The 86,454-nt window shown below is 44.8% G+C and carries 89 protein-coding genes and 14 tRNA genes; 20 read left to right on the top strand and 83 right to left on the bottom strand.

Annotated features, from left to right (window positions below):
* Positions 1 to 553: 553 nt before the first annotated feature.
* The 7 genes from AACV32_RS03870 to dusA all read right to left on the bottom strand — a co-directional run bounded on the left by AACV32_RS03870 (position 554) and on the right by dusA (position 7,560).
* The gene (locus tag AACV32_RS03870; protein WP_170895728.1) at positions 554 to 1,306 is read right to left on the bottom strand and encodes a phosphoadenylyl-sulfate reductase; all 753 of its coding nucleotides are present in this window, start codon (positions 1,304 to 1,306) and stop codon (positions 554 to 556) included.
* Positions 1,299 to 3,032, bottom strand: coding sequence for an assimilatory sulfite reductase (NADPH) hemoprotein subunit (cysI, locus tag AACV32_RS03865; RefSeq protein WP_013857905.1), 1,734 nt, complete (start codon positions 3,030 to 3,032; stop codon positions 1,299 to 1,301). Before cysI ends, AACV32_RS03870 begins: the two co-directional genes overlap by 8 nt.
* The gene (locus tag AACV32_RS03860; protein WP_170895727.1) at positions 3,032 to 4,885 is read right to left on the bottom strand and encodes an assimilatory sulfite reductase (NADPH) flavoprotein subunit; all 1,854 of its coding nucleotides are present in this window, start codon (positions 4,883 to 4,885) and stop codon (positions 3,032 to 3,034) included. The genes cysI and AACV32_RS03860 overlap by 1 nt, the downstream gene beginning before the upstream one ends.
* Before the next feature lie 96 nt (positions 4,886 to 4,981).
* Positions 4,982 to 5,212 carry a hypothetical protein gene (locus tag AACV32_RS03855; RefSeq protein WP_038149123.1) on the bottom strand — a complete coding sequence of 77 codons (231 nt, stop codon included), beginning with the start codon at positions 5,210 to 5,212 and terminating at the stop codon, positions 4,982 to 4,984.
* A 166-nt stretch (positions 5,213 to 5,378) separates the two neighbouring features.
* On the bottom strand, positions 5,379 to 6,035 hold the full coding sequence (locus AACV32_RS03850) for a TIGR04219 family outer membrane beta-barrel protein (RefSeq protein ID WP_019282801.1): 657 nt from the start codon (positions 6,033 to 6,035) through the stop codon (positions 5,379 to 5,381).
* 99 nt (positions 6,036 to 6,134) lie between these two features.
* Positions 6,135 to 6,344, bottom strand: a complete 210-nt coding sequence (gene pspG / locus AACV32_RS03845; protein ID WP_026027454.1) for an envelope stress response protein PspG — start codon at positions 6,342 to 6,344, stop codon at positions 6,135 to 6,137.
* A 211-nt stretch (positions 6,345 to 6,555) separates the two neighbouring features.
* Positions 6,556 to 7,560 carry a tRNA dihydrouridine(20/20a) synthase DusA gene (gene dusA, locus AACV32_RS03840; RefSeq protein WP_170895726.1) on the bottom strand — a complete coding sequence of 335 codons (1,005 nt, stop codon included), beginning with the start codon at positions 7,558 to 7,560 and terminating at the stop codon, positions 6,556 to 6,558.
* Between the two features lie 106 nt (positions 7,561 to 7,666).
* Here dusA and AACV32_RS03835 point away from each other — a divergent pair, with 106 nt between their 5' ends.
* Positions 7,667 to 8,737, top strand: a complete 1,071-nt coding sequence (locus tag AACV32_RS03835; protein ID WP_170895725.1) for a site-specific integrase — start codon at positions 7,667 to 7,669, stop codon at positions 8,735 to 8,737.
* 6 nt (positions 8,738 to 8,743) lie between these two features.
* Here the strand turns inward: AACV32_RS03835 and AACV32_RS03830 are convergent, their stop codons facing one another.
* Complete coding sequence (locus AACV32_RS03830) at positions 8,744 to 9,610, bottom strand: DNA adenine methylase (protein WP_170895724.1); 867 nt, start codon at positions 9,608 to 9,610, stop codon at positions 8,744 to 8,746.
* A 179-nt stretch (positions 9,611 to 9,789) separates the two neighbouring features.
* Here AACV32_RS03830 and AACV32_RS03825 point away from each other — a divergent pair, with 179 nt between their 5' ends.
* Positions 9,790 to 11,337 (top strand): hypothetical protein, encoded by a 1,548-nt coding sequence (locus AACV32_RS03825; RefSeq protein ID WP_170895723.1) that lies wholly within the window; start codon positions 9,790 to 9,792, stop codon positions 11,335 to 11,337.
* A gap of 16 nt (positions 11,338 to 11,353) precedes the next feature.
* Here AACV32_RS03825 and AACV32_RS03820 read toward each other — a convergent pair whose 3' ends face one another.
* The 20 genes from AACV32_RS03820 to AACV32_RS03725 form a co-directional block, all read right to left on the bottom strand.
* Positions 11,354 to 11,515, bottom strand: coding sequence for a hypothetical protein (locus tag AACV32_RS03820; RefSeq protein ID WP_170895722.1), 162 nt, complete (start codon positions 11,513 to 11,515; stop codon positions 11,354 to 11,356).
* Positions 11,515 to 11,736, bottom strand: coding sequence for a hypothetical protein (locus tag AACV32_RS03815; protein ID WP_017045640.1), 222 nt, complete (start codon positions 11,734 to 11,736; stop codon positions 11,515 to 11,517). Before AACV32_RS03815 ends, AACV32_RS03820 begins: the two co-directional genes overlap by 1 nt.
* A gap of 91 nt (positions 11,737 to 11,827) precedes the next feature.
* Positions 11,828 to 12,253, bottom strand: a complete 426-nt coding sequence (locus AACV32_RS03810) for a structural protein (protein WP_235652709.1) — start codon at positions 12,251 to 12,253, stop codon at positions 11,828 to 11,830.
* A gap of 62 nt (positions 12,254 to 12,315) precedes the next feature.
* Positions 12,316 to 13,059, bottom strand: coding sequence for a hypothetical protein (locus AACV32_RS03805; RefSeq protein WP_017045643.1), 744 nt, complete (start codon positions 13,057 to 13,059; stop codon positions 12,316 to 12,318).
* A 3-nt stretch (positions 13,060 to 13,062) separates the two neighbouring features.
* Entirely contained in the window at positions 13,063 to 13,842 is a 780-nt protein-coding gene (locus tag AACV32_RS03800; protein ID WP_017045644.1) for a hypothetical protein, read from the bottom strand.
* The gene (locus AACV32_RS03795) at positions 13,839 to 14,357 is read right to left on the bottom strand and encodes a chemotaxis protein (protein WP_094125192.1); all 519 of its coding nucleotides are present in this window, start codon (positions 14,355 to 14,357) and stop codon (positions 13,839 to 13,841) included. Before AACV32_RS03795 ends, AACV32_RS03800 begins: the two co-directional genes overlap by 4 nt.
* A 3-nt stretch (positions 14,358 to 14,360) precedes the next feature.
* On the bottom strand, positions 14,361 to 14,786 hold the full coding sequence (locus AACV32_RS03790; protein ID WP_306690714.1) for a DNAase: 426 nt from the start codon (positions 14,784 to 14,786) through the stop codon (positions 14,361 to 14,363).
* On the bottom strand, positions 14,729 to 14,926 hold the full coding sequence (locus AACV32_RS03785; RefSeq protein WP_017045647.1) for a hypothetical protein: 198 nt from the start codon (positions 14,924 to 14,926) through the stop codon (positions 14,729 to 14,731). The genes AACV32_RS03790 and AACV32_RS03785 overlap by 58 nt, the downstream gene beginning before the upstream one ends.
* A gap of 1 nt (position 14,927) precedes the next feature.
* The gene (locus AACV32_RS03780) at positions 14,928 to 15,065 is read right to left on the bottom strand and encodes a hypothetical protein (protein ID WP_158006721.1); all 138 of its coding nucleotides are present in this window, start codon (positions 15,063 to 15,065) and stop codon (positions 14,928 to 14,930) included.
* A complete protein-coding gene (locus tag AACV32_RS03775; RefSeq protein WP_017045649.1) occupies positions 15,062 to 15,343 on the bottom strand; it encodes a hypothetical protein in 282 nt (93 codons plus the stop codon). The genes AACV32_RS03780 and AACV32_RS03775 overlap by 4 nt, the downstream gene beginning before the upstream one ends.
* Positions 15,344 to 15,352: 9 nt before the next feature.
* Positions 15,353 to 16,186: a major capsid protein P2 gene (locus AACV32_RS03770; RefSeq protein WP_017045650.1), complete on the bottom strand. Its 834-nt coding sequence runs from the start codon at positions 16,184 to 16,186 to the stop codon at positions 15,353 to 15,355.
* 11 nt (positions 16,187 to 16,197) lie between these two features.
* On the bottom strand, positions 16,198 to 16,326 hold the full coding sequence (locus AACV32_RS03765; protein WP_017045651.1) for a hypothetical protein: 129 nt from the start codon (positions 16,324 to 16,326) through the stop codon (positions 16,198 to 16,200).
* A 132-nt stretch (positions 16,327 to 16,458) separates the two neighbouring features.
* Positions 16,459 to 17,229, bottom strand: coding sequence for a hypothetical protein (locus AACV32_RS03760; protein WP_017045652.1), 771 nt, complete (start codon positions 17,227 to 17,229; stop codon positions 16,459 to 16,461).
* The gene (locus AACV32_RS03755; RefSeq protein ID WP_170895721.1) at positions 17,192 to 17,653 is read right to left on the bottom strand and encodes a hypothetical protein; all 462 of its coding nucleotides are present in this window, start codon (positions 17,651 to 17,653) and stop codon (positions 17,192 to 17,194) included. Before AACV32_RS03755 ends, AACV32_RS03760 begins: the two co-directional genes overlap by 38 nt.
* Positions 17,637 to 18,173 carry a hypothetical protein gene (locus tag AACV32_RS03750; protein WP_170895720.1) on the bottom strand — a complete coding sequence of 179 codons (537 nt, stop codon included), beginning with the start codon at positions 18,171 to 18,173 and terminating at the stop codon, positions 17,637 to 17,639. The genes AACV32_RS03755 and AACV32_RS03750 overlap by 17 nt, the downstream gene beginning before the upstream one ends.
* On the bottom strand, positions 18,166 to 18,498 hold the full coding sequence (locus tag AACV32_RS03745; RefSeq protein ID WP_170895719.1) for a hypothetical protein: 333 nt from the start codon (positions 18,496 to 18,498) through the stop codon (positions 18,166 to 18,168). The genes AACV32_RS03750 and AACV32_RS03745 overlap by 8 nt, the downstream gene beginning before the upstream one ends.
* 66 nt (positions 18,499 to 18,564) lie before the next feature.
* Positions 18,565 to 20,469, bottom strand: a complete 1,905-nt coding sequence (locus AACV32_RS03740; protein WP_170895718.1) for a replication endonuclease — start codon at positions 20,467 to 20,469, stop codon at positions 18,565 to 18,567.
* A complete protein-coding gene (locus tag AACV32_RS03735) occupies positions 20,466 to 20,696 on the bottom strand; it encodes a hypothetical protein (protein WP_017045657.1) in 231 nt (76 codons plus the stop codon). The genes AACV32_RS03740 and AACV32_RS03735 overlap by 4 nt, the downstream gene beginning before the upstream one ends.
* Before the next feature lie 2 nt (positions 20,697 to 20,698).
* Positions 20,699 to 20,884 carry a hypothetical protein gene (locus tag AACV32_RS03730; RefSeq protein WP_017045658.1) on the bottom strand — a complete coding sequence of 62 codons (186 nt, stop codon included), beginning with the start codon at positions 20,882 to 20,884 and terminating at the stop codon, positions 20,699 to 20,701.
* Positions 20,885 to 21,145, bottom strand: coding sequence for a pyocin activator PrtN family protein (locus AACV32_RS03725; RefSeq protein WP_017045659.1), 261 nt, complete (start codon positions 21,143 to 21,145; stop codon positions 20,885 to 20,887).
* Between the two features lie 133 nt (positions 21,146 to 21,278).
* Here AACV32_RS03725 and AACV32_RS03720 point away from each other — a divergent pair, with 133 nt between their 5' ends.
* From AACV32_RS03720 to AACV32_RS03710, 3 genes are all read left to right on the top strand, one after another.
* Positions 21,279 to 21,890, top strand: coding sequence for a LexA family transcriptional regulator (locus AACV32_RS03720; RefSeq protein WP_017045660.1), 612 nt, complete (start codon positions 21,279 to 21,281; stop codon positions 21,888 to 21,890).
* Between the two features lie 357 nt (positions 21,891 to 22,247).
* On the top strand, positions 22,248 to 22,706 hold the full coding sequence (gene zur / locus AACV32_RS03715; protein ID WP_017043301.1) for a zinc uptake transcriptional repressor Zur: 459 nt from the start codon (positions 22,248 to 22,250) through the stop codon (positions 22,704 to 22,706).
* A gap of 18 nt (positions 22,707 to 22,724) precedes the next feature.
* Positions 22,725 to 23,186 carry a chemotaxis protein CheX gene (locus tag AACV32_RS03710; RefSeq protein WP_017043302.1) on the top strand — a complete coding sequence of 154 codons (462 nt, stop codon included), beginning with the start codon at positions 22,725 to 22,727 and terminating at the stop codon, positions 23,184 to 23,186.
* A gap of 96 nt (positions 23,187 to 23,282) precedes the next feature.
* Here AACV32_RS03710 and pgi read toward each other — a convergent pair whose 3' ends face one another.
* The 3 genes from pgi to AACV32_RS03695 form a co-directional block, all read right to left on the bottom strand.
* Positions 23,283 to 24,935 carry a glucose-6-phosphate isomerase gene (pgi, locus tag AACV32_RS03705; RefSeq protein ID WP_094164072.1) on the bottom strand — a complete coding sequence of 551 codons (1,653 nt, stop codon included), beginning with the start codon at positions 24,933 to 24,935 and terminating at the stop codon, positions 23,283 to 23,285.
* Positions 24,936 to 25,156: 221 nt separating this feature from the next.
* On the bottom strand, positions 25,157 to 26,230 hold the full coding sequence (gene alr, locus AACV32_RS03700) for an alanine racemase (protein ID WP_197056815.1): 1,074 nt from the start codon (positions 26,228 to 26,230) through the stop codon (positions 25,157 to 25,159).
* Positions 26,231 to 26,243: 13 nt separating this feature from the next.
* Positions 26,244 to 27,650 carry a replicative DNA helicase gene (locus tag AACV32_RS03695; RefSeq protein ID WP_013857915.1) on the bottom strand — a complete coding sequence of 469 codons (1,407 nt, stop codon included), beginning with the start codon at positions 27,648 to 27,650 and terminating at the stop codon, positions 26,244 to 26,246.
* 174 nt (positions 27,651 to 27,824) lie between these two features.
* Here AACV32_RS03695 and AACV32_RS03690 point away from each other — a divergent pair, with 174 nt between their 5' ends.
* The gene (locus AACV32_RS03690) at positions 27,825 to 28,589 is read left to right on the top strand and encodes a DUF481 domain-containing protein (protein ID WP_013857916.1); all 765 of its coding nucleotides are present in this window, start codon (positions 27,825 to 27,827) and stop codon (positions 28,587 to 28,589) included.
* 64 nt (positions 28,590 to 28,653) lie between these two features.
* On the opposite strand, the gene rplI is transcribed toward AACV32_RS03690, so the two are convergent.
* The 13 genes from rplI to fkpA form a co-directional block, all read right to left on the bottom strand.
* Positions 28,654 to 29,103 (bottom strand): 50S ribosomal protein L9, encoded by a 450-nt coding sequence (rplI, locus tag AACV32_RS03685; RefSeq protein WP_013857917.1) that lies wholly within the window; start codon positions 29,101 to 29,103, stop codon positions 28,654 to 28,656.
* A 33-nt stretch (positions 29,104 to 29,136) separates the two neighbouring features.
* A complete protein-coding gene (gene rpsR, locus AACV32_RS03680; protein WP_000090472.1) occupies positions 29,137 to 29,364 on the bottom strand; it encodes a 30S ribosomal protein S18 in 228 nt (75 codons plus the stop codon).
* Positions 29,365 to 29,380: 16 nt separating this feature from the next.
* Positions 29,381 to 29,683, bottom strand: a complete 303-nt coding sequence (priB, locus tag AACV32_RS03675; protein WP_026027846.1) for a primosomal replication protein N — start codon at positions 29,681 to 29,683, stop codon at positions 29,381 to 29,383.
* A gap of 8 nt (positions 29,684 to 29,691) precedes the next feature.
* Positions 29,692 to 30,060, bottom strand: a complete 369-nt coding sequence (gene rpsF / locus AACV32_RS03670; protein WP_013857919.1) for a 30S ribosomal protein S6 — start codon at positions 30,058 to 30,060, stop codon at positions 29,692 to 29,694.
* Positions 30,061 to 30,271: 211 nt separating this feature from the next.
* A complete protein-coding gene (gene tuf, locus AACV32_RS03665; RefSeq protein WP_017049162.1) occupies positions 30,272 to 31,456 on the bottom strand; it encodes an elongation factor Tu in 1,185 nt (394 codons plus the stop codon).
* 123 nt (positions 31,457 to 31,579) lie between these two features.
* Positions 31,580 to 33,676 carry an elongation factor G gene (gene fusA / locus AACV32_RS03660; protein ID WP_010318928.1) on the bottom strand — a complete coding sequence of 699 codons (2,097 nt, stop codon included), beginning with the start codon at positions 33,674 to 33,676 and terminating at the stop codon, positions 31,580 to 31,582.
* A 75-nt stretch (positions 33,677 to 33,751) separates the two neighbouring features.
* The gene (gene rpsG / locus AACV32_RS03655; RefSeq protein WP_013857921.1) at positions 33,752 to 34,222 is read right to left on the bottom strand and encodes a 30S ribosomal protein S7; all 471 of its coding nucleotides are present in this window, start codon (positions 34,220 to 34,222) and stop codon (positions 33,752 to 33,754) included.
* Between the two features lie 96 nt (positions 34,223 to 34,318).
* A complete protein-coding gene (gene rpsL, locus AACV32_RS03650; RefSeq protein ID WP_010318930.1) occupies positions 34,319 to 34,693 on the bottom strand; it encodes a 30S ribosomal protein S12 in 375 nt (124 codons plus the stop codon).
* Positions 34,694 to 34,875: 182 nt separating this feature from the next.
* Positions 34,876 to 35,151, bottom strand: coding sequence for a sulfurtransferase complex subunit TusB (tusB, locus tag AACV32_RS03645; protein WP_170895717.1), 276 nt, complete (start codon positions 35,149 to 35,151; stop codon positions 34,876 to 34,878).
* A gap of 9 nt (positions 35,152 to 35,160) precedes the next feature.
* Complete coding sequence (gene tusC / locus AACV32_RS03640) at positions 35,161 to 35,517, bottom strand: sulfurtransferase complex subunit TusC (protein WP_013857923.1); 357 nt, start codon at positions 35,515 to 35,517, stop codon at positions 35,161 to 35,163.
* Complete coding sequence (gene tusD / locus AACV32_RS03635) at positions 35,514 to 35,918, bottom strand: sulfurtransferase complex subunit TusD (protein WP_010318933.1); 405 nt, start codon at positions 35,916 to 35,918, stop codon at positions 35,514 to 35,516. The genes tusC and tusD overlap by 4 nt, the downstream gene beginning before the upstream one ends.
* Positions 35,912 to 36,631 (bottom strand): helix-turn-helix transcriptional regulator, encoded by a 720-nt coding sequence (locus AACV32_RS03630; protein WP_013857924.1) that lies wholly within the window; start codon positions 36,629 to 36,631, stop codon positions 35,912 to 35,914. The genes tusD and AACV32_RS03630 overlap by 7 nt, the downstream gene beginning before the upstream one ends.
* Positions 36,632 to 36,816: 185 nt before the next feature.
* The gene (gene fkpA / locus AACV32_RS03625) at positions 36,817 to 37,605 is read right to left on the bottom strand and encodes an FKBP-type peptidyl-prolyl cis-trans isomerase (protein ID WP_010318935.1); all 789 of its coding nucleotides are present in this window, start codon (positions 37,603 to 37,605) and stop codon (positions 36,817 to 36,819) included.
* Between the two features lie 139 nt (positions 37,606 to 37,744).
* Here fkpA and AACV32_RS03620 point away from each other — a divergent pair, with 139 nt between their 5' ends.
* Positions 37,745 to 38,725 (top strand): WD40 repeat domain-containing protein, encoded by a 981-nt coding sequence (locus AACV32_RS03620; protein ID WP_026028406.1) that lies wholly within the window; start codon positions 37,745 to 37,747, stop codon positions 38,723 to 38,725.
* A 2-nt stretch (positions 38,726 to 38,727) separates the two neighbouring features.
* Positions 38,728 to 38,955 carry a SlyX family protein gene (locus AACV32_RS03615; RefSeq protein ID WP_010318937.1) on the top strand — a complete coding sequence of 76 codons (228 nt, stop codon included), beginning with the start codon at positions 38,728 to 38,730 and terminating at the stop codon, positions 38,953 to 38,955.
* Between the two features lie 64 nt (positions 38,956 to 39,019).
* On the opposite strand, the gene AACV32_RS03610 is transcribed toward AACV32_RS03615, so the two are convergent.
* The 9 genes from AACV32_RS03610 to tsaE form a co-directional block, all read right to left on the bottom strand.
* Positions 39,020 to 39,208 (bottom strand): DUF2065 domain-containing protein, encoded by a 189-nt coding sequence (locus AACV32_RS03610; protein WP_017043313.1) that lies wholly within the window; start codon positions 39,206 to 39,208, stop codon positions 39,020 to 39,022.
* A gap of 70 nt (positions 39,209 to 39,278) precedes the next feature.
* Complete coding sequence (hflC, locus tag AACV32_RS03605) at positions 39,279 to 40,259, bottom strand: protease modulator HflC (protein ID WP_013857929.1); 981 nt, start codon at positions 40,257 to 40,259, stop codon at positions 39,279 to 39,281.
* Between the two features lie 2 nt (positions 40,260 to 40,261).
* Positions 40,262 to 41,455, bottom strand: a complete 1,194-nt coding sequence (gene hflK, locus AACV32_RS03600) for an FtsH protease activity modulator HflK (RefSeq protein ID WP_017049165.1) — start codon at positions 41,453 to 41,455, stop codon at positions 40,262 to 40,264.
* Between the two features lie 45 nt (positions 41,456 to 41,500).
* Positions 41,501 to 42,790 carry a ribosome rescue GTPase HflX gene (gene hflX, locus AACV32_RS03595; protein WP_010318941.1) on the bottom strand — a complete coding sequence of 430 codons (1,290 nt, stop codon included), beginning with the start codon at positions 42,788 to 42,790 and terminating at the stop codon, positions 41,501 to 41,503.
* Positions 42,791 to 42,831: 41 nt separating this feature from the next.
* Positions 42,832 to 43,098: an RNA chaperone Hfq gene (gene hfq / locus AACV32_RS03590; protein ID WP_013857931.1), complete on the bottom strand. Its 267-nt coding sequence runs from the start codon at positions 43,096 to 43,098 to the stop codon at positions 42,832 to 42,834.
* A gap of 181 nt (positions 43,099 to 43,279) precedes the next feature.
* Complete coding sequence (gene miaA, locus AACV32_RS03585) at positions 43,280 to 44,227, bottom strand: tRNA (adenosine(37)-N6)-dimethylallyltransferase MiaA (protein WP_026029012.1); 948 nt, start codon at positions 44,225 to 44,227, stop codon at positions 43,280 to 43,282.
* Between the two features lie 15 nt (positions 44,228 to 44,242).
* Positions 44,243 to 46,225: a DNA mismatch repair endonuclease MutL gene (gene mutL, locus AACV32_RS03580; protein ID WP_017045797.1), complete on the bottom strand. Its 1,983-nt coding sequence runs from the start codon at positions 46,223 to 46,225 to the stop codon at positions 44,243 to 44,245.
* Between the two features lie 2 nt (positions 46,226 to 46,227).
* Positions 46,228 to 47,949, bottom strand: a complete 1,722-nt coding sequence (locus AACV32_RS03575; RefSeq protein WP_170895716.1) for an N-acetylmuramoyl-L-alanine amidase — start codon at positions 47,947 to 47,949, stop codon at positions 46,228 to 46,230.
* A complete protein-coding gene (gene tsaE, locus AACV32_RS03570; RefSeq protein WP_010318946.1) occupies positions 47,943 to 48,407 on the bottom strand; it encodes a tRNA (adenosine(37)-N6)-threonylcarbamoyltransferase complex ATPase subunit type 1 TsaE in 465 nt (154 codons plus the stop codon). The genes AACV32_RS03575 and tsaE overlap by 7 nt, the downstream gene beginning before the upstream one ends.
* A gap of 220 nt (positions 48,408 to 48,627) precedes the next feature.
* Here tsaE and queG point away from each other — a divergent pair, with 220 nt between their 5' ends.
* Positions 48,628 to 49,758 carry a tRNA epoxyqueuosine(34) reductase QueG gene (gene queG, locus AACV32_RS03565; protein ID WP_170895715.1) on the top strand — a complete coding sequence of 377 codons (1,131 nt, stop codon included), beginning with the start codon at positions 48,628 to 48,630 and terminating at the stop codon, positions 49,756 to 49,758.
* Positions 49,759 to 50,317: 559 nt separating this feature from the next.
* On the opposite strand, the gene AACV32_RS03560 is transcribed toward queG, so the two are convergent.
* From AACV32_RS03560 to orn, 10 genes are all read right to left on the bottom strand, one after another.
* A tRNA-Gly gene (locus AACV32_RS03560) sits at positions 50,318 to 50,384 on the bottom strand.
* Between the two features lie 33 nt (positions 50,385 to 50,417).
* Positions 50,418 to 50,494, bottom strand: a tRNA-Met gene (locus tag AACV32_RS03555).
* Between the two features lie 153 nt (positions 50,495 to 50,647).
* Positions 50,648 to 50,723, bottom strand: a tRNA-Gly gene (locus AACV32_RS03550).
* A gap of 33 nt (positions 50,724 to 50,756) precedes the next feature.
* Positions 50,757 to 50,833 (bottom strand) — tRNA-Met (locus tag AACV32_RS03545).
* 88 nt (positions 50,834 to 50,921) lie between these two features.
* Positions 50,922 to 50,997, bottom strand: a tRNA-Gly gene (locus tag AACV32_RS03540).
* Between the two features lie 33 nt (positions 50,998 to 51,030).
* Positions 51,031 to 51,107: transfer RNA gene (locus AACV32_RS03535), tRNA-Met, on the bottom strand.
* Positions 51,108 to 51,229: 122 nt separating this feature from the next.
* A tRNA-Gly gene (locus tag AACV32_RS03530) sits at positions 51,230 to 51,305 on the bottom strand.
* A gap of 33 nt (positions 51,306 to 51,338) precedes the next feature.
* Positions 51,339 to 51,415 (bottom strand) — tRNA-Met (locus tag AACV32_RS03525).
* A 122-nt stretch (positions 51,416 to 51,537) separates the two neighbouring features.
* A tRNA-Gly gene (locus tag AACV32_RS03520) sits at positions 51,538 to 51,613 on the bottom strand.
* Between the two features lie 175 nt (positions 51,614 to 51,788).
* Positions 51,789 to 52,334, bottom strand: a complete 546-nt coding sequence (orn, locus tag AACV32_RS03515; protein WP_010318948.1) for an oligoribonuclease — start codon at positions 52,332 to 52,334, stop codon at positions 51,789 to 51,791.
* 154 nt (positions 52,335 to 52,488) lie between these two features.
* Here orn and rsgA point away from each other — a divergent pair, with 154 nt between their 5' ends.
* The 7 genes from rsgA to AACV32_RS03480 all read left to right on the top strand — a co-directional run bounded on the left by rsgA (position 52,489) and on the right by AACV32_RS03480 (position 62,385).
* Entirely contained in the window at positions 52,489 to 53,550 is a 1,062-nt protein-coding gene (gene rsgA, locus AACV32_RS03510; RefSeq protein WP_013857936.1) for a small ribosomal subunit biogenesis GTPase RsgA, read from the top strand.
* Between the two features lie 174 nt (positions 53,551 to 53,724).
* On the top strand, positions 53,725 to 54,582 hold the full coding sequence (asd, locus tag AACV32_RS03505) for an archaetidylserine decarboxylase (RefSeq protein WP_013857937.1): 858 nt from the start codon (positions 53,725 to 53,727) through the stop codon (positions 54,580 to 54,582).
* Between the two features lie 213 nt (positions 54,583 to 54,795).
* Positions 54,796 to 56,211: an SLC13 family permease gene (locus AACV32_RS03500; RefSeq protein ID WP_170895739.1), complete on the top strand. Its 1,416-nt coding sequence runs from the start codon at positions 54,796 to 54,798 to the stop codon at positions 56,209 to 56,211.
* A gap of 297 nt (positions 56,212 to 56,508) precedes the next feature.
* Entirely contained in the window at positions 56,509 to 58,389 is a 1,881-nt protein-coding gene (locus tag AACV32_RS03495) for a methyl-accepting chemotaxis protein (protein ID WP_170895738.1), read from the top strand.
* 112 nt (positions 58,390 to 58,501) lie between these two features.
* Positions 58,502 to 59,389 (top strand): DMT family transporter, encoded by an 888-nt coding sequence (locus tag AACV32_RS03490; protein ID WP_013857940.1) that lies wholly within the window; start codon positions 58,502 to 58,504, stop codon positions 59,387 to 59,389.
* A gap of 156 nt (positions 59,390 to 59,545) precedes the next feature.
* Positions 59,546 to 61,078, top strand: coding sequence for a 2,3-bisphosphoglycerate-independent phosphoglycerate mutase (gpmM, locus tag AACV32_RS03485; protein WP_013857941.1), 1,533 nt, complete (start codon positions 59,546 to 59,548; stop codon positions 61,076 to 61,078).
* Between the two features lie 221 nt (positions 61,079 to 61,299).
* Positions 61,300 to 62,385 (top strand): murein hydrolase activator EnvC family protein, encoded by a 1,086-nt coding sequence (locus AACV32_RS03480; RefSeq protein WP_373568413.1) that lies wholly within the window; start codon positions 61,300 to 61,302, stop codon positions 62,383 to 62,385.
* A 37-nt stretch (positions 62,386 to 62,422) separates the two neighbouring features.
* Here AACV32_RS03480 and AACV32_RS03475 read toward each other — a convergent pair whose 3' ends face one another.
* The 4 genes from AACV32_RS03475 to nudC all read right to left on the bottom strand — a co-directional run bounded on the left by AACV32_RS03475 (position 62,423) and on the right by nudC (position 66,317).
* A complete protein-coding gene (locus AACV32_RS03475; RefSeq protein WP_017049034.1) occupies positions 62,423 to 63,385 on the bottom strand; it encodes a hypothetical protein in 963 nt (320 codons plus the stop codon).
* An 89-nt stretch (positions 63,386 to 63,474) separates the two neighbouring features.
* The gene (locus tag AACV32_RS03470; protein ID WP_013857945.1) at positions 63,475 to 64,113 is read right to left on the bottom strand and encodes a TetR/AcrR family transcriptional regulator; all 639 of its coding nucleotides are present in this window, start codon (positions 64,111 to 64,113) and stop codon (positions 63,475 to 63,477) included.
* Positions 64,114 to 64,214: 101 nt separating this feature from the next.
* On the bottom strand, positions 64,215 to 65,282 hold the full coding sequence (gene hemE / locus AACV32_RS03465; RefSeq protein ID WP_026028385.1) for a uroporphyrinogen decarboxylase: 1,068 nt from the start codon (positions 65,280 to 65,282) through the stop codon (positions 64,215 to 64,217).
* Between the two features lie 249 nt (positions 65,283 to 65,531).
* The gene (nudC, locus tag AACV32_RS03460; protein ID WP_170889804.1) at positions 65,532 to 66,317 is read right to left on the bottom strand and encodes an NAD(+) diphosphatase; all 786 of its coding nucleotides are present in this window, start codon (positions 66,315 to 66,317) and stop codon (positions 65,532 to 65,534) included.
* 180 nt (positions 66,318 to 66,497) lie between these two features.
* On the opposite strand from nudC, the gene AACV32_RS03455 reads away from it, so the two are divergent.
* Positions 66,498 to 66,992 carry an Rsd/AlgQ family anti-sigma factor gene (locus tag AACV32_RS03455; RefSeq protein ID WP_013857948.1) on the top strand — a complete coding sequence of 165 codons (495 nt, stop codon included), beginning with the start codon at positions 66,498 to 66,500 and terminating at the stop codon, positions 66,990 to 66,992.
* A gap of 90 nt (positions 66,993 to 67,082) precedes the next feature.
* On the opposite strand, the gene rpoC is transcribed toward AACV32_RS03455, so the two are convergent.
* The 13 genes from rpoC to AACV32_RS03390 all read right to left on the bottom strand — a co-directional run bounded on the left by rpoC (position 67,083) and on the right by AACV32_RS03390 (position 80,983).
* Positions 67,083 to 71,285 carry a DNA-directed RNA polymerase subunit beta' gene (gene rpoC / locus AACV32_RS03450; protein ID WP_013857949.1) on the bottom strand — a complete coding sequence of 1,401 codons (4,203 nt, stop codon included), beginning with the start codon at positions 71,283 to 71,285 and terminating at the stop codon, positions 67,083 to 67,085.
* Between the two features lie 79 nt (positions 71,286 to 71,364).
* Positions 71,365 to 75,393: a DNA-directed RNA polymerase subunit beta gene (gene rpoB, locus AACV32_RS03445; protein ID WP_010318961.1), complete on the bottom strand. Its 4,029-nt coding sequence runs from the start codon at positions 75,391 to 75,393 to the stop codon at positions 71,365 to 71,367.
* Positions 75,394 to 75,645: 252 nt separating this feature from the next.
* Positions 75,646 to 76,011 carry a 50S ribosomal protein L7/L12 gene (gene rplL / locus AACV32_RS03440; RefSeq protein WP_010318962.1) on the bottom strand — a complete coding sequence of 122 codons (366 nt, stop codon included), beginning with the start codon at positions 76,009 to 76,011 and terminating at the stop codon, positions 75,646 to 75,648.
* A gap of 60 nt (positions 76,012 to 76,071) precedes the next feature.
* Complete coding sequence (gene rplJ / locus AACV32_RS03435; protein ID WP_026027617.1) at positions 76,072 to 76,560, bottom strand: 50S ribosomal protein L10; 489 nt, start codon at positions 76,558 to 76,560, stop codon at positions 76,072 to 76,074.
* 288 nt (positions 76,561 to 76,848) lie between these two features.
* Positions 76,849 to 77,550 (bottom strand): 50S ribosomal protein L1, encoded by a 702-nt coding sequence (gene rplA, locus AACV32_RS03430; protein WP_013857952.1) that lies wholly within the window; start codon positions 77,548 to 77,550, stop codon positions 76,849 to 76,851.
* A gap of 4 nt (positions 77,551 to 77,554) precedes the next feature.
* A complete protein-coding gene (gene rplK / locus AACV32_RS03425) occupies positions 77,555 to 77,983 on the bottom strand; it encodes a 50S ribosomal protein L11 (protein WP_010318965.1) in 429 nt (142 codons plus the stop codon).
* A gap of 133 nt (positions 77,984 to 78,116) precedes the next feature.
* Positions 78,117 to 78,665: a transcription termination/antitermination protein NusG gene (gene nusG, locus AACV32_RS03420; RefSeq protein WP_013857954.1), complete on the bottom strand. Its 549-nt coding sequence runs from the start codon at positions 78,663 to 78,665 to the stop codon at positions 78,117 to 78,119.
* 12 nt (positions 78,666 to 78,677) lie between these two features.
* Positions 78,678 to 79,058: a preprotein translocase subunit SecE gene (secE, locus tag AACV32_RS03415; RefSeq protein WP_026027616.1), complete on the bottom strand. Its 381-nt coding sequence runs from the start codon at positions 79,056 to 79,058 to the stop codon at positions 78,678 to 78,680.
* 253 nt (positions 79,059 to 79,311) lie between these two features.
* Positions 79,312 to 80,496 carry an elongation factor Tu gene (tuf, locus tag AACV32_RS03410; protein ID WP_017049162.1) on the bottom strand — a complete coding sequence of 395 codons (1,185 nt, stop codon included), beginning with the start codon at positions 80,494 to 80,496 and terminating at the stop codon, positions 79,312 to 79,314.
* Between the two features lie 101 nt (positions 80,497 to 80,597).
* Positions 80,598 to 80,673 (bottom strand) — tRNA-Thr (locus AACV32_RS03405).
* A 10-nt stretch (positions 80,674 to 80,683) separates the two neighbouring features.
* Positions 80,684 to 80,758: transfer RNA gene (locus AACV32_RS03400), tRNA-Gly, on the bottom strand.
* Between the two features lie 34 nt (positions 80,759 to 80,792).
* Positions 80,793 to 80,877: transfer RNA gene (locus AACV32_RS03395), tRNA-Tyr, on the bottom strand.
* Between the two features lie 30 nt (positions 80,878 to 80,907).
* A tRNA-Thr gene (locus AACV32_RS03390) sits at positions 80,908 to 80,983 on the bottom strand.
* Positions 80,984 to 81,191: 208 nt separating this feature from the next.
* Here AACV32_RS03390 and coaA point away from each other — a divergent pair.
* Positions 81,192 to 82,115, top strand: a complete 924-nt coding sequence (gene coaA, locus AACV32_RS03385) for a type I pantothenate kinase (protein WP_010318972.1) — start codon at positions 81,192 to 81,194, stop codon at positions 82,113 to 82,115.
* A 13-nt stretch (positions 82,116 to 82,128) separates the two neighbouring features.
* On the opposite strand, the gene birA is transcribed toward coaA, so the two are convergent.
* Together birA and murB are read right to left on the bottom strand one after the other, a co-directional pair.
* A complete protein-coding gene (gene birA / locus AACV32_RS03380; protein WP_170895736.1) occupies positions 82,129 to 83,091 on the bottom strand; it encodes a bifunctional biotin--[acetyl-CoA-carboxylase] ligase/biotin operon repressor BirA in 963 nt (320 codons plus the stop codon).
* Complete coding sequence (murB, locus tag AACV32_RS03375) at positions 83,088 to 84,134, bottom strand: UDP-N-acetylmuramate dehydrogenase (protein ID WP_088731509.1); 1,047 nt, start codon at positions 84,132 to 84,134, stop codon at positions 83,088 to 83,090. Before murB ends, birA begins: the two co-directional genes overlap by 4 nt.
* A gap of 8 nt (positions 84,135 to 84,142) precedes the next feature.
* Between murB and AACV32_RS03370 the strand changes: the two genes are divergently transcribed.
* Positions 84,143 to 84,625, top strand: a complete 483-nt coding sequence (locus AACV32_RS03370) for a GNAT family N-acetyltransferase (protein ID WP_013857960.1) — start codon at positions 84,143 to 84,145, stop codon at positions 84,623 to 84,625.
* A 98-nt stretch (positions 84,626 to 84,723) separates the two neighbouring features.
* On the top strand, positions 84,724 to 86,064 hold the full coding sequence (gene pssA / locus AACV32_RS03365) for a CDP-diacylglycerol--serine O-phosphatidyltransferase (RefSeq protein ID WP_017042786.1): 1,341 nt from the start codon (positions 84,724 to 84,726) through the stop codon (positions 86,062 to 86,064).
* Between the two features lie 273 nt (positions 86,065 to 86,337).
* On the opposite strand, the gene AACV32_RS03360 is transcribed toward pssA, so the two are convergent.
* Positions 86,338 to 86,414, bottom strand: a tRNA-Asp gene (locus tag AACV32_RS03360).
* Between the last annotated feature and the right edge of the window lie 40 nt (positions 86,415 to 86,454).

The following is an 86,454-nucleotide window of genomic DNA, read 5'->3' as shown; positions in this document are numbered from 1 at the left end:
AATGAATTGACTGTGCCAAAATCAAGTAAACTTGATTCTGATTGGTCACTCAGTTCATTGATAAATCTTTTTTGATTATCATCAACGAGTGCCCACACAGATTGATAGGTTTATATTGTTAAAGAGCGTTCTTCTCTGGCTTGCCGAGGCTTCCTTTGAAGAGGCGGCCATTCTAGCGAGATAATAAAAAGTGTCAAACACTTTATTAAATTATTTCGTCTTACTGATTTGACCTACTGATTGGCTGGCTAATTGGGCTTGAACCCTTACTGGCTGTGCCGTGTCAGTGAGGTCGCATTATAGAGATCGTAGTCACGTTGGCAAGCGTTATTTTGTAAAAATTGCAAAAATAGCGCTTAATCACCAAATTACTGCTCAAAGCCTTATTTATTCAATTTTACTAAGATCAAGTAAACATGTTACCCACAGAGTTATACACATTAGCTGTAATTTTTATCTTTTCAAACGTAGAAAAAGCGCCTTCAGACGCTTTTTCCGTTTCACTCATTTCTTTTTTACACTATATAGAAGATTAAATACCTGCATCATCTCCTTAGCTATTCTCTTCATGAAGACCACACTCTCTTTTTAAGCCGAAGAAACGCGTGTCTTCTTCATTCATTCCCGGTTCCCATTTACGAGTGGTATGAGTGTCACCAACTGAAAGGTAACCTTGCTCCCACAATGGATGATACGGCAGGTGATTTTCTTGCAGATAATAATGTACATCTTTATTTGTCCAATCAATCACAGGTAGGAATTTAAACACACCATTTTGAATCGCTAAAATAGGTAATGTCACCCGCGATTGTGATTGCTCTCGGCGTAGGCCAGAAAACCAAGTACCGATATTTAGTTCATCTAACGCTCTTCGCATCGGTTCTACTTTATTAAGGTGATTGTATTGTTCAATGCCAGTAACGCCTTGTTCCCAAAGTTTACCGTAACGCGCCTCCTGCCATGATGGACTTATCGTAGCGCTGAAGATATGCAGATTGAGATTTAGGTGCTCCGTGAGCTGGTCAATAAATTGATATGTTTCAGGAAACAAATAGCCAGTATCCGTCAATACCACTGGTATATCGCTTTTTACGCTAGAAACCAGATGCAGCATCAATGCGGCTTGAATGCCAAAGCTAGAAGAAAGCGCATGGGTTCCTTCTAGATTCTCAATCGCCCACATCACTCGCTGCTGCGCTGTTAACGTTTCGAGATAAGCATTTAATGGGGCAAGGTGTAACGTTTGCTCTACTTTAGTTAGCGCCAATAACTCGGACAATTTAGGAACTACTGGTACTTCAAGCATAGAAATCTCTCTTAGAGATGATCACCTCTTCGATAATTCCTGCGCGGATTGTGAAATCACCAAATCCTTCTCCTTCGAGACGCTCGCTAGCCCAGCGTCCTACCAACTCATCAATTTCTTGAAGAATTTGTACATCGGTAATGTTTTCTTTATACATTTTAGGCACACGAGTGCCCGCTCTATTGCCGCCAAGATGTAGGTTGTAGCGGCCGGGAGCTTTACCAACTAAACCAATTTCAGCCAACATGGCTCGGCCACATCCGTTCGGACAACCTGTGACACGTAAGATAATGTTTTCTTCTTTAGGTAACGCATGTTTTTGTAGGATCGTCTCTACATCCGTTACAAATTGAGGGAGGAAACGTTCCGCCTCAGCCATAGCTAATGGGCACGTAGGGAAAGAGACGCACGCCATCGAATTTTTACGTTGCTCACTCACATTGTCATTGATCAAACCATGCTGACGCGCAATCTGCTCAATCGTGGCTTTTTGTACAGCTGGTACTCCCGCTACGATGAGGTTTTGATTGGCCGTCATACGAAAATCACCTTGGTGGATTTTAGCAATTTCTGCCACACCACTCTTTAGCGGTTTATCAGGGAAATCGAGTAAACGACCATTTTCGATGAAAAGTGTTAAATGATGCTTACCATCGATACCTTCAATCCACCCAATCCGATCACCACGTTCTGTGAGCTCGTAAGGGCGGCTGACCGCAAACTCAATACCAGCACGCTTTTCAACTTCGGCTTTGAACACATCGACGCCCACTCTATCGAGTGTGTATTTAGTTTTTGCATTTTTACGATTAGACCGGTTTCCCCAATCACGCTGAGTCGTAACCACAGCGGCGGCGACTTCTAAGGTTTTATCCAAAGGAATAAATCCGAAATCATCAGCACGACGCGGGTAAGTAGAAGTATCACCGTGCGTCATGGCTAGGCCGCCACCCACCAGCACATTAAAACCAACTAACCGACCTTGTTCGGCAATCGCAACAAAGTTTAAATCGTTGGCATGTACATCCACATCGTTTTGGGGCGGAATAACCACTGTCGTTTTGAACTTACGCGGTAAGTAGTTATTACCTAAAATCGGCTCTTCATCTGTAGTTTCTAGTTTTTCACCATCCAACCAAATTTCGGCATAAGCGCGCGTTTTAGGTAACAGATGTTCCGAAATCTTCTTCGCCCATTCGTAAGCTTCCTGATGCAGTTCAGACTCCACAGGATTGGACGTACACAGTACGTTACGGTTCACATCACCCGCTGTGGCAATCGAATCAATACCAATGCTGTTTAACGTTTGATGCATCAATTTAATGTTAGGCTTCAATACCCCATGAAACTGAAAGGTTTGGCGAGTGGTTAAACGAATGCTGCCATATAGGCTGTGCTCAGTTGCAAATTTATCTATCGCTAGCCATTGTTTCGGTGTGATGATCCCGCCAGGCATGCGCGCACGTAACATCACATTGTGCAGAGGTTCTAACTTTTGTTTTGCACGTTCGTTACGAATATCGCGATCGTCTTGTTGATACATGCCATGAAAGCGAATCAGCTGAAAGTTGTCAGCACTAAAGCCACCTGTGATGTGATCTTGCAGATCTTGCTCGATCGTCCCACGTAAAAAGTGACTTTCACGTTTCAAGCGCTCGTTATCTGACAATGGGCCTAGCTCTTGTCCTAATACTTCTTGATGATTAGATTGTTGTTTGGTGCTCATTAGTAAACATCCCTTTGATAACGTTTTGCTTTGCGCAGATCGTTGATATATGTCTCTGCCTGTTCACGTGATAACCCACCTTGCTGCTGTGCAATAACAATTAGTGCATCATGCACATCTTTCGCCATGTGCGTTGCATCACCACAGACATAAAGATACGCACCGTTTTGAATCCATTGCCAGACCAGTTCGGATTGTTCAAGTAATCGATGCTGAACGTAGACTTTCTCATGTTGATCACGGCTAAACGCCACATCTAGACGACTCAGCACACCGGATTTCAGATATTTTTGCCACTCAACTTGATAGAGAAAATCTTGAGTAAATGTACGATCACCAAAAAACAGCCAGTTTTTTCCTTTTGCTTCACGGTTATCACGCTCTTGAATAAAGCTACGAAATGGCGCAATTCCGGTGCCAGGACCAATCATGATAATAGGCACGTTATCATCTTGCGGTAGTTTGAAATTATTATTGTGTTCAATGAAAACCTTTACCTTGTCGCCCTCTTCTAAGCGCTGGCCAAGGTAACTGGACGCTCCCCCAAAACGGTGCTCATCTTGGTGTGTATACTGAACAATGCTGACGGTAAGATGCACTTCATCTTCAACTTCGCTTTGACTTGATGCGATAGAATAAAGACGCGGCGTTAAACGACGTAATAAAGAGAGTAGCGCTTGGGCCGTCAGTTTAGTTTGCTTCTCTCGCAGTACATCAATCACTTGATGATGGCTCGCATACAATCTGAGCTTCTCTTTATCCTCCACCAGCTCAAGCAGTTTCGTACAACCAGATAACTCAGCAAACTTGGTCACCATCTGAGAATTTGCAGCCGTAATTTCATATTTATGCATTAAAGCACTATGGATGGATAAACTTTCGCCATCGACCTCAACACTTTCGACACCCGATAGCCCAGTCGCAGATAACACGGCATTGACCAACTCTGTATCGTTTTCATACCATACTCCAAGCGCATCCCCAGACTGATACGTTATACCTGACTCACCCAAGTCAATTTCAATGTGGTGCACCTCTTTTCCTGAATCTCGCCCAGTAATTTTTTGACTCGTCAGTAAAGTCGCACTGTAAGGATTTTGCTTATTGTATTGAGATAGATGACTCGTGGTTTGACTCACGGGTAATTGCACAACTTGCGCAGGCGTACTTGCAAAAGCTTCTTTTACCACTGCTAATGCTTTGGCTTTCCACTCGGCGGCTTGATGTTCGTAATCAACGTCGCAATCCACTCGTTCAATAAAACGTTTGGCACCAAGCTGCTCTAAAAATGTATCAAAATCTTTACCCGTTTGGCAGAAAAATTCATAACTGGAGTCACCTAAGCCAATCACACCATATTGCAAGTGAGGTAATTTCGGCGCTTTCTTGGATTGTAAAAATTCATGCAGAGCTAATGCATTGTCAGGAGCTTCGCCCTCGCCATTGGTCGATGCAACAAAAATAACATGCGTTTCTTTCGCAAGATCTTTGCCTTTGTAATCACTCGCATCGAATAATTGAACCGCGATACCGGCAGCCTGAGCTTCTCTTTCCAATCCTTCAGCAAGGCCTTTTGCATTACCTGTTTGAGAAGCGAAAATAATGGTTAATTGAGTCGCAGGCTCCGTTGATACTAAAGTGGCTACTTGTGAGCTGGAAGTAGAAATGCTTGATGCTTGAGACTGACTGAGGCCCCAAAAATATCCGCTAACCCAAGCAAGCTGCTGCGGGGAAAGTTCTGAAATAGTACGCTGCAATCCGTTCAGTTGCGCGTCATTGAGTGGGCTAGCTAAACTGGCTAGCTCTTGGGGTATGGTATTTCCTGAAGACATGGTCACGACTTCCCTATTCATTGCGTGACAATAGATTAACCACTCTCTTTAATAACAAGAAAGAATAGATAAGTATGTTTTATAACTTTTTGGAAGTAGGCATTACGCTTAATTCTCTCATTTAGACTCGACTCGAACTTGCTTAAAACCCACCTCCATAGCCGATTTAGAGGCAAGATCCAGATCGGTATACTGGCATTCGTCACCCTGAGAATCGGTTAATAGCACGAACCCACCACGGCAATGCCGAAACTCGACTATCCAATGCCCTTCTTGGAAAGACGGTTCAATAATGGCTTCGATAAGCTTGTTCTCACGATACAAGTCCCTTAACTCGGTAATCGTCATCACCACACCATTTTCACATTATTCACTCGTGAATTAAGCATGGTACATTTTGCTTATTCTGCTAAGAAATTGCGCAATAATATAATTGTCAGTTATAAAAAACGCCACCTTGTAGAGGTAGCGTTTTATGGAAAATGCATTTAGCGCGTAAGTATCGAATCGATACTTAAAATTGAAACTCAGCCCCCAAGAACCAACCATCAACAAAGACAAATGAGTTTTTCGTTTTTGGGTCAAGTTCGGTGAATTCAAGATCAATCACACGATAGCCGCCACGCAATGCGACATTCCCAGCACGAATAGGTATGGAATACTGCAAACCCGCAAGTACATCTGCGCTTTTAATTCCGCCACTATCACCAAAATCAAACTGCCCTATCACATCAACTTGGGTATTGGGAATTTTAATTGTGGCATAGGCATACCAGTTAAAAGTCGTCTTATCAAAACTGTACTTCAAGCTATCTGGTGCTTGATACTGAGAACCACTATATTGAGTGAATGTAACACCCGCATCGAACGACATTAACTGTCGCTCTAACAGATTGTAATACAAGGTATAGTCGTACTTATCAAAGGATGCATAATCCGCCTCAAGCGTTGTATAACGAATACTCGCATTGGGCAAATAAGGTAGCTGATGCTCAAAAGCAACGTGGATTGAAGGTGTCTTCACATCATCACGACGAGTATTGTCGATTTTAGTGCTGCCCCACCACATGTCAGCGCCAACTTCTCCACGATAAAATGATTCTGCTTGAACCGATGCGGTTGACATCATCATTGCCACACTGACCAACGCTAACCAAATTGGTTTATTCATCCCTATTGCTCCCTATTTATTCGCTACTAATGCATGTTCTTAATTGAACGCGATAGTAGCATATTCCTGAAGTGAGTTAACGTTTCGTTGACTGCCATATTAGCGAGGGGTGTACACCACATGACGGAAGAACCAGACCCCCAAAACAATCACAATGATCCAAGGTAGTAGCTTAAACATCACTCCAATCATGCCTAGTAATGCCAATACTATAAAGCCCATGACCGTCGCAATAAACACAGTCGCCAAAGTGATGCCTGTCGCCAATAAAGTTGCAATAAAAACCAATAAGAAAATAAGTTCAAACATGATGTTTTCCTCCGTTTCTCTTACCACTAGCAGATATCGAGCCAACTTGTCATTACCACCTCTGATTTCAAGTCAAGACTAAAAAAATCACAGTTTCTTGGCCAATCAAGCACTTGAAAAGCAATATTTATTTCAATAAAAAAAGCCAAATAACACCGAGTCATTTAGCCTTTCTATTGTTGGTAAAAATCACCACTTAAGTTGGTGATTTTTACACATTCAACTCTTTCGGAATTTTTGCTAATGCCGCTTGCACGACTTCAATTCCCGCACCGGGCTTATGCGCATTCTCACTGATATAACGTCGCCATTGACGAGCACCTGGCATATTTTGGAACATACCTAACATATGGCGGGTAATATGGCCAAGGTAAGACCCCTGAGCTAATTGACGTTCAATATAAGGAAACATCTCTTCAATAATTTGAGAACGTTTTTTAATCGGCGTATCCATGCCAAAAATGGTCTGATCCACTTCCGCCAACAAATAAGGGCTTTGATAAGCTTCCCGGCCAATCATTACGCCATCAAGATGCTGTAAATGCTCACTGACTTCAGCTAAGGTTTTGACACCGCCATTCACAGCAATGACTAAATGTGGGAAATCTTTTTTCAGCTGATATGCCCGTGAGTAATCTAACGGCGGTATTTCACGGTTCTCTTTTGGGCTCAAACCACTAAGCCACGCCTTACGCGCATGAATAGTAAACTGTTCACAGCCCCCTTTCTCTGATACCAATGAAATAAAATCAGTCAAAAATTCATAAGAATCCATGTCATCAATACCAATGCGCGTCTTCACGGTTACCGGAATATCAACTACTGATTTCATCGCTGCAACGCAATCCGCCACCAGTTGCGGCTCAGCCATTAAACAAGCACCAAAACGACCATTCTGGACGCGATCGGACGGACAACCCACATTGAGGTTGATTTCATCGTACCCGTACTGCTGGGCAAGTTTGGCACAATGAGCAAGGTCTTGAGGATTCGAACCACCCAATTGTAACGCTACTGGGTGTTCCTCCTCGTTGTAAGCCAAGAAATCCCCTTTACCATGAATGATCGCGCCTGTCGTGACCATCTCGGTATACAGTAACGTTTGCGAGGACAGCAAGCGATGAAAGTATCGGCAGTGGCGATCTGTCCAATCGAGCATGGGTGCAACGGAAAGTCGGTGAGCTTTGAATTTATCGGTGTCTTTAGAAATAGTCATAGTTTACGTCGATTTAAGATACTGTATAAATATACATGAGTTTGCTAAAATTGCCCCCAATTTCTCCGACCAGTACGCATATAGTACGTATAAATGGGGTAGGACAATGGCGTCATTCAGCATCAAAAAACGCACACTACAAAACGGTTCCCTGCGCTTTACAGTGGACATTATCGTTAAAAAGAATTCGCGAATTATACACAGAGAGTCTAAAACATTCAGAAAAAAAGACCTTGCTAGAACTTACGCAATGAAACGGGTTAATGAGCTTGAAGAATCCGGCGTTCAGAAACTTAAATGCGTACCAATATACGTACTGCTCGATATGTTCATGGCAGAGCGAGACTTATGGGATAACACAGGACGCACAAAGCAGTATGTGATTCGCCTTTTAAGAGATTGTGATATTGCAATGATAGAGAGCGACCAACTCCGAACGAGTGATCTGATTACCCACTGTAAGAACCGCAAAGCTGCAGGTGCAAAACCTGTAACGGTATATCATGACATTGCTTATTTAAGATCGGTGATGAAAAAGGCAAAACCTGTTTTCAACGTATCTGCTAACTACCAAATATTTGAAGAAGCAGTGCCTGTTTTGATTGATATGGAGCTAGTAGGAAAAAGCGATAAAAGAACACGCCGCCCAACGTCAAACGAGCTCGATAGGCTCAGAGAGGGATTAAAACAGCGAGAAAACTTTCGCCCAAATGGAAAGACCAGAATCCCATTCACCGATATTCTAGAATTTAGCATTCTCACTTGTATGCGAATTGGTGAAGTGTGTGCAATACGTTGGGAAGATTTAGAGCGAGAACATAAAACCGTTTTAGTTCGCGATCGCAAAGACCCGCGAAAGAAAGCAGGTAATCATATGATAGTGCCGTTACTCGGTGAGTCTTTTGATATAGCGATAAAACAGCCCCAAACCAATGAACGAATCTTTCCATACAACGCCAAAAGCGTATCCGCAGGATTTCAGCGAGTTCGTAATGAGTTGGGGATTGAAGACTTACGCTATCACGATTTGAGACGAGAAGGAGCGAGTCGGCTTTTTGAAAAAGGCTACTCGATTGAGGAAGTAGCTCAAGTTACTGGGCATAGGAATTTGAATATCTTGTGGCAGGTTTATACCCAGTTAAAACCTCATTGTTTACATTTCAAGACACTCGTTTGATTAGCCTCATGAGCCAGTTCGTCCGAGAATTATAGTTGGAGCCACAATTTCCCTTGAATATATCATAACTTCAGAACCTACGACTTTCGTTTGTGCTGTATATTGAAGAGAGTAGATAGTTTGTGGATAACCATCATAAATCTCCCTGATCTCTTCAGCGTTATCATAAGAAACCATCCAATGCTCAAAATCTGATTCAATCAGCGCATTACGAATTGTTATGTGATCATCATGAGTATAAAAATTTCTATATAGCCCTTGGCCCTTCACATAATATGGAGGGTCAAGGTAAAGCAATGACTGACGAGGTATGTGTCCATCTAATTCATTGATAAGCTTTACTGCATCTAAGTTATAGAGCGAAATTCTATCAGAAAACAACGAGATCCTTCTTATCCTATTAATCAAATCCGTTTTATTAAACCGAACATCTAAGGTCCAGTTCCCTGACTGAGCTTTGCCTCCAATAACCCCCGCTTTTAAGATTCCAGAACGATTAGTTCTATTTAGAAAAAAAGTAGCAAAACCTAACTCTAAACTAGCTTCGCCTTGAGCTACAACAACGGTGTTCAAGATCTCTTTTTGTCGATGCCACTCTTCAATAGTCACCTCTGTTGTTTCAATTTTTTCTATCAAATCATTAGTTTGATACAAAACAGCAAACCAAAAAGAAAAAATCGCAGGGTCAATATCATTAAGATGAATGTGTTCCGTCGTTTCACTAATGAGCATATCTAACGCTACAGCACCACCGCCTGTATATGGCTCAACATAGTGGCCACCAACGATGCCGTTAGATCTATATGTTTCTTTAACATAATCGGCTAGCTTCCCTTTACCGCCGGGATATCTGAGAGGAGTTAAAAAGCGCATATATGAAAGTAGTCTAGATAAATTAACAAGGAAAGCATTTTAGCACAGATACAATAGTGATTGAACTCAGAAACTGTACACACCACCGATAACATTTCTTTGTTATTGTAAGGAAAAAAAACTAGAATATTCAAGCCTACTCTAAGCAACTCCAGCCAGACTAATTTAAAGGTGAAAATTTGATTGCTCATTATAAAAAAACGAATAGAGCTGTAGCATCTATCGATTTAGATTTGAAAAACCCTAGATTAGCTGGCTTAATCAAACGGCAAGCAATAACCTCTCAAGCAGAGGCTGCAGTGGCTTTAACCAAAAGTTCGGACGTAATTTCATTGTGTACATCAATTGTAAATAATGGGTTTCATCCAGATGAAGTGCTGATCGCAATAAATAATGAGTCAGGAAAACAGAATAGAGTGACCGTAATTGAAGGAAATAGGCGATTAACTGCTTGCAAGCTCCTTTTGAAACCAAAACTAGTAAAAGGCACTTCTGATTTCACCAAATTACAAAAACTGTCTAAACACCCAAACTTCCCGTTGGTCTTAGCTTCAATAAAAAGATTATCTGTTGTGATTTTAGATAACCGCTATAGTGCAGCTGCTTATCTAGCATCTAAACATACATCTGAATCGATCAAAAGATGGAGTCCTTATACACAAGGAGCTTATATCTATGGATTTTTACAAGAATTTCACACTGTATCTGCAGTAAAAGATGTTCTTCGTAACACGATGAGCATTACAGATATCAAAAAGAGACTCTTTACATTTCTGCTAACTGAAGAAATTCTGAATTTAGACTGCTGGTCTGAAAAAGAATTAGATTTTTTGACAACTCAAATCGATAACAACAACATAGGCGCCATCATTAGATTAATGTCAAATTCAGACTTCATAGATACAGTATGTGACGTAAAAGTGATGAATAATGGGCAACTGCGAGTAACATCTAAATCTAGCTCTGAAATTCATACTGATGAACTTATGTTTCTTCGCATTCTAGAAAAATTAGCTAGAGATGCATTAATCAAATCAAGATTCAATACTCGTCAAGAAGATAAAGACACAATACGTGAGTATATTGCGGAGTTTCAAACCGAGTTTGCGTCTCAGTCACCAAATACAGAAAAGGCAGAACATCAATTTTCTCGAATCTTGCCTCAAGGAGATGAAAGTGGTGACGCTTCAACACATACCCAAGAAAAATTTGATGACGAGCAAAAACAGAACTCAACAAAAGATATTACTCAAGAAAAGCAAGAGCAGACTAAAAAGCCCAGAAGAACACCAGAAACTTTAATACCTAAAGAACTTCAGATTCCAAATGTAAACACCAAACTCATCAGCTTGTGTAATGAAGCTCAGAAAATAATTTTTCGGCAAAACAAATACAGCTCTGCTTTAATGATTCGCGCAATTATTGAAGTAACATTGAAAGTTATTATTAATCGTAAAAATCTTAGTGAAGAGCTAAGAAAGCAATATACAGATAAGTCCCAAGACCTCTCAAACATCCTCAACTTTGTTGAAAAAAACGCCAATAAGCTTGTTGGGCAAGATGATATGAAATTGGTTAGGAACGCTGTGTCTGATTTACAAAAAACAAGTAAAGAACTTCTTAATCTAACGAACCATAACGACAAACAAATCTTGACTGAGAAAGAAGTTGAACATTTAAGATCTAAAATGCTAGAAATATTACACGCAGTTTTTCCTCAACTTTAAATGTTGCCCCACTATTTTAGTTAGTGGGGCTTTTATTTTCTAACCGTGTAAGTCGAGCATCCATCTTTTCCATCATTAAGCGTAACCACTTAATATCTGTTTTAAGGGTTACGCCAACGCCTATCCCACTACACAATGCGCTGATAGCCGCAACGAACAAAGTCTGATACTCAGCCATCACTTGAACTCGTTTCGGATCATTTCCCATAAGCCTAAAATGACCGGAATGGTTGTCCCGATAAGGCCACCGTATTGCACGCCCTCGGCCGTGACACTAGCAGTTAACAGTTCTGGATGCCCCGCAGCTAAAGCAACACCCGCCCCAACTAATGCCAAACCTTTTTGGGTCGATGGTTGGCCTAAATCAATACCCAGTTTTTTCTTGAAGAGTTCTTTCATAGTAATTTCCATACTTTCAAATACTTAATTGCATAGGCGGCAAGTATTGCGCCTAGCACCGTTAAAACAATTCGTTTCGCGTCATCTTTATTCATGCCATGCGAACCCCTTCTTGTGCTTGTTCAAGCGAGTAGAAGCGCCCCACCTCCATCACTGACATGGCGTGCATCATCTTGGCAAGAGTGGCATCGCTTTGCAGATTAATCGGCTCGTGTGGACTCACACCTAATTGACTGGCAACGAACTGTGCATAGTGGTCAGATTCGTTTTCGTGGCTTGGTGCAAACTTGTGAATAAGCTCGTTAATGGTTTCAAGGCCATAGCGTTTCTGGTAAGTATCACGTAGTAGAATCGCTCCTGCACGAAAGCCATATTCCGGCGCACGAAAGGTTTCAAAGCGTTTGTCTACTGAAGGCGTCATTTTCCCAACCCAGTTGTTATTAACATTACTTTCAATGTTCAAGGGGTTATTCGCAAGCACGCCGCGCGGCTCTGTTGTTACGATTTGTTTTTTCATCAAATACACCACCGTTATTAGCAAGACGACAAACCAAGAGAGTTTCATTGAGAAGCACTCGATTATTTGATTTGAGTCGGCACGAAATCCACGAGCTCAACCTCCATTTGAAGATTGATTTGACTCTCTACACTGTTTTTGGTCTGTGCAGATATAATGGGATAGAGCCAAGTACGCCGACCCTGTGCAAATGACGTCGGGACGAGGATGTCAAAAGGAAATAGGAAGTAAGCCGTTTGCTTTCCAGTTTGCTCGGTGAAATGAAAGGGGGCGATCACCTGATTCGTTCCCATAGGGCTAACAAATTTTTGCCAAATCGTGCCGAAAGTATCGTTTTCAACAAACACGTTTAAATCCAACCGCGCATCAGGGACAGCGCCAGTGGTAGAAACAAAATCGCCACCGAACGCATCCAACGAACCTCTAACGGTGCCTTTAATCCTTGCGTACTCAAAACCACTTGCCAAAATTTCATCCGCTAAATCCGGCTCATCTTGGTTATTCGCCGTTTCAAACTGGATGATTTTTTGATTATTGAGCTCTCGCTCTGGAATAAGAATCGCCGTCAAGTCACTGCGTAGCTTGCCGTTCAACGCTAAATCTGTGTGTAATGATTTGCCCCATGGAGTCCAATCAGAACATTTTTCAAACCATTGCTGAGCCGTGGTAATGTTTTGCTTTAAGTCGACATAAAAATTCCATGAAAGCTTACCGATTGGCTTTTGTGACTGACTGCCATTACCTAAGATTGCCGCCAAGGCTTCAATCTTGTTGCGGTTACTTCCTGTCGGTAAATTAACGCTCATACTTTAAATCTCCAAAATCTGAACTGAGTCGGCCACGTCTCCGGTAAACTCAATTTCAGCCTGAGTGGATAACTCGATTTTTTCACCCGCGACGAGTGGATAAATGCCCGCAATTAAAATCGGATGTGTGTTCTCTGACGCCGCTTTAATATGCACCTTCCGGCGGCTACTGTTTGCGGCCAAGACAAAAGGCATAATGCTAGAATGGGCATTCAGTTCATTACTAATGCTGGTCGTGACTTCTTGCCCTGAAACCAGTTCTACGGCGGGCATCTGCTCAATACAGATAGACTGACCAGAAGCGAATGTAATATTAGGAAGCTCTCCAATATTCACGGTTTGGCTTGGCGCAATTTCTACTTTTGGCAAACGGTCTAAGCTCACCGACTGCCCCGCTGCAATTTCTAACGCGGGCATTTGCGCAATACTGAGAGCTTGACCCTCGGCAAGTTCTACCGCAGGCATCTGACCAATATTAACGCTTTGACCTGCTGCTAATTCCACGGCAGGCATGTCACTCACCACAATGCTTTGGCCGCTGATATTGGCGGGCGGGACAAAATCCCCAAAACCAAATTCTAGTGTGATGTTTTGGTCAATATCCGAGTACACCAACACTCGCCCGATTTGCTGCGTACTTTTAACGACCGCCTCCTTTTTCAGGGTGACGCGATCGCCTAATGCACTTTCAAGCGTGATGCTTTGCAACGCCGTTTCCAAATAAATCCAGTTACCCGCCACAATGACAGGCATAGGCTGATGTGCTTTTAAAGAAAGATTCATCGTTTCATCGCCATAATTGCTACCGCCCCTAAAACAACCGCAATGATCACCATTAAGATGATTTGTTGCTGCTTGTTCTCACTTGCGCCGTTATCTTGCTTGAACTTGGCTAAGTCCATCATTGCGCTCAAACTCTGCGTATTTTGCGCGGCCTGATTACCAGCGAGACCTGCAAGCATCTGTAGGTTTTCGCTATTGCTGGAAGACATGTCTTCCAATGCGTTTTCTGCAAAATCGAGAGAGCCTTGGTTCACTTCGCTAGCAAAATCGAGAGAGTCTTTATTGACGCCTCCCGCATACTTGAGCGCATCGTTAAACATTCGCCCCGTTTGCTCGACTAATTCACCCCCTAAATCAAGCGCCTTATTCACCGAACCATAATCGGTTGCCGTCACGTTCAGCGTTGAATTATTAATGCCACTGATCGCCGTTCCGAGGTTATCGCCAGAAATGGCATTTTGGCCGCTAACGTTGGTGGTTTGTGTTTGGTTGCTTGAACTGCTTTTTCCGCCCATGCGTTACACTCTCATGGTTAACTCTGTGATATTGGTGGCAACTTGCTCTGTCGTATTCAGTTTGCGAACTAAGCGAGCGAGCCCTGCAAAATAGGTCTGTGCTGAAATGGTTTTTAGCCCTGCGTTTTTTACATATTGAGAAAGCTCGTGAATGGCGGGAACAACACCATGCCCAGCCACACCCCACAAAAAATAGGTTTCTCCGATCACTTCACCCGCTACCACAATTTGGTAGTTTTCCGCACTTAGCTCATAAAGACTCACGCGCCCTGTTTTGACTTCGGCTTTCAGCTCCTCAAAGTCTTGTGGACAAGCTCGAAACGCGACCTTTAATTGTTCCAGTGCTTCAGGGGTATTGGTGACACAGCGAATCATTTTTTTTTCAACATCAAATACGCAATGACCACCATCACGACCGCAATCAACCACGGGCTCACCCCTTTAGGGCTTCCCATGTTGATAGCACCTATACTTTGCCCACTGTTGGTAGTATTCGTTGCTGTCGATGGGCCAGCACTTCCCCCCGTTAAACCGCCGCCTCCGGTCAAGCTTGTTAAGCTTCCTAGCATCTTAAAATTTCCCCTTGATTAGCACGTAGCCTACGACCATGAGCAAAAGCATCATGATCAGCTTGCTCGAACCTTCTGAGAGCTGAAACCCAACCACGCCGCCACCGACAAACATTAAAGGCAATAAGAACGGCATCATTTGCCCCCTTTAGCCAACATGAACACCAACAACAAAAGCACCAGAACACCCACGCCCACAATCAAGTAATTAGTATTCAAACCTTGTGCTTGAGTGTGGATAGGTTGGCCGTCAGCCGTCTGCCCCTGCACTTGGCTCTTTCGGGCTTCGTCAGGGTCGCTTGCTTGCTTTTTTGCCAAGTCATTTTGAACGGTGCCATTAATCCACGAACCACCCGCGCTAGAGGCTGCATCGAGTAATTCGCCGCCAGCCTCACTCAAGGAATCTAACCAGCTCATGGTTCCCCCTTATGCGGTGGTTTGCGTTGGAATCGCTACTTGTTCGATCGCTTCAATAATCACTGGCACACTGCCCGCCGCGCTCTTTTCAAGCTCAAATTGCAATGCACGAACGGCTTGCGTTTTGAGTTTGCTTTCAGAGCCGAAACCCGTTCGGACAAAATCCAGAGAAAACCAGCCATCGTTTTGCTCAAGACCCGCGACAGAGAGATCAAATGAGTTGTCGGCTTTGTTGACGTTCATTTCTTCACGATCATCACGTAGAACACGAACGCGAGTGATGGAATCGTCTTTAAAGTGAATACGCTTGAGGCTCAAGAATGGCGAACGCTCAGACCAATCAAACGGCGTGCGACCTGCCGCACTGGCAAACCACGTCAAAGAGTACAAACGAGGCATAAATAAGCGCTGTGTTTGTGCTTCCGTGATATGAGCGCGAGCGCGAATACTTGGAGCTGGCTCACCGGATTTTGCTTTTAGTTGAATATAAACAAACCAGATTTCACCGGGTAAAGTCACCAGTTCACCTTGACGAACGCCTAGTTTGGTTCGCATACCCAAATCAGAAAATGAAATGATGTAACGGCCTTGCTCAACATAGCTAGAACGGTGCTCTTGTAAGTCCACCATGTCTTGGCCAGACAGAGACACGATCTCCTTACCGTTATAGGTAATACGAACGCGCTCAATATCCGCAGGGTCAGTAATGTTCGTCACCAACTCAAGGTTTTGATAAGTAGGGCCAGAAACCAGCCGTAACGTTGACTGATTTCCCCAAGCGACACCTTCGACCGGATCAAGCTCTTTAGGACGTGGGTTAAATAGCGTTTGTAGTGCTTCCATTACCGTTCCCCTTAGAACCAGCCAGATTTGCCGTTGATGGTTTCTTTCAGCGTTTTCATGGCGCTGATGTTGTTAATGGCTGCGATAAGCAAAATCGTCACTACCGCCGTCACTAACATGGTTTTGTGCTGTGCTTTCATAAATGTTTCCAGTTTCACCCGTGTTAAGAACAGGGCTATTAGAAACAAGAAAATAAGAGTGGGTAAATGAGAGGTAACCTATAGGTTAAACGGCTAACCTATAGGTTGATTTGAGCGTTGAATCACACTCGTTTAGCGATAGTTCATAGCTAACGGCTTGCCCGTTTGACAGTTGAAAGCGCGAGTTTCTACATTGCCGATACCATCACGCACCATCATATATTCAGCAATCGGTTTGCCGATTTTCTGTTTGTTTACCTTAGCAGAGACCAACGAAGCGATCGCGTGAGTATCTAACCCTTTTTTCTTGGCTATCCATTCGGCATCCGACATGGAGTTAACAGCTCCAATCCACCATGTCGATGATTGCTCGGTGACCGTTTTCGGTACTTCTTGCCCGCGTTGGAACACAGTATGAATGACTAAACCGTATTGGCGGCCACCGCGCAGTAGCTCCCCTGCTTTGCCTTTGAGCTTACCGGATGTTTCCACACAGCTTGCTAACTCTTCGATAACCGTGTGCAACTTCGGCGCATGACCATTTCCCATAGACCACACAACCGAACTAAAAAACTCCAACTCTTCAGCAACCGCGCCCCCTTCCGGAATGTACGCCAGTTTAAAAGACTGACCACGACGGCGAGCCATCAACAACGCTTTGACAAAAGCAGAGCGAGAGCTCGTACCGTGACACATCTGCCCCTGAAACTTTGAGCCTGCATAGTTTCGATATGGGTCAAAAAAAACAGCTTGAGAGGCTTTTTGCACCAATCCCAAATGTTTAACGGCAGAGGTTTTGCCTCCCCCCGTACCCGCCACATAAATCACATGCTCTGCATCATGGGATGCATTAGAGTTAACCGGATTAGGCAGCTTTAGCGGTGGCTTTTGCTTTTTCGGCATCTCGCTTCTCCTGCTCTGCTTTATAGGCTTTTAGCTCAGTGATATGACGCTTAGATGTGTACACCAGTGCTAAAATGGCGAGCAATAAAGTAGCCTCTTCCACGTAATCACCAAACCAGCCTAATAGCTCACCGCCATGCTTACTCAAGACAGGAATAGCCGCTTTGATAACTTCATTTTTGCCTTTTTCATCAAAAGAAAAATCAATCCCTGAAATGATAGAGGTCGCTTGTTCGGCAATGGTAAAAACGACTGATAAAAGCCCTTCAAAAGCCTCACTGCTCACGGTTTCGGTTGATAGTGCGCTACTTTCGGTTGATTCGGTGGGGGCTTCTTCGGTTTCAAGTTGTTTGATCACCACATCAAAATCGCCCCAATCATCACCGAGGCTCGTCACTTCTAGTTCATTATCCGGTTGTTGCATCGGTTGACTCCTCTGGTTGTGGTTTTGGTAGTAAAAGACGCACCGCCCACAGGCAGGCAAGTACCACCCCCAACACCATCAATACACGCTTAACCGTGACAAAAGGCCGTATTTCCACTAGCGGCTTGTCGGTTGGAGTTTCGGTTTCGATAATGCTTTCAACCCTGTCAGTGCTGGACTCTTCCACCCGCAAAGGCTCAACAGTTTCAACCGAATCGCTAACGGTTAGCTCGGTTACGTCCAACGCTTCAACCAAGACAGGCAATGCACTGGCCTCGCGTTCAAGTAATGCGCTTTCATCGGTTGCCATGTGCTTATTGACGTACTCATCCACACTTTTGCTCATTGAGCTATTACCACATTTAGGACAACGATAATATTTAAGCCCAAGGTTACGCCCGTTTTTAGGTGGTTCGCCCTCAGCAATGAGCTTTCCTTCACCGACTTGGTGAACGGTAGAAAGCGAAACACAAACAGGGCAATGCACAACACCACGCACTGGGTTTTCGTATTTACTCATTCTTACCCCCAACCTCAGTGAAATCACCATCCGAAATATTTTCTATTTGGTTCAAGTTAGAAACGACATGAGCGCGATATTTTCTACGCGCTACATCATTGAGCTTTGCGAGTTGTTCAAGCTGTTCAAAAAAGTTGGTTGGTAGCCCTAACGCTTCCAATGACAAATTTCCTGTCATGAGCATTTTGGTGGCTTTGCCAATTAAATCTTTCATTTCCATTGACTTAAATCGCCCAATTTCACGTTCCATATTCGTTGTGAGTTGGTCGGCGGCATCTAAGGCTTTTAAATCGCGTTGGCATTCTTCAATAGAGAGTAATTTCATAGATTCCCCTGTCTCTCGACGTTAGTGAGTGAATAAAAAGCCCCTGTCTCACGACGTTGGCAAATTCTAGGCATCTTCTGGATGCATGGATTGATTCCAAAGCTCTTCCCATTGAGGCGAACCAAAACGGTCAAGCTCAACATTTAAAAAGAAATTCGATACGATTCGTTGTTGGCGGGTCGGCGTAATGTCCTGCGTACAATTATTGCCACTAGACCAAGGCGCAAGCTCCCGCTTGCTTTGAAGAGCCTCCGCGCTGTGCGTTTTTTGGACTAACTTCCACTCAATTTCGTGCGTTAAGATCGTCAAACCGCTACCTTCGAGCCCGATAACAACCGGTACGATTTCACCGTATTTATTTTCTCTTTCTTCTTTGCTCGGTTTAATGGGTCGAAGTGATTGCGCTAAACGGTGACCGCCCATGTAATCAAAATACGCAGAAAAAAAGCCCATATCCGCCGCACGCCGCGCTTTTTCAAATAAGCAGTATTCTTGCTTATCTTGGATACGGCGAAGCTCTCGCCAAACAGTCACGCTTGGCGTTTTCTGAAATTGAAACTGACGGAAACAGAAATTACGCGACCATGCAGTGACATTTTTAACCGTGTCTTGCAGTTTGGCTTTTTTGTTATCCAAATCGGCTAAACCCTCTAGCCCGAACCCGTCTACGTTCTTTGATATGTATTTCGCTAAATAGGCGACCGCACCGCCTTCACTGCCATCCAACACCTTCGCATCAAAACGTGCTTTCATCGCTTTGCGATTAGGCTCCCCCGTATCACGATAGAGCTCTTTACTATCACGTTGGTACTGGTAGGCCTGCAACGCGGCTACGAATCCACCGACTTGTTCTAGCGGCATAAAAAACACACCATGCCAGTGTGGCGTGCCGTCTTGGTGAGGTTCAACAACTCGCATACCGTAGTAATTGAGTTCATGTCGATGAGCAAACGCCCGAAAACGATTCCATGTTGTGGTTAACCATCCATGAGCATCACTTGGACTACTACCATCCCAACGCTTATTTTCAATCCAATACGCTCCGCGCTGTGTAAGACGATGAAAGCGACTTGGTGCGGTCATCGTGATAAACACGGCGGCGTGCTGATAGGAGTCTGCATATTCTTGGCATCCCGCAATGCGTGTCATTAGTTCATGACGACGATTTATAGGGTTAGCTTGCGACGATGCGTGCACCACATCCATGCTCACCACATCGCCTTGCTCTGATTCAATCGCCATCAATTCAAGCCATTCACGCTGCCTGTCTTGGCGAACCTTGAGCCATTCACATGCCGATATTGAGGCATACGGGGAAATATGAGGTGATACCATGCCAGCAGCCCGCCGAGCATTTTCAAAAGCCGCCAGCGTGTGCTTTTCAATCGCACGCCGCCAAACTGATTCATCCAGCAAACGCGCCAAAATAGAGAATGCCTGCGCTTCATCTTTTGCCGATTCAAATTGCGGCATCCAGAGCGCTGCACCCACATATTCATGGATCTGACTAATGGCATCAAAAACAGACATTCCCGTTTTAGAGGCCAATTCAAAACGAAAACATGCACGCCCGACTAACTCAGTAGCAAGACGAGCACGTTTTAATTCTGTATCTACCCGCCACCAAGGCTCTGGCAATACACCAAGCGCAGAAAACGCCGCTTGACTACGGGATTGAACGAAATCAATTGCACGCTTAAAACCGTATTTACGAAAACGCACAGCCGCAGCCTTATCGAGATAACAGCGAATATCACTGGGTAATTTGAATTGATTAGCAATGGTGTGGGCAAATTCAAACACGCGCTCTCGTGGTGAGAGTGCGCAGAAATCGGTACGCTGATGTTCAGCAATCATTGAAAACTCAGGCAAAGAGCGCTGATTTTTGACCACATAGGTAGCAAGCTCCTGACGTAAATTTTCAGGAAGCTTGCTTAGTGGGTTTTTGGTCGGTTTACGATAGATTTTCACAACGGTATATCTTCTAGAGTATCGGGCATCGGTTGATGCAGCTCACTTGTCGCCCTGCTTGGTAGCTGATTCGCTTTAACGGCGAGTTTGTCTAACCAAGCTAATTTCCGGCGCTCTCTTTCCGTAGTTTTACGGCTGTTTGCAACGGCTTTGCGGCAAAGTTCAATCCCACGTAAACCGCAAGCGCGTTGCTCTTCGGTTAATAACAAGGGGTAGGCTTTTAGCATTGCTACACCTCCAAACTTTCCAGTAATTCAGCGGCTTCGACGAGTTGCTCATAAATGGGATACAAAAACTCGAATTCTGGTGAGGAAGGGTTCAACCAAGACAAACGACCTTTAACCACCGTCAAAAGCTCTTTGGCTTCACTGGAATGAGAGAAATCAATGTTGATAGCGTGATTTGGAGTTTTCATCTAGTGCGCTCCGTGTACTGATTGCCAATCGTTTCTAGCGTCTTCATATCGCTGATCGATATACGCCGCTAAATCTTCGATTTTGATTAAGGTAGGACTACGCTCAGAATCACGTAGTTTGAAAGTAGGTACTGGAAAATCACATGCCTTAGCTCGTTGTTCTGCAGTCTTTGGAGTGATGCCAAAGAACTCTTTAGATATCTGTTTCAGCTCAACCGTAGGACTTCCAAAGCGTGCTAGCAGTGCAAAATTTGTATTCATATATTCCTCATGTGCTACATTTAAATCATTTCAAGGTAATTCAAACGCCTCATAACATCCCAGAACGACGTTGTGGGGAATTATTGAGGAACAAAACAAAATAATCAACCCCAAAAATACATCAGAGGAAGTTATGGGAACTTTTGAGGAAAGATTAAGGGAACTAAAAAGATTAACTAATACGGCTAAGAATGTTGATCTAGCAAGGGTTCTCGGCATATCGCCAAAGACGGTTTCAAACTGGAAATATAGGGATCACATTCCTGAAGATATCTTTCTAAAAGCGAGAGACTTATCACAAAATGGCGGCGTTGCTGTGCCACCTCGTGGATACGTGACACTAGATATTTATGAGCAAGCGGTGAGTGCTGGACATGGTGCATTAGTTGTCAGTGAAGAAAAGTCTTCAGATATTGTTTTCAGCGAAGCATTTATTCATAACGATATTGGCGTAAATCCTATTAACGTTTTCTTAATGCCAGTGAAAGGCGACAGCATGTACCCAACATTAAAAAATGGTGCATTAGTCATGGTAAATAGAGTTGAACAATTTACTGGCGATGGTGTTTATGTATTTCGATTTGATGGGCAATTGATGGTTAAACGGCTTCAATTTTCAAAGCATGGATTGACAGTCGTGAGTGATAATTCGACTTATAAAGAATGGGAATTGAGTAAAACGGAGATTTCAGGGAATGACTTTGAAATCATTGGTGAAGTGGTTTGGTCTGGACAGAGAATGTAATCGAGTACGTATATAAATACGCATGACTCACTAGAAAGCCCTAGATAGCTAGAAAGTGAATCCAATCGAGCATCGGTGCTACTGATAGCCTACAAGGGTGAGTCATGATTTAGATATCCCAATTCAGTCAGTTTCAATGGCTAAACTTACAGCCAAAAACAAAGTTTGGCATTGTAATCGCTTCGAGTTTATAGCGCCAACAGTTCTTCTTCTGTATCGTTTTGCATCGATATAAGGTAATTTAAGCACTATTTTCGTTGCAAACAACGATCACATCGCTAACTAACTCCAGAAAATGTTGTAGGCTACAAGGCTATTAATCTGGAAATAGTATATTATTATTAAAGTCCAATGGTTATGGTGATGAATTTGGACCACAAGCTAACGAAACAAATAGAAGAACTATGCGCAGCGAGAGGAGTACGACTAACTTCTCAACGAAAGAGAGTGTTTGAACTGATTTGTTCAAGCAAAAAAGCATCCAGTGCTTATGAATTGCTTGAAGATTTAAAGCAAAGCGAGCCCCAAGCGAAACCACCAACGGTGTATCGTGCTCTGGACTTTTTGTTAGAACAAGGCTTTATTCATAGAGTGGAGTCAACAAATAGCTTTATTTCATGTTGCTCTTGTAATGCTAATAAGCATTTTTCACACCTATTAATTTGTGACAAATGTGGCAATGTTATTGAACTTCAAGATGATAGTCTGATAGCCTTGCTAGCAAGCAACGCTGAGAAACACGGTTTTAACATCGTTAATCACGTTATTGAATCTCATGGTGTTTGCCAAACGTGTTCCTCAAGTCTGAAAGTATAAAAACAGTAGAAGAAGGTTATGCGCGCTGAATTTGTAAACCCGTTTTTAGCTTCTTTAATGAACGTGTTAAAAACGATGGCTTCATTAGAGTTGAAGCCACAGAAACCTCGTGTAAAGAAAGATGAGATTGCCCGTGGTGATGTCTCTGGCTTGATTGGTATGGTTGGTAGTCAAAGCCGCGGTTCCATGTCTATTACTTTTGATGAAAGTCTAGCATTGGAAATCATGCAAAATATGTTAGGTGAACGCCCCAACGGTCTCAATGAAGAAGTGACAGATATGGTCGGCGAAATCACCAACATGGTGACAGGCGGAGCTAAACGTATTCTTGCCGAGAGTGGTTTTGACTTTGATATGGCAACTCCGGTTGTTGTCTCAGGAAAAGGCCACACGATTCGTCATAAATGCGAAGGTGCAATTATTATCATGCCGTTTACCTCTCAGTGGGGTAACGCTTTTATCGAAATCTGTTTCGAGTAAGCTCTTTCATTAAAGAAAAAAAGGTTGATACCGTTAAGTATCAACCTTTTTTATTTGGATAAAACCTTACTCACATCCAAGTAAGGTTTTGACGCATTACGCTTTAAATGTCTTAAACGCGTTAATCAAACCATTGGTTGAGCTGTCGTGTGAACTCACTTGAGCATCGTCGGCTAACTCAGGCAGAATTTGGTTTGCTAACTGCTTACCAAGCTCAACGCCCCATTGATCGAAACTGAAGATATTCCAAATAACACCCTGTACGAAAATTTTATGCTCGTACATCGCAATCAGGTTGCCCAAAGTGCGTGGCGTGATCTGCTTAACTAAGATTGAGTTGGTTGGGCGGTTTCCTTCAAACACTTTAAATGGTGCGATTGCCGCCATTTCTTGTGCTGATTTGCCCGCCGCTTTTAGCTCAACTTCAACGGTTTGCTGCGTTTTTCCAAACGCTAACGCTTCTGTTTGAGCAAAAAAGTTCGACATCAATTTTTGGTGATGATCACCCGCTGGGTTATGGCTGAGCGCTGGCGCAATAAAATCACACGGGATCAATTTTGTTCCCTGGTGGATCAATTGATAAAAGGCGTGTTGACCATTAGTACCGGGCTCACCCCAAATGATTGGACCCGTTTGGTAAGTTACCGCTTGACCGTTACGATCTACGTATTTACCGTTTGATTCCATATTGCCCTGTTGGAAATAAGCGGCAAAGCGATGTAAGTATTGGTCATAAGGCAGAATCGCTTCTGATTCGGCGCCGTGGAAGTTGTTATACCAAATACCAATCAAGGCTAGGATCACAGGAATATTTTGCTCAAAAGGTGTCGCCACAAAATGTTGATCCATCTCATGCGCGCCGGACAGCAGTTCCACAAAGTTGTCATAGCCTACAGCCAATACAATGGATAGACCAATTGCTGACCATAGTGAGTAGCGTCCACCGACCCAATCCCAAAATTCGAACATGTTGTCTGTATCAATACCAAACTCAGCGACTGATTTCGCATTAGTCGACAGCGCTGCAAAGTGTTTTGCAACATGAGTTTCATCGCCTGCTTCCGCTAAGAACCAATCACGAGCCGTATGTGCATTGGTCATGGTTTCTTGGGTAGTAAACGTCTTTGAAGCCACTAAAAATAGCGTGGTTTCTGGATTGACTTTTTTCAACGTTTCAACGATGTGTGTTCCATCAACGTTAGAAACGAAATGAAGATTAAGATGATTCTTATACGGCGCAAGTGCTTCTGTGACCATGTATGGACCAAGGTCTGAACCACCAATACCAATGTTGACAATATCGGTAATCGCTTTACCAGTGTAACCTTTCCATTCACCAGAAATCACTCGTTCAGAAAACGATTTCATCTTCTCAAGTACCGCATTCACGGCTGGCATCACATCTTCACCATCAACCATGACCGGTGTGTTACTGCGGTTGCGTAACGCAGTGTGCAGTACGGCACGGCCTTCAGTTTGGTTGATCGCGCAGCCTTGCAGCATAGCGTCGATGGCTGACTTTAGTTCAGTCTCATTAGCCAGTGCTTGTAAATGTTGTAAGGTCTCTTCATTGATCAAATTTTTTGAGTAATCAACAAGAATATCTGAACCAAAACGAGTCGAGAATTTATCGAAACGTTGTGCATCTTGTGCAAAAAGCGATTTAAGGTCCATATCTTGCGCTGATTCAAAATGCGCAGTCAGTGCTTTCCAAGCGTTGGTTTGCGTTGGATTGATATTTTTCAACATGGTATCTATCCCGATGTGACAGTAGGTTTTATTCCTATCATTCCTAAACTCTGTTTCAAAATGATGGAATCCCCGATTGAGCAAAAAAAGAAAATGGTATCGACTGCCTATATTTGGAAGGCAACACGTCGTTATTCGTTTTGTGAGCGCCATTATGACGCAGCTTACCCGCTCTCATATTGAGTTAGGTCAGGTAAACCTAATGGGTGCATACTCTGGCTTTATTGATACGACATCTCAACACGAGAAGTGAGTTTCGTCACTAACTCGTAAGCGATCGTGCCGATGTGAGAGGCCACTTCTTCGGCTGGTAGCTCTTTTCCCCATAAAATAACCTCATCGCCCACCTTATCGCAGGCTTGTGGACCGAGATCGACCGTGAGCATATCCATTGAAACTCGCCCTGCAATCGGCACTTTACGCCCATTGACAACAACCGGAGTTCCATTGGGTGCAGTGCGAGGATAACCATCGCCATAGCCAATTGCGATAACACCAACCTTAGTGTCACGTAAGCTTGTCCAAGTGGCACCGTAGCCAACACTCTCTCCCGCTTTAACATCACGCACTGCGATCAAGTGAGATTTTAATGTCATTACAGGTTGATAGCCCAGCGCTTGCGCCGAGTTATCATCAAAAGGAGAAACGCCATACATAATAATACCTGGGCGAACCCACTCTAACTGGCTGTGCTTCCAAGCTAATAAACCAGCGGAGGCAGCAAGTGATCTTTCACCCTCATGACCTTTTGTCATTGCTAAAAATAGCTCAATTTGCTCAGAAGTCGTTGATTTATCGAGTTCATCGGCACAACCAAAATGACTCATATAACGCAATGGCTTCACTACGTTTTTACACGCTTGCAAACGTTCTAAAAAATCGGGGTATTGTTCTGGGCGCACACCTAAACGATGCATTCCGCTATCGATTTTCAACCAAACATTGACTGGGACATCTAATTGAGCTTGCTCTAAGGCGACTAACTGCTCCTCACAGTGAACAACGGTTTGAATGTTATTGGTCACCAATACAGCAAGATCCATCGGGGAATAAAAACCTTCAAGCAATAAGATAGGTTTTACCACACCGCTCGCTCTCAGTTGCAGCGCTTCTTCAATGCGCGCCACGCCAAATGCATCCGCGCCCAATGCATGTTTCGCAACATGCCGAAGCCCATGACCATAACCATTTGCTTTGACCACCGCCATAATTTTACTGTTTGGTGCCTGCTGTTTTACTCGCTGTAGGTTGTGCTTTAACGCATCGAGATCGATGCAGGCGGTTGCCGCTTTCATGTAGCTCATCAAATTACTCATCGTCAAATGCAGGGCCTGCATAATTATCAAAACGGGAATACTGCCCTTGAAAGGTCAACCGTACAGAACCAATCGGGCCGTTACGTTGCTTACCTATAATAATCTCTGCGATACCCTTTAACGAACTATCAGGGTGATACACCTCGTCGCGATAGATGAACATGATCAAATCGGCATCTTGTTCTATCGAACCGGATTCACGCAAATCGGAGTTGACTGGGCGTTTATCGGCGCGCTGCTCCAACGAACGGTTAAGCTGCGATAAAGCCACCACGGGCACATTCAATTCTTTAGCCAGTGCTTTTAACGAGCGAGAGATCTCCGCAATTTCTAAAGTACGGTTATCCGATTGCGAAGGAACTCGCATCAACTGCAAGTAGTCGACCATGATGAGCGACAAGCCACCATGCTCGCGCGCAATACGACGAGCTCTAGAACGAACCTCGGTAGGCGTTAGGCCTGAGCTATCATCTATGTACATATTTTTCTTTTCCATGAGAATACCCATGGTAGATGAAATTCGTGCCCAATCCTCATCATCCAGCTGCCCAGTACGAATTTTGGTTTGATCAACGCGAGAAAGCGATGCCAACATACGCATCATAATTTGTTCAGCCGGCATCTCAAGAGAGAAGATAAGAACCGGTTTTTCTTGCTCCATGGCCGCGTTTTCACACAAGTTCATGGCAAACGTCGTTTTACCCATAGAAGGGCGAGCAGCCACAATGATCAAATCAGAACCTTGTAAACCAGCCGTTTTCTTATTGAGATCAGCAAACCCCGTATTCACGCCCGTGACGCCATCTTGTGGTGTTTTATACAGTAGTTCGATACGCTCTAAAGTTCTTTCTAAAATCGAATCAACATTCTGCGGGCCTTCATTTTCGCTGGTACGCTCCTCAGCAATGGCGAACACTTTACTTTCAGCCAGATCGAGCAAATCTTCCGAACTGCGCCCTTGCGGATCATAACCTGCATCCGCAATCTCATTGGCAACACCGATAAGGTTACGCACCAACGCTCGTTCCGCTACGATTTCAGCATAAGCATTAATATTAGCCGCACTGGGCGTATTTTTCGCCAAGTCTGCTAAATAGGCAAAACCGCCGACATCTTCCAACTGTTCGCGACGCTCAAGATACTCAGATAATGTAATAAGATCGAGCGGCTTACTGGCTTCCAAAATCGATTTAGCTGCATCAAAAATTAAACGATGCGCACGGCTATAGAAGTCTTTGCTGACCACACGCTCAGCCACCGTATCCCAACGTTCGTTATCCAATAGCAAGCCTCCAATCACTGATTGCTCAGCTTCGATCGAATGTGGAGGAACTTTAATTGCGTCGACTTGTGCGTCAAACGGTTTACGATTTCGTTGATCTGTTCGTGGTGCAGCCATGACTTCGCTCAATACTATCTAATGACCGACCATTATAGCCAGAATAGATCATTTGTAATTATGTAAACGAAACTTTGTGTTTATCTCGTAGAGAATTAACCTCATGCTGACCAAACAGAACCGCCCTACACCTACTATTTCGCCCACTATTTTTATTCACTTTAGGGGTGCTTCGTGTCCAAAATTTGGTTTCTTAGTTTTAGCCTGTTCGCGATGAGTGCAGCTTATGCTAATGAGGATCTTAAAAACGATACGGAAATCGAAGTTCCTTCTCCTTGGAATAGCCAAGTCGAATTGGGTTACCAAGCCCACTCAGGTAATACTGATTCAGAGTCATTGAATTCACGAGTCAAGACAGAATACATAACAGGTCGCCATCGAACCAATGGTGAGTGGAAATTGTATCGTCTTGATAAAAATGGAAAAGAGAATAAGCGGCAGGCAAACTATTCGCTGCAAAGTGACTATAAGTTAGCTTCAAAAGCCTATCTATACGCAAACTTTAACGGTGTTGATTCGAAATACAGCGCCTATTTCAAAGACTACACGCTATCTGGTGGAATGGGTTACCAATTGATGAATACCGACATATTGCTATTAGAGATTGAAATAGGGCCCGGTTTTCGTTACCAAAAACCCAATCTAGATGAGATATCAAGTACAGATATTGTATTTGCAAATACAGTCGAAGAAGTCATATTTCGTGGTAACTTAAAAGGTGTTTGGGCAACTTTCGATAATTTAACCATCTCCTCTGAACTGACTCTTGTCGCAGGAGAAAGTAACATCAGAACCGATAGCGAACTCATTTTAACCAATCACATTACTGATTCGATTGCGTTGAAAGTGAACTTGTCTCGCCAATACCACGATAAGGTTCCAGCAGGACTAAGTAAAGCCGATAGCGTTACTTCATTTAGTTTACAGTTTCGTTTCTAGGTAGTTTGAAGATAAAAAAAACACCAGCCAAGGCTGGTGTTTTCAATTCATCCGAAGACTGAAATTACTCAGCAACGATTTGAATTTTCGCAGTTGCAAACACTTCTGAGTGAAGTTGGATGCTCACTTCGAAAGAACCTACGTTACGTAGAGCACCTTCAGGTAGACGAACTTCGCTCTTAGATACTGCAACACCTGCCGCTGTAATAGCGTCAGCGATATCACGAGTACCAATAGAACCAAATAGTTTACCTTCATCGCCCGCTTTAGAAGTAATAACAACAGCTTCAAGAGCGTTAACTTGTTCAGCACGAGCTTGAGATGCAACAAGTTGCTCAGCAACTTTAGCTTCAAGTTCAGCACGACGAGTTTCAAACATTTCAACGTTAGATTTAGTTGCCATTACAGCCTTACCTTGTGGGATAAGGAAGTTACGAGCATAACCAGATTTCACGCTTACAGTGTCGCCAAGGCTGCCTAGGTTACCGATTTTATCAAGTAGAATAACTTGCATTGATTAATCCTCTTTCTTAATAAACGGTGCCAATTACTGATGTTTATCAGTGTATGGCAATAGAGCTAGGTAGCGAGAACGCTTGATTGCACGAGCTAGCTGACGTTGGTATTTAGCGCTAGTACCAGTGATACGGCTAGGTACGATTTTACCAGCTTCAGTTATGTAGTTTTTAAGAGTTGCTACATCTTTGTAATCAATCTCTTGTACGCCTTCTGCAGTGAAACGGCAGAATTTACGACGACGGAAGAAACGAGCCATGGGCTATCTCCTGATCTTAAATTTGAGTAATGTGGTCGGCATGTAGCACCAATTTACCTACGCCATTATGGCTAGTTTGGTAAGCGACAAAGCCACTTACGGTTATGGTGCTGCCTTGTACTAAGTGTTGAGTGAGATTCGTTGACCTCTGCCCACTGACAACTACCGGCATACGACAATAGACTTGTCTCGGTAAATCAGCTTCTATCACTGTTGAGCGATGTTCAAGCCAGAAACGGCAATGTTCAATACCCGCAGGACTTTGGCTTCGAATGGGAGGTTTTGCGACAGTGCCACTCAACTCCATCCGATTGGTCATCAAATCAATTACTCAGCGTCTGCATCGAAACGAGTTTCATCACGCTTAGAACGCTCTTCTTTAGCTTTCAGCATGATTGATGGCTCGGTGATAGCAGCTTTAGTACGCATGATCATGTTACGTAGAACTGCATCGTTAAAACGGAAAGCAGTTTCTAGCTCATCAATCACAGCTTGGTCAGCTTCAACGTTCATAAGAACGTAGTGAGCTTTGTGAAGCTTGTTGATTGGGTAAGCCATTTGACGACGACCCCAATCTTCTAGACGGTGGATAGTACCGCCAGTTTCAGTGATAGAACCAGTGTAACGCTCGATCATGCCAGCAACTTGCTCGCTTTGATCTGGGTGCACCATGAATACGATTTCATAATGACGCATCGGTTGCTCCTTACGGATTATTCAGCTTCCAGGTTTGGCTCGGTCGTCCATAGGAAGCAAGGAACGAAAAAAAAAGACCGAGAATTAAGGACGGCAAATAGTACAGAAACGAAGCAGGATTAGCAAGGGAAATGTACTAAGGGTCACGTCAAACAAAAAGGGAAGCCTAAGCTTCCCTTTTTAATGCAGTGTGTGCATAAATTATCGAAAATTAAGCGATAACTTTAGCAACAACACCAGCACCTACTGTACGACCACCTTCACGGATCGCGAAACGTAGACCTTCATCCATCGCGATTGGAGCGATTAGCTCTACAACCATTTGGATGTTGTCACCTGGCATTACCATCTCTACGCCTTCTGGTAGAGAGATATCGCCTGTTACGTCCGTTGTACGGAAGTAGAACTGTGGACGGTAGCCTTTGAAGAACGGAGTATGACGGCCGCCTTCATCTTTAGACAGTACGTACACTTCTGACTCGAACTTAGTGTGTGGAGTGATTGAACCTGGTTTCGCTAGTACTTGACCACGTTCTACTTCATCACGCTTAGTACCACGTAGAAGTGCACCAACGTTCTCACCTGCACGACCTTCGTCAAGCAGCTTACGGAACATCTCAACACCTGTACAAGTCGTTGTGATTGTGTCTTTGATACCAATGATCGCAACTTCGTCACCTACACGTAGGATACCGCGCTCGATACGGCCAGTTACTACTGTACCACGACCTTGGATTGAGAATACGTCTTCGATTGGTAGTAGGAATGCTTGGTCTACTGCACGCTCAGGCTCTGGAATGTAAGTGTCTAGCGCTTCAGCAAGTTCAATAATTTTCGCTTCCCACTGCTCTTCGCCGTTTAGTGCGCCTAGTGCAGAACCTTGGATAACTGGTAGGTCATCACCTGGGAAATCGTACTCAGATAGAAGCTCACGAACTTCCATTTCTACTAGCTCTAGAAGCTCTTCATCATCAACCATGTCACATTTGTTCATGAATACGATGATGTAAGGAATACCAACTTGGCGACCAAGTAGGATGTGCTCACGAGTTTGTGGCATTGGGCCATCTGTTGCAGCAACAACTAGGATACCGCCGTCCATTTGCGCAGCACCTGTGATCATGTTTTTGACATAGTCAGCGTGTCCTGGGCAGTCTACGTGTGCGTAGTGGCGTGCTGGTGTATCGTACTCTACGTGAGAAGTATTGATTGTAATACCGCGCTCGCGCTCTTCTGGAGCGTTATCGATAGATGCGAAGTCTTTCGCTTCACCACCGTACACTTTTGAAAGTGTAGTACAGATAGCAGCAGTTAGAGTTGTTTTACCGTGGTCAACGTGGCCGATAGTACCAACGTTTACGTGCGGTTTCGTACGTTCAAATTTTGCTTTAGACACGATCGTGTTCCTTCCTAGTTATGATTCGTCTTGAGTCACATATAGCTCAAGACGCGCCAGAAATTGCTATTTTATGCGCCAACTCTCATCAGCGCAATAGATTCGTTATTAAACAAATAACAGTTAACCACGTTCTGCAATGATTGCTTCTGCAACATTTTTTGGCACATCAGCGTACTCTGCAAACTCCATGGAGTAAGAGGCGCGACCCTGAGTGGCAGACCGTAAGTCTGTTGCATAACCAAACATTTCCGATAGAGGGACTCTAGCATGGATAATCTTAAGGCCTGCATGGCCTTCATCCATACCTTCAATCATGCCGCGACGACGGTTTAAGTCACCCACAACATCACCCATCCAATCTTCTGGAGTAGTTACTTCAACTTTCATCATTGGTTCAAGAAGAACAGGCTGCGCTTCTAAAGCACCTTTCTTGAACGCCATCGAACCAGCAATCTTAAACGCCATCTCGCTTGAGTCGACATCATGATATGAACCATCGAATAATGTCGCTTTCACATCCAGAATCGGATAACCAGCTAACACACCGTTGTTCATTTGCTCTTCGATACCTTTCGCAACCGAGCTGATGTATTCCTTAGGAATCACACCACCAACGATTTCGTCGACAAAGACAAAGCCTTCGCCGAGTTCCGCAGGTTCAATCTTAAGCCAAACGTGACCATATTGACCACGACCACCAGATTGACGAACGAACTTGCCTTCTACTTCCGCTTTTCCACGGATAGTTTCGCGGTAAGCCACTTGTGGTTTACCAACGTTACAGTCCACACTGAACTCACGCTTCATGCGATCAACAATGATGTCTAGGTGAAGCTCACCCATACCAGAGATCAACGTTTGACCTGTTTCCTTATCGGTTTCGACACGGAAAGATGGGTCTTCTGCCGCCAGTTTACCTAGCGCAATACCCATTTTTTCTTGGTCAGCTTTAGAGCGAGGCTCTACCGCAATTTGAATCACTGGCTCAGGGAATTCCATGCGCTCAAGAACCACTTTGTGGTCTGGGTTACACAGCGTATCGCCTGTAGTGACATCTTTTAAGCCGATCGCAGCCGCAATATCGCCAGCACGAACTTCTTTAATCTCTTCACGTTTGTTGGCATGCATCTGTACGATACGACCAAAACGTTCTTTTTTCTGTTTCACTGAGTTGTAAACGGCATCGCCAGAGTTCACCACACCAGAGTAAACACGCATAAAAGTCAATGTGCCAACAAATGGGTCAGTGGCAATCTTAAATGCAAGTGCCGAGAATGGTTCGTTGTCGTCAGCGTGACGTTCTACTTCGTTCTCGTTTTCATCCACGCCTTTAATGGCTGGTACATCTACCGGTGAAGGCAAATATTCAACAACCGCATCCAATACCGCTTGTACGCCTTTATTTTTAAAGGCACTACCACAAGTGGCCAATACGATTTCATTGTTAATGGTACGAGTCCGTAGCGCTTGTTTGATTTCCGCTTCTGTCAGCTCGCCGTCTTCAAGATACTTTTCCATTAACTCTTCACTAGCTTCCGCTGCCGCTTCAACTAGGTTGTTGTGCCATTCTTCGGCCAACTCAAGCATATCTTCTGGAATGTCTTCGTAAGTAAACGTCATGCCTTGATCGGCTTCATTCCAGTTGATGGCTTTCATCTTGATAAGGTCGATGACACCTTTGAACTCTTCTTCCGCACCAATATTTAATTGAATAGGAACAGGAGTCGCACCAAGACGATGTTTAATTTGGTTTACAACGCGTAAAAAGTCTGCGCCAGCACGGTCCATTTTATTAACGAACACCATGCGAGGAACACCGTATTTGTCAGCTTGACGCCATACAGTTTCAGACTGGGGTTCAACACCAGATGAGCCACAGAATACAACCACTGCACCATCAAGCACACGAAGTGAACGCTCTACTTCAATTGTAAAGTCAACGTGTCCTGGGGTATCAATGATGTTTACGCGATGATCTTGGAACTGTGCTTCCATACCACGCCAGAAGGTTGTCGTAGCAGCAGAAGTGATAGTGATACCACGTTCTTGCTCCTGCTCCATCCAGTCCATGGTTGCAGCACCATCGTGAACTTCGCCGATTTTGTGAGAAAGGCCAGTGTAGAACAGAATACGCTCAGTAGTGGTTGTTTTACCTGCATCTACGTGAGCACAGATACCGATGTTGCGGTAGCGCTCAATAGGAGTTTTCCGAGCCACGATTGTATCCTCTTACTAAGGTAATCCTTAGAGTATGAAAATGTGCTGCGAGAGAACCTCGCAGCACAGAAGGTATTACCAGCGGTAATGAGCGAATGCTTTGTTCGCTTCTGCCATACGGTGAACGTCTTCACGTTTCTTAACAGCAGTACCTTTATTTTCTGACGCGTCTAGCATTTCAGCAGCTAGGCGAGCAGCCATAGATTTTTCACCACGCTTACGCGCAGCATCAACTACCCAACGCATAGCAAGTGCGTTACGGCGAACCGGACGTACTTCTACTGGCACTTGGTAAGTTGAACCACCCACGCGGCGAGATTTAACTTCGACCGCTGGACGTACGTTTTCAAGAGCTTCTTCAAATACAGCTAAGTGACCTTTGCCAGATTTCTCAGCCATAGTGTCTAGTGCAGTGTAAACAATTTTCTCTGCAGTAGATTTTTTACCGTCAACCATAAGAATGTTAACGAATTTTGCCAGCAGTTCAGACTTGAACTTTGGATCTGGAAGGATCTTACGCTGACCAATAACGCGACGACGTGGCATGGATATTCTCCGTTGTCTTTTTCAGGTTATCCAAAACTTTTCAGTTTCTTCAAAAATTAAATAATTTAGTGTTTGGCCTTACTTAACGGAAATCCATTAAGATTTAGGACGTTTCACACCGTATTTAGAACGAGCTTGTTTACGGTCGTTTACGCCTGCACAGTCAAGTGCACCACGGATTGTGTGGTAACGCACACCTGGAAGGTCTTTTACACGACCGCCACGGATAAGAACAACTGAGTGCTCTTGAAGGTTGTGACCTTCACCGCCGATGTACGAAGTCACTTCGAAGCCGTTCGTTAGACGAACACGACATACTTTACGAAGTGCTGAGTTAGGTTTTTTAGGTGTAGTAGTGTAAACACGTGTACATACACCACGTTTTTGTGGGCACGCTTCTAGTGCTGGCACGTTGCTTTTAACAACTTGCTTTACACGAGGATTGCGGACCAACTGGTTAATAGTTGCCATTAACTAGCTCCTGAATTTACTTAAAGTAAGCTTTGTGAAAAATCTAGTCCCTAGTGCACTTAGTACAAATAGGGACGCAAAATTCTATGCAGCAGTGAGAGGTGTGTCAAGAAATATACAGATCTTTTTTAACCACCATAAGTAAAGGGTGGGTAATAGAAGGGTAATAGTGATAAAAAAACCTACCAAGTGATTGATTTTTCATGATTAGTAGTAAGTTCAACCAAACCAGAGAAATCCACTTTGGTAATTTGTACTGAGCAGAGATCCTGCACCCCACGCGCGCAGAGATCCTCAAGTAAGACATAAACCCTGTTCAGATCGTTGAGTAGTAAAAAAGAGCCCGCACTAGGGTTACTCATATAAACCGCTTCTTCAACCAAGATAATACTATCCTCAGTCAAACAATAACGCTGCGCTAAGGCCAGTTTTGCCGTGTCTTTTACAATATGCAGCATAGGTACACCTTAGAAAGTTAGTACTTGATCGCACTCGTGAAGTAACTGAGCGATTTGCTGAGGCGATTTTTTTTCAACATCAATGACCCATTGAGCCGATGCTAGCCCCAACTCTTCAACGCTTTGCTCACACAGATAAAGGTGTTCAATATCGTATAACTCAAGCAGTTTAAACGCACTGATGTAATCACGGCTAAGCAGTTGTTGCGGTGATTGGTTGGCGACGATTTGCGTCACGCCAAGCCCAACAAAAAAGAGCGAGATCGCATCACAATAGGCAGAGGCTGCCAGTACAGCATCCAGCCCTTCTCTTCCAGCCGAACTAGAATGAGGCGAAGAATGAAAAACAAAACCGATTTTTTTCAAAACTGTACCACTCGATCTTGAGTTAATAACGCTTCAGCTAAGCTTCCTAACCCAGTTTGTGCAAAACCTTGTGCCAAATTATGCGCAGTGAGCTGGTGTTGCTGAGCTTCATTTTCACTGATAATGCCACGACGTAACGCTGCAGCAACACAGGTTTCTAAGCGTACATGGTGTTCAGTAGACAGCTTCTGCCATGCTTTCACAAGATCAAACTCATCGTTCGCAGGCGCGGTGATCGCAGAGCCATTGAAAACACCATCTTGATAAAAAAATACTTGCTTGAGTGAATGCCCTTTTTCTAGCAATGCACAGGCAAACAGATAAGCACTACGCGCTGCCTGTGTGCCATACACTGAGCCATTGACCAATAATGTGTAACTCAATACTGGCTCCACTAACATTCATCTCCGGTCTTGCGTTGGCGAATGTAGAGATAGACAGTATGTTTAGAGATATTGAGCCGATCAGCTACGCGGTTAATCGCATCTTTGATGTCAAAAATGCCTTTGTCGTACAGCTCCATCACGATCTGACGGTTCTTGGTATTGTTAGACACTGATTTATCGGCGTTGATCTCTTCGATGGTACGCTCTACCGTCTGATCCACCAGCTCTTCTACATCACTGGCAAAGTTAACCGATGAGGCGGCTTCCTGAGCTTCCTGAGTCGGCATGAATGATTGCAGAACTTGTGAGAACGGAGCATCTAAATTAACGTTGATACAAAGTAAGCCAATGACTCGGTTATCACCATTACGAATCGCGACCGTAATCGATTTCATCAACACGCCACCCTTGGCGCGAGAGAAATACGATCGTGAGAAGTTACGCTCCGATCCTTCAATATCTTTCAGCATACGCAGTGCAAGATCAGTGATCGGGGAACCCACTTGACGTCCCGTGTTTTCACCATTGGCAATTTTAATCGCCGAGGTATTGAGATCTTCCAATGAGTGCAGAACGATCTCACAAAAAGGACCAATCAGGCTGGCGATACCGTCAACCACAGCTTCATAAGATCGAAGAATGATTTTATCGTGATCACTAAATGGCATCACGTGCACGGATTCCATTTCAAGCAACATATCCGCGTTTAGAGTTTCTGTCGTTGTCACTGTTATCTAGCCTTAGAGCGAAAAATCAACAAATTGACGTAAGTTTATCAGAAAATTTTAATCGAAAACTCTGTTAAGTCACTAACAAGTGATTTAGGACAACTAATTAGTGAGTCGTTAGAGACAGAAAAGGCCTGATTCATCAGGCCTTTGAGCTGGTTACAACGGTTCAACAATGGCTGATATTATTTAGCCGCATCGCTACCGTTATCAATTTTTAGCAACTCCACTTCAAACACAAGTGTTGAGTTTGCTGGAATAGTCGGTGTGTCTTGCTCACCGTAAGCCAGTTGCGGCGGGATAACAAACTTGTATTTTGCTCCCACTTGCATCAGTTGCACACCTTCTGTCCAACCAGGAATAACCCGATTGAGTGGGAATGTCGCTGGCTCACCACGATCATACGAGCTATCAAATTGAGTACCGTCAGCCAGTGTCCCTTTGTAATGCACTTGAACAGTATCGGTCTCTTTTGGTGACTCACCTTTTGCTGGCGTCAGTACTTGGTACAGTAAACCAGATTCAGTTTTCTTTACGCCATCTTGTTTTTCAAATTCAGCGCGGAATTCGTCACCAGCTTTTTCAGCAGCAGCCGCTTTTTCAGCGGCTTTCGCTTGCATGGTTTCAGAAACGCGTTTATCTAGAGCTTCTAGCGCTGCGCGTGTCTCTTCTTCACTCAACTCAGCATTGCCCGCGAAGACATGTTCAATCCCTTTTAGAACCAGATCTTTATTCAGATTGATACCAATTTCGGCTGGTTTTTCAATGCTGGTGCTGAGGTAATTTGCAAAAGAGACGCCAATCGCGTAAGCCGCTTTGTCATCTTCTGTTTTAAAGTGAACCGTTTTTCCCGCTTCCGTTTGTACTTGTTCTGCTGCAGGTGCTGCTTCAGTTTTCGGGGCTTCATCTTTCTGGCAGCCAACTGCAAGCATGACGGTTGCCGCAAGCAGTGACACTTTAAACAATGATTTCATTTATTTCTCCAATTTGTAGGTAAACCTTTTGTTATTACGCACAAATTTCGGTGAAAAACTGGTGCGCTAAACAGAGTTGTACCAATATAGCGATATGTTGATAGATTGTCTTTACACTCAAAGCGGATAATTAGACTTGATGCGAATAATTTCTCATTCAATCCTAGGTTGCATTGTCATCTTGATGTTAAATGGCTGTTTTTTCTCTAACAGCGATGTACAACGTTGGGATATAGAACCAAACGGTTCGACCAGTTTCGGTTTAAGCCGCGATGGTCGTTTTGCGCTACTCTATTCCAAACAAAGACAACTCGTTCTATGGGATCTTGAACAAAACAAAACCTTAGCTGAATTGGGACCTCAAGACCCACAAGCCAATACCGTTTCTCATATTCGACTCTCCGATAATGGCCGTTTTGCCGTGACCGCTAGCCAAATTAACTTTGCCGTATGGGACTTAGGTTGGACACAAGCTCAAGGTTTGTGGTCCATCTCCGATGGGCTGATCCGAGACATTGACATTGCCAATAACGGAAAACAAGTTCTACTCGGTTTATCCAATGGTAAAGCGATTTACGTCGATTTAGTCACTGGACGTCGACTAGAGTTCCTTGCTCATCGAGAAAAAGTGAATTCTGTCGCCCTATCGCCCAATGGCCGCTTTGCTCTGACGGGAGGTAATGATTATTTTGCCTACCTTTGGGATACGCAAAGTGGGCAAATTTTACGATCGTTTGAACATGAGCAGCGGGTGAATCGAGTAGCGCTGCAGCGAGAGGGAAAATTAGCCTTTACCTCCGATGGTGGTAATCAATCCATTATTTGGGATCTCTCCTCGGGTAAGGAACAGGCGAAATTGCGCAGTTTTTCACGACAATTGATCTTCTCTACGGCGCGTTTTTCCGATGATGGCAGGTTGCTTGTGACAGGGAATCCTTCAAGCCAAGTCGCGATTTGGGATACTCAAAGTGGTAAAAAACAGCAAGGATTCGAAGTAGAACCGCTAAAAGATGCTCGCCCACCCACTGCGGTGGTGTATGATGCGGCCTTTGATCATCAGCAACGAATTATTACCGGAAGCTCTGCAGGTATTGCTCAAGCTTGGAAACTCGACGATTAGTTATGAACGATAAGTATATTCAGCAATTAGAACAGCGTGTTAGTGACTTGGAATGCCAACTTGCTTTCCAAGAACAAACCATTGATGAACTCAATCAAGCATTATCAACACAGCAGCTCATGCTAACGAAAATGCAAGACCAAATGAAATATGTGGCTGGTAAAGTCAAAAATATGGATGCCTCACATTTAGCGGATCCATCAGAAGAGACTCCACCACCTCACTATTGATAGTGATGATACTGATAGTGATAAACTGATCATAATAAATCGGTTACCGCGCTATTGTGCATCACTATCGTGCGAAGTAGTAAGCAATGATGCCCCCAGCAACGACGAGACAACCACCGATGCGGCGCAGTTGATGATCGGGCTGCTGGCTGAGCTCTGCCACCATCTTTCTCCAGCCATTAGGGGCGATTAACGGTCCAATACCTTCTGCAATTAACACCAGCCCCACAGCAAGCCAGATTGAATTCGACATAGTGCCTTCTCTCTTAAAGCCATAAACGACAAAGGCTCCCTGAAGGAGCCTTTGAATAAACAACGGTCAATTATTTCGTTGTCAAACCTTTGGTGTTATTCATGTACTTGAAGAAATCACTCTTAGGATCAAGCACCAAGATATCACTCTTCTCGCTAAATGATTTCTCATAGGCTTTCAGCGAACGTAAGAACCCGTAAAACTCAGGATCTTTACTGTACACATCTGAGTAAATCTTCGCTGCTTTAGCATCAGCATCACCGCGAGTTACGCGAGCCGTTTTATCCGCTTCCGCTAAGATAGTCGCCACTTCAAGTTCAGCTTGAGCACGAATGACTTCGGCTTTTTCACGACCTTGAGAACGGTGTTTACGAGCTACTGACTCACGTTCAGCACGCATACGACGATAGATAGACTCACTGATCTCATCTGGGAGGTTGATTTTCTTAATACGGAAATCAACCACTCTCACGCCTAAATCTTTCAGTGCGCCTTTACGTGTATCTTCCAACACATTTTCCATCACTTGGTCACGCTGACCATCGATTTCCAATGCTTGTTTCGCAGCCTCAGTCGTGACGACTTCATCATCAGCACTTTCCGGCAAGACATCTTTATTACGTGGGCCTGAAACAATTTGTTTGATTTCACGAGAACCGATTTCAGAACGAAGAATGTCTGTCACTTTACGCTCTAACAGTGCTTGTGCCGTCAATGCATTGCCACCACCCGTTGCCAAGTAGTATTGACCAAAGTCTTCAATACGCCATTTGACATAGGTATCGATGATCACATCTTTTTTCTCTGAAGTCACGAAACGGTCAGAGCGGCCATCCATTGTTTGGATGCGCGCATCTAACGTTCTTACTCGATCAAACAGTGGCATTTTAAAATGCAAACCCGGTTCGTAGATTCGAGCAATTTCATTGTTATCTTTCAGAATACGACCGAAACGGACAACAATACCGCGCTCACCTTCAGGAATCACAAACAGCGACATCAACATCAATACCAGTGCAATCACTAATACTGGGATCATTAACTTACGCATTACTAGTATCTCCCTTGACGTGTATTGCTAGAGCGAGACGGTGTATTACCTGTATCACTGCTGGTTGGTGAATCAAGCTCTATCTGATCATAGGTTGATGATGATTTATCTTGACGTTTGGTGTCATTCTTACTGTCTTGGCCTGTAATTCGATCCAACGGTAGATAAAGCATATTGCCACTGGATTCTGAATCAATTAGCACTTTAGATGTGTTTGAATACACCTCTTCCATAGTATCTAGGTAGAGACGATTACGTGTCACATCTGGCGCGGCTTGATACTCAGGGAGCAGTTTTTCAAACTGTGCCACTTGACCCAATGCTTCGTTAATCGTGCGTTCTGTATAACCTTGCGCTTCTTTCTTCAAACGTTCTGCTCGGCCTGTTGCTTTAGGCAGGATTTCGTTCTTATACGCTTCAGATTCACGAATGAAACGCTCTTCATCTTCTCGCGCCGCAATCGCATCATCGAACGCATCTTTCACTTGCTCTGGCGGACGAGCCGACTGGAAGTTGACATCGACAATCATTAAGCCCATATCATAGCTATCAATGATTTGATTCAAGGTCGTTTGGGTACTTTGACGAATTTGCTGACGGCCACTGGTTAAGATACTGTCCATCAAAGAATCACCAACCACGGCACGTAATGCTGAGTCAGTTGCTTGGCGTAAGCTATCGTCAGCATTAGTCACACGATACAAGTACTTGTATGGATCAGACACGCGATATTGTACATCCATGCCAACAGTGACCACGTTTTCATCTTTGGTTAGCATCAAACCCGATGCACGTAGTGAGCGAATCGCTTGTACGTTAACGGCCGTCACTTCATCAACAAAGCGAGGACGCCAGTTCAAACCTGGATCAACGATGCGATCATACTTACCTAAGCGCAGCACGACGCCACGCTCAGCTTCACCAATCGTATAGAAACCAGAAAAGAACCACACTGCAACAGCGATTGCAGCAATGACTCCAAAGCCAATTGCGCTACCACCAGAGAATGAAGGGCCTTTACCGCCTTTACCACCAAATCGTCCGCCCAGTTTCTGGCTCAGTTTATTGAAAACCTCATCCAAATCTGGCGGTCCTTGATCACGGCCACCTTTATTTTTGTCACCACGATTATTACCCCAAGGGTCATTATCGCGGCCATTGTTGCCGTTGTTATTACCGGGCTCATTCCACGCCATTAGAAAGCTCCATCATTTGATATGACGTTATACTGTAGCAGTCCTTTAAGTAACTATAAAGTCACGCAAAACTGCTTCTTCTCTTTTTTCTAGTCTAAACCAATCAACTTGCTGCATACGAATGTTAATCAACAAATTACCATCTGGATCATATTCTTCTTGTTGAATACATTTCATTTGTGAAAATGCACTACGAATGCGACCTTGGTGCAGTGGTGGAATACACAATTGATATTGAATGACTTGACTCGCTAATCGCTCTGTCAATGCTTCGAAAAGCAGATCAATACCTTGTCCATCCATGGCTGATAACCACACGGTTCTCGGTATTCCCTCATCATCTTTTTCGATGCGAGGTTGTTGGCCTTCTAGATTATCGATCTTGTTCATGACGACAAGCGTTGGCACCTCATGGGCGTCAATCTCTTCTAATACATCATGGACGGCTTTGATATTCTCACGAAAACGCTCATCACTGGCATCAACAACATGTAACAAAATGTCAGCTTCTTGAGTTTCTTGTAACGTGGCTTTAAATGCTGCAACTAAATCGTGCGGCAGATGACGAATAAATCCTACGGTGTCAGCGAGAACGGCAGTACCAACGTCCGCCAATTCGATTTTCCGCAAGGTAGGATCTAGGGTTGCAAACAGTTGATCGGCTGCATACACCCCAGCTTCAGTAATGCGATTAAATAACGTTGATTTCCCCGCATTGGTATAACCCACTAGCGATATGGTGGGAATCTCAGCTCGATTTCGAGCTCGGCGTCCTTGTTCTCGCTGCTTAGCGACTTTCTCTAAGCGGCGTAATATCGCTTTAATACGTTCACGCAATAAACGTCTGTCGGTTTCTAGCTGCGTTTCACCAGGTCCACGTAAGCCTATACCGCCTTTTTGTCGCTCAAGGTGCGTCCAACCACGAATTAATCGCGTAGAGATGTGGCGCAATTGTGCCAGCTCTACTTGCAACTTCCCTTCATGGGTTCGTGCTCGTTGGGCAAAAATATCGAGGATGAGGCCAGTACGGTCAATCACTCGACATTGGCATAGTTGTTCAAGATTACGTTCTTGGGCAGGAGAAAGGGCGTGGTTGAAGATCACCACATCCGCTTCAACAAGTTGAACCGCATGCGCTATCTCTTGGGCTTTGCCCTCACCGACATAATATTTAGGGTGTGGAGTTTGACGGCTGCCAGTAATAATTTGCAGTGTCGACACTCCAGCAGAAGAAACCAGCATTTCACACTCGCTGAGATCATCCCACTCACCCTTTTGCGTGAAGTTGATATGAACAAGTACCGCTCGCTCACCGGCTTCGTAACGGTCAAACAAGCAACCAACTCCTTTGTAAGTAAATAATACTAATCAGAGAATTACTCTTCTGATTTGTCTGATGGACGATCAGACCCAGTGCGTGGCTCAGCAGTGTGGTGGCTCACTGCACGTGCAGGAACAACCGTTGAAATCGCATGCTTATACACCATTTGATTGACTGTGTTTTTCAGTAAGATCACAAATTGATCAAAGGATTCAATCTGACCTTGAAGCTTAATTCCGTTCACAAGGTAGATGGATACTGGAATGCGCTCACGACGTAGTGCATTTAAGAATGGGTCTTGTAGAGATTGCCCCTTAGCCATTTTATTTTCCTTATTTGTATTTTGTTGTAGTTATTTAGCTAGTGGTGCACTGCATTATTGGTGCGGCCTTTGCATCTGAGCTAAATGAATAAAAACCCCGTTGCTACTTGTTATGACGGCGATAATGCCAAATATCAAGTAACGGATCCTTTACAGGGTACATCACGCAAAAGCGATCACATTATACACAGCTAACTCCATCAGATGCTATGGCATTTGAGAGAGTTTCTACTGCATGATCAATGTTTTCGCTATCTAACCAAGTTAAATCATCCCAGCTGCGTAACCAGGTGATCTGACGCTTGGCCAATTGACGGGTTGCACAGATTCCACGATATACCGCTTCCTCTAACGTACAATTCCCATCCAAATAGTCCCACATCTGTCGATAACCAACACAGCGAATCGATGGCAAATCCGGATGAAGATCGTTTCGAGCATAAAGTGCTTTCATTTCTTCTTCAAATCCAGCTTCGATCATCTTTTCAAACCTGAGTTCGATTCGACGGTGGAGCTCAGCCCTTTCCTTGGGAGCTATAGCAAACTGCTTAACTCGAAATGGCAGGCTTTCACCTTTCGTTTGAGTTAACTCTGTAAGAGTTTTACCTGAAATTCGGTAAACTTCCAATGCTCGTGACAATCTTTGTGGATCATTGGGATGAATTCTTGCCGCCGAAACCGGATCAATCGTTTGTAATTGATCGTGTAACTGACCCCAACCATGCTCCAAAGCCTCTTGCTCAATTTGTTGCCGTATCTCAGGGTTAGCCGCAGGAAGTGGTGAAAGCCCTTCAAGTAGAGCCTTGTAATACAACATAGTTCCCCCAACGAGCAGAGGAATTTTACCTTGCGCGGTAATATCATGCATTGCAAGTAATGCATCGCGACGAAAATCCGCCGCCGAATAGGCTTCACTTGGATCCAAAATATCGATCAGACGATGAGGTGCGAGTACCAGTTCATGTGCATTAGGTTTGGCGGTGCCAATATCCATGCCTTTGTAGATCAGCGCCGAGTCGACACTGATGATTTCCACTGGGTATTTTTGGCGTAGACGAATCGCCAAATCTGTTTTACCTGATGCGGTCGGGCCCATTAAAAACAGAGCCAATGGTTGTGTTTGATTCATCATTCTTTTAATTCGTTATGCCAACAAGGCCGCTATGGTAGTAGAAAAATCAACGGGGCGGACAAAACTCGCATCATGAAGAGGAAGTTGCCCTTGCCAAAGCTGTTCAAGTTCCGAAATCATTTGGATGGCTTCAGACAAAGTGTAGTCACTTTTCACCACAGTGATGTGTTCAGCCAGCCAATCGGCAACAAGATCCACCGTAATAGGTTCATCATCAGCCGTAAAATTAGCGGACACGTAAGATAGCAGATCTGGGATTAAGTTTTGCAGGTTTTGTTGCCTCAACGGTTGAGGTACGCCCATCACCATGATGCTTGAACCATGACGTTCTTTAAGCTCAATCCCTAGCGTATTCAACATCGGCTGGCAATGCGTTAACGCTTGATGTTCTTGTGCTGAGAGCTTGATGGAGAGCGGCACGAGTAAGGGTTGGCTTTTCAAGCCGCCTTGTTCGGTATGCAATTGGCCGCGAGTTTTCAGCCATGCTCCTTTGATAAGAGAAAGCAATACGACGCCCTGTTTGGACCCCATTAACAGGTACTGCCCTTTGATTACCGCAATAGCTTTCCCCAACTGTTCGAGCTGCAGCATTTCACCTTGCTCTTGATGTGTGATAGGAGAAAGTTCGACTGCAGAAGCCGGCGGTTGAGTTGCCATCAGCTCTTGATAGAGCTTCACTTCCCCGTTCGAAGGAGAGCCCGTTGGCTGGTGCTCAGCTTTCGCCCGAGAAGAAGATGGAGAGCCGTTTTGCTGCCAATGGCTACGCTTTGGCGTTTCAGCTATGCCGTGCGCGGTTGTGCTTTCTCGCTCAGCTTTTCGTGGATAAGCGGGAGTGTTGTCAATCGCTTGCCACACTTGCTCTGGAACGGTGTTATGCCCCTCAGTTTCTTGGCACACACTATCAATTGCAGTGTCATTCTCAATGCGATCCACAGTCTCCGCATCGGGCTGATGAAAAGCCGATGGTTTGAGCTGCGGCTTTTCAATGTGTTTGCTTTCAGCCAGTGCACTACTGAGTGCTTGATAGATAAAATCATGCACTAATCGCGCTTGATGGAAACGCACCTCGTGTTTCGCGGGATGGACATTCACATCCACTTGATGGGGATCGAGCTCAATGAAGAGTACATAAGTGGCGAACTGATCGCCTCTCAGGCTGGTTTCATAACTTTGCCGGATAGCATGATTAATCAGCTTGTCACGCATCATCCGCCCATTAACGTAGCAGTATTGCAAATCACTCTGCTGGCGCGCGCCTTCTGGAGTCGTTATCCAACCATGCAAGCGAAGCCCTTGATGTTCCAACTCAATGTTCAGCATATGGCGAACAAAAGCGTTGCCACACACAGCCGCGATTCTTTTTTCCTCTTGAGCGGCCGTTTTAGCCGCTCGATATTGACGTACCATCTTGCCGTTATGGCGCACATTGATGGTGACATCAAACCGGCTCAAAGCAATGCGTTTTAGTAGCTCATCAATGTGAGTAAATTCTGTTTTCTCTGTGCGTAAAAATTTGCGCCGAGCGGGCGTATTAAAGAACAGATCGAGTACTTCGACAGACGTTCCAATCGGGTGTGCGGTTGGCTGCAAATTAACCGACATATCTCGACCTTCACTGTATGCTGCCCAAGCTTGTTCTTGCGTGGCTGGACGAGACGTCAATGTAAGCCGAGAGACAGAGCTAATACTCGCGAGCGCTTCTCCACGAAAACCTAGGCTGACGATCGCCTCTAAATCATCTAAGGTGTGAATTTTAGAAGTTGCATGGCGGCTTAAAGCGAGCGCCAATTCCTCTTTTACTATCCCTTGCCCGTTATCGCGCACACGAATAAGCTTCGTACCTCCCTTTTCGATATCGATATCGATACGAGAGGCGCCCGAATCCAAGCTATTCTCCACCAGCTCTTTAACGACAGAAGCCGGCCTTTCAACCACTTCACCTGCGGCAATTTGGTTAGCAAGACGTGCAGGTAGAATCTTAATCGTCATACTCATTACTACTTATTGGGAATGATCAACACTTGCCCTATGGCGAGCTGATCAGACCGAAGTTGGTTTACTTGGCGAATACTATTCAGACTCACTTGATATTGGCTGGCAATTTTGCTCAAAAACTCGCCTTTTTCAACTTTATGCTTACGCAGCGGCTTATCCTTCAAACTCACCGTTATCTTCAGTTTCTGCCCCAGCGTTAAGGTGTCTGAACGCAAGTTATTCTCGCGTTTAATCGCATCCACACTCACTTTATACGTGCTCGCTATCTTGCCCAAATACTCGCCAGATTTCACCACATGCGTAACAATTTCCGTTTCTACTGGGTTGCTGACCACAGGAACGCGAATCGGAGCTGACGTGGCCGGAATCGTTAAGATTTGACCAATCGACAAATTGGCATTTTTTAGTTTGTTGGTTGCGATTAATGCTTGAGTCGAAGTGCCATATTTATTAGCGATAACCGAGAGTGATTCCCCACGCTGCACTTTGTGCTTTTGCGTCTTACCGCGATTAGCAAACAGAGTGCCCTCGGGTGGGTTTTCTTCAAAATACTTGACGATGGCGGTTGCCAATGCGCGAGCCAATTTATCTTGATGCGAGCGCTGAAATAGCAATTGTTCCTCGGTAGGGTTAGAAATAAAACCCGTTTCAACCAACACCGAAGGAATATCGGGCGACTTAAGTACCGCCAAACTTGCGTTGACTGGCTCTGCTTTATGTAAATGGGCTACTTTTCCCATTTCGCCTAGCAGATGAGTTGCCACCTTGTAACCCTCTTTTTGCGAGTGGCTAAATTGCAAGTCCAGCAAGGTTTGGCTAACGTTTCGATCGCTATTGTTTTTTGCCAGCACTTCACCAGCACCACCTAACAGTTCTGATTGCTGTTCGTGATTCTCAACCCAGCGAGCAATTTCCGTATTCGCACGCTTGGTATTTAACACAAACACCGAGCCCCCCCTGGGTTGCGGGGTATGAAACGCATCGGCGTGAATGGAGACGAGTAGGTGTGACTTATTACGGCGCGCAATTTCAGAACGTTTATTGAGATTGACAAAGTAATCGCCACTGCGTGTCATGACCGCCTTCATTCCCGGTACGGCGTTAATTTGATCTGCGATCTTCTTGGAGATACTTAAGGTGGCATTTTTTTCATATTTTTTGGTCGGGCCAATCGAGCCGGGATCTTCTCCGCCATGACCAGCATCAATAGCCACCACGATATCTTCGGTTCCTAATAACTGCGAAGCGTCGCGGCTCACTTTAGTTTGGCTGGCCGGTTTTACTGTCGCCTTGTCACTATCCAAATTGTGGGGTAAATCAACCACCAAACGATGCCCATACTGACCACCCGGCGTTGGCGCAAGTTTAAATGGCTGAGGGTTCACTTTGCGCTGTAACTCAAACACCAAGCGATACGTCCCTTTCTCCGGAGGCGAGCTATTACGAATTTGCTTGAGAACAGGACTATCCGCGACTTTAAGCGGCAATTTTGTATTAAGCGTGGTGTTTTTTAAATCAACCACCAAACGCTCGGGGCTGCTTAAAGTGAAATAGCTATAATCCGCTTCAGTTTTGAGATCGATAACCACTCGAGTTTCATCTGGAGAAGGCCAAACACGCACGCCTTCTAATGTATTCGCGTGCGTCGTTGAAGTAAATAAAGCACAGCCCCAAACCGCAAGCGATAGAGTTATCGTTCGTAACAAATGGATGATGTTCAACATAACTCCAACTGACTCAGCAATGAGGATCCATAGGGGCTGTTTGCACTCAGAAAAGCTTGCCTTTGTTCGCCATCGTAGCGTAGCTCAACATCAATATCTGCGGTTGGAAGTAGACCGCTGCCTTTTTCTGGCCACTCAACAAGGCAGATCGCATCCGGTGTGAAATAGTCACGAATACCCATAAATTCCAACTCTTCCGGATCGGCCAAGCGATAAAGATCAAAATGGTATACTTGCCAATCGGCTAGTTGATAAGGCTCAACTAAGGTATAAGTCGGGCTCTTGACGTTGCCAACATGGCCTAATGCGCGGATGAAGCCACGGCTGAAGGTTGTTTTTCCAGCACCGAGATCACCATGCAAATAAAGCGTGGTTTGCGCAGAGCATCGCTTAGCCAAAGCTGCGCCTAATTTTACCGTTTGCTGTTCGTCTTTTAAGGTAAAGATCTTAGTACTCATGAATTACCGCTCTCAAGTGTCGAAAATTGACTATATAAAAATCAAAAGAACTCGAATAGTAAACTGGGTTGGAATTGAGAGACAAGCTCTCTTCTGTAAGTAAAAGGAAAAAACTCGCTTTTTATGTCAGTTTAATCCACATCACAGACGATCATTTCCTAGATCCTCAATAAAGGATCCGTTAAGATCCTCGCCCCTTTTTGCAACGAGCTCATCGATAATGGACTACCAAGTACTGGCAGACAAAATTAAAATCTGGGCACGTGAACTTGGCTTCGAAAAGGTCGGGATCTGCGATATCGATCTCATTGAGCACGAAGAGCCTTTGCAGAAATGGTTGGATGCTGGATTTCACGGTGAAATGGACTGGATGGCGCGCCATGGAATGATGCGAGCTAGGCCACATGAACTCCTTCCCGGCACCGTCCGTGTGATCAGCGCCCGCATGAATTACTTACCCCCAGATGCTCGGTTTGCCAGTGATTTGAATAATCCCAATTACGCTTATATCAGCCGCTACGCTCTGGGGCGTGACTACCATAAACTGGTACGCAACCAGCTCAAAAAACTCGGCGAAAAGATTGAACAAGAAGTGGGGGCACTCGGTTATCGCCCTTTTGTGGACTCCGCCCCAATACTAGAGCGGCCTTTAGCACAAAAAGCTGGACTTGGTTGGACTGGCAAGCATTCGCTTATCCTTGATAAAGAGAGTGGTTCTTGGTTTTTTCTTGGTGAACTACTGATTGATTTGCCGCTGCCAGTCGATACACCAAGCAGTAATCAATGTGGCAAATGCACTGCCTGCATCACCTCATGCCCTACACAAGCCATCGTGGAAGACGGTGTTGTTGATGCTCGCCGATGCATCTCTTACCTCACCATAGAATATGATGGCGTAATTGCTGAAGAGTTTCGCAAGGCAATGGGTAACCGCATTTACGGCTGTGATGATTGCCAGTTGGTCTGCCCTTGGAATCGCTTTTCCGACCTCACTCAACAAAGTGATTTTCATCGCCGTCAAGCACTGGATGAACCAGACTTAGTTGAACTGTTTGCTTGGGATGAGGCCACCTTCTTACGTTATATGGAAGGTTCGGCTATTCGCCGAATTGGCCACCAGCAATGGTTGCGTAATCTTTCCATCGCTTTAGGAAACGCGCCATATTCACAACGCATTATCGCAGCGCTAAACACGAGGTTAGGCTTGTCTGATTTATTAGACGAACATATACATTGGGCGCTAGTAGAACAAAAACGAAAATCATCGGAGCCAGCGAGTGCATGCTCTAGCAATAAGAAGCAGCAGCGCTTAATTCGAATTGTCGAGAAAGGGTTACCGCGTGATGCGTAAAAAATGAGGTAATTGCATAACTAATGAACACAGACTTTGATATGTATCTCAAAATACCAATTTGTGGACAAAATTTTAAACACGACACTGTTTTCTATAATTGAGAAAAGTTAGCCACATCAGCAATTAATGACAAGGATCAAAGATCTTGATATTAATGATCATACAGTTAGTTGACCTAATGGTGACAAAATAACAAAAATCAATTTAAAAACAATTAGTTATACAGAAAGACAGCAAGATTAGAGAACAGAGCCGCATTAAAAGATCTTTCACTGACACTTACCAGCACTTCACTAAAAACACGTTATACACCAACTTATCCACAATTAATTTTTGTGGATAACTCTGTTAATGAATAAGAATAAATAGCGACGAAAAGCCAGATTCTACAGAGACTAACCTGTGTATTGAAATTCAGCACGTAAGTTATCAAGACGGCAATAAATCCGCTTAGAACTGCAGATTATTTTTATTTTAGGGAGTTATGCTTCACAGCATTAAAGAAAGAGCATAAACCAAATACTGGTTTGAGTTCAGAGAATACTCTGAAAGAAGCTGGAGCGACACATAACCGTTATCTCAACCTTGGCAAGGTTGCGCTCTACCAACTGAGCTAGTGTCGCAATGATTAATCGCATTCACGCTTAATCTGAATTTGGTTGCGGGGGCCGGATTTGAACCGACGACCTTCGGGTTATGAGCCCGACGAGCTACCAAGCTGCTCCACCCCGCGTCCGTATTGTGTCACCGTTAAGTACGATGAAAACTTACACTCTCTAACAAGAGAATTTGTAGCGACACACGAGGTTCACTTTCTTTAAACAAAGAGGCGTGACCTCAACCTTAACTAGGTTGTGCGGCGCTATTCTTTTCTTCGAAAAGAATCTGGAGCGACACACGAGGTTCGAACTCGTGACCTCAACCTTGGCAAGGTTGCGCTCTACCAACTGAGCTAGTGTCGCAATGATTAATCGCATTCACGCTTAATCTAAATTTGGTTGCGGGGGCTGGATTTGAACCAACGACCTTCGGGTTATGAGCCCGACGAGCTACCAAGCTGCTCCACCCCGCGTCCGTATTGTGTCACCGTTAAGTACGATGAAAACTTATACTCTCTAACAAGAGAAAGTGCAGCGCTATTCTTTTCTTCGAAAAGAATCTGGAGCGACACACGAGGTTCGAACTCGTGACCTCAACCTTGGCAAGGTTGCGCTCTACCAACTGAGCTAGTGTCGCAATGATTAATCGTATTTACGCTTAATCTAAATTTGGTTGCGGGGGCTGGATTTGAACCAACGACCTTCGGGTTATGAGCCCGACGAGCTACCAAGCTGCTCCACCCCGCGTCCGTATTGTGTCACCGTTAAGTACGGTGAAAACTTAAACCTGTTCACTTTCTTTAAACAAAGAGTCGTGACCTCAACCTTAACTAGGTTGTGCGGCGCTATTCTTTTCTTCGAAAAGAATTTGGAGCGACACACGAGGTTCGAACTCGTGACCTCAACCTTGGCAAGGTTGCGCTCTACCAACTGAGCTAGTGTCGCAATGATTAATCGTATTTACGCTTAATCTAAATTTGGTTGCGGGGGCTGGATTTGAACCAACGACCTTCGGGTTATGAGCCCGACGAGCTACCAAGCTGCTCCACCCCGCGTCCGTATTGTGTCATCGTTAAGTACGATGAAAACTTAAACCTGTTCACTTTCTTTAAAAGAAGATGCGTGACCTCAACCTTAACTAGGTTGTGCGGCGCTATTCTTTTCTTCGAAAAGAATTTGGAGCGACACACGAGGTTCGAACTCGTGACCTCAACCTTGGCAAGGTTGCGCTCTACCAACTGAGCTAGTGTCGCATTCACAACGTTTCCGTTGTTCAGGGCTGCGAATTATAAGAGCATTTTCTTATGATGCAAGCCCTTACTGGCAAAAAATCTTTTTTTTTTTTTTTTGACGAAAAAGAACGCAAATATGGCGTATTAATCACAAAAACTGGTTAACACGCCATCACCAAAAATGCCGTTCTGAAAATTAAATACTGAATATGGTCTTACGGTAGTACTGAAGCTCAGCAATAGACTCACGAATATCATCTAAAGCCAGGTGACTACCTTGCTTAGAAAAGCCATCCAATACTTCTGGCTTCCAACGGCGAGTCAGCTCTTTTAGCGTACTGACATCCACATAACGGTAATGGAAGTAGGCTTCCAGCTCAGGCATATGTTTATAAAGGAAGCGGCGATCTTGCCCAATACTGTTGCCACAAATCGGAGATTTACCTTTAGGCACCCACTTTTCCAAAAACGTAATGGTCTGTTCAACCGCTTCTTGTTGTGTCACTGAGTCATGACGTACTCGCTCGACCAAACCGCTTTTGGTATGTGTGGTGGTGCACCATTCATCCATTTTAGCCAATTCAGCTTCTGATTGATGAACAGCCAACACTGGGCCTTCAGCCAAAATGTTCAACTCACTATCAGTTACAATGGTGGCAATCTCGATAATTTTGTGAGTTTCAGGGTCTAAGCCTGTCATCTCAAGATCAACCCAAATCAAGTTTTGATCGCTAAAAGACATAAATACGTTGCCTATATTGGTTTGCAGATAAAAAAGGTACTATACCCAAATTCAGATCCCCAAGATACCTTTGGACATTGGATCCAAACGGTATGATTTTGAGTAAAATCTCAACGTTGGATCAAAACGTATCATAATCATGAAGTAGATAATCGTGGCAAAGAAAAAGAAGCTGACGAAAGGTCAAGTACGACGCGTTCGTAATAATCAGAGTAAACGACTCAAAAAAGAGGACACAGTTTCGTGGGATGAAGCCATGCTCGGCACCGCAAAAACTGGGTTAGTGATTACTCGTTTTGGCCAACATGCCGATGTTGAAGATTTAGAGACTCACACCATCCACCGCTGTAATTTACGCCGAGGCATTGAAACGCTGGTCTCAGGAGATCGTGTTATTTGGCGACCTGGACTAGAATCGATGGCGGGTATCTCTGGCGTTGTCGAAGCGGTTGAACCGCGCAAATCGGTTCTGACTCGTCCAGATTATTACGACGGTTTGAAACCAGTAGCGGCAAACATTGATCAGATGGTCATTGTGTCATCCGTACTGCCGGAACTGTCACTCAATATCATCGACCGTTATTTGATCGCTTCAGAAACCGTGAATATTGCGCCGCTAGTGGTACTGAATAAGATTGATTTACTCAGCGATGAATTGCGTAACCAATATCAAGAGTCGTTACGTGTGTACGAACGCATTGGCTACAAAGTGCTTTTTGTCAGCAAAAAAAGCGGTGAAGGGATTGCTGAGTTAGAAGCGGAACTTGGCGGACGGATCAACATATTTGTTGGTCAATCTGGCGTTGGTAAATCCAGCCTAGTGAACGCATTAATGCCAAATTTGGAAGATGAAATTGAAGAAGGTGAAGTTTCTCAAGCATCTGGACTTGGTCAACATACCACCACTGCGGCTCGCTTGTATCATATCCCTACAGGCGGTGATTTGATCGACTCGCCGGGAGTGCGTGAATTTGGTTTATGGCACTTGGAAGCTGAAGCGATCACTGAAGCCTTTGTCGAATTTCGTCCCTTCTTAGGCGGCTGTAAGTTTAGAGACTGCAAACACGCTGACGATCCGGGTTGCTTATTACGTGAAGCCGTGGAAAAAGGTGATATTAGTAACACGCGCTTTGAGAACTACCACCGAATTTTAGAAAGCATGTCGGAAAACAAAGCTAACCGCCAATATTCGCGTAACAAAAAAGCGGATTTATAAATAGCATCGAGTTTTACCCCGGCAAATGTCCGCAGACTTGATCGATAAATTTTTATCTGTCGCCATCGAATAATCCGTAAGCAATGGTGACTAACTGCTGACATGGTGAGAGTTTTTCAGTAACATCTCGCGCCCAAAGTGAAGAACATACAGTTAACATTGGAATCAGAGACAATGGACAAAATTAAAGTTGGACTGCAATACTGGATCCCACAACATGGCTTAACACGCCTGATGGGTAAACTCGCATCAGCGAAAGCTGGCGGTCTAACCACTGCAGTCATTCGTTGGTTTATTAAACAATATAATGTCAACATGGATGAAGCTCTGCATTCAGATCCTAGCCATTTCAAAACATTCAATGAATTCTTTGTTCGTGAATTGAAAGCCGATGCTCGGCCAATCAGTGACGGTGATAGCTTAATCACCCATCCGGCCGATGCTTGCGTTAGTCAATTCGGGCCGATTCAAGATGGCAAGCTGATCCAAGCGAAAGGCCACCATTTTACAGCGGTAGAATTGCTCGGTGGTGATGCCAAACTGGCGCAAGAGTTTGAAGATGGCGAATTTGCCACGCTTTATTTATCACCTCGCGACTACCACCGCGTACACATGCCTTGCGATGGCGTGTTACGTCAAATGATTTATGTTCCGGGCGATCTTTTCTCGGTTAACCCACTAACCGCCGAAAATGTACCGAACCTGTTTGCTCGCAATGAGCGCGTGGTGTGTATTTTTGATACTGAGTTTGGCCCAATGGCACAAGTGCTTGTCGGAGCGACCATTGTTGGCAGTATTGAGCTAGTTTGGTCAGGGACTGTCACGCCTCCGCGCGGCAATACCGTTTATCGCTGGGATTATCCAGCCCAAGGCAATACCTCTGTTGTACTGAAAAAAGGACAAGAGATGGGTCGCTTTAAGCTAGGCTCAACGGTGATTAACCTGTTTGCAAAAGATAAAATTCGCTTTGATGAGTCTATGCAACACAATGCTACAACGGTTATGGGTACTCCATACGCACAGCAACGTTAATCGCCATCTCTTAATGTTCCCTGCCGAATGCGTTAGCTCTGCATGTTCAGAGCTAACGCCTCTAGATATTTCGCTTTTTTTCTTTATTGATAAAAAACAAAACTGCTGCATATTCCTTCGCTAAAACTCAAAATTTCAAGCCGCGTCTAAGACCTTCATTCACATATCATTTACGCTAGTTACTTCAAGTTAACCTAATGAAGGTCATGTGATATGCCTACCATGAATACGGGAATGCTGATAAAGCTTGCGATCTGCTTTTTGCTGCCCATCGGTGTTTTACTGATGCCCATTGATGCAATACCGATTAATGACTTAACCTTAATTCAACATCGATTACTGGCTATTTTTTTATTGGCTGCTCTGCTTTGGGTATTGGAGCCAGTTCCTGTATTTGCCACCTCCATTTTGATCATTGCGCTCGAATTGGTGATGATTTCAGATAAAGGCTTGCATCTCTTTCGTTCGCCACCCGCTGGGCATGATATCGGCGAGTTAATGAAGTACACCGATATTTTCAGCGCTTTCTCTTCACCGATTATTATCTTGTTCATGGGCGGCTTTGCACTGGCGATTGCTGCTTCTAAATATGAACTGGACAACAACTTAGCCCGAGTTTTACTCAAACCTTTTGGTACTCAACCCCGCTTTATTATGCTGGGGCTAATGTTGATCACTGCGGTATTTTCTATGTTTATGTCAAATACCGCGACTACTGTGATGATGCTGGCACTGCTCGGGCCGATCGTCGCTTCAGCTCCAAAAGGGGATTTAGGCATCAAAGCCTTAGTGCTCTGCATTCCGATTGCAGCGAACACCGGCGGTATTGCCACGCCTATCGGTACGCCACCCAATGCGATCGCGCTGCAATATCTCACCGGAAGCAATAGCATTGATTTCTTTTCTTGGATGATGATGGGCTTGCCGTTTGTGATTATTCAGCTCACGTTAGCTTGGTTTTTGCTACAAAAACTGTTCCCCTCTTCAGAAAAACAGATGGTGCTGAAACTAAACGGAACATTCCAAAAAAATTGGCGTGCAATCGTGGTCTACATTACTTTTGCCGCCACCATAGTGCTGTGGATGACCACCTCTCTACACGGCATGAACACCTATGTGGTTTCTATTATTCCTTTGGCGGTTTTTACACTCACCGGCATTATGGGCAAAGAGGAACTGAAACAGATCAACTGGGACGTCTTGTGGCTAGTGGCTGGCGGGATAGCGATTGGAATTGGGCTAGATAAAACAGGGCTCGCTTCAGCATTAGCTCACGCGATTGATTACAGTTCTCTATCGCCTATCTCGGTCGTCATCACCCTGTCGCTCGTGTGTTGGATCATGGCAAACTTCATGTCCAATACCGCAACCGCTAACTTACTCATGCCGATCGCTGCCGCGATTGGCACATCCATGGAAAGCTTGGCCAGTATTGGTGGTATACAAAGTTTGTTAGTGGTTGTCGCCTTTTCTGCCTCACTGGGTATGATTTTACCTGTCTCAACACCACCAAACTCACTGGCCTATTCTACCGGGCTTATTGAGAGTAAAGACATGGCCAAAACAGGTCTGATTATTGGCGTTGTTGGCTTGTGCATTGTCTATGCTGCCGCGCTATTACTGACCTAACCTTTGGTGACTGCGACTTGCATTGAGCGTCAAGACTGAATGCAAGTCGCAAGATGAATCATCTCTATCTAAAACTCAGCAAAAATGACTCAACTGGATGAGTAATAATCGAGCGCGATCATATTAATCAACATCATATTTTCGTAGGATTAGCCTGTTTTAGTTATTCATTTATCTGAAGAACCATGAAAAGACCTCATCATTTGGCTGCAAATAAGCACGGGTGCCGTTAATTCATCTTTTTTCCGTTCTGATCTATCGACACGCTGTTGTCAAACCGTTCTAGGGGCATAACCCATGAGACATACCATCAAATTTAAAATTCAAGTGGCGATCGCCATTATCATTGCGATAGTCAGTGGTGTACAAGCTTGGATCTCCGTCAGCCAACTGCAACAGGAGACGACTCACGCCATCAATAGTGAAATGGAAAATGTCAGTCTCGCCACCAGCCGTTATATCAGTGATTGGCTCGGGATCCGTAGCAATATGATGTTGGCCAATGAATCTTTTATCGCCAGTAATGACAACGCAGATCAAGCGCTACTGGTCACCAAAAAAGGCGGTGATTTTCTTTCTGTCTATGCTGGCTTCAGTGATGGCACCATCGCTTATGGTGATAAAACCGAAGATTGGCCAAGTGATTATGATCCAAGAACGCGCCCTTGGTATAAAGATGCAATGGCACAATCCGGGCTTATAATTACCGAACCCTACCAAGATTTTGATGGCAGCATCGTAGTCAGCTTCGCCAAAGCCTTTAAAGGTCAAAAGCAAGGTGTACTCGCCGCCGATTTAACCGTAACCAATCTCATTAAAGAGGTACTGAGTGTTAAACTCGATAACCAAGGCTTTGCGTTTCTGGTTGATGGCAATAACAATATTGTCGCCTATCAAGATGAAGCCTTAAGCCAAAAACCTTTAACCAATTTAAACAACGAATTAGATTCCCAGCACATGGCCAGCTTAGCCCGAGAAAATCGCGTGGATACCATCGCTTGGCCAAAGCAAGGCAACAAATTAATTTACGTCTCACAAATACCAAATACCGATTGGTTACTGGGCATTGTGGTAGACAAAGAGATGGCCTACGCCTCGGTTTCTGAGCAAATAACCTTTACCGCCATTGCCTCTTTAGTGCTCTACATTATTATCGCCAGCATCAGCACTTGGGTTGTAACCCGCTTACTGCAACCACTGCAGGTATTGTCGAACGCTTTAGCGCAATTAGCGCAAGGAGAAGGCGACCTCACCCAACGCATCGACATTCGACGCATGGATGAAATCGGTGAATTGGCCGAGAAAGTGAATCTCTTTTTAAGTCAAATGCAGGAGATGCTGAAAGGGATCGTCAGCCGTAGCCAACAACTTTCCCAGCAAGCACAAGACGCCAATGACCTTTCTGCTCAAGCTTCCATGCGAGTTGAGCACCAACAAAATGATGTCAACCAAATAGCCACCGCGATTCACGAGATGTCGGCTACCGCCGCTGAGGTGGCTAGCCATGCCGAACTAACTGCTAGCGCGTCACAAGCATCGGCCTCAGCTTGTGATGACGGGCAGGCGGTTATCAAAAAGAATCGAGATTCCATTACTCACTTAGCCAATCAGGTCGATAGTGCAGCCAAAGTGATCCGAGAGTTGGAGAGCAATGCTCAAAGTATCAACCAGATCCTATCCACCATTCAAAGTATTGCCGAACAAACCAATCTGTTAGCACTCAATGCGGCGATTGAAGCGGCCCGCGCAGGTGACCAAGGCCGTGGTTTTGCTGTGGTAGCCGACGAAGTTCGTGTGCTCAGCCAACGTACACATGGTTCAACGGAAGAGATCCGCACCATGATAGAAACCTTGCAGCGCAATACTCAACATGCGGTCGAGAATATGGAAGCCAGCACCAAACTGGCCGACCACAGTGTTGACTATGCCGAACAAGCTCACGACAGTTTAGTGCGGATCACGCAAGCCATTACCGAGATCAATGATATGGCCTTGCAAATTGCCAGTGCCGCTGAAGAGCAGCGAGCCGTCAGCGAAGACATTAGCCGCAATACACAAGGTATCAAAGACGCTTCTGATGACCTTGCTAGTCAAACTCAGCAGAGCAGCCACAGCGCTCATGAAATGCATTTATCGGCAGAAGCCATGCGTAACGATATTCGCCGCTTCAAAGTGTAAATCCTCTTGGCTTGCCTCTTTTAATCACATTGAGGCAAGCCCATAAATTCCCTTTGTTTTCCCCTAGCGCTTAAGGCATATTGAGATCCTTCCCTCGTTCAAGGATGTCTACATGGGCTACGAATGGCTCGCGCTTGCTGCCGCGTTTCTTTGGGCAGTAGCCAGTTTACTGTCTGTTACTCCCGCTCGCCATTTAGGAACCTTTGCTTATAGCCGTTGGCGCATGGGCTGTACTTCTCTCATTTTAGTGAGCATGGCGCTGGCAACTGGCGGCTGGGCAACGGTAAACAGCGAGATGGTAACACCCATGATGTATTCGGGGTTGATTGGCATATTCATTGGCGATACGGCGCTGTTTGCGTGTTTAAATCGCATGGGGCCAAGACAAGCGGGTTTGCTCTTTTCCTGCCATGCCGTTTTTTCGGCCATTCTCGGCTATTTTTTATTCAGCGAAAGCATGAGCCATGCAGAGCTAGTGGGCGCGACTTTTGTCTTTTCAGGTGTTCTAACGGCCATATTTTTTGGCCGCCGAGGGCAAAATCATAATGCATTGGAAGCAATTAAAGGTCGAGTATGGGTTGGCATTGCACTTGGCCTTATCGCGGCTCTATGCCAAGCATTGGGTGGGATCATCGCCAAACCTGTAATGCAAACGGGGATCGACCCCATCGCCGCTTCCGCGATTCGAATGCTCACCGCCTTCACCGCACACTGCTTACTGTTGGCTACTGGTGCAAAATTAGCACGCGCCACTCAAGCCATTACGCTGCCCATTTTTACCATTACTGCCATCAACGGTTTTCTTGCGATGGCGGTCGGAATGACATTAATTCTCTACGCACTGCGTGAAGGCAACGTGGGTATGGTGGCCCTGCTCTCCTCAACCACGCCCATCATGTTGTTGCCTATTTTATGGATGTATACCAAACAGCGGCCCAACCGCTTCGCTTGGTGCGGCGCACTGTTTGCCGTGCTTGGGACGGGAATTTTAGTTTATTAAATGGCGCTAAAAAGGCACCGATGTTGATCAATAGGCTACCTTTATAGGCATTGATAGGGAGAATCATTGATCTTAACCTACTGCAATCGCTTCAAAGTGTAGTAAAATTACGCTAATTTCTGTTTAAGTTACTTTGAATTTGACGAGGTCATAACTATGTCAGCTAAGAAGCCAATGGCTTTAGTAATTCTTGACGGTTGGGGTTACCGTGAAGATAACGCACACAACGCAATCAGCAATGCACATACTCCAGTCATGGATAGCTTAATTGCAAACAACCCAAACACTCTGATTTCTGCTTCTGGTATGGATGTAGGTTTACCGGATGGTCAAATGGGTAACTCAGAAGTCGGTCACACCAATATCGGTGCTGGTCGTATTGTTTACCAAGACCTGACACGCATTACTAAATCAATTCTTGATGGTGAATTCCAACAAAACGAAGTGTTAGTCAACGCGATGGATAAAGCCATCAAAGCGGGCAAAGCGGTTCACCTATTGGGGCTAATGTCGCCAGGTGGTGTTCACTCGCATGAAGATCATATCTACGCTGCCGTTGAAATGGCTGCTGCCCGTGGCGCTGAGAAAATCTACCTCCACTGCTTCCTTGATGGCCGTGATACGCCACCACGCAGTGCCGAAGCCTCATTGCAACGCTTCCAAGACCTATTTTCTAAATTAGGTAAAGGTCGTATCGCCTCACTGATTGGTCGTTACTACGCCATGGATCGCGATAACAACTGGGAACGCGTACAAAAAGCTTACGACCTATTGGTTGAAGCCAAAGCAGAATTTACTTTTGATTCCGCCGTAGCAGGCCTTGAAGCCGCTTACGCACGTGAAGAAAATGATGAATTTGTTAAAGCGACAGAAATCAAAGCTGAAGGCCAAGACTCTGCTGCGATTGAAGATGGCGATGCCGTGATTTTCATGAACTACCGCGCCGACCGTGCACGTGAAATTACTCGCGCTTTCATACCAGATTTCAACGGGTTTGAACGTGCGAAGTTCCCAGCAATTGACTTTGTGATGCTAACCCAATACGCCGCCGACATTCCTCTGCTGTGCGCATTTCCACCAGCATCACTAGAAAACACCTACGGTGAGTGGCTATCAAAGGCGGGCAAAACTCAGTTGCGCATCTCTGAAACAGAAAAATACGCGCACGTCACCTTCTTCTTTAACGGTGGTGTTGAGAACGAATTCCCAGGCGAAGAGCGCCAATTGGTTGCTTCACCTAAAGTGGCAACTTACGATCTGCAACCGGAAATGAGCGCGCCTGAACTGACTGAAAAACTCGTTGCGGCAATCAAATCGGGTAAATACGATGCGATTATCTGTAACTACCCGAACGGCGATATGGTTGGTCATACTGGTATTTACGAAGCGGCCGTGAAAGCATGCGAAGCGCTTGATGAGTGTATCGGAAAAGTGGTTGAAGCGATTAAAGAAGTCGATGGCCAGCTACTGATCACAGCAGACCACGGCAATGCAGAAATGATGGTGAACCCAGAAACAGGGGGCATTCATACTGCTCATACCAATCTGCCAGTGCCGCTTATCTACGTCGGTAGCAAAGATCTTAAGCTAAAAGATGGTGGTAAGCTTTCTGACCTAGCACCAACGATGCTTGCTCTATCGAACATGGACATCCCGGCAGAAATGTCTGGTCAAGTGTTGTTTAAATAACTCACCAACCACGTGATGTTGAGCCTCGATAAATATCGAGGCTTTTTTTCGCCCAAGAACTCGATTTGATTGCAAGTTTTGACATAGGGCTTTCGCCTCGCGGATGGCTTTGAGTATACTGACTCACTAATTTGTCGATAGAGACTTGAAAACGGATGAGAAACAAGCCTTCACCACACCTAATTACTATAACGACTTGGTGGCATGCACTTAGCCTAGTGATGGTGTTAGGGCTAGCTTACCTCTCCAGCTCACCGTTAATGGCTGCCACACAACAAGAGCTAAAAGGGGTGAAAGGCGAAATTTCTCGTCAGCAGCAAGCGTTAAATAATCGACAAAAAGAGCTCGATTCGTTGCAAAATGCGCTTAAAAAGCAAGAAGTGGGTATTTCAAGTCTAGAAAGTCAGATCAAAAACACCAAATCAGAATTAGTAGTGGCCAACGCTAATATCGCTAAACTCAAGCAAAAAATCACAGCCTTAGAAACACAACAAACACAACAAACCGCCAAATTAGCTCAACTGATCAAAACCTATTACGCCACTCAGCGAGCGACGGCCTCATCTAACATACTCAATAATGGCGTGGAAGAAGATCGCATCAGCCAGTATTACCAACACTTGGCGAAGGCGCGCAGCCAAACCATCCAACAGCTTGAACTTACGCAAAAAGAACTCAATGAAAGTGAAAAACAGCTGCGACTTGAACGAGACCAAATCGCCTATCTATTAGAACAGCAGACCCAAAAGCGCGCTACATTGGCAAAAACGCAGTCAGAACGACGCAGTACAGTGGGTAAAATTCAAAAAAGCATTTCCGGTGATAAAGTCTACTTAGCTGAATTGCAACGCAATGAAACGCGATTACAAGCGGAAATCGCCAAAGCAGCAAAACGTAACGCTGTGCTAATGGATGGGTTAGCGCCGCAAAAAGGCAAGCTACCTTGGCCAGTCAAAGGCAAAATCCTGCATGCTTTTGGTACACGTCAAAGTGGACAAATTGATTGGAAAGGTCTAGTCATTGACGCCAATTATGGTCAAAACGTCAAAGCGGTTTATTCTGGCACGGTCGTGTTTGCTGAATATCTACGTGGTTATGGGCTGGTAGTTTTGCTCGATCATGGCAAAGGCGATATGACCTTATACGGCTTTAACCAAAGTTTGCTCAAAAAAGAGGGCGATAAGGTCACCGCCGGTGAAACCATTGCTTTAGCGGGAGACACTGGCGGTCAATCTCAGCCAGCGCTCTATTTCGAAATTCGTCGCAACAGCAAAGCCGAAGACCCAACACGCTGGCTCAGTCGCTAGCAAAACACATTCATCACCCAGTTAATCCGGGCGAGCGTTAGTGTGATGAATAGTACGCTTCTACTTGAGTAATGAATTGGGTCAATTGTCTTTTATCCAACGAATTAATACCCGCCGCTGCTTCTCGCCCGCCTCCGGTTGCAAAGGCGCTGCATAACCTATCCGCTCCCTGTTTATTGGCTAATGGAGCACGTAGCGAAACGGTATAACCACCAGATGAATTTACCGTTAAAACCATATGTGCCGCGGCGGGTGCTTGATTGGCTAGCCAATTACTAAACACACCACTCACTCGCTGTGATGATGCACAATCTGGCAGCTCGTACACGCTCAAACAGGCACTTTTATAGATAGGCTCTAACGACTGAGCGAGCTGCATATCTTGCTCATAAGCGTGCTGCAAATGATAAAAAGGGGAGTTGTCATCCTTCATTAAATCAAACGGTGAAGGATAAACTAGCAAGGCTTGGTACAAATCAGCGGGGTGATAATGAAGCTGCTCTATCGTCTCTCCATAACCGTTATAGTTAATCAAGGTGCCTAAGTTTTTTAGTTGTTCGGCTTGAGTGGTAGTTAGCCCCGCGTTGCGCGCTAAAGTATCCGCTTTAGCAATCAAATTATCGCCATAAGCTGCCACAATCGCCCACTCATGGAACGGACCACCTAACCACTGATCAATAATTAATGCCGTACAAGTATTAGGGTCCAAATCAATATGGGCGTCAAGCAGCGGAGTCTCGGGAACTGAGCCTGCATAGTGATGATCGGCATAAAACACCGTCACCCCCGCCGCAAGAGCCTGCTGTAAAGGTTGCTGATTCTTCTCCATCGAAATATCTAACACGGTCAGACTATCTCGGGATTGAAGATTAAGACGCTGGAGCAATTTGATATCACGCTTAACCCCAGTAACTAGGGTCGTCGTGCGAGGGTAAGCAAGCCGCAGCTGAAGAAGAGAGATGATGCCATCAGCATCACCGTTAAAAACGTCATAGTGCATATCAACACCACCCTTAGAGATGTATAGCTAAGAAGCTAACAGCTTCAAAGGATTAAGAACAATACTCAAAGGTTATAACTAAGCACAGATTATGATGCGTGCATCGCCCGCACACCTTCCTCTAATAATAGAAGCTGTTCAAGACCTTGTTCCGTTGCTTTGGGTTTAACGACTGCGATCATCTGTAGCATGCCTTGATGAATCACTTGCTCGGTGATCTGCGTTTTGGAAAACATCGCTGACTGATAACTCAACCAACACGAGGCCGTCATATGGAGAGTGGTCACTAAAGATTGCATATCTTCTTTTCCGACAGACAGCAATTTCAGCTCAACAAAAGCGTGCATAATATTAATGAGATTAGTTTGCAGCTTTTCTTGTACTTGAATGTACTCACCATGTAGTACTTCATCACGCTGCAGGATTTCCGGTAAATTGGCATAGAAAAAACGGTATTTCCACATCAAAGTGAAGATCGAATCAAGATAATGCTTTAACAGAGTTAAGCTTTCGCGCTGTGCCGCAATCGGCTGAAAACGTTCGAGTAACTCTGCTGAATAGAGAGCAAAAATATCACGAACAATTTCTTGTTTATTACGAAAGTGATAATACAAATTACCTGGGCTGATTTCGATATGTGCTGCGATATGGTTAGTGGTCACCGTTCTTTCACCATGTTCATTAAACAGCGCTAATGCAGCATAAACGATCTTATCTTTGGTCTTCATCTTGTCTTATTACCTCTTTACCTCTGTGAACCTGCTCCTATCAAATAACAGGATGAGAGTGAGAAACGGTGCATTATCGGCGATAAGGCACCGCAAACCTATTATTGATGGTACGGTTTAGACAAGGCGTGCACCGCATCAACAAATATGCCCGCATTTTCCGGTGGCACATCTAAATGGATACCGTGTCCGAGGTTAAAGACATGGCCCGTTCCACCATGACCGAACCCTTCAAGAATGGTCGCCACTTCTTGGCGAATACGATCATGCGGAGCATAAAGCATAGATGGGTCCATATTACCTTGCAGCGCCACCTTGTCACCGATACGCGCTTTGGCGTCGGCAATATTGATGGTCCAATCAAGCCCTACAGCATCACAACCCGTTGCTGCAATCTGCTCCAGCCACATGCCACCGTTTTTGGTAAACAGAGTGATGGGTACGCGGCGACCTTCATTTTCACGAATTAAACCATCCACAATTTTGTGCATATACTGTAGTGAAAAGAGGTTGTAGTCGCGCGGCGTCAGTACTCCGCCCCAAGTATCAAAAATCATAACAGACTGAGCACCCGCTTTGATTTGTGCGTTAAGGTATTCAATAACACTGTCTGCCAGTTTATCGAGCAAGGCGTGCAGCACGCTAGGATCGGCGTACATCATTTTTTTGATCTTAGTGAAGGCTTTTGAGCTGCCACCTTCCACCATATAAGTCGCGAGTGTCCATGGGCTGCCTGAAAAACCGATCAATGGAACTTCACCTTGTAGATCTTTGCGGATCTGGCGTACGGCATTCATCACATATTGCAGTTCGCCTTCCGGATCCGGTAAGCCAATTTTATCGACATCGGCTTTACAAGTGATCGGGCGTTCAAACTTTGGCCCTTCTCCCGCTTCAAAATACAAACCCAATCCCATGGCGTCAGGAATGGTTAAAATATCAGAAAATAAAATAGCGGCATCTAATGGAAAGCGACGTAATGGCTGTAATGTCACTTCAGAAGCTAGCTCAGCATTTTTACACAGCGCCATAAAATCGCCTGCTTCGGCACGCGTTGCGCGATACTCTGGCAGGTAACGTCCTGCTTGGCGCATCATCCATACAGGGGTGCAATCGACAGGTTGTTTTAACAGTGCACGCAAGTAGCGATCATTTTTTAATTCAGTCATTCCGTCTTCCAATTTAAAGCTTGTTATTTTTTGTGGCGTTATTCTAGCACTGAATAAGCGCCAAAAACGGTGTGCTTTGCAAGCGAGATCATGTTATTAACTTTTAAATCAATGGTTAATTTGCAAGCAACCTTTAACGGTGTTAAAAATTTGTTCGCTAGCGAAAACTATAATTATAAACTGAGTACTCTGTACTCGGCATCTCATAACGACATCTTACTTACCCCCTCCTTCACCGGAGGGTTTTTTTTAGCAATGCGGCAGTGAATCTTTCTCGATTTCGCTTAACGTGTGCTCTATTAATGCTCTGGCTATCGTCCCTTCGGGCGCAACAGGAGGCAAAGCACTTGCTAAAAACCATTGCGCATCACTCAATTCACTATAGTCGGGTTTTATCGTGCCAGAGTCATATTCCGCCACAAAGCCCATCATCATACTCGATGGAAATGCCCAAGGCTGGCTACCAAAATAGTGAATATTTTTCACATGAATCCCCGTTTCTTCAAGCACTTCACGTGCCACGCACTGCTCTAACGTCTCCCCGACCTCTAAAAAACCAGCAATAACGGTATACATGCCGTTACGATGCCTTGGGTGCTGGGCCAATAAAATTTTATCCTGATTTCGTACCGCGACAATAATGCAAGGAAAGATACGCGGATAATGTAACGTTCGACACTCAGAACATTGCATCGCCAATTGGTTATGGTTTAGGTAATTTCGCCCACCACATTGTGGACAAAAACGTAACGTTTGGCTCATGTGACCATATTGAAGCGCTTTGCTGATCGCCAAAAACAGTTCTGGTTTGAGATGCAACAATTCGCGTAATGAAGTCATTTCTCGCTCGCCATCAAGATCGGCATCATTAACCCACATCACTGGATAACCATCACAACTATCTACCACCACCGCTTTTTCTAAAGGCAGGGAATATTCGCCCGCAGATCCTAGCGGTAACTCACCATTTATGGTCCAGATCTCACTTCCGGAAACTACACACCAATAAGCGATTTTTGTATCACTATTTTTCAACATGTTGCGACCTCTCTTCTTGCAGTTACCCCATTTTACTGGCAATCTAAATTCATACCAGAATTTGTAACGTTCCAAATTTAGTTCTATAAATTCTAGTAAGGACAATGAGTTGTATCTACGAAGTGCAACCCTACGCAAAGGAAACGGTCACCAGCTTTGTGACCCGATCATGAGGGCATGGTCATGCTAAAAAAACTAAAACGCACACAAGAGCAATGGGGCGGTTACAGTGACGTTATTGATCACTGGTTAAACACGCGACAAACCTTAATTGTAGAGTATTGCAAATTAGCCGCGCTGCAACCTTGCACCGCCAAAACGAATGTTAACGGGCTTCCCTCGCCAGAAGAGCTGCAACGTTTTTGCCAGCAACTGGTCGATTATATTTCCGAAGGTCACTTCAAAATCTACGATATGGTGATGGATAGGTGGCGTGCAACCGGCTTTGAAGCCACCGATGAAATTAATCAGACTTATGGAAAAATTATTGTTACTACGGAGCCGTTACTCAATTTTACAGATAAATACGCGGCAGTGAGTGATGAGGATGATCTCGAAAACTTTGACAACGACCTTTCGCTAATTGGTGAAATTATTGAGGTGCGTTTTGGAGTGGAAGATAGTTTGATTCAACTTATCGCGGACAGCTTGGCTATCCCTCCTGGTGCTTAATATTGAATATTTTGCTGTAATCATTCGCGTAGATTAATTAAGCGCAACAAAAAAGGCACCCGAAGGTGCCTTTTTTAATCAGCGCTGAGATTACTCTTCAGAAGAGAAACCTGCGTTTAGCAGTGCCGCTAGGTTATCTGTCGCTTGTTCAGCAGACGGGCCTTTTAGCTGTGCCGCACGTTTAGCTTGACGTTCTTGGTGGTAAGCGAAACCTGTACCCGCTGGGATCAGACGACCAACGATTACGTTTTCTTTCAGACCGCGAAGATCATCACGTTTACCAGAAACAGCCGCTTCTGTTAGTACGCGAGTTGTCTCTTGGAACGATGCCGCAGAGATGAACGATTCAGTCGCTAGAGATGCTTTAGTAATACCTAGTAGCTCACGCTCGAAACGAGCAGGCTGTTTGCCTTCGGCTTCTAGGTTACGGTTTGCAACTTTCACTTGTGAGTATTCAACTTGCTCACCCGCTAGGAACTCAGAGTCGCCAGCATGAGTAATCGTACACTTACGTAGCATTTGACGAACGATAGTTTCAATGTGCTTATCGTTAATCTTAACGCCTTGCAGACGGTAAACTTCTTGAACTTCGTTAGCGATGTAAGACGTTACAGCATGGATACCACGTAAACGTAGGATATCGTGCGGAGTCTCAGGACCATCAGCAATAACGTCACCACGTTCGATCTTTTCACCTTCAAACACGTTAAGTTGACGATGCTTAGGAATCATTTCTTCATAAGTTTCGTCACCCTCACGAGTGATGATTAGACGACGTTTACCTTTGGTTTCTTTACCAAAGCTCACAGTACCTGTGTGCTCAGCAAGAATCGCAGGCTCTTTTGGTCGACGAGCTTCAAACAAGTCAGCTACGCGAGGTAGACCACCCGTGATGTCTCGGTTACCGCCAGATTTTTGTGGAATACGCGCTAATGTGTCACCAATACCAACTTCAGCACCATCTTCGATGTTAACGATCGCTTTACCCGGTAAGAAGTATTGAGCTGGCATATCAGTACCAGGGATCATGACATCTTTACCTTTCGCATCAACAAGTTTGATAGCTGGACGCATATCTTTACCTGCTGCTGGACGAGCGGCAGCTTCGGTTACTTCGCTTGAAGATAGACCCGTTAGGTCATCTGTTTGGCGAGAAACCGTTACACCATCAATCATATCAACGAATTGGATGCGACCAGCCACTTCAGTGATGATTGGCATGGTGTGCGCTTCCCAGTTAGCCACTGTTTGACCAGCTTCAACCGCGTCGTTATCACCTTTACTCAACACAGAGCCGTAAGGCAGTTTGTGTTTTTCTTTCGTGCGACCAAATTCGTCAATGATAGTCAGCTCTGATGCACGAGATGTGATAACCAGCTTCTTATCTTTGTTGATAACGAACTTAGCGTTGTGAAGTTTCACAGAACCTTTGTTCTTCGCTTGGATGCTGTTCTCTGCCGCAGCAGTAGAAGCCGCACCACCGATGTGGAACGTACGCATCGTTAACTGTGTACCCGGCTCACCGATAGATTGAGCAGCAATAACACCGACTGCCTCACCTTGGTTCACTAGGTGACCACGAGCAAGGTCACGACCGTAACATAGCGCACAACAGCCGAAGTCCGCATCACAGGTTACCACTGAACGTACTTTCATATTATCGACAGAGTTCTCATCGATAATCTGACACCACTTCTCATCAATCAGAGTATTACGTGGAATAAGTACTTCTTCAGTGCCTGGCTTCATCACATCCTCAGCCACAACACGACCAAGAGCCAGTTCAGTTAAAGAAACTTTAACATCACCACCCTCGATATGAGGCATCATGTCGACACCTTCTTGAGTGCCACAGTCATGCTCTGTCACCACAACGTCTTGTGCAACGTCTACTAAACGACGAGTCAGGTAACCTGAGTTCGCTGTTTTAAGTGCAGTATCGGCTAGACCCTTACGTGCACCGTGGGTAGAGATAAAGTACTGTAGTACGTTCAGGCCTTCTTTAAAGTTTGCTGTGATAGGCGTTTCGATGATTGAACCATCTGGACGCGCCATCAGACCACGCATACCTGCAAGCTGACGAATCTGAGCAGCAGAACCACGAGCACCCGAGTCAGCCATCATATAGATGCTGTTAAACGATTCTTGTTGTTCTTCTACGCCATCACGGTTGATCACAGTTTCAGAAGATAGGTTATCCATCATCGCTTTCGCAACACGGTCGTTGGTAGACGCCCAGATATCGATAACTTTGTTGTAACGCTCACCCGCCGTAACAAGACCTGATTGGAACTGTTCTTGGATTTCGCGTACTTCTTCTTCAGCTTCAGCAATTTCAGTGTATTTTGCTGCTGGTACAACCATGTCGTCGATACCAACTGACACGCCTGACAGTGCTGCATAAGCAAAACCGGTGTACATGATTTGGTCAGCAAATACGACCGTATCTTTCAAACCAAGCTTACGATACGCTTCGTTTAATAGATTTGAGATCTGTTTCTTACCAAGCTTCTGGTTCACGATGCTGTATGGCAGGCCTTTAGGCACGATTTGCCATAGCATGGCACGACCGACAGTCGTATCGACCATCTTAGTCTCAGTTGTGCTGTAACCATCTTCATCAACAACGGTTTCAGTGATACGTACTTTAACGCGTGCGTGTAGCGCCGCTGTCTTAGTACGGTATGCCTTCTCAGCCTCTTTAGGGCCAGCCAGGTACATACCTTCACCTTGCGCGTTGATTTTTTCGCGAGTCATGTAGTACAGACCCAAGACCACGTCCTGTGAAGGTACGATGATAGGGTCGCCCGATGCTGGCGACAGAATGTTGTTCGTCGACATCATCAGTGTACGAGCTTCAAGCTGTGCTTCTAAAGTTAGAGGCACGTGAACCGCCATTTGGTCACCATCGAAGTCCGCGTTATACGCCGCACACACAAGTGGGTGCAGTTGAATCGCTTTACCTTCAATCAGTACAGGTTCGAACGCTTGAATACCAAGACGGTGCAGTGTTGGTGCACGGTTTAGTAGTACTGGGTGTTCACGAATCACTTCGTCTAGGATATCCCAAACAACCGCTTCTTCACGCTCAACCATTTTCTTAGCTGCTTTGATCGTCGTGGCCATGCCGCGAGTTTCTAACTTGCTGTAGATAAATGGTTTAAATAGCTCAAGTGCCATCTTCTTAGGAAGACCACACTGGTGCAGACGTAAATATGGACCTACTGTGATTACAGAACGGCCTGAGTAGTCTACACGTTTACCAAGTAAGTTCTGACGGAAACGACCTTGTTTACCCTTGATCATATCAGCAAGAGATTTCAGAGGACGCTTGTTAGAACCTGTGATCGCACGACCGCGACGACCGTTATCAAGTAGCGCATCAACAGACTCTTGCAGCATACGCTTTTCGTTGCGTACGATGATGTCCGGAGCTGCTAGCTCTAGAAGGCGCTTCAAACGGTTGTTACGGTTGATCACACGGCGGTACAAATCGTTCAGATCAGATGTCGCAAAACGACCGCCATCTAGTGGTACTAGAGGACGTAGATCTGGCGGAAGTACCGGAAGCACAGTCAGGATCATCCACTCAGGGTTATTACCTGAGCTGATAAACGCTTCAACAAGCTTCAGACGCTTAGTCAGTTTTTTGCGTTTAGTTTCAGAGTTAGTGGTTTGTAACTCCTCACGCATCATCTCTGTTTCAGCGACAAGATCCATTGAACCCAATAGGTCTTTGATCGCTTCTGCGCCCATCTTCGCCGTGAACTCATCGCCCCACTCTTCTAGACGGTCAAGATACTCTTCTTCAGTAAGCATCTGACTCTTTTCTAGATCCGTCATACCCGGCTCTGTTACTACATACATTTCGAAGTAAAGAACACGTTCGATATCACGCAGAGGGATATCCATTAGCAGACCGATACGAGACGGTAGCGATTTTAGGAACCAGATGTGAGCAACCGGTGATGCAAGCTCGATGTGGCCCATACGGTCACGACGAACTTTAGTTTGTGTAACTTCAACGCCACATTTTTCACAGATCACGCCACGGTGTTTCAGACGCTTATATTTACCACAAAGACATTCGTAGTCTTTGACTGGACCAAAAATACGCGCACAGAACAGACCATCACGTTCAGGCTTGAACGTACGATAGTTGATCGTTTCAGGTTTTTTAACTTCACCAAAAGACCATGAACGAATCATGTCAGGTGAAGATAGACCGATTTTGATTGCATCAAATTCTTCGGTCTTATGCTGTGCTTTTAGAAAGTTTAATAAGTCTTTCACAATCAGCTCCTGTAAGGAGTTAAAAGGCGCTCGGCGAGCGCCTTTCTACCAGGATAATCCAGAGGGTTTACCGCCAAGATTACTCTTCGTCTTCTAGCTCGATGTTGATACCTAGCGAGCGGATCTCTTTCAGCAATACGTTGAAAGACTCTGGCATGCCAGGTTCCATGCTATGGTTACCATCAACGATGTTCTTATACATCTTCGTACGACCGTTAACGTCATCTGACTTAACAGTAAGCATTTCTTGTAGTGTATATGCAGCACCGTATGCTTCTAGTGCCCACACTTCCATCTCACCGAAACGCTGACCACCGAACTGAGCTTTACCACCAAGTGGTTGCTGAGTTACTAGGCTGTACGAACCTGTTGAACGAGCGTGCATCTTGTCATCAACAAGGTGGTTCAGTTTGAGCATGTACATGTAACCGACAGTTACAGGACGCTCGAATGCATCACCAGTACGACCATCAAACAGTGTTAGCTGACCAGAAGTTGGTAGGTCGGCTAGGCTTAATAGTTCTTTGATTGATGCTTCTGATGCACCATCAAATACTGGAGTTGCAATCGGTAAACCACCACGAAGGTTGTTCACAAGAGTACGAACATCACCATCAGACAGAGCAGCAATATCTACTTTCTGACGCGTATCGCCAAGATCATAAACCTTCTGTAAGAACTCACGCTGCTTAGACAGCTCTTGTTGTTCTTTAACCATTTGGTTGATCTTGTCACCAATACCTTTCGCAGCCAGACCTAAGTGAACTTCAAGGATCTGACCGATGTTCATACGTGACGGTACACCTAGTGGGTTTAATACGATATCAACCGGCTGACCGTTTTCATCGTAAGGCATGTCTTCAACAGGGTTGATCTTAGAGATTACACCCTTGTTACCGTGACGACCTGCCATCTTATCACCAGGCTGGATACGACGTTTCACCGCTAGGTAAACTTTGACAATCTTCAGAACGCCAGGCGCTAGATCATCACCTTGAGTGATTTTGCGACGTTTCGCTTCGAACTTCTTATCGAAGTCAGCTTTTAGCTCATCCCACTGCTCAGCAAGCTGTTCAAGTTGAGATTGTAGCTCGTCGTTTTCTAGTGTTTGTTCTAGCCATTTCTTACGATCGATCGCATCAAGCTTCGCTTCAGAATAGCCACCATTGATCAGTACAGCTTTCACACGCGCTAGTAGACCACCTTCAAGAATTTGGAACTCTTCAGTAAGGTCTTTCTTCGCTTCTTTTAGCTGCATGTGTTCAATTTCAAGCGCACGCTTGTCTTTCTCTACGCCATCGCGAGTGAAAACTTGAACATCGATAATGGTACCTGAAACAGAGTTTGGTACACGCAGTGACGTATCTTTAACATCAGAGGCTTTTTCACCGAAGATTGCACGTAGTAGCTTCTCTTCTGGAGTTAGCTGAGTTTCGCCTTTCGGCGTTACTTTACCAACTAGGATGTCACCACCCTTAACTTCAGCACCAATGTAAACGATACCTGACTCGTCTAGTTTAGACAGAGCCGATTCACCTACGTTTGGAATATCTGCTGTGATCTCTTCAGAGCCCAGCTTAGTATCACGAGCCACACAAGAAAGTTCTTGGATGTGGATAGTCGTGAAACGGTCTTCTTGAACGACGCGCTCAGATACTAAGATCGAGTCTTCGAAGTTATAACCATTCCAAGGCATGAATGCGATACGCATGTTTTGGCCAAGCGCTAGCTCACCAAGGTCTGTTGAAGGACCATCAGCAAGGACATCACCGCGAGCTACAGGTTCACCTGGCATCACAGTAGGACGTTGGTTAATACATGTGTTTTGGTTCGAACGTGTGTATTTAGTTAGGTTGTAGATGTCGATACCCGCTTCACCAGATACAAGTTCATCTTCATTAACTTTAACTACGATACGAGACGCATCAACTGACTGCACCATACCGCCACGTTTGGCAACAGCAGTTACACCAGAGTCAACCGCTACATTACGTTCGATACCAGTACCAACCAACGGCTTCTCAGCGCGTAACGTTGGAACCGCTTGACGTTGCATGTTCGCACCCATCAATGCACGGTTCGCATCATCGTGTTCTAGGAACGGGATAAGCGAAGCGGCGATTGATACGACCTGGTTAGTCGCAACGTCCATGTAGTCAACATGTTCACGAGGGTGAAGACCAGATTCACCTTTTTGACGAGCTGTGATCAGCTCATCTGCAAACGTACCTTCTTCAGTCAGAATGGCGTTTGCCTGCGCGATAACAAATTGACCTTCTTGGATAGCTGACAAGTAATCAACTTCATCAGTCACCACACCATCAACAACACGACGGTACGGAGTTTCTAGGAAACCGTATTCGTTACAACGTGCAAATGCTGACAATGAGTTAATCAGACCGATGTTCGGACCTTCTGGCGTTTCGATCGGACATAGACGACCGTAGTGAGTTACGTGTACGTCACGTACCTCAAAGCCAGCACGCTCACGAGTTAGACCGCCAGGACCCAATGCAGAAATACGACGTTTGTGCGTCACTTCTGAAAGTGGGTTGTTCTGGTCCATAAACTGAGAAAGCTGTGAAGAACCGAAGAATTCTTTAACGGCCGCAGAGATAGGCTTCGCATTGATCAAATCTTGAGGCATGATCGCATCAAGATCGCCAAGGCTTAAGCGCTCTTTCACTGCACGTTCAACACGCACAAGACCTACGCGGAATTGGTTTTCAGCCATTTCACCAACAGAGCGAATACGACGGTTGCCAAGGTGGTCGATATCGTCCACTTCGCCAATGCCGTTACGAATGGCGATCAACTTCTTCATCACTTCGATAATGTCAGTTTCGTCAAGCGTACCAAGCTCGCCGGCATCTTCACGCTCAATTGAGCTGTTGAACTTCATACGGCCTACTGTTGATAGGTCATAGCGTTCTTCTGAGAAGAATAGGCTTTCAAACAGCGATTCGGCTGCTTCTTTTGTTGGTGGCTCGCCAGGGCGCATCATGCGGTAGATTTCTACTAGTGCAGAAATACGATCAACCGTACTGTCGATGCGGAGCGTCTCAGACACAAATGGACCATGATCAAGATCGTTCGTAAATAGAACTTCAAGTTTCTTATAGCCCGCTTGTGAAAGATTCGCTAATGCTTCCAAGCTAATTTCTTGGTTTGCGCTAACGATGACTTCACCAGTTGCTTCATTGACATAATCTTTAGAAGCGACTTTACCAACGATGTACTCAACGGGTACTTCGATAAAATCAACGTTATCTTTTTCTAGTTGACGAATATGACGAGCCGTTACACGACGACCTTTTTCGACATAAACGGTACCATTTGCTTCAATATCAAATGACGCTGTTTCGCCACGCAGGCGCTCAGGTACCAACTCCATAAGAAGAGTTTGGTCTTTGACTTCAAACTTCACTTTTTCGAAGAACAGATCCAAGATCTCTTCTGTCGATTTACCAAGTGCACGAAGAATGATCGATGCAGGCAGTTTACGACGACGGTCAATACGCACGTATAGGTTATCTTTTGGATCAAACTCAAAATCTAACCATGAACCACGGTAAGGGATAATACGTGCGTTATAAAGAACTTTACCTGATGAGTGAGTTTTACCCTTATCGCTGTCGAAGAATACGCCTGGGCTTCGGTGCAGCTGGGATACGATAACCCTCTCAGTACCATTAATTACGAAGGTACCATTGTCTGTCATGAGTGGAATTTCACCCATGTAGACTTCTTGTTCTTTAATATCTTTTACAGTACCTGCTGGCGCGTCTTTATCAAAGATCACTAGGCGTAGTTTTACGCGTAGTGGCTTAGAATAAGTTACACCACGAATTTGACATTCTTTAACGTCAAAAACTGGCTCACCAAGACGATAGCTAACGTATTGCAGCTCAGAATTGCCGTTATAGCTCTGAATAGGAAATACAGAACGAAAAGCAGCCTCAAGACCGTATTGTCCTTCAGGATCCTGTTCGATAAACTTGTCGAACGAATCGAGCTGGATCGATAGCAGGTATGGAATGTCCAACACTTGTGGACGAGTACCAAAGTCCTTACGGATGCGCTTTTTCTCGGTATAAGAGTAAACCATGGGGTTCCTCAGCTCGCTGATAAGTGACCCAAACTGCCCACCAATTATTCAAAAATAAAGGGTCATAGGACAGTGACTAACAGCTGTTTACTGTAGTAACACAACATCACTCAAAAATGATAGTTTGTGTGCTTTTGCACGAGTATAAGCGTCTAAACAGCGGGAAAATTCACCCATACCCTACAGCGCAAAAAGGCCGGTGGTCAATAAACCACCAGCCATTAGCCTTGCGGCTAAGAAATTAAGTAATAATTACTTAACTTCAACAGTCGCACCAGCTTCTTCTAGCTCTTTCTTAAGTGCGTCAGCTTCTGCTTGAGAAACTGCTTCTTTAATTGCAGCTGGAGCGCCGTCAACTAGAGCTTTAGCTTCTTTAAGACCTAGGCCAGTTGCGCCACGTACTGCTTTGATTACAGATACTTTGTTTGCGCCAGCAGCAGTTAGGATTACGTCGAATTCAGTTTGCTCTTCAACAGCTGCTGCTGCTGGGCCGCCTGCAACTACTGCAGCTGCAGCAGAAACACCGAACTTCTCTTCCATAGCAGAGATAAGTTCAACAACTTGCATTACAGACATTTCTGCAACTGCATCTAGGATTTGCTCGTTAGTAATAGACATAACAATTCTCTTTTAAGTCAACAATAAGTTTATTTAGCAAACAATAAAAAGCAATGCGAATTACGCAGCTTCTTTTTGATCGCGGACAGCAGCGATAGTACGTACCAACTTGCCAGCAGAAGCTTCTTTCATGCACATCATTAGGCGTGCGATTGCTTCGTCGTAAGTTGGTAGTGTCGCTAGTAGTTCAGCGTCAGTTAATGCGCCTTCAAATGCAGCTGCTTTGATTTCAAAGTGCTTGTTCTCTCTTGCGAAGTCTTTAAAAAGACGCGCTGCAGCACCTGGATGCTCGTTAGAGAATGCGATCAAAGTAGGACCTACGAATACGTCTTGTAGACATTCGTAAGCTGTGCCTTCCACTGCGCGACGTGCTAGAGTATTACGAACAACTCTCATGTAAACACCCGCTTCACGAGCTTGTTTACGTAGAGAAGTCATCGCGCCTACTTGAACGCCACGAGAGTCAGCAACAACTGCAGAAAGTGCACCACTGGCCGCTTCGTTGACTTCAGCAACAATTGCTTGTTTGTCTTGAAGGTTTAAAGCCATCTTGGATTTACTCCTGGTTGTCGTTACACCACTCACTATTATCACAACAGTGAGAGTTATTTCGGTGCAGTCCCAGAAGAAAGTTTATCTATTCAAAAAATAAATTATGCTTTCTGTCAGTTCGGGCACCATCTACGTAGGTACGATTAAGTCATTTATCAAACAGACAAATAACGCCTACGGTCTTGGACGGAGACTGGGTCATAGTTCTAAGAACTAAAATCAGCCCCAACCACAAATATTAGGCGCAGAATTATACATAAATTCCACACCTAATCAAATGTATTATTACGCTTGAGCGTTTAGCGTGTTCTGATCAACAGCAACACCAGCACCCATCGTAGTAGAAATGCTTACTTTCTTCAGGTAAGTACCCTTAGCAGAAGAAGGTTTCGCTTTCTTAAGTGCAACTAGAAGAGCTTCTAAGTTCTCTTGAAGTTGGTTAGTTTCGAAAGAAACTTTACCGATAGTTGTGTGGATGATGCCGTTTTTGTCGTTACGGTAACGAACCTGACCTGCTTTAGCGTTCTTAACCGCTTCAGCAACGTTAGGAGTTACAGTACCAACTTTAGGGTTTGGCATTAGACCGCGAGGACCAAGAATGGTACCTAGTTGACCTACAACGCGCATTGCATCTGGAGAAGCAACAACAACGTCAAAGTTCATTTCGCCTTTCTTCACTAGCTCAGCTAGATCTTCCATACCCACTAAATCTGCACCAGCAGCTTTAGCCGCTTCAGCGTTTGCACCTTGAGTGAACACTGCAACACGTACTTCACGACCAGTACCGTGTGGCAGAACAGTTGCACCACGTACGTTTTGGTCAGATTTACGAGCATCAATGCCAAGGTTCACAGCAACGTCTACAGACTCAACGAATTTAGCCGTTGCAAGTTCTTTAAGAAGAGCTACAGCTTCGTTGATTTCGTATTCTTTAGTTGCGTCAACTTTCTCACGGATAGTGCGCATACGCTTAGTTAGTTTTGCCATGATATTAACCCTCTACCACTAAGCCCATTGAACGAGCAGTACCCGCAATAGAACGTTTCATCGCTTCAATGTCAGCACCAGTCATATCAGCCGCTTTCGCTTCTGCAATTTCTTGGATTTGAGCATCAGTAACCGTGCCCACTTTTTCAGTGTTTGGACGGCCTGAACCAGACTTGATGCCTGCAGCTTTCTTCAGAAGAACAGCCGCTGGAGCAGTCTTAGTTACGAACGTGAAAGAACGGTCGCTGTATACAGTGATAACAACTGGAGTAGGCAAGCCTTTCTCCATTGATTCTGTTCTTGCGTTGAACGCTTTACAGAATTCCATGATGTTAACGCCACGTTGACCTAGTGCAGGACCAACTGGTGGACTTGGGTTCGCCATACCAGATGCAACTTGCAACTTGATATAAGCTTCAACTTTCTTAGCCATGATATTTCCTAAATGTGGGTACAAACGCCAATCAGCTGATCAGCTCCCCGGTTACTTTGTCATAAAGACGTGTAAATAAGGCGCGAAATTATAATCACATTTCACGCCCTTAACAACCCTAAAAGGTGTTTTTTTAATCAAGTTTATCGACTTGGCCAAACTCAAGTTCAACAGGAGTTGCACGACCAAAGATAGATACTGACACTTTAATGCGGCTCTTCTCGTAATCCACTTCTTCAACGGTGCCGTTGAAATCAGCAAATGGACCTTCATTAACACGAACCACTTCACCTGCTTCAAACATCGTCTTAGGACGCGGAGCTTCGCTCGCTTTCTCTAGACGATTAAGAATCGCATCGGCTTCTTTGTCAGTGATAGGTGCAGGACGATCGGAGGTTCCACCAATGAAACCCATTACACGAGGAACACTACGAACTAAGTGCCAGGACTCATCATTCATGAGCATCTGTACCAATACATAGCCTGGGAAGAACTTGCGCTCACTTTTACGGCGTTGACCTGCACGCATTTCAACAACTTCTTCGGTTGGAACAAGAACTTCACCGAAGAATTCTTCCATTGCGTGCATCTTGATATGCTCACGCAGCGATTGCGCTACGCGGCCTTCAAATCCAGAGAAGGCTTGAACTACATACCAGCGTTTTTTAGGAGCTTCACTCATGTATTAAACCCTCTATACCCCAGTCACGAAAGCGACAAGACGAACCATAATGCCGTCGATGCCCCAAAGTGCTAGAGCCATTACGATACTTACAGCTAAAACGATTAATGTTGTTTGCATGGTTTCTTGACGTGTCGGCCATACCACTTTGCGAACTTCCATACGAGATTCACGCGCAAACGCAATCGCCGCTTTTCCTTTTGTGGTTGTCGCAGCAACACCGAGTGCTGCAATAATCAACGCAACCACACCTGCAGCGCGAAGCACTACAGACATTTCACCATACAGGTAATTACCCACAACAGCGGCAGCTAACAGAGCAAAAGTGACAATCCACTTAAATGTGTCTGCTGCACTTGAGCTATCAGGAATTTCAGCATTGTTTGCTTTCATAAACCAACCTGTTACAAGTCTTAACATAGACGACAACAACCCCGCTGTTGCAGGGCAAATCCATAGCACAGGTAAAGCTACCTATACATACTCATCAAGATAGAAATGTCTCTATCTTAAATCCTTTGCACTGGCTTTATCGACCAACAAATCGACAACGGCCAAATTTAGTGCAGAAAAAGGGCATCAAATGATGCCCTTTTTGGTAGTCGTTAGTCAAACACTATTCGTATTTAAACGGCTAAATCAGCAATTAAGCGATAACTTTAGCAACAACACCAGCACCTACTGTACGACCGCCTTCACGGATCGCGAAACGTAGACCTTCATCCATCGCGATTGGAGCGATTAGCTCTACAACCATTTGGATGTTGTCACCTGGCATTACCATCTCTACGCCTTCTGGTAGAGAGATATCGCCTGTTACGTCCGTTGTACGGAAGTAGAACTGTGGACGGTAGCCTTTGAAGAACGGAGTATGACGGCCGCCTTCATCTTTAGACAATACATACACTTCTGACTCGAACTTAGTGTGTGGAGTGATTGAACCTGGTTTCGCTAGTACTTGACCACGTTCTACTTCATCACGCTTAGTACCACGTAGAAGTGCACCAACGTTCTCACCTGCACGGCCTTCGTCAAGCAGCTTACGGAACATCTCAACACCTGTACAAGTCGTTGTGATTGTGTCTTTGATACCAATGATGGCAACTTCGTCACCTACACGTAGGATACCGCGCTCGATACGGCCAGTTACTACTGTACCACGACCTTGGATTGAGAATACGTCTTCGATTGGTAGTAGGAATGCTTGGTCTACTGCACGCTCAGGCTCTGGAATGTAAGTGTCTAGCGCTTCAGCAAGTTCAATGATTTTCGCTTCCCACTGCTCTTCGCCGTTTAGTGCGCCTAGTGCAGAACCTTGGATAACTGGTAGGTCATCACCTGGGAAATCGTACTCAGATAGAAGCTCACGAACTTCCATTTCTACTAGCTCTAGAAGCTCTTCATCATCAACCATGTCACATTTGTTCATGAATACGATGATGTAAGGAATACCAACTTGGCGACCAAGTAGGATGTGCTCACGAGTTTGTGGCATTGGGCCATCTGTTGCAGCAACAACTAGGATACCGCCGTCCATTTGCGCAGCACCTGTGATCATGTTTTTAACATAGTCAGCGTGTCCTGGGCAGTCTACGTGTGCGTAGTGGCGTGCTGGTGTATCGTACTCTACGTGAGAAGTATTGATTGTAATACCGCGCTCGCGCTCTTCTGGAGCGTTATCGATAGATGCGAAGTCTTTCGCTTCACCACCGTACACTTTTGAAAGTGTAGTACAGATAGCAGCAGTTAGAGTTGTTTTACCGTGGTCAACGTGGCCGATAGTACCAACGTTTACGTGCGGTTTCGTACGTTCAAATTTTGCTTTAGACATGAGTTGTCCCTCTAGGTACGGATTTAGGTGGCTTTGATGACCACGCAACCAAAATTATTGGTAAGGAGTATATATCAAAAGGAGATAATTGCTTGGAGAGCTGGTGCTGATACCCAGAGTTGAACTGGGGACCTCACCCTTACCAAGGGTGCGCTCTACCGACTGAGCTATATCAGCACTCAAAAATTGGAGCGGGCAGCGGGAATCGAACCCGCATCATCAGCTTGGAAGGCTGAGGTAATAGCCATTATACGATGCCCGCACACGTAACTCTGAGAGCTATTTCCTTAAGAATATGGTGGAGGGGGACGGATTCGAACCATCGAAGGCGGAGCCGGCAGATTTACAGTCTGCTCCCTTTGGCCACTCGGGAACCCCTCCAAATTTTTTCTTCATTCTTTCGAAAAAGAATGGTGCCGACTACCGGAATCGAACTGGTGACCTACTGATTACAAGTCAGTTGCTCTACCTACTGAGCTAAGTCGGCATAAGTGGAGCGCATTCTATTGAATGATGCTCAGCCTTGCAAGCCTAAATATTAAAAAAAAACCAATTTTCCATAAATCTCGCCTGTTCGTTGCTTTTTCAAGCAAAATGCGTTTTCTCACTCAATTCTATCGTTTAAGGCATTTCCATTCTTTTCACCTTAATGTATGTTTCATCCTCTTCTTTTTTCTGTCATCGTTAGGTATTTTATGGGTCCTTATATCTCTTTTGATCGCAATCAATGGGCCGAGCTACGTAACTCTGTCCCGATGACTCTCTCTGAGGCTGACTTAAAAGAGCTACAAGGTATTAATGAAAACCTAACTATGAAAGAAACAGCTGAGATTTATCTGCCTTTGGCTCGCTTACTTAATTTATACGTGGCCGCCAGACAAAGCCGAAATGCGGTTTTGCATCAATTTCTCGGTAATACCGATATATCGCCTCCTTTTATCATTGGCATCGCAGGAAGTGTCGCCGTTGGGAAAAGTACTACGGCGCGTTTGTTAAAAGCGCTTCTTTCACGCTGGGAGAATCATCCCAAAGTTGAACTGATCACGACAGATGGGTTTCTTTTTCCCAACAAAATTCTTAATGAGAGAGGAATTATGGGGAAAAAGGGGTTTCCTGAATCTTATGATATGAAACGTCTGGTACAGTTTGTCTCGGATGTTAAAGCAGGAAAAAGAAATGTAAGCGCGCCTATCTATTCACATCTTACTTACGACATCACCACTGAAGAGAAAGTCGTCGATAGGCCAGATGTGTTGATCATTGAAGGATTGAACGTCTTGCAAAGCGGCATGGATTATCCACACGATCCACATCGAGTGTTTATATCTGATTTCTTAGATTTCTCACTGTATGTCGATGCGGACAGTCAACTTATTGAAAAGTGGTATGTTGAACGCTTTATGAAGTTTCGTCACAGCGCCTTTAAGGAGACGGGATCGTACTTTAGCCACTACACAAAACTGTCTGAGCTAGAGGCGAGAGAAAAAGCTGAGAGCATTTGGCACTCGATCAACGGTAAAAATCTGCAACATAATATTTTACCGACCAAAGAGCGCGCTCAGTTAGTTTTGCGTAAAGGCCTCAATCATACCGTGGAAGAGATACTACTAAGAAAATAGTTTGGTAAAGCGGTTACTCTGCCTTGCGTAACGATATTTCGCCACCAATGTAACTCTCCATTCCATTCTCTGTTTCTAGCAACACCGCTCCATATTCGTTGATCCCGTGCACCACACCATAGACCTCTTTGGGGCCCATAAGCAGTTTAACTTTTCGACCAATAAAGTTATCGAGTCGATTCCAGCGCGGTATAAAATCCTTCATCCCATAAAGCTCGTAATCACGTAGCACTTGGTCTAATGATTGAATAAAGACAATAGCGAGCAAGTTCCTGTCTATTTTCAGACCGTCGGCTACCTGCGACAAACTTGCCCATGGCTGGTCAATGGCTTGCTCATTTTCGGGCATGAAAATGTTCATTCCCATCCCAATCACTAAATGTGCCGCTGCGCCAGCCTGCCCTGTCATTTCTACTAAAATGCCCGCCAGCTTTCTATCCTGAAAATAGAGATCGTTCGGCCACTTAAGCTTTACACCGTCAAATCCGATGCTTGCTAGCGCTTCCACAATCGCGACCCCGACCACAAGGCTAAGCCCCATTGCGGCCGCCATCCCTGCGTCGAGTCGCCAGTACATGGAAACATAAAGATTGCTGCCAAAAGGCGATATCCACTGACGCCCACGCCGACCCCGTCCATTAGCCTGATACTCTGCTAAGCAAACGCTGCCCGAAGCCAGGTTATCTACACGTTCTAACAGGTATTGGTTGGTTGAATCGATAATGGGGAAAAGCTCGACAGGGTTACGCACGGCATTTTGGATCTGTGTCACATCAAGTAGATTCAGTGATTGAGCAAGCTGATAGCCTTTGCCTTGGACGCGGAAAATATCAATTCCCCACTCCTGAATCCCTTTAATATGCTTACTGACTGCAGCGCGAGAAATACCAAGTTCTGCTCCTAGCAACTCACCAGAACAAAACTCGCCACTGGCCAGATGACGAAGTAATGATAGTTTGACACTGTGCTCTTTCACTTTAATTCCTTAGCAAGATGCTCAAGGTTCGTTTCACCCATCGCATCTAAAAATCGGACTTCATGCTCTAAAGATATCGAAAATTTATCCTGAACTGCTATGCAAACTTTAATCGCTAGTTGAATAACATCAAAGGCTGTAGCGCTACCTTTATTTACCAACACTAAAGCTTGCTTCGGATGCACTTGAGCATCACCTAAGCTATACCCTTTGAGCCCACACTGATCAATCAACCACCCAGCCGCTACTTTTCTGCCTTCTTCCACGGGGTAAGAAACAAGATCGGGATAACTCTCAAGAAGAGCCTGCCAATGTTCTAAACTAATAATTGGATTTTTAAAGAAGCTTCCTGCGTTACCTAGCACCCGCGGATCGGGTAATTTGGCATTGCGAGTAGCGCATACCCGTTTATAAATATCAATAGCTTGGCAGGTGTGACTATCAAGTTCTTGCAAAGGTCCGTAATTCAGTACGGGTTGCCATTGCTTCAGTAACTTTAGTCCTACCGCTACAACGATCGCGTTACTGTGCAAAGCGTGCTTAAAAATAGAATCACGATAACCAAATAGACATTGTTTAGCGCTCAGGCGCTTGACGGTTAAGGAGTCTAAACAGAGATAATCAACGTAATCACACACATCTTGAAACTCTACACCATAAGCGCCAATATTTTGGATAGGAGCGGAACCTGCACAACCAGGTATCAAAGCCAAATTTTCAAGACCTGCAATATTTTGCTTCACTGCCCATTCAACAAGTGAAGGCCAATCCTCACCACCAGAAACATGCAAATAATGGTAATTATCATCCTGCGTGTGCTGTAACCCTTTCAGTTGGTTGCTTAAAACCATTCCTTGAAAATCACAAGTAAAAAGGACATTGCTACCTTTTCCTAACATCAACTTAGGCAAAGTCTGCCATTCTGCGCTCTGGTAAATTTCCACCAAATCTTGCACAGAGAAAACTTCAGCTAATAATTGACAAGATTGTTCTAGGCCAAAAGTGTGGTATTTTTTTAAGCTCGCATTGGGATGTAATTGCATGGCATTCTATGGATAAATTAAACTCACGCCATTCTACAACAGATAACTATTCGAAGCAGGAAGAAATGTGGCAACTACAATTTGACATACTCCCCCCGATAAAACTTCCTTTGATCAAGCGAATGTACAAAGAACATTACCCTTCAGCAAAAGCTAGGAAAGATGAATTGTGCGTTATAGGCACGCTCGATGGGCAGATATCTGCTGTTGTCAGATTTAAAAATATTGATGTATATCGATTACTGACTGGCATGCTTGTGCTGCCAGAAAACCAAAAAAAAGGGATTGGGTCGCAGTTGCTCAATTATTGCAGCGAGAATATTCTCAATAATCAGGATTATTGCTTCGCATACGCTCATCTTGAGCCCTTTTATGCTCGTCATGGTTTTCACTCCATAATGACAGAAGAACTACCAATAGCTCTTATGCAACGGTTTGAGCGCTATGTATCCAGTGGTAAAGATCTCATTCCTATGAGATACCTAGGCTAGTATGACGAGAATGCGCGGCTTTTCTAGCAATTGAACCGTTGAATTTGGTAATATCCCCAGTTCGCAATTTTGCAAATAAGTAAGGTAAATCATCCAATATGATTGCTCATAGAAACCCATTCGAGCGATTGCCGACCATCGCACAATCACCGGATCATTTTGAAGTTTTATTTTCGGCAAAAGAATTTAAAAATCATCTGATCCAGTCGATCCGTCAGGCAAGTAAACGAATCTATCTTGTAGCGCTGTATTTAGAAGATGACGAAGCAGGCAGAGAAGTTTTAACGGAGCTATATAATGCCAAGCAAAGAAACCCTGGCTTAGATATTGCGATTTGCGTTGATTGGCATAGAGCGCAACGTGGATTAATTGGTGCGGCCGCTTCGGAAGGCAATGCTTCAATGTATCAAGAGTTCTCTCAGAACCACGAACACGCCATTCCCGTATACGGCATCCCCGTGCGAGGCCGCGAAGTTTTTGGTGTTTTACATCTCAAAGGTTTTATTGTCGACGACCAGGTGATCTATAGCGGAGCAAGCCTTAATAACGTTTATTTGCATCACAAAGAGCGCTATCGATTCGACCGCTATCACACCATCGACAACCAATCTCTTGCCGATAGCATGGTACAATTTATTCAGCAAAAAATGATAAGTCATCCTGCTGTCAATGACTTATCAAACACATCGAAGCCAACGACGAAAGATATCAAAACTGACATTCGGCAATTTAGAGCCTCTCTAGCAACAGCAAACTATGAGTTTGAGTCACAGATCCCAACAGCCGATCAAGTGGCTTTGACGCCACTGGTAGGTATTGGAAAGCGTCGAAATAAACTCAACCACAATATTAACCAACTGATCGCTCATGCTAAAGATGAAGTCTTTATCTGCACTCCGTATTTCAATTTTCCAAAAAGTGTCGCTAAAGAAGTTAAGAAAGCATTGAAACGGGGTGTAAAAGTTCACATTGTCGTTGGCGATAAAACGGCAAACGATTTCTATATTTCCCCAGAGCAAACCTTCAAGACAATCGGCGGCTTACCTTATTTATATGAGCTTAATCTACGCCGTTTTGCCAAAGTAAATGAAGCCCATATTGCCAGTCGAAATCTTTCTATCCATCTCTGGAAACATGAAGAGAATAGCTTCCATCTAAAAGGCGTATGGGTGGATAAGCGCTACATGTTGATCACTGGTAATAACTTAAATCCAAGAGCATGGAAGCTCGATCTCGAAAATGCCATTCTCATCCAAGATCACTATCACCACTTAACACCTAAGTTTGAGCAAGAGATCGACAACATCCTTCGACACACTCAACTTATTTGTACCTACAAACAACTAGAGAAGATAGAAAACTACCCTGATGCGGTACAAAAACTACTACGCAAAGTAACGCGAGTTAAGGCCGATAGAGTGCTCAAACAGATTCTGTAAAGCACAACACTGACGATTAGCCGACACCACGTGTCGGCTTTTTTATATGCCTACACGTTGTTTTCATATGGCTATAGATTGAGATAGTAGCGCCTTTCATGCAGCTACTCTGTTCGATGAACATAAGCCAAAAGAATTTCAGCGCTCAAGAGGACATCAAGGAATAAGCACAGGGAATCTAGTTGCAATAGAGAGAGCTTAAAACGACTTAAGCATCTCATTGAAACTCAAACGAAAGAAGCCCTGCTATTACTAGCCGGGCTTCTTAATAAGTGGCGGAGCGGACGGGACTCGAACCCGCGACCCCCGGCGTGACAGGCCGGTATTCTAACCAACTGAACTACCGCTCCGCAGCGTGTCTGGTTAGACAATATTCAAAGCCTGGCGATG

It is taken from the genome of Vibrio sp. B7 (assembly GCF_963888765.1).
GTDB classification, from domain to species: Bacteria; Pseudomonadota; Gammaproteobacteria; order Enterobacterales; family Vibrionaceae; genus Vibrio; species Vibrio anguillarum.
The sequence above is the reverse complement of the archived record's forward strand: the minus strand, read 5'-3'. Positions and strand labels throughout refer to the sequence as shown.

Coding starts and splice junctions, on each gene's coding strand:
- AACV32_RS03870 (WP_170895728.1), bottom strand. CDS start 1,306: ATGCTTGAAGTACCAGTAGTTCCTAAATTGTCCGAGTTATTGGCGCTA.
- cysI (WP_013857905.1), bottom strand. CDS start 3,032: ATGAGCACCAAACAACAATCTAATCATCAAGAAGTATTAGGACAAGAG.
- AACV32_RS03860 (WP_170895727.1), bottom strand. CDS start 4,885: ATGAATAGGGAAGTCGTGACCATGTCTTCAGGAAATACCATACCCCAA.
- AACV32_RS03855 (WP_038149123.1), bottom strand. CDS start 5,212: ATGACGATTACCGAGTTAAGGGACTTGTATCGTGAGAACAAGCTTATC.
- AACV32_RS03850 (WP_019282801.1), bottom strand. CDS start 6,035: ATGAATAAACCAATTTGGTTAGCGTTGGTCAGTGTGGCAATGATGATG.
- pspG (WP_026027454.1), bottom strand. CDS start 6,344: ATGTTTGAACTTATTTTCTTATTGGTTTTTATTGCAACTTTATTGGCG.
- dusA (WP_170895726.1), bottom strand. CDS start 7,560: ATGACTATTTCTAAAGACACCGATAAATTCAAAGCTCACCGACTTTCC.
- AACV32_RS03835 (WP_170895725.1), top strand. CDS start 7,667: ATGGCGTCATTCAGCATCAAAAAACGCACACTACAAAACGGTTCCCTG.
- AACV32_RS03830 (WP_170895724.1), bottom strand. CDS start 9,610: ATGCGCTTTTTAACTCCTCTCAGATATCCCGGCGGTAAAGGGAAGCTA.
- AACV32_RS03820 (WP_170895722.1), bottom strand. CDS start 11,515: ATGGCTGAGTATCAGACTTTGTTCGTTGCGGCTATCAGCGCATTGTGT.
- AACV32_RS03815 (WP_017045640.1), bottom strand. CDS start 11,736: ATGAAAGAACTCTTCAAGAAAAAACTGGGTATTGATTTAGGCCAACCA.
- AACV32_RS03810 (WP_235652709.1), bottom strand. CDS start 12,253: ATGAAAAAACAAATCGTAACAACAGAGCCGCGCGGCGTGCTTGCGAAT.
- AACV32_RS03805 (WP_017045643.1), bottom strand. CDS start 13,059: ATGAGCGTTAATTTACCGACAGGAAGTAACCGCAACAAGATTGAAGCC.
- AACV32_RS03800 (WP_017045644.1), bottom strand. CDS start 13,842: ATGAATCTTTCTTTAAAAGCACATCAGCCTATGCCTGTCATTGTGGCG.
- AACV32_RS03795 (WP_094125192.1), bottom strand. CDS start 14,357: ATGGGCGGAAAAAGCAGTTCAAGCAACCAAACACAAACCACCAACGTT.
- AACV32_RS03785 (WP_017045647.1), bottom strand. CDS start 14,926: ATGCTAGGAAGCTTAACAAGCTTGACCGGAGGCGGCGGTTTAACGGGG.
- AACV32_RS03780 (WP_158006721.1), bottom strand. CDS start 15,065: ATGATGCCGTTCTTATTGCCTTTAATGTTTGTCGGTGGCGGCGTGGTT.
- AACV32_RS03775 (WP_017045649.1), bottom strand. CDS start 15,343: ATGAGCTGGTTAGATTCCTTGAGTGAGGCTGGCGGCGAATTACTCGAT.
- AACV32_RS03770 (WP_017045650.1), bottom strand. CDS start 16,186: ATGGAAGCACTACAAACGCTATTTAACCCACGTCCTAAAGAGCTTGAT.
- AACV32_RS03765 (WP_017045651.1), bottom strand. CDS start 16,326: ATGAAAGCACAGCACAAAACCATGTTAGTGACGGCGGTAGTGACGATT.
- AACV32_RS03760 (WP_017045652.1), bottom strand. CDS start 17,229: ATGCCGAAAAAGCAAAAGCCACCGCTAAAGCTGCCTAATCCGGTTAAC.
- AACV32_RS03755 (WP_170895721.1), bottom strand. CDS start 17,653: ATGCAACAACCGGATAATGAACTAGAAGTGACGAGCCTCGGTGATGAT.
- AACV32_RS03750 (WP_170895720.1), bottom strand. CDS start 18,173: ATGAGTAAATACGAAAACCCAGTGCGTGGTGTTGTGCATTGCCCTGTT.
- AACV32_RS03745 (WP_170895719.1), bottom strand. CDS start 18,498: ATGAAATTACTCTCTATTGAAGAATGCCAACGCGATTTAAAAGCCTTA.
- AACV32_RS03735 (WP_017045657.1), bottom strand. CDS start 20,696: ATGCTAAAAGCCTACCCCTTGTTATTAACCGAAGAGCAACGCGCTTGC.
- AACV32_RS03730 (WP_017045658.1), bottom strand. CDS start 20,884: ATGAAAACTCCAAATCACGCTATCAACATTGATTTCTCTCATTCCAGT.
- AACV32_RS03725 (WP_017045659.1), bottom strand. CDS start 21,145: ATGAATACAAATTTTGCACTGCTAGCACGCTTTGGAAGTCCTACGGTT.
- AACV32_RS03720 (WP_017045660.1), top strand. CDS start 21,279: ATGGGAACTTTTGAGGAAAGATTAAGGGAACTAAAAAGATTAACTAAT.
- zur (WP_017043301.1), top strand. CDS start 22,248: ATGGTGATGAATTTGGACCACAAGCTAACGAAACAAATAGAAGAACTA.
- AACV32_RS03710 (WP_017043302.1), top strand. CDS start 22,725: ATGCGCGCTGAATTTGTAAACCCGTTTTTAGCTTCTTTAATGAACGTG.
- pgi (WP_094164072.1), bottom strand. CDS start 24,935: ATGTTGAAAAATATCAATCCAACGCAAACCAACGCTTGGAAAGCACTG.
- alr (WP_197056815.1), bottom strand. CDS start 26,230: ATGAAAGCGGCAACCGCCTGCATCGATCTCGATGCGTTAAAGCACAAC.
- AACV32_RS03695 (WP_013857915.1), bottom strand. CDS start 27,650: ATGGCTGCACCACGAACAGATCAACGAAATCGTAAACCGTTTGACGCA.
- rplI (WP_013857917.1), bottom strand. CDS start 29,103: ATGCAAGTTATTCTACTTGATAAAATCGGTAACCTAGGCAGCCTTGGC.
- rpsR (WP_000090472.1), bottom strand. CDS start 29,364: ATGGCTCGTTTCTTCCGTCGTCGTAAATTCTGCCGTTTCACTGCAGAA.
- priB (WP_026027846.1), bottom strand. CDS start 29,683: ATGACCAATCGGATGGAGTTGAGTGGCACTGTCGCAAAACCTCCCATT.
- rpsF (WP_013857919.1), bottom strand. CDS start 30,060: ATGCGTCATTATGAAATCGTATTCATGGTGCACCCAGATCAAAGCGAG.
- rpsG (WP_013857921.1), bottom strand. CDS start 34,222: ATGCCACGTCGTCGCGTTATTGGTCAGCGTAAGATCCTTCCAGATCCA.
- rpsL (WP_010318930.1), bottom strand. CDS start 34,693: ATGGCAACTATTAACCAGTTGGTCCGCAATCCTCGTGTAAAGCAAGTT.
- tusB (WP_170895717.1), bottom strand. CDS start 35,151: ATGCTGCATATTGTAAAAGACACGGCAAAACTGGCCTTAGCGCAGCGT.
- tusD (WP_010318933.1), bottom strand. CDS start 35,918: ATGTTAGTGGAGCCAGTATTGAGTTACACATTATTGGTCAATGGCTCA.
- fkpA (WP_010318935.1), bottom strand. CDS start 37,605: ATGAAATCATTGTTTAAAGTGTCACTGCTTGCGGCAACCGTCATGCTT.
- AACV32_RS03620 (WP_026028406.1), top strand. CDS start 37,745: ATGCGAATAATTTCTCATTCAATCCTAGGTTGCATTGTCATCTTGATG.
- AACV32_RS03615 (WP_010318937.1), top strand. CDS start 38,728: ATGAACGATAAGTATATTCAGCAATTAGAACAGCGTGTTAGTGACTTG.
- AACV32_RS03610 (WP_017043313.1), bottom strand. CDS start 39,208: ATGTCGAATTCAATCTGGCTTGCTGTGGGGCTGGTGTTAATTGCAGAA.
- hflC (WP_013857929.1), bottom strand. CDS start 40,259: ATGCGTAAGTTAATGATCCCAGTATTAGTGATTGCACTGGTATTGATG.
- hflK (WP_017049165.1), bottom strand. CDS start 41,455: ATGGCGTGGAATGAGCCCGGTAATAACAACGGCAACAATGGCCGCGAT.
- hfq (WP_013857931.1), bottom strand. CDS start 43,098: ATGGCTAAGGGGCAATCTCTACAAGACCCATTCTTAAATGCACTACGT.
- miaA (WP_026029012.1), bottom strand. CDS start 44,227: ATGAATCAAACACAACCATTGGCTCTGTTTTTAATGGGCCCGACCGCA.
- mutL (WP_017045797.1), bottom strand. CDS start 46,225: ATGAGTATGACGATTAAGATTCTACCTGCACGTCTTGCTAACCAAATT.
- AACV32_RS03575 (WP_170895716.1), bottom strand. CDS start 47,949: ATGTTGAACATCATCCATTTGTTACGAACGATAACTCTATCGCTTGCG.
- tsaE (WP_010318946.1), bottom strand. CDS start 48,407: ATGAGTACTAAGATCTTTACCTTAAAAGACGAACAGCAAACGGTAAAA.
- queG (WP_170895715.1), top strand. CDS start 48,628: ATGGACTACCAAGTACTGGCAGACAAAATTAAAATCTGGGCACGTGAA.
- orn (WP_010318948.1), bottom strand. CDS start 52,334: ATGTCTTTTAGCGATCAAAACTTGATTTGGGTTGATCTTGAGATGACA.
- asd (WP_013857937.1), top strand. CDS start 53,725: ATGGACAAAATTAAAGTTGGACTGCAATACTGGATCCCACAACATGGC.
- AACV32_RS03500 (WP_170895739.1), top strand. CDS start 54,796: ATGCCTACCATGAATACGGGAATGCTGATAAAGCTTGCGATCTGCTTT.
- AACV32_RS03495 (WP_170895738.1), top strand. CDS start 56,509: ATGAGACATACCATCAAATTTAAAATTCAAGTGGCGATCGCCATTATC.
- AACV32_RS03490 (WP_013857940.1), top strand. CDS start 58,502: ATGGGCTACGAATGGCTCGCGCTTGCTGCCGCGTTTCTTTGGGCAGTA.
- gpmM (WP_013857941.1), top strand. CDS start 59,546: ATGTCAGCTAAGAAGCCAATGGCTTTAGTAATTCTTGACGGTTGGGGT.
- AACV32_RS03480 (WP_373568413.1), top strand. CDS start 61,300: ATGGTGTTAGGGCTAGCTTACCTCTCCAGCTCACCGTTAATGGCTGCC.
- AACV32_RS03475 (WP_017049034.1), bottom strand. CDS start 63,385: ATGCACTATGACGTTTTTAACGGTGATGCTGATGGCATCATCTCTCTT.
- AACV32_RS03470 (WP_013857945.1), bottom strand. CDS start 64,113: ATGAAGACCAAAGATAAGATCGTTTATGCTGCATTAGCGCTGTTTAAT.
- hemE (WP_026028385.1), bottom strand. CDS start 65,282: ATGACTGAATTAAAAAATGATCGCTACTTGCGTGCACTGTTAAAACAA.
- AACV32_RS03455 (WP_013857948.1), top strand. CDS start 66,498: ATGGTCATGCTAAAAAAACTAAAACGCACACAAGAGCAATGGGGCGGT.
- rpoB (WP_010318961.1), bottom strand. CDS start 75,393: ATGGTTTACTCTTATACCGAGAAAAAGCGCATCCGTAAGGACTTTGGT.
- rplL (WP_010318962.1), bottom strand. CDS start 76,011: ATGTCTATTACTAACGAGCAAATCCTAGATGCAGTTGCAGAAATGTCT.
- rplJ (WP_026027617.1), bottom strand. CDS start 76,560: ATGGCTTTAAACCTTCAAGACAAACAAGCAATTGTTGCTGAAGTCAAC.
- rplA (WP_013857952.1), bottom strand. CDS start 77,550: ATGGCAAAACTAACTAAGCGTATGCGCACTATCCGTGAGAAAGTTGAC.
- rplK (WP_010318965.1), bottom strand. CDS start 77,983: ATGGCTAAGAAAGTTGAAGCTTATATCAAGTTGCAAGTTGCATCTGGT.
- nusG (WP_013857954.1), bottom strand. CDS start 78,665: ATGAGTGAAGCTCCTAAAAAACGCTGGTATGTAGTTCAAGCCTTCTCT.
- secE (WP_026027616.1), bottom strand. CDS start 79,058: ATGAAAGCAAACAATGCTGAAATTCCTGATAGCTCAAGTGCAGCAGAC.
- tuf (WP_017049162.1), bottom strand. CDS start 80,496: ATGTCTAAAGCAAAATTTGAACGTACGAAACCGCACGTAAACGTTGGT.
- coaA (WP_010318972.1), top strand. CDS start 81,192: ATGGGTCCTTATATCTCTTTTGATCGCAATCAATGGGCCGAGCTACGT.
- murB (WP_088731509.1), bottom strand. CDS start 84,134: ATGCAATTACATCCCAATGCGAGCTTAAAAAAATACCACACTTTTGGC.
- AACV32_RS03370 (WP_013857960.1), top strand. CDS start 84,143: ATGGATAAATTAAACTCACGCCATTCTACAACAGATAACTATTCGAAG.
- pssA (WP_017042786.1), top strand. CDS start 84,724: ATGATTGCTCATAGAAACCCATTCGAGCGATTGCCGACCATCGCACAA.